This window comes from Nonomuraea sp. NPDC049624 (assembly GCF_040675255.1).
Lineage (GTDB): Bacteria > Actinomycetota > Actinomycetes > Streptosporangiales > Streptosporangiaceae > Nonomuraea.
On sequence record NZ_JBFAOR010000002.1, the window covers coordinates 114,270 to 226,640 of the forward strand.

Sequence of the window (112,371 nt, forward strand, 5' to 3'; positions counted from 1 at the left end):
ACCGGCGACTTCTTCACCGAGGTGCCGGCGGGCGGCGACGTCTACCTGCTGGCCAGCGTCCTGCACAACTGGGACGACGAGGACGCCGTCACGATCCTGCGCAACGTCCGGCGGGCGATGAACCCCGGCGGCCGCGTCCTGGTGCTGGAGGTGGTGCTGCCCGACGACGAGGCGCCGCACCTGGGCAAGGACATCGACATGCGGATGCTGGCGATCTTCGACGGCGGCGCCGAGCGCAGCCGGGAGGAGTACACGGCGCTGCTCGACCGGGCGGACCTGCGCCTGGCCGAGGTCGTCGAGCTGGGCTCGGGAGCCAGCCTCATCGAGGCCCGGCCGCGCTGAGCACGAGGGGCGGCGGCGGGCCGGATCAGCCGCCGCCGCTCCAGCCCGGCACCGCCATCCTGATCGACAGGGCGTGCTCGACCAGGTGGATCAGAGCGCTCTTGACCGAGTCCTTGGAGCGGGCGTCCAGCCGGACGAGCGGGATGTGGGGGGCCAGCGTGAGGGCGTCGCGGACCTCGGCGTCGCTGTGCGGGTACTGGCCGTCCCAGCCGTTGACGCCCACCACGAACGGCAGCTGCGCCTCCTCGAAGTAGTCGATCGCGGGAAAACTGTCGGCCAGGCGGCGGGTGTCGACCAGCACGACCGCGCCGATCGCGCCGCGCACCAGGTCGTCCCACATGAACCAGAACCGGTGCTGGCCCGGCGTGCCGAACAGATAGAGGATCAGGTCACGGTCGAGCGAGACGCGGCCGAAGTCCATCGCGACGGTCGTGGTCGACTTCAGAGGCGTCATGCCCAGGTCGTCGATCCCCGCGGAGGCGTCGGTCATCACCGCCTCGGTGGTCAACGGCATGATCTCCGAGACCGCGCCGACGAACGTCGTCTTGCCCACCCCGAAACCGCCGGCCACCACGATCTTCGTTGAAGTCAAGCCGGGGCTAGAGCCTGCGAAGTCCACTGAGCACCCTTTCGAGCAGATTAACGTCCGGCCTGCCGGCGTCCAGCTGTGGCTGATGCACGCGGACCAGGCCCTCGGCCGCCATGTCGGCGATCAGAACACGCACCACGCCCAGCGGGATCCGCAGCAGCGCCGACACCTCGGCCACGGACCTGACCTGCCTGCACAGCTGGCTGATCGCCTGGTACTCCGGCGTGATGTGGGAGAACTCCCGGTGCTCGGCGGTCGCCGACGACACCAGGGCCTCCATCGCCAGCTTGACCCTGGGCGCCGTCCGCCCACCCGTCACCGCGTACGGGCGGACGGGTGAGGCGGGGTCGGGGTGCAGCTGCGACTGGGGCTGTGGCTTGGGCGGAGGCGCCCAGCCGCCGCTGTTCCATCTCTGGTCCGTCACCTACATCACCTGGTCTGGCTGGCGCGCAACTCGGCCCGCACCGCCGGAGTGAGCACCTGACCGGCGCGATCGACCATCAGGGTCATCTGGTACGCCACCAGCCCCATGTCACAGTCCGGAGCCGCCAGGACCGCCAGACACGAGCCGTCGCTGATCGACATGATCAGCATCAGCCCGCGCTGCATCTCCACGATCGTCTGGTTGACCGCACCCCCCTCGAACACCCTGGCCGCACCCTGCGTCAGGCTCACCAGTCCCGACGCGATGGCGGCCAGCTGGTCGGCCCGGTCAGCCGGGAAGCCCGACGAGGCCGCAAGCGGCAACCCGTCGGACGAGACGACCACCGCATGTGCCACACCGGGGACCGTGCTGACGAAGTCGGTGATCAACCAGTCGACTCCGCGCGCCGCGTGGCTCAGGTCGTTCATGCGCCCTCCTCTCTGTCACTGTTGTGGGCTTCACCGTTGTAGGAGCCACGAGGGCCCGGCTGGAACGCCCTGCCCTCGGTGATGTCGTCGCGGGCCGCCCGGAAGCCCTGCTGGAAGCTGGACAACCTGTTCCGCACCCGGTCCGGCGAGACCGAGGGCATCGGGGACACGCCCTTGGGCGAGGCGGAGGTGTCGGCCGAGCCCGGCACCAGGTTCGCCTTGGGCACCCGTTTGGGCAGGCCGGCCGCGGTCGTGCCGTCGCGGGCCGGCTCGGTCACCGCCTGGGCCGCGCTCCAGCCGGCGTCGGCCTTCGTCGAGCCCCAGCCGCCCTCGTCGCGCCCGAACCAGGCCGACTCGACGGCGGCGAAGATCGGCAGGTAGTCGTCCCCGGCGGAGGCGGGCGGCACGGGCGGGATCGGGCCGGTGGCCGCCGCCTCGGTCTCGGGGAAGTCGGGCCGCGGGCGCTGGAGGCCGTCCTGCTTCCAGGGCGGCGGGGGCTCGGCCGCGGGACGCCTGGGCAGCCCGCGATCGCCGTTGTTGCGCGGCGGCGACCAGATGTCGTGGCTGTCGAAGCCGCCGCCGTGCGGGTCGGCGGGCCAGCCGTCGGACGACGGCCACTGCGGCCAGTTGCCCCCCGCCTCCGGGTTCGACGGGTACGACGGGTGCGCGGGGCCCATCTGGTAGGTGGGCCGCGGCCAGTCCTGTCCGGCGGCCGGGGGCGCCTGCGGCCAGTCGGCCGCCGGGGTGAGCGGCGCCTGCGGCCAGTCGGCTCCCGGCGCGGGCGGCGCGGGCGGCCAGTCGGCGCCGGCGGAGGCGGCCGCGGGCCAGTCGGCCTCGGGGGGAGCCGAGACCGGCGGCCAGTCGGTGGCCGGTGGCGCCGCGTGCGGCCCCACGTACGGCTCGCTCCCGGACGTGCTCTCGGCCGCCGCCGGCTGCATGCCCGCGAACCCGGGCGGCTGCGTGCCGAGCATGTTCTCCGGGACGAGCACCATGGCGGTCAGCCCGCCCGAGCTGTGCGGACGGAGCTGCACCCTGATGCCGTGCCGGTGGGCCAGCCTGGCGACCACGAACAGGCCCATCCGCCGCGAGACTGACACGTCGACGCTGGGCGAGTCGGTGAGGCGGTCGTTGGCCTGGGCCAGCTCCTCGGGGGTCATGCCGATGCCGGAGTCGGTGATCGACAACATCACGCCGCCGCCGTCGATCCTGCTGCCCGACACCGCCACCCGGGTCTCGCGCGGCGAGAACGACAGCGCGTTCTCCACCAGCTCGGCCAGCAGGTGGATGACGTCGTTGACGGCCTGGCCGGCCACCGACACGCCGTCGGGCACCTGGAGCACGACGCGCTCGTAGCTCTCGACCTCCGACAGGGAGGCGCGGGCGACGTCGACCAGCTTGACCGGCTGGCTCCAGCGCCGCGGCGGGTCCTGACCGGCCAGCACCAGCAGGTTCTCACTGTTGCGCCGCATACGCGTGGCCAGGTGGTCCAGCTTGAACAGGTTGCCGAGCCGCTGCTCGTCCTGCTCACCCTGCTCCAGACCGTCGATCAGGGTGATCTGCCGCTCCACCAGCGTCTGACTGCGCCGCGACAGGTTCACGAACATCGCGTTGACGTTCGAGCGCAGCCGCGCCTCCTCACCGGCCAGCCGGACCGCCTCGCGGTGGACCTCGTCGAAGGCGCGGGCCACCTCGCCGATCTCGTCGTGGGTGTCCACCCCGATCGGCGGGACGGGCCCGACCTTGCCGTCCCCCGCCTCGCGGAGCGCCCGCACGGTCTCCGGCAGGCGTTTGCCGGCGATGTCCAGGGCCTCGCCGCGCAGCCGGCGCAGCGGCCGGATGAGCGAGCGGGCGATGAAGGTGATGATGATCAGCACCACGATCAGCAGGATCATGATGAGCACGCCGGAGATCAGCGCCGACCGGTTGGCCGCCTCCTCCAGGGCGCGGGCCCGCAGGATGACCGAGGAGGCCAGCGACTTCTCCACGCTGCGCAGGGCGTCGATCTTGCCGGTGCTGACGTCGAACCAGGTGCCGACGTCCTTGTCCGGCCGTACGCCGATGCTCAGGGGCTTGGCCTCGACGGACTGGGCCATGGCCCGCAGCCGGAACAGGTCGGTCTGGTCGACGTCCCTGCCCACCACGGTGTCCCGGTAGAGCTCCAGCTGGTCGATGCTGGCGAGGGTGGCAAACAGGGTCTCCTCGCTCTCCTCGCGCGCCTTGGCGTCGGAGAGCGCGTCGAGCTCGCCGCTGTCGAAGCTCTTCTTGTCCAGGGCGCTGGCCAGGATGCCCCGCTGCTTGGACGCCTGCTCCTTCGCGCGCGCGATGGCCGCCATGGAGCTGGCGCTGTGGGAGATGTCGTCGTCCACCGCGACCTGTCCCACCTGGTCGTGGAACTGCAGGAGGGTGGAGATGATCTGGGAGTACTTCTGGATCATCGGCAGCGGCTGGATCTTGCCCTTGACGGCGGTGTCGCGCAGGGTCTGGATCTCCTCCAGGCGGCGCAGCACCGGGCGTACGGAGTCGGCGTGGGTGTCGGTGAGGGCGCCGGCCCGCACCTTGGCCTCGTCGATGAGGTTGTCGACCCCGCTGTAGGTGGTGCGGAGCTGGGCCGCGCGGCTCTCCGGACGGCCTTGGGCGATGTAGAGAGCGGTCTCGTCCCGTTCGAAGGCCAGTTCGTGTGTGACGGCGCCGAGCTGCTCGCTGAGCTCGGCCACCTCTCTCAGTGTCTGGTAGGTGTTGGCGTCCCTGAGGGAGGTGATCACGTTCAGCCCGCCCAGGCCCACCGCGACAGCCGTGGGCACGACGATCAACGCCACGAGGCGCGATCGTACGTGCCAATTGCCCAATCCGAACCTGTTAGAAGCAGGTTTGGGCAGCCGTCGCTTCTGGTGCCCGTGCGGCTCGCGGTCAGCGGAAGCTTCAGCGCTCTGCGTTCTCACTTGCCTCGCAACCTCTCGCCCCGGAGGGGAATTCTCGAAGACCATGCAGGTAAATGCACGTGGGGCAATATGTACAATCGAGATGAGGGCCATTTGAGCACAGGTGCCGGTCAGGACCAACCACCTATAGTGCCCCTCTGAGGCTTATATCCCGGATTGTCCAAAAATTGTGACAAAATTGGTAGACCGCCGTTTACCTGCAAAAACGGGCAGCCGAAACGTGTTCCGCAAGCCCCCTTCCGCCCGCGGAACGATCCACATCAGCTTGTCCCACCAGTAACAGACGCCCCGGTCGCCACCCTCTTTCCCAAAACGGACAAAGACATCTCACGCCTCTATTTACGATAGAGCGGCAAACGGACATTGCAACCACAAGAGTCATTTTCTTGATAATGACTGCCAATGTGGTGCTACGGTCGATTCCTGCTTGTTCGTCAGGCACTCAGCCCCGGGGGCAGTTCAGCCACCCGGTCCCCCCGGCTCCACGTCTTGAAGGGAGTCCCTGACATGAGGCTTGGCCGCTCCGCCAAGGCCGCCATCATCGGGTTCGCTGTGACTTTAGGCGCCGTAGCGTGCAGCACCGGCGGCTCAACCACCGCCAGCGCACCACCCTCCGCCTCCGCGAACGGCGGCGGCGGCGCCTTGGAGAAGACGAAGCTCAAGATCGCCACCCTGCCCGCCATCGACAGTGCCGCCATCTACGTCGCCATCGACCAGAAGCTCTTCGAGCAGGAGGGTCTCGACGTCACCCCGCAGGTCGTCCAGGCCGCCCCCGAGGCGATCCCCATGCTGGTCAACGGCGAGATCGACGCCATGTTCGGCAACTACGTGTCGATGTTCCAGGCGCACGACAAGGGGGCGATCAAGATCCACGTGCTCGCCGAGGGCTCCCGGGCCGCCCCCGACTCGCTCAGCATCATGGCGCTGCCCAACTCCCCCATCAAGACGCCGAAGGACCTCGCGGGCAAGACGATCAACGTCAACGTCCTGCACAACTTCCAGGAGCTCGCGCTCACCCAGGTGCTCAAGGCCAACAACATCGACCCCGCCACGATCAAGTACGTCCCCGTGACGTTCCAGAACATCATGGCCTCGTGGAAGAGCGGCCAGATCGACGCCGCCTACCTGGGCGAGCCGCAGGTCACCGCGGCGACCTCGTCGATGGGCGCGCGCAAGATCCTCGACCCGGCCTCCGGGCCGGCGGCGGAGTTCCCGATCTCGGGATACATCAGCACCCAGGACTGGTACGAGAAGAACCCGAGGACCGCGGCGGCCTTCCAGCGGGCCATCCACAACGCGGCCAAGCTGATGGAGAACAACCGTGAGGTGGTGGCCAAGGTGCTGCCGAACTTCACGCAGATCGACGCGTCCACGGCGGCGACGGTCACCTTCCCCTACTTCTCCAGCTCCGACAACCCGGTGCGGCTGCAGCGGGTGGCCGACTGGATGTGGGAGGCCAAGTGGCTGGGCAAGGAGATCGACGTCAAGACGTTGATGTCGCCGACGACGTCGGGGTGAGCAGTACTGCGACGGGCGTCGTCCGCCGTCCGGCCGGCGCCGCCACGCGGTGGTCGCGCCGGGCGGCGGGGGCGGCCGGCTTCGCCGTCCTCGTCGAGCTGCTGAGCCGGTCGGGGCTGGTGGACGCCGAGGTGCTGCCGCCGGCCACGCGGATCGTCGGGCGCGGCCTGGCGCTGCTCGCCGATCCGGCCTTCCTGACCCACGCCCGCACCAGCCTGCTGGCCTGGGCCCTCGGGCTCGGCCTGGCGGTGCTGGTGGCGGTGCCGCTCGGGCTGCTGCTCGGCAGCGTGCCGGTGATCGACGCCGCCACCCGCTCGGTGGTGGAGTTCCTGCGGCCGATCCCCTCGGTGGCGCTGATCCCGCTGGTCGCCCTCGTGATCGGCACCGGCCTGCAGCTCCGCGTCACGCTCGTGCTCTACGCCGCCATGTGGCCCATCCTCTACAACACCATGTACGGCCTGCGCGGCGTCGACCCCGTGGCCAAGGAGACCCTGCGCTCCTACGGCTTCGGCCCGCTGTCGGTGCTGCTGCGCGTCAGCCTGCCGTCGGCGGCGCCGTTCATCGCCACGGGCGTGCGGCTGGCGGCGTCCGTGGCGCTCATCCTGACCGTCAGCACCGAGATCGTGGCCGGGCGCGGGGAGGGCATCGGCGTGTTCATCTTCTTCGCCGGGATCGCGGTCCCGGCCAGGATGACCGACATCCTGGCCGGGGTGTTCTGGGTGGGGCTGTTCGGCGTGCTGGTCAACGCGCTGCTGGTGGCGGCCGAGCAGCGCGCCTTCCGCTGGCACCACGCCCGGCTGACGGAGGGGTCGTGACCGGGCGCGGGCCGTCGGCGCGCGGGCGCACGCGCGGCACGGCGTTCCGGGTGGCCGTGCTGGCCGTGCTGGTCCTGGCCTGGGAGGCGGGCACGCGGCTGGCGGGCAGCTCGTTCTTCCCGCCGCCGACGACGATCGTGGCCCGGATGCACCAGATGTGGTTCTCCGGCCCGCCCGGCAGCCTGTTCCTGACCGGCGCGGCGATGGACGACGTCCTGCCGAGCCTGGGCCGGATGGCCGCCGGGTTCGCCGGCGGGGCGGTGGCCGGGGTGGTGCTCGGGCTGGCGTTCGGGCTGTCGGCGCGGGTCTACGACTATCTCGACGGCGTGCTGCAGTTCCTGCGCGCGATCCCGCCGCCCGCGCTGGTCACCGTGTTCCTGGTGGTGTTCGGCTTCGGGCTGCGCATGCAGCTGGCGTTCATCATGTTCAGCGTCGTGTGGCCGGTGCTGCTCAACACCGCCGACGGCGCGCGGGCGGTCGATCCGCTGCACCTGGACACCGGGCGGGTGTTCCGGCTGTCGAGGACCGAACGCCTGCTGCGGGTCGTCCTGCCGTCGGCGCTGCCGAAGATGTTCGCCGGGCTGCGGCTGTCGTTGTCGCTCTCGCTGATCGTCATGGTCTTCGCCGAGCTGCTGCCCGGGGCCTCCAACGGCATCGGGTTCCAGCTCACCACCGCGTACTCGACGTTCGACCTGCCCGCGATGTGGGCCGGGATCGTGCTGCTCGGCGTGCTGGGCTACCTGCTCAACGAGCTGTTCCTGGTGGCCGAGCGGCGGGTGCTGGCCTGGCACCTCGGCGCGCAGCGGCTCACGGAGCAGTGAACGTGCCGGCGGCGACCGAACGGCTGCGCGGCGGCTCGTAGGCGCCCGAGTCGATGCCCCATGACGCGACCGCCAGCGGCATGATCTCCACCCACACCGGCTCGTACCCGGGTTTCAGCCGTTCACCGCCCTTGGCGTGGACCCGCCCGACCCCCTGGACGAGGACGCCGCGCGGCCCGTCCTCGGTGAAGTCGTCCACGACGAGCGAGACCTCGGGGTTGTCCCTGACGTCGCGGCGGTACCGCCGGGGACGCACGCCGCCGGGCAGCAGGCGGGAGCCGACCGCGATCATGCCGCGGTCCGGCTGGAGATGGATGCGCACGGGCACGACGTGCGGCGTTCCCCCTGCTCCCGCCGTGGCGAGCCGCGCCATGTCGTGCTCGAGCAGGTAGGCGAACTCCCCGTCACTGAATCCGCGCATCACACACCTCACACCCAGATAGGAACGAGGTTAATGGGATAACTCTGGTCTTCGGCCTGCAAAGGGCGAGAAACTTATCGTCATGTTCCCCGTCAGGGACACGTGGGACCGGATCGAGACCACTGGGGGCGACGTGAGGACGATGGTCGTGGGCGCCGGGATCGGCGGGCTCACCACCGCGCTCAGCCTGGCGGCGGCCGGGCTGGAGTGCGTGGTCGTGGAGGCGGCCGCCACGCTGAGGCCGCTCGGCGTCGGGATCAACCTGCAACCGCACGCCGTACGGGAGCTGACCGAGCTGGGGCTGGCCGGCGAGCTGGCCGCGCTGGGCGTGGAGACGACCTTCATGACCTTCGCCGACCGGCACGGCAACGTGATCCTGGCGCTGCCGCGCGGGCGCTCGGCCGGCTACCGCTGGCCGCAGTACAGCATCCACCGGGGCGAGCTGCAGATGGCGCTGCTGGCCGCGGTCGAGGAACGCGCCGTCCCGGTGCGGACGGGCGTCCGGCTGGAGGGCTTCGAGCAGGACGGCGAGGAGGTCCTCGTCCGGCTCCGGCAGGGCGGCGAGCTCGTGGAGGAACGCGTGGACGTGCTCGTCGGCGCGGACGGCGTGCAGTCCACGGTACGGGCGCTGCTGCACCCGTCGGACGACCCCCTGCTGTGGGCGGGCATCAGGATGTGGCGCGGGGTGGCCGAGGCCGACCCCGTCCTGGACGGCGCCACCGTGCTGGTGGGCGGCTCCAACCGGGCCGGGAAGTTCGTCACCTACCACATCTCGGCCAGGAACCCCCGGCTGGTCAACTGGGTGGCCGAGGTCAAGGTGGCCGAGCCCGGCGTCGCCGCGGAGGCCGACTGGTCGCGTGAGGGCCGGCTGGAGGAGGTGGCCGCGCACTTCGCCGGCTGGCGGTACCGGCCGGCCGACGTCCAGGGGCTGCTCGCGGCCTCCCCACGCATCCTGGAGTACCCGATGGTGGACCGCGACCCGCTGCCCGTCTGGGGAGAGGGCCGGGTGACGCTGCTGGGCGACGCCGCGCACCCGATGTACCCGATCGGCTCGAACGGCGGCTCGCAGGCGGTGCTCGACGCGCGGGTGCTGGCCCGGTGCCTGGCGACGTGCGGGGACCCGGTCACGGCGCTCAAGGCGTACGAGGAGGAACGGCGTCCGCCCACGTCGGCGCTGGTGCTGGCGCATCGGGCGTTGCCCATCGAGGATACGATCGGGCTGGTGACCGAGCGCGCGCCCGACGGGTTCGCCGACATCGCCGACGTGCTGACGGAGGCCGAGCTGGCCGCCATGGCCGGGGCGCAGCGGCGTATCTCCGACGCCGACGTCCGGGCGCTGAACGAGCGGGAGTCGTGGAGCGTACGCATCCCATGACAGCCGCGAAGACTCAAGGGTAAGATCCGACACCGTAGAGCCATACCGACATTTCCGGCTTCCCGAGTCGGTCCTCCGCTCGCGGCCTCGCCCCCTAGGACATCCATGCTCGAGATCGAGAACCTCTCCCACGTGTACGGCGGCGGTGGCCCCAACGCTCACCACGCCATCGAAGGGCTGAACCTGAGCGTCGCCGCGGGCGAGCTGCTGTGCATCGTCGGGCCGTCGGGGGCCGGGAAGTCCACCCTGCTGCGCTCCATCGCCGGGCTGATCAGGCCGACGGGCGGCGAGATCAGGGTCGAGGGCGAGCTGGTGCGGCAGACTCCCGACAACCTGGCGGTGGTCTTCCAGGACTACAGCCGCTCGCTGTTCCCGTGGATGTCGGTGGCCGACAACGTGGCCCTGCCGCTGCGCCGCAGGGGCATGGACAAGCAGCAGCGCCGCGAGGCCGCCCAGGAGGCGCTGGAGTCGGTCGGGCTCCAGGGCGCCGAGAAGAAGTACCCGTTCCAGCTCTCCGGCGGCATGCAGCAGCGGGTGGCGATCGCGCGGGCGCTGGCCTACCGGCCCTCGCTCATGCTCATGGACGAGCCGTTCGGCTCGGTCGACGCCCAGACCCGCGAAGACCTGGAAGACCTCGTGCTGAAGGTGCGCGGCCACCACCAGATGACGATCGTGCTCATCACCCACGACATCGACGAGAGCGTCTACGTCGGCGACCGCGTCGTGGTGTTGTCGAAGGCCCCCGCGCACGTGGTCGGCGACCTCAAGGTCGACCTGCCCGCGCCGCGCGACCAGATCACCACCCGCGAGCACCCCGACTTCGTGCACCTGCGCGCCGAGGTCGGCCGTCTGGTGCGCGGCCACGCCGCCACCGTCTGACCCGCGGGCGGGCGCGCGGTCTCAGCCGCGGGTGCGGGCCACCAGCAGGGCGATGTCGTCCTCCGGTGGCCGGTCGCCGGTCATGGCGCTGATGACCGAGGTGCAGAAGTCGTCCAGCCCGGGAGCTGCGGTCACGGCTGCGGTCAGCGCGGCAGCCAGGCGGTCGATGCCCGCCTCGATGTCGGCCTCGCGGGTCTCGATCAGGCCGTCGGTGTAGAGCGCGATCAGGCTGCCGGGGCGCAGTTCCAGGTCGAGCGGGCGCAAGTCGCCCAGGCCCAGGCCGATCGGGGTGCCGGTGGGCGGGCGCGGGAAGGTGACCGCGCCGTCCGGGGTGACGATCGCCGGGGGCGGGTGGCCGGCCGCCGCCATCGCGCAGCGCCGGGTGGCGGGGTCGTACACGGCGTACAGGCAGGTGGCGCCGGTGAGGTCGGGTGGCAGGCCGCCGGCGTCGGCGTCCTCCTCGGCCAGCCGGACGACCAGGGCGTCGAGGTGGGCGAGCAGCTCGTCCGGGGGCAGGCCCACGTAGGCGAGGGTGCGCACGGCGGTGCGCAGGCGTCCCATGGTGGCGGCGGCGTTGATGCCGTGCCCGGTCACGTCGCCGACGACCAGGGCGACCCGCCCGCCGCCCAGCGGGATCGCGTCGAACCAGTCGCCGCCGACGCCCTCGTGGACGTCGGCGGGCAGGTAGCGCGTGGCCAGGTCCACCGCGCCGCCGCCGGTCAGGTTCCGCGGCAGCAGGTCGCGCTGGAGGGCGAGCGCCGCGTTGCGCTCGCGGGTGTAACGCCACGCGTTGTCCAGGCTCAGCGCCGCCCGCGTGCCCAGCTCCTCGGCGAGCAGCAGGTCGTCCCTGGTGAACGGCTCCCGGTTGTCGGTGCGGACGAACACCGCGATCCCCAGCACCTCTCCCCTGGCCGCCAGCGGCACGATGATCAGCGTGTGCATGCCGGTGGCGCGGATGACCCTGGCCCGCTCGGGATCCTGGTCGAGCCAGGTGCCGGGCGAGGTGTCCAGCACGGGCTCGAAGTGCGCCCGCCCCGACGCCAGGACCGCCGTGAACGGCGACGACGGCGGCACGAACACCGCCTGCCCGCGCGGCCAGAGCGACTCGGGCACCCCCTGGTGGATCGAGGCCACCCCCGCCCGGCGGAACACCGGCACGCTCGTCGCCGTGGCGGCCAGCCGCTGCAACGGCACGGTGTCGGGCAGCACCTGTTCGGCCAGGTCCACGGTGACGTAGTCGGCCAGCGCCGGCACGGCCAGCTCGGCCAGCTCCTGGGCGGTCTTCCAGACGTCCAGGGTGCTGCCGACGCGCACGCTGGCCGCGCGCAGCAGGGCCAGGCGGTCGCGGGCGCGGCTGTCGCTGATGTCGATGGCGACGGAGTGCACGCCGAGCGGGCGGCCGTCCACGCCTTCGAGGCGGAACAGGGAGGTCGACAGGGTGCGTTCGACGTGCCGGTCCGGTGACGTCCAGCGCGCCTCCCGGTCCACCTGCGGGACGCCGTCGGCCAGCACCCTGCGCATGGCCTCCACGGCGGAGCGGGTGTCGGCGCCGGGCAGCGGATCGGTCAGCGCGCGGCCCACCTCGTAGTGGGGGAAGACCACGCGCAGGCGCCGGGCGGCGTCGTTCAGCCAGACGCAGCGCAGGCCGAGGTCCCAGATCGCCATGCCGACGGGCGTGTGGCTCATCAGCGACTCCAGCACCGGACGGCCGCCGCCGGCCACCGGCCGGACGGTCAGCAGCCAGGACGCCCGGCCGTCGAGCGCGCGCAGCCGGGCGCCCTCGACGTGCGCGAGCAGCCGGGAGCCGTCGCGGCGGCGGATCTCCTGCAGCCCCGACCAGTGCTCCGGCCAGTGCTCCGGCCGCTGCCCCGACCAGTCCTCCGGCCAGTGCTCCGGCCGCTGCCCCGACCAGTGCTCTGGCCCGGCCCGCAGGGGTGATCGCGCGTCGTCCGGCGCGAGCAGCAGGCCGAGGCCGTGGCCGAGCACGTCGGGGGCCCGGTGGCCGAAGAGCTGCTGCGCCGCGCGGGTCCAGCCGACCACGACGCCCTCGGCGTCGGCCACGACGACCGCCGTGGGGTCCGCCTCACTCTCAGGTGTGGACATGCCGTCATTCGTTCCCCACCCGCGGCCCGTCCATCGGCGCAGGTCGGCACAGGTCGGCACAGGTCGGCGCGGCTGCCGCCCCGTCGGCGGGCGCGCGCGGATCGGGATGCGCGCGCCCGGGGCGCGTCGGGCTATACCGGCGTGGTGGAGTGGCGGGTGAGCGCGTGCTCCACCAGCGTGATCAGGGTGGATTTCACCGTGTCGCGCTGGCGGGCGTCGAGGCGGACGATCGGGATGTGCCCGCCGACGGACAGGGCCTCGCGGATCTCGTCCTCCGCGTGGGCGAACTGGCCGTCCCAGCCGTTGATGCCGATGACGAAGGGCAGCTTGGCCTCTTCGAAGTAGTCGATGGCGGGGAAGCTGTCCGCCAGACGGCGCGTGTCCACCAGCACGACGGCGCCGATCGCGCCGCGCACGAGGTCGTCCCACATGAACCAGAACCGGTGCTGTCCGGGCGTGCCGAACAGGTAGAGGATCAGGTCGCGGTCCAGCGACACACGTCCGAAGTCCATCGCCACGGTGGTGGTCGTCTTGTTCGGCGTGAGCGAGACGTCGTCGACGTGGGCCGAGGCGTCCGTCATGACCGCTTCCGTGGTGAGCGGCAGGATCTCCGAGACCGCTCCCACGAACGTCGTCTTCCCCACGCCGAAGCCCCCGGCCACGACGATTTTCGTCGAGGTCAGACCGGGGCTAGAGCCTGCGAAGTCCACTGAGCACCCTTTCGAGCAAGTTGAGGTCCGGCTTTCCCGCGTCCAGCGCAGGCTGGTGCACGCGGATCAGGCCCTCCGACGCCATGTCGGCGATCAGCACCCGGACCACACCAAGGGGCTGGCGTAAAAGGGCGGAGATCTCGGCAACCGACCGGACGTTCCGGGTCAGCTGGATGATCGCCTGATACTCCGGACTCAGTAGGGAAATGTCTTGGTATTCCGACGTCACGGAGGACACCAAAGCCTCCATGGCGAACTTCATCCGCGGCGCGGTGCGCCCCCCGGTCACGGCATAGGGCCGTACCAGGGAACTCGGCTTCTGCGGACGAGGGGCCGCCGGATGCGGCGGAGTGCTATCACCAGCCCAACCCTGACCTGACACCATGATCTCCTGTCACCGCCCGCTAGCGGGGGCGGGCCGCTTGCAGCTCAGCGCGTACGGCCGGGGTGAGCACCTGACCGGCGCGCTCGACCAGCAGCGTCATCTGGTAGGCCACGAGTCCCATGTCACAGTCGGGAGCCGCGAGGACGGCCAGACAGGACCCGTCGCTGATGGACATGATCATCAACAGCCCGCGCTGCATCTCGATGACGGTCTGGGTGACCATGCCGCCCTCGAAGACCCGCGCGGCGCCCTGCGTCAAACTGATCACGCCCGAGGCGACCGCGGCGAGCTGGTCGGCCCGGTCCTTGGGGAAACCCTCCGAGAAGGCCAGCGGCAGGCCGTCGGACGACACCACGACGGTGTGCGCGACGCCCGGCACGTTGTTCACGAAGTCGGTGATCAGCCAGCTGATGCCACGCGCTCCCTGGCTCATCTCTCTCATTTGTCCTCCTCATTCTCTTCTCCGCGGGTGAACGCGCGGCCTTGCCGCACTCCCTGCTGGAAGCTGGAGAGCCTGCTGCGCAACCGCTCGGGCGAGATCTGCGGCGGCGGCGACGTGGGCTGCGGCTCGGCGAGACTGGCCGTACCGGGCACGAGGTTGGCCTTGGGCACCCGGCGCGGCAGGCCCGAGGACGTCGTGCCGGCCTGGGCGGGCTGCGCCGCGGCCTGGGCCGCCTGGAAGCCGGAGTCGGCGGGCGAGGACCACGACGCGCCGGCGCCCGACTGGCCGGGCCTGCGCTGCGGCAGCCCGGACCGGCCCACCGCCGGGGCGGCGGGCGGCGCGGCCGCAGGAGGATCGGCGGGCACGGCCGGATGCACGGCGGTGATCTCGTGCTCGGGCTCCTGCTCCTGCTGGCGCAGCTGCTCGGGGTCGGGCCTGCGGAACCAGTCCGAGCCGACGGACGAGAAGATCGGCAGGAACTCCTCGCTCTGCTCCTCCAGGGGCGAGGTGCGCACCACGGGGAGCGGGCCGGTCAGGTCCTGGGAGGAGTAGTCGCCCTGGCCGAACGGGCCGTAGGCGCCCGGCCGGCTCTGCTCGTACTGGTCGGCGGGCTTGGGCTCCTCCGCGCCGAACCCCGGCAGGTCGCCGAACGCCGCCCGGTAGGGCTCCTCGCCGAACGCCGAGGGGCGCGGCGGGTCGACCGACTCGAACAGGGACCGCCGCGGCGGCTCCTCGTTGAAGGCCGACTGGCCGAGCGAGGTGTCGCCGAAGGACGGCGAGCCGAAGGAGGACCAGCGAGGCTCCTCCGTCCCGCTCTGCGGCGGCTCGGTGGCGAAGGACGGCCAGCGGGGCTCGTCGTCCTGCAGGGGCGGGGGCTGCTCGGCGAAGGAGGGCCAGCGCTGCTCGCCCCACGGGGACTGGGCCTGCGGCTGCGGCTCGGGCTGGGCCGCGGGCGGCTCGTCGGCGAAGAACGGCTTGGGCGCATCGCCGAAGGCCGGCTTCGGCTCCTCGCCGAAGAACGGCTTGGGCTCGTCGCCGAAGAACGGCTTCGGCTCCTCGGTGAAGGAGGGCTTGGGCTCCTCGGCGAACGACGGCCAGCGCGGCTCGTCCCGGGCCGGCTCCTCGCCGAAGGATCCCCAGCGGGTCTCCTCCTGGGCCGGCTCGTCGGCGAAGGAAGGCCAGTTGCCGGTGCCCGGCGCGGGCAGCGAGCCCGGCCACTGCGTGTCCAGCACCCGGTCGGCCGCGTCGGGCGCGGAGACGGGCGCGCCGTTCTGGCTCGCCTCGGCGGGCGCGGCGGCGATGCCGAACTGGCTCGGGTCGAACGTGGTGAACGCCTCGTACTGGCTGCCGGGCTGCTGCGGCATGCCGGCGCCGCCGCTGATGAGCATGTCGGGCATCATCACCAGCGCGCTCAGGCCGCCGGTCTCCCGCATGCTGAGCTGGACGCGGATGCCGTGGCGCAGGGCCAGGCGGCCGACCACGAACAGGCCCATGCGGCGGGAGACGCCGACGTCCACGACGGGCGGGTTGGCCAGGCGCCAGTTGGCCTCGGCGAGCTCCTCGGGGCTCATGCCGATGCCCAGGTCGTTGATGGAGATCATGACGCCGCCGTCGGTGGCCACGCTGGAGACCTCGACCTTGCTCTCGCGCGGCGAGAAGGAGATCGCGTTCTCGATCAGCTCGGCGAGCAGGTGGACGGCGTCGGTGACGGCCGGGCCGACGATCAGCGTGCCGGACGGGATCTTGATCTGGACCCGCTCGTAGTTCTCGACCTCCGACAGCGAGGCGCGGGCGATGTCGACCAGCGGCACCGGCTCGCTCCACTTGCGCGCGGCCTCCTGGCCGGCGAGGACCAGGAGGTTCTCGCTGTTGCGGCGCATGCGGGTGGCCAGGTGGTCGAGGCGGAAGAGGTTGGCGAGCCGCTGCTCGTCCTCCTCGCCCTGCTCCAGGCCCTCGATGAGCTGCAGCTGCCGTTCGACCAGCGTCTGGCTGCGGCGGGAGAGGTTGACGAACATGGCGTTGACGTTGGCGCGCAGCTTGGCCTCGTCGCCGGCCAGCCGGAGCGCCTCGCGGTGGACCTCGTCGAAGGCCCGCGCCACTTCACCGATCTCGTCGCGGGTGTTGACGCCGACCGACGGCACTTCGGGCATCTGCGCGCCGTCGCCGGACTCGCGCAGGATGCGGACGGTCTCGGGCAGCCGGGTGGTGGCCACCTGGAGCGCCTCGGCGCGCAGCCGGCGCAGCGGGCGGACCAGCGAACCGGCCACCCGGGTGGTGATGATCAGGACGAGCAGCAGCAGCACGAGGATGGTCGCGCCGCTGATGATGGCGTTGCGCTGCTCGGTGTCGCTCAGCTCGCGGGCCCTGGCCACGATCTTGGTGGCCAGGGAGTCCTCGACCTTGCGCATGGTGTTGCCGGCCAGGGTGGTGCTGTCGTACCAGCGGCTCAGGTCGCGGGCGGAGGTGACGTCGAGGTCACGGATCCGGTTGTACTCGCGGACCTGGGCCAGGGCGCGCTGCCGCATGGCGTCGGCGCGGTCGATGTCCGGCCCGCGCATGGTCTTCTGGTACGCCCGCAGGTCCGCCGGGTCGGCCTCCCGCTCGAAGGCGGTCAGCTCGGCCTGCTGGCGGCTCCACGAGCCGAGGAACTCCGACAGGTCGTCGTAGTCCAGCTCACGCTCGATGAGCGCGATCATGAGAATGGCCTGCTGCCTGGAGACTTCTTCCTTGACCCGCTGCAGCGAGCCGAGGGCGGCCACGTCACCCTGGAGGTCGTCGTCGTTCACCCCGTCGCCCAGGTCGCCCTGGATCGCGGAGAAGACGCCGATCATGGTGGTGTACGTGGTGATCGCGGCTCGCGGGGGCACGCCCTCGGCCACCATCGACGCGCGGAGGCTGTCGAGGCCGGTGAGCCACCGGCGCATGTTCTCCACACCGTCGCGGATACGGGCCGAGTGCGCGGCGTCGATGGCGTTGGCCGAGGCCAGCACCTTCTTCTTGGCCGCGTCGACGGCCAGGCGCTGGGTCTTGAGCTGACCGAACCGCCCCGCCTTCGACTGGTCGGTGACGTACCACGCGGTGAGCGTGCGCTCCTTGGCCAGCTCGTGGTTGAGCCCGCCGATGCGCTGCACCAGCTCGGCGACCTGGGTCAGCCGGCGGTACTCGGAGCTCGTCCCGATGGCGTTGGCGAGCTGCACGCCCGCGAGGAGCACGCCCACGATGGTGGGGATGAGGATCAGCGCGATCAACCTCGAGCGCACACGCCAGTTCCCCAGCCGGAACCTTCCGCCTGTGTACTCCCCTGACCTCGTGTGCCTGGGGTTTTCCGTCCTCACTGACTCTCGCTACCTCTCGCCGGTACGTGCTCGAAAGAAATCAGACACGCGTGTGGCGCATGGGATTCTGTCCGGCTGGGTAATTGGAACACAGTCCGTACCAGACGGCCAACCGTACATTTCCCACTAAATGCACCCAAAGCGACACTTTGGGCGTCATATCGCCGTACACGTTTTCAGGCGGGCCGGAACGAATCCCGCTCCACGGGTGCCGCGTGCTTGACCATGAGATGCCGCGTCACCGAATACTCCTGCACCGCCTCCTGGCTCATGTCCTTGCCGAACCCGCTGCCCTTCACGCCGCCGTGCGGCGCCTCGCTGGCGATCGGCAGGTGATCGTTCACCCAGGTCACACCCACGTCGAGCCGATGCGACACGCGCATCGCCCGCGCGACGTCGCGCGACCACACCGACGAGGCGAGCCCGTAGGGGGTGTCGTTGGCCAGCCGGACGGCCTCGTCCTCGCCGTCGAACGGCAGAGCCACAAGGACCGGTCCGAAAAGTTCACCTTGGACGATCTCGCTGTCCTGTGCGACATCGGTCACAAGCGTCGGCGGGTAGAAGAAGCCCGGCCCCTCGACGGGCGCGCCGCCGTGCACGATCCGTCCGCCCGAGCGCGCGACGAAGCCGTGCACGCGCTCGCGGTGGGCGGCCGAGATCAGCGGGCCGATGTCCGTCGCCGGGTCCCAGGGGTCGCCCACGGTGATCTCGGCGAGAGTCGCGCGGATGGCCTCCACGGCGTCGTCGTAGATCTCGCGGGCGACGTAGACGCGGGTGGCCGCGGTGCAGTCCTGGCCGGTGTTGTACGTGGCGCCCATGGCCACGCCGCGGGCCATCTCGGCCAGGTCGGCGTCCTGGAAGACCAGGGCGGGCGCCTTGCCGCCGAGTTCGAGGTGCACCCGCTTGAGGGTGGCCGCCGCGCCGGTCATGACCGCCCGGCCGGTGCCGGTCGAGCCGGTGACGCTGACCATGTCCACGCCCGGGTCGGTCACCAGCGCCTGGCCGACCTCGGCGTCGCCGGTGACCGCCTGGACGAGCCCTTCGGGCGCGCCCGCCTTGGCGAACAGCTCGGCCAGGCGCAGCGTCGTCCGCGGCGTCTGCGGCGCCGGCTTGATGACCACGGCGTTCCCGGCGGCCACGGCCGGGCCGACCTTCCACACCGCCATGACGAACGGGAAGTTCCACGGCGCGATCGACCCCACCACCCCGACCGGACGACGCAGCAGCACCGAGGTGTAACCGGCGCTGAACACCCCGGCCCCCGACCCTTCGAGCGAACGGGCGGCGCCGGCGAAGAAGCGCAGGTTGTCGACGGCGAAGGGCAGCTCGCCGTCCCTGAACACGGCCGCCGGCTTGCCGGTCTCCTCCACCTCCAGCCGAGTCAGCTCCTCGGCGTCGGCCTCCACCAGGTCGGCCAGGCGCAGCAGCAGCCGCTGGCGCTCGGCGGGGGTGGTCTGCGCCCACTCCTCGAACGCGCCCCGGGCGGTCCGGACGGCCGCCGCCACGTCGGCCACCGGGGTGTCCGGGATCTCGGCGCACGGGAGGCCGGTGGCGGGGTTGATCAGTTCACGCATGGAAAGTCCTCGAAATCCCTACTGGCCGAGCTGTTCGATCAGGTCGGCGGCCTTGCGCAGGCCGTCGCGGCGGCGGATCTCCTCGCCGGCGGCGGCGAGCCTCGCGCGCATCTCGGTGTCGCCGAGCAGGCGCTCCACCGCGCCGGTCAGCTCCTCGTCGGTGAAGGTGTAGGTCGACAGCCGGACACCGTAGCCCAGCTCGTCCACCCGCTGGGCGTTGTCGTACTGGTCCCAGAACAGCGGCAGCACGATCATCGGCTTGCCGAAGTGCGCCGCCTCGGTGGTGGTGTTGTTGCCGCCGTGCGTGATGACCAGGTCGCACAGGGGGATGATCTTCGTCTGCGGCAGGAACTCGGCGCCGTACATGTTGTCGGCGAGCTTGATCTCCTCGTGCAGCGGGCCCTTGGAGACGATGTACTGGTGCCGCGTGCCGGCCAGGATGTCGATCACGCGCTGCATCAGCTCCACGTCGGAGGAGCCGAGCGAGCCGAGCGAGAAGTAGATCAGCGAGCCGTCGTTGCGCTCGAAGGGCAGCGTGAAGTCCTCGTCGGTCTCGCGCACCGAGGAGTCGAGCCGGTGCCAGCTCGGGCCGAGCGGGCGGGCGTCGGTGTAGTCGAGGATCTCGGGGAAGACGTACAGGTTCAGGTCGCCCTCGTGGATGAAGTCCAGGTCGGGCAGCGGGGCGGTGCCCTGCTCGACGCACCACTCGTTGAAGGCGGTCCAGATCTCGCGGTGGGTGCGCTCGTACTCGGCGCGGAAGGCGTCCCAGCCAGAGCGGTCGTCGGCGGGCAGGCCGGAGAAGACCGGCGCGACGTTCTCGCCGCGCACCTCCAGCGGGTTGCAGGAGACGATCCGGACGAACTTCTTGCCCGCCGTGAGCAGCGCCGGGAACGTGATCACGTTGTCCTCGACGATCACGTCCGGGTTCACCCGCTCGATGATGGCCTTGAGCTGCGGCTCGCAGTACTTGGCGCCGTCGATGAGGGAGTCCCAGATGGGCTTGATGACGGTGTCGAGCTGCTCCAGCGTGCTCTTGCGGTACTCCGGCGCGGTGTCGCGGATGAAGTCCTTCCAGAACTGGCCGGCGTCCTGCTCCTCGGCGTTCTCGGGCGGCGGGGCCAGGTCGACGAGGTCCTCCTCGAAGCCGAGCGCTTCGAGCTTGCCCTTCCAGGACGACTCCGCGGCGAAGACGACGCGGTGCCCGCGACGGCGGAGAATGTCGCCGACGCCGATGCAGTTGTTCGTGGGGCCGTACGCGCTCTCTGGCATGAACAGGATGGTGAGGGACATCGTGAACTCCGGGGGAACTCGTCAAATTGAAGAGGAATTCAAATACTCATCTAGCGTGAAGCGCAAGTTAAGTGCACTATGGTCACGGCCGATCTGAATGGTGACCAAACGCACGGGGGGTGGTGGTCGTGGCCCAGCGCAAAAGCCGTAGTGACCGGCGCATCGACTTGATCGAGGCCGCGCGCCGAGCCATCATCCGCCACGGGATCGACGGTGTACAGCTCTCGCACGTCGCCGAGGAGGCCGGTCTGACCTCCGGAGCCGTGCTCTACCACTACCCCGACCTGGGCGAACTGCTGGTCGAGGCGCAGCACGCGGGCATGGAGCGGTTCTACGAGCTGCGCATGCGCCGCCTGGCCGACTTCACCGACCCGGTCGAGAAGCTGGTCGTCACGATCCGGTCGGGGTTGCCGACCGGGCCGCTCGACCCCGACGTCCGCCTGCTCAACGAGCTGGGCGGCGCCGCGGGCCGCAACCGGGTCTACGGCGTGCTGCTCACCTCGCTGTACGACCGCCAGGTGTCGATGTACCAGGCGATCCTGGACACCGGGGCCGCGCTCGGGGTCTTCCGGCTGACGGCCGACTCCGTGACCATCGCGCGCAACCTGGTGGCCCTGGAGGACGCCTACGGCTACCGCATCACCGCCAGGCATCCGCTGATCGGCCCCGACGAGGCGGCCGAGCTGATCCTGTCGTACGCGCGGGCGGCGACGGGCAACGACCTGGCTCATTGATCGACCGCCATGATGACGGCGTCCTGGGCCTCCCAGCGCACCTTCACCTTGGCGCCGGGCTGCACCGTGCTCGCCCCCTGCACCGCGGCGAGCACGGGCTTGGCCCGTCCGGGCACGTCCACGGAGATGTGCGAGACGCCGCCGTAGAAGCTCACGTCCAGGACGCTGCCCTTCAGGCCCCGCGCCGCGTTCTCGTCGGCCAGCTCGATCTTCTCGGGCCGCACCGCGAGCAGCGCCTTGGTGTCGGCGGCCAGGTCCTCGAGCGGCGTGCCGGCCAGCATGCCGAACTCCTCGCTCTTGATCCCGTCCAGGCCGGTGCAGACGCCCTCGAACAGGTTGTTCGCCCCGACGAAGTCGGCCACGAACGGCGAGCGCGGGCGCTCGTACAGCGCCACGGGGGCGTCCACCTGGCGCACGCTGCCGCTGTCGAAGACCGCGATGCGGTCGGCCAGCGACATGGCCTCCTCCTGGTCGTGCGTGACGACCACGAAGGTGATGCCGACCTCGCTCTGCAGCCGCTTGAGCTCCAGCTGCATGTCCGCGCGGACCTTCTTGTCCAGGGCCGACAGCGGCTCGTCGAGCAGCAGCAGCCGCGGCCGCTTGACGATCGACCGGGCCAGCGCGACCCGCTGCCGCTGGCCGCCGGACAGCTGGGCGGGCTTGCGCGAGGCGTGCGCCGACAGGCCCACGGTCTCCAGCACCTCGCCGACCCGCTGCTTGATCTCCTGCCGGGGCAGCTTCTCCCGCTCCAGGCCGTAGGCCACGTTCTTGGCCACCGTCATGTGCGGGAACAGCGCGTACGACTGGAACATGAGGCTGATCGGCCGCCGGTTGGGCTGCTTGGACAGCAGGTCCTCGCCGTCGAGCGTGACCGTGCCGGCGTCCGGCGTCTCGAACCCGGCGATGATGCGCAGCAGGGTGGTCTTGCCGCAGCCGGAGGGCCCGAGCAGGGCGAAGAACTCGCCCTGCTCGATCTCCAGCGAGACGCCGTCGAGCGCGGTGACGTCACCGAACCTGCGGGTGACCCCGTCAATCCTGAGCACGTGATTTCCCGATCTTGGTCATCCGCTGCCCGGCGATCACCGCCGTGAAGCTCACGAGGAGCAGGATCGCGGCCAGCGCGTTGATCTTCGGGGTCACCCCGAAACGAACCATTGAGTAGATGACGATCGGCAGCGTCGGCTCGGCGTTGCCGATCGTGAAGAAGGCGATCACGAACTCGTCCAGCGACAGCGTGAACGCCAGCAGCGCCCCGGCGACGATCCCGGGCAGCAACTGCGGCAGCGTGACCTTCATGAACGTGACCACCGGCCCGGCCCCCAGGTCGCGCGAGGCCTCCTCCAGCGAGGTGTCGGCGTTGGTGAGCCGGGTGCGCACCACCGCCGCGACGAACGCCAGCGAGAACACGGCGTGCGCGATGGTCACCGTGGGCAGGCCAAGGGCGAACTGGGCGTCCCACTGGGCCAGGAAGGTGTTGATCAGGGCGTACAGGACCAGCAGCCCGATCCCGAGCACCAGGTCGGGCAGCACGGCCGGCATGAGCGAGATCGCGTCGAGGATCTTCGACTTGGTGTACCGGGCCAGGCCGACGGCCAGCAGCGTGCCGAGCACGGTGGCGATCGCCGTCGAGCCCAGGGCCACGATCAGGGTGTTGACCAGGCCCTCTCTGATCTTCTCGTCGGCGGCCAGCTCGCCGTACCACTTGAGGCTGAAGCCCTCGTAGGTGTAGGCCGACTTGCCGGAGTTGAAGGACATGACGACCAGGACGATGATCGGCACGTACAGGAAGGCGTAGGTCACCCAGAAGGGCACGTACAGCAGCTTGGGTCTACGCACGGCGGGCCGCCCACGCCTGCACGAGCAGCAGCAGGATCAGCACCGCGATCAGCGCCAGCACCAGCGCCGAGCCGAACGGCCAGTCGCGCGCGACCAGGAACTGGTTGCGGATCAGGTTCCCCACCATGATGGACTTGTTGCCGCCGAGCATCTCGGGGATGACGAAGTTGCCGAAGCTCGGCACGAACACGAACATCGCCCCGGTCAGCGCGCCGGGCAGGGTCAGCGGCAGCGTCACCTTCCGGAACGTGGTGAACGCCGAGGCCCCGAGGTTCGCCGACGCCTCGCGCAACTGCGGGTCCAGCTTCTCGATCGAGGAGTACAACGGCAGCACCATGAGCGGCAGGTACGAGTAGAGCAGCCCGGTGACGATCGCGCCCTGGGTGTACAGCAGCTCCATCTCCTTGCCCAGCAGGGAGCTGAGCAGCCCCTGACTGCTGAGCATGATGATCCACGCGTAGACGCGGATGATGAAGTTCGTCCAGAAGGGCAGCACGACCGCCACCAGGGCGATCGTCTTCCACTTCGGCGGGAGCTGGGCGATCAGGTACGCCGTCGGGTAGCCGAGCAGCAACGCGATCAGCGTGGCGATCGTGGCCATCTTCAGCGAGTCGCCGACGACGTTCAGGTAGAGCGAGTCGAACAGGCGCTGGAAGTTCTCCAGCGTGAACTCGTAGACGATGCCCCCGAAGCGCCCCCGCTGGAAGACGGTGTAGCTGAGCACCAGCGCCAGCGGCACGAGGAGGAGCACGACCAGGTACGTCAGACCTGGCGAAAGGAAAACGAACGCGCCCAGCCGGCGACCCCGCTGACGGGACACCGGCCGGGCCTTGACCTCGGATCTCACTGCACCAACGACTATCCGGCCGTGACTTCCTGCGACAGGCGGCTGAACTTGGTCGACGCCTGCCCCAGGTCGATGATCGACTCACCGTTGAGCAGTTCCGCCGGCTTGATGTCCAGCAGCGAGCCCTTGGGAATGGTCACCTTGTCCATGGCGGCCTTGTTGGGGACCTTGTAGTTGATGTTCTCGGCCGCCCAGCGGTGGATCTCCGGGTCGAGGATCATGTTGATGAAGGCGTGGGCCGCCTCCTTGTTCTTGGAGGACTTCATGATCACCATGGTGTCCACCCAGAGGTCGCTGCCCTCCTTCGGCACCACGAACTTGATGTTCTGCTTCTCGTCCGTGGTCGGGCACCAGCCGTCCCACGCCTCGACCATGATGGCCTCGCCGGACTTCAGCCGGTCGCCGAAGGTGGTGTCGTCGTAGCGCAGCAGGTGCGGCTTCTGCGAGACCAGGAGCTCCTTGGCCTTGGCGATCTCCTCGTCCTTCTCGGTGTTGACCGAGTAGCCGAGCGCCTTGAGCGCGGGCAGGACCAGCCAGCGCTCGGTGGTCATCATGGTGACCTTCTTCTCGGCCCAGGAGGGGGGCTTGAGGATGTCGTTCCAGCTCGTCGGCGGCGTCTTCACCAGGTCGCTGCGGTAGCAGATGCCGGTGGTGCCCCAGGTGTAGGGCACCGAGTACTTGTTGCCCTTGTCGTAGGAGAGCTGGGTGGCCTCGGGGTAGAGATTGGCCAGGTTGGGGATCAGCTCGGGGTGGATGGGCTCCAGCAGGCCCTGGGCGTTGAGCGCCTGGGCGTACTGGCCGGACACGAACGCCACGTCGATGCCGCTGTCGCCGGAGGCGGTCAGCTTGGCCATCGCCAGCTCGTTGGTGTCGTGGTTGGTGATCCCCATCTCCTTGACCTTGAGCTGCTGCTTGACCTTCTGCGGCAGCTCCTCCGGGGTGTAGCCCGGCCAGACGGTCACCTGGAGCGACTGCTTGGTCAGGTCGGCGTTGGGCTGGAGCTGTTCGGCCTTGGCCGCGGTCGTGCCGTCTGAGCTGCTCGACGACCCACCGCCGCACGCCGCGACGGCTAGCGCGAGGCCGGCCACCGCCACGGCGGCCGGAAGACGACGGGTGAACCGGTTACGGGACACGGCCGCTACTCCTTCTGGTGCTGAGGATTGAGGGGTCGCGCGACCTTACTGGACACGGCAGACCAGAGCAGGAGTGTTGCAGCAGAAATCAACATGAGCAAGACTTTTCCCGACATTGCTACCAGGAAGTTTGATCAGAGTGTTGAATCGAGATTCAATAACGGAGTCGCCTCATCCCGGTCCGTGAGGGACCTCTCACCTCGCGTACGGACCGCCTTTGGGCCGCGCTCTTCGCGCCATCTCTCCCAGCCGTAATCTATCGGCTCAGGAGCGTGCGATCCCTGGCGGGTGCTCAGGAAACGGGCGAGGGATCCCGATCCGCCCACGGCGGGTTTCGGTCACGGTGACGGCCGCGCGGACCCCGCTCGCACACGGAGGCAGGGGCGGCCCGGCGAGAGCACCGGGGGCGGGACCGTACCCTCCTGACCGGCGCAGGCGCTTTTCCCCTAATGCGCGGACGGGCTCCGAAGAGGGCGAAGTTGCAGCGGATATCAACATGAGCGAGACTTCCTTCCACACGTCGATCGGGAACGATGGTCAATCTGTTGAACTGGGATTCAATTGCGCCCCGGCTCGCCGCCCTCGCGGCGGAGCCCGTCTCCGACCGGGATCACGGCCTGTCCACGAGCCTGCTGCGGGCCCTGGCGCACGACCCGCCGCACCCGTTCGCCGTCCGCCGCTTCCATGACCTTCCCGTCCTTGCGGCAACAGCCGCCGAGCGCGGCTTCGGGCCGCACGTCGACCAGACCAACCACTCGGTCGTGGTGGACGAGCGGATGGTCGTGAAGTGGCTGAGCCCGCCCGTCCCGCTCCCCCACCCGACGCCCGAGATCTTCGCCCACCTCGTCGAGGTCGGCTTCACCGGCACCGCGCCCCCGTACCTGGCCCTGACCCGCGCCTCGGACGCCGGCGAGGAGCTGCTCGCGCTGGTGACGGGCTACCTGCCCGAGGCGCGCGACGGCTGGGAGTGGTGCGTGGACGAGGCCGAGTCCGGCGGCACGCAGTTCGCCGGCGAGCTCGGCCGGCTGGCTGCCGACCTGCACGTCGCGCTGTCCACGCTGCCCGGCGGCTCGTCCGCGCGACAGGCGGACCCGGCGGCGCGGGCCGCGGACGCGCTGGCCGAGGCGCTCGCCCTCACCGGCGGCGCCGACGGCGAGTGGCTGGCCACGCGGGCCGGCGCCCTGGCCGGCGAGCTGGAGCCGTTGCGCGCGGGCTTCTCGGGCCCGGTGATCAGGATCCACGGCGACCTGCACGTGGGCCAGATCCTGCGATGGCGCGACGGCTACGCCGTGATCGACTTCGACGGCAACCCGACCGTGGCCGACACCGGCGTGCGCCAGCCGGCCGCCAGGGACGTCGCCCAGCTCACCACGAGCCTGGAGCACGTGGCCCAGGTCGCCGTCAGGCGCCGGGGCACCCCGCCCGCCCACGCCGCGGCCTGGGCGGCACGGGCCCGCGCCGGCCTGCTGGACGCCTACCGCGACCGCCTGTCCGGCCTCGGCCGGTCCGACCTGCTGGACGAGACCCTGATCCGCCCGTTCGAGGTCGAGCAGGAGTGCCGCGAGCTGATCTACGCCGCCCGCCACCTGCCCCGCTGGCGCTACGCCCCCATGGGCGTGCTGCGCACCTGGTACCCCGAGGAGAACCTGCCGTGAATCCCGAGCTCTACCTGGCCGACCTGGAGGCCAAGCCCGCCGCCCTGGCCGCCCTCGCCGACCGGCTGCGCGCGGCCGACCCCTTCGCCGGGCTGCCCGAGGGCGTGCGCCGGGTGCTGTTCCTCGGCATGGGCAGCTCCCGGTACGCCGCCGGGGTGGCGGCCCTGCGCCTGCGCGCGGCCGGCGTGGACGCCTACGCCGACTACGCCTCGGCCGCGGCGACCTACCCGGCCGGGCCGGACACGCTGGTCGTGCCGATCTCGGCCACCGGCGGCAGCCGCGAGACCCTCGACGCCCTCGCCCGCTACGCCGGGGGCCCGTCGTACGTGGCCGCGATCACCAACGTGCCCGGCTCGCCCGTCACCGAGGCGGCCGACCTGGTCGTCCCCATGGGCGCGGGCGAGGAGCGCGGCGGCGTGGCCTGCCGGACGTTCCAGCACACGCTGGCCCTGCTGCTGGCGCTCGAGGCCCGGCTCACCGGCGCGGACGGCGACCTGCCCGCGCTGCTCACCCGGGCCGCCGAGGCCACCCGCGACCTCCTGGACCGCCGCGACGAATGGCTCCCGCTGACCATGGAGCTCCTCGACGGGCCCGACGGCGTCTACACGATCGCCCCCGCCGAGCGGCTGTCGTCGGCCGAGCAGTCGGCGCTGATGTTCCGCGAGGGCCCGCGCCGCGCGGCCGACGCCTGCGAGGCGGGCGACTGGTCGCACGTCGACGTCTACCTCACCAAGACCCGCGACTACCGGGCGCTGCTCTTCCCCGGCTCCCGCTACGACGAGCAGGCCATGGACTGGGTGCGCGAGCGCGGTTCCACGGTGATCTCCGTGGGCGGCGAGGTGAAGGACGCCGCGGCGGCGATCCGCTACGCGCACGACGACGACCCCGGCGTGGCGCTGCTCACCGAGACGCTGGTGGCCGAGCTGGTGGCCGCGTACTGGTGGAACGCTCAGTAGGGGCGGCCGCCGATCACGTGCTCGACCAGGGTGATCAGGGTGTTCTTGACCGACTGGCGGGCACGCGCGTCCGTGCGCACGATGGGCACCTGCGGTGAGAGCGTGAGCGCCTCGCGCACCTCGCTCTCCACGTGCGGGAAGCGCCCGTCCCAGCCGTTCAGGCCGACGACGAACGGCAGCCTGGCCTCCTCGAAATAGTCGATCGCGGGGAAACTGTCGGCCAGGCGGCGGGTGTCGACCAGCACGACCGCGCCGATGGCGCCGCGGACCAGGTCGTCCCACATGAACCAGAACCGGTGCTGTCCGGGCGTGCCGAACAGGTACAGGATCAGGTCGCGGTCGAGCGAGACGCGGCCGAAGTCCATCGCGACGGTCGTGGTCGACTTCAGCGGCGTCATGCCCAGGTCGTCGATGCCGGCGGAGGCGTCCGTCATGACGGCCTCCGTCGTGAGCGGCACGATCTCCGACACCGCGCCGACGAACGTCGTCTTGCCCACGCCGAACCCGCCCGCCACGACGATCTTCGTCGAGGTGAGCGTCGGGCTAGAGCCTGCGAAGTCCACTCAGGACCCTCTCCAGCAGCCTGCGGTCCGGCAGCCCGGCCTCCAGCTGCGGCTGGTAGACCTTGACCAGCCCGTCCGCCTCCATGTCGGCGACCAGCACCCGCGCCACGCCGAGCGGCACGGCCAGCAGCGCGGAGATCTCGGCCACCGAGCGCACCTGACGGCACAGCTCGCTGATCGCCCGGTACTCGCGGGTGTAGGTCATGCCGAGCCGCGCCGAGGTCGCCGACGAGACCAGTGCCTCCATGGCCAGGCCGGTGCGCGGCGCCGTCCTGCCGCCGGTGACGGCGTACATGCGCACCAGCGAGCTGCGCTGGGGCTCCGGCTCCTCGTCATGCCACGATGCCAACGTCCACTCCCATCACCAGGGGCGCGCGGATGACAACTCCGCCCGTACGGCAGGGGTCAGCACCTGCCCCGTGCGTTCCACCAGAATCGTCATCTGGTACGCCACCAGGCCCATGTCACAGTCGGGCGCGGCCAGCACCGCCAGGCACGAACCGTCGCTGATCGACATCACCAGCAGCAGCCCGCGTTCCATCTCCACCAGGGTCTGCGTGACGCCGCCGCCCTCGAAGACCCGCGCCGACCCCTGCGTCAGGCTGACCAGCCCGGCCGCGATGGCGGCGAGCTGGTCGGCGCGGTCCTTGGGGAAGCCACGGGAGAAGGCCATCGGCAGGCCGTCGGCGGAGACGACCACGGCGTGGGCCACGCCGGGCACCTCCTCGACGAACGCGCTCACCAGCCAGTTGATGTCCCTGGCCCCCTGGCTCAGTTCCTTCATCAGTCCTCCTCTAGCTCGGCCCGGCCCTTGCGCACGCCCTGCTGGTAGCTGGCCAGCCGGCTGCGCAGCCGGTCAGGGGACGGCGGCGGAACCGGCGCGGGCGGCGGCTGGGGAACCGCGGTACCCGGTACCAGATTCGCTCGCGGCGTGCGCTTGGGCAGGCCGGAGTTCGTGGTGCCGCCCCTGGCGGGCTCGGCGGTCGTGCTCGCCGCCTGCCAGCCCTGGTCGGCGGGCGATGACCAGGCCGGGTCCCGGCGGTCGGCGGTCGGCGCGGCCTTGCTGAACCAGCTGCTCTCCTCGACCGAGGCGAAGATCGGCAGGAACTCGTTCCCGGCCGCCGGCTCGGCCCCGGCCGGCTCGGGCCCCGTGGCGAACGACGGGTAGGACGCGCCGGACGCCGGCGGCTCCGGCTGCGGCGGCTCGACCGACTGCGAGGAGGACGAGGTGAACCACGACGACTCGGACGCGGACGGCATCGGGTCGAACGACGGGTGCCCGTAGGCCGGCATGGGGGCCGTGGGCGGCGCGTACGACTCGGCGCCCCGGAACGGCTCGGCGCTCTGGAACGGCTCAGCGGCCTGGAACGGGTCGGCACTTCGGAAGGGCTCGGCGCTCTGGAAGGGCTCGGCGCGGCCCTGGTCCGGGCGGCCCATGGCGGACATGGCCGGGGCGTGCGCGGTCGTGGCCATCGAGCCGTGCAGGTGCCCGGGCACCGAGCCGGGCACGGCGGCGAGCAGCATCTCCGGGATCAGCACCATCGCGGTCAGCCCGCCGACGTCCTGGCGGCGGAGCTGCACCTTGATGTTGTGCCGCAGCGCGAGCCGCCCGACCACGAACAGCCCCATCCGCCGCGACACGGACACGTCCACGACCGGCGGGTGGGCCAGCCGCCAGTTGGCCTCGGCCAGCTCCTCGGGGGTCATGCCGATGCCGTTGTCGGTCACCGAGACCATCAGGCCGCCGCCGTCGATGCGGCTGCTGGAGATGATCACCTTGGTGTCCCTGGAGGAGAACGAGACCGAGTTCTCGACCAGCTCGGCCAGCAGGTGCACCACGTCGGTGACGGCCTGCCCGGCGATGGCGACGTCGGACTGCGCCTGGACGCTGACCCGGTCGTAGCTCTCGACCTCGCCGAGCGCCGCCCGCACGATGTCCATGAGCTCGACCGGCTCGCTCCACTTGCGCGCGGCCTCCTGACCGGCCAGGACCAGCAGGTTCTCGCTGTTGCGGCGCATGCGGGTGGCCAGGTGGTCGAGCTTGAACAGGTCGCCGAGGCGCTCGTCGTCGCGCTCGCCGCGCTCCAGGCGCTCGATCAGGGTGAGCTGCCGTTCGACCAGGGTCTGGCTGCGCCGCGACAGGTTGACGAACATGGCGTTGACGTTGGAGCGCAGCCGCGCCTCGTCGCCCGCCAGCCGGACGGCCTCGCGGTGCACCTCGTCGAAGGCGCGGGCGACCTCGCCGACCTCGTCCCTGGAGAAGATGCCGATGGGCGGCACCTCGGCGTCCACCGCGCCGTCGCGCGACTCGCGCAGGTGCTGGACGAAGTCCGGCAGCCGGCGCCCGGCGATCTCCAGCGCCTCGCCGCGCAGCCGGCGCAGCGGCCGGACCAGCGACCTGGCCACGCCGGTGGTGATCAGCAGGACGGCGACCAGCAGCGCGAGCACCGCGCCCGCGAGGACCAGCGCCCGCCGCTGCTCCTCCGCGCTGAGCGTGGCGCTGCGCGCCACGATCCCGGCGGCCTGGCGCTGCTCGACCTTGCGCATGGAGTCCACGACGACGTTGGAGGCGTCGAACCACTCCTTGGCGTCGTCGTGCTTGGCCAGGTCGAGGCCGCGCAGCGGCAACCCGGCCGAGACCCTGATGAGCACCAGCTCGCGCAGGAACAACATGCGGTCGGCGCTGCGGCCGTTGACGGTCTCGTCGAAGAAGCGGCGTTCGTCGGCGGTGGCCTCGGCGGCGAAGCCCCTGCGCTCGGCGGTCTCGGCGGACAGCTCGCCGAGGAAGCGCTTGAGCTGGTCCTGGCCGAAGGCGCCCTCGACGAGGACGGTGGTGAGCAGCGCCTGCTGGTAGGAGACGCTCTCCTTCGCCCTGGCCAGGCCGTCCAGCATGCGGGTCTGGCGGAACAGCTCGTCGTCGGAGCTGCCCTTGATCAGTTCGGTGTGGATGGACAGAAGGTCGCCGATCACCGTCGTGTAGAGGTCGACGGCCGGGCCGGGCAGCAGGTCGGCGTCCATCGCCTGCTCGCGCAGCGAGGTCAGGTCGTCCAGGCGGGAGAGCATGTTCTCGATCTGGTCGGCGGTACGGCCCTCGACGTCGGCCAGGATCTGCTGGGCGGTGCCGCGTACCTCCCTGATGGCGACGTCCACCTGGTCCATCTGGGACCGCACGCCGCCGAGGCCGTTCACGGGCCGGTTCCTGGCTATGTACCAGGCGGTCTTGGCCCGTTCGCCGGCGAGCTGGTGGGTCAGGTCGCCCACCTGCTCCGACAGCACGGCTAATCGGTTCGTCCGGTCGTAGTCGGCGGCGGCGCCCGTCGAGGACAGCACCTGGACGCCGCCCAGCAGCACGGCGGCGGCGGTCGGCACCAGGATGAGGGCGACCAGGCGCGCACGTACGCGCCAATTGCGCAGGCGCCAGTTGCCTTCGACGGCCTGCCGCTCGCCCAGCTGTGTTGTCACCGAACGCACCTCGCCCGAATCGGCGTATTTGTCAGGGCTGTGGCCCTTGAGAGAAATCAGCAAGTGCGGGTAATTGGAACACATCCTAAGCGGAGGTGGCCACCCGCACATATCGGTGCGAAATTCAACTTCTGTGCCCAGTGGGACGAAAGCTGGAGCCCCATCTCGCCGTCTCTCCAACCAGAAATAGCCCCCTATACATTCATATGTCCACATATGGGCGTTTAGTGCGTTCCAAGCGCATAACACGGGAGGAGCAGCCAGGTCTCTCACAGGTCACAGCGTTGAGATTTGCGTTATTCACCGCATATGTTGAGCCCCCGGCAATCGAGGAGGCGAGGGTGCGGGATTCTCCCGACAGCGCGGCCATCAGCGTCGAAGGGCTTTGGAAGATCTTCGGATCCAGGGCGCAAAAGGTGCTGGACAGCGAGGACAGACACCTCGACCCCGCCGCTCTGCGAGAGAAGACCGGGTGCACCGCCGCCGTCCGCGACGTGAGCTTCGAGGTGCGCCCCGGCGAGGTCTTCGTCGTCATGGGCCTGTCGGGAAGCGGCAAGTCCACCCTCGTACGCTGCCTGACCAGGCTCGTCGAGCCCACCGCCGGCCGCATCAGCATCGGCGGCGAGGACGTCGGCCGCGCCTCCCCCGCCCGGCTGCGCGAGCTGCGCCGCCACCGGGTCAGCATGGTCTTCCAGCACTTCGGCCTGCTGCCGCACCGCAGGGTCATCGACAACGTCGCCTACGGCCTGGAGATCCAGGGCACCCCCAGGGCCGCCAGGCACGCGCGGGCCGCCGAGATCCTCACCCTCGTCGGCCTCGACGGGTACGCCGCCTCCTACCCCGACCAGCTCTCCGGCGGCATGCAGCAACGCGTCGGCCTGGCCCGCGCGCTGGCCGTCGATCCCCAGGTCATGCTGTTCGACGAGCCGTTCAGCGCGCTCGACCCGCTGATCCGGCGCGACATGCAGACCGAGGTGATCCGGCTCCACCGCGAGGTCGGCAAGACGATGGTGTTCATCACCCACGACCTGTCCGAGGCGCTCAAGCTGGGCGAGCGCATCGCCATCATGCGGGCCGGCTCGATCGTGCAGCTGGGCACGGCCGAGGAGCTGGTGGGCGCGCCGGCCGACGACTACGTGGCCGACTTCGTCCGCGACGTCCCGCGCAGCCACGTGCTGACGCTGCGCTGGATCCGCCGCGCCCCCGAGCCCGGCGAGCCGCTGGACGGCCCCCAGCTCCCCGCCACCACCCTGGTCAAGGACGCCATCGCCGCGGCCTCGGCCTCCTCCCGCCCGATCCGGGTGATGGACGGCGACGAGCTGACCGGCGTCGTGGACCGCGTGGACCTGCTGTCCTTCCTCGCCGGCGCGGACGCCGCGGTGAGGGCGGGCGCGTGAGCACCACCGCGGTCAGCGCCCCCGCCAGGCTCAGGATCCCCAGATGGGCCGCTCCCGCCGGGGTCGCGATCCTGTTCGCCGTGGCGTACCTGGTCTTCCGCGGCACCGGCACGCTGCCGCACGACAAGGAGGCGCCGCAGTTCCTGGCGGTCACCGAACTGCGCGAGTGGATCGACGACCACCGCAACGAGAGCCCGCTCTTCCTGTACTTCCTCAACTACATCCGGCTGTTCGTCGACGGCGTCTACACCTTCTTCCAGACCGCGCTCACCGCCCTGAACTGGCCCGGTCTCATCGGCGTGCTGGCCGCGCTGGCCTGGCTGGCCGGCGGCCGGCGCATCGCGCTGCTCGCGGCGGCGGGCGTGGGCGCGTTCGGGGTGCTCGGGCTGTGGCAGTCGAGCGTGGACACGCTGGCGCTGGTGGCGGCCTCGGTGCTGCTGTCGCTGGCGGTCGGCGTGCCGCTCGGCGTCTGGGCCGGGCTGTCGGCGCGGGTGCGCCGGGTGCTGACGCCGGTGCTGGACGTCATGCAGATCATGCCGACGTTCGCCTACCTGGCGCCGCTCGTGCTGTTCTTCCACATCGGCGCGCCGGCCGGGGCGATCGCGACGATGATCTACTCGATCCCGCCGGCGATCCGGATCACCGCGCTGGCCGTCCAGGAGGTCTCCGCCACGGCGGTCGAGGCGTCGGCGTCGCTCGGCGCGACCCGCCGTCAGACGCTGTTCAAGGTGCAGCTGCCGCTGGCCCGCCCGACGATGGCGCTGGCGGTGAACCAGACCATCATGATGGCGCTGTCGATGGTGGTGATCGCGAACCTGATCTCGGCCCCCGGCCTGGGCGGCGACATCATCCGCGGTCTGTCGCGGGCCCAGGTCGGCATGATGCTCCCGGCGGGCCTGGCCATCGTGGTCATGGCCGTCGTGCTCGACCGCATGCTCATGTCGGTGGCCCGCCGCCAGGCGCACGCCTCGCTCGGCCGGCCGGACCTGGCCGTCGCGGCGGCGCTGGCGGTCGCGGGCGTGGCGGCCGGGCTCGCGCTGCCCGCGGGCTGGCCCGCCGGCCTGACGGTCACCTTCGCCGGGGCGGTGAACGACGCCGTCCGCTGGGCGGAGACCACCTGGTACCCGGTCACGACCTTCGTCAAGGACCTGACCTCGGCCTTCCTGCTCAACCCGCTGGAGGGCCTGCTCACCTCTGCCCCGTGGTGGCTGGTCGCCCTCGCGGTGCTGGCCCTGGCCTGGCGGTTGAGCGGGGTGCGCCCGGCGCTGACCGCGCTCGGCTGCCTGCTGGCGATCGCGCTGCTCGGCGTGTGGGAGCACGCCATGCAGACGATGACCACGGTCGCGGTGGCGGTGCTCGTCACCCTGGTCGTCGGCCTGCTGCTGGGGGTGGCGGCGGCCCGCTCGCCGCGCTGGTCGGCCGTTCAGCGCCCGCTGCTGGACGCCGCCCAGACCATGCCCGCGTTCGTCTACCTGCTGCCGGCGCTGGCCCTGTTCGAGACGACCCGGTTCACCGCGATCTTCGCCTCGGTGATCTACGCGGTGCCGCCCGTGGTGCGCCTGGTCGAGGACGGCATCAGAGGGGTGCCCGGCACGGTCGTCGAGGCGGCCGCGGCGGCCGGCTCTACCCCGGGCCAGCTCCTGTGGAAGGTGCAGCTCCCGATGGCGCGGCGGGCCATCCTGCTCGCCGCCAACCAGGGCATCGTGATGACGCTGGCCATGGTCGTCGTCGGCGGCCTGGTCGGGGCGGGCGCGCTCGGCTACGACGTGGTCGTCGGCTTCTCCCAGCGCACGGATTTCGGCATGGGCTTCGTGGCGGGCATCGCGACCGTCCTGCTCGGAGTCATGCTCGACCGCATCACGCAGGGCGCCGACAGGCGCCCTTCCCCCCGAAAGAGGAAGCGCACATGAAGATTCGCCTGCTCGCAGGCCTGCTCGTTGTCGGCCTCACCGCCGTGGGTTGCGGCGGTGGCGCCAAGGTGGAGACCTCCCCCAGCGCCGCCGCCCCGTCGGCCGCCGCCGCCTCCGGCGCGGCGACGACCGGCACCGTCAAGATCGCGATCAACCCGTGGGTCGGTTACGAGGCCAGCGCGAACGTCGTCGCCTACCTGCTGAAGAACGAGCTCAAGTACGACGTGCAGCTGCCCGAGATCAAGGAGCAGGTCGCCTGGGAGGGCTTCGAGACGGGCGACGTGGACGTCATCATCGAGAACTGGGGCCATCCGGACCTGAAGAAGAAGTTCATCGACGAGAAGAAGGTCGCGCTCTCGGCGGGCTCCACCGGCAACAAGGGCGTCATCGGCTGGTACGTGCCCAAGTGGATGGCCGACAAGTACCCGGACATCACCGACTACAAGAACCTGAACAAGTACGCCGACCTGTTCAAGACGTCGGAGTCCGGCGGCAAGGGCCAGCTCCTCGACGGCGACCCGAGCTACGTCACCAACGACGAGGCCCTGGTCAAGAACCTCAAGCTGAACTACAAGGTGGTGACCGGCGGCAGCGAGGCGGCCCTGCTCAAGGCGGCCGAGCAGGCGCAGGCGCAGAAGAAGGCGCTGCTGTTCTACTTCTGGACGCCCCACTGGCTGTTCGACAAGGTCGAGCTGGCCCGGGTGAACCTGCCCCCGTACACCGAGGGCTGCGACGCCGACGCCAAGAAGGTCGCCTGCGACTACGCCGAGCTCGACCTCGACAAGATCGTCAGCAAGAAGTTCGCCGACACCGGCGGCAAGGCGTACGAGCTGGTCAAGAACTTCAGCTGGACCAACGAGGACCAGAACGCGGTCGCCAACGACATGACCAACAACGGCCTGACCGGCGAGCAGGCCGCCAAGAAGTGGGTCGAGGCCAACACCGCCAAGTGGCAGGCCTGGCTCCCCAAGTGACCCCTCTTGACCGCGTCCCTCCCGGCCGGGCGGGGGCGCGGTCGCGGAGACCTCTCATGCGAACCAAGAAGCTGACCGGGCCGCTGCTCGCGGCCCTGCTCCTGACGTCCTGCTCCGGCGGCGCCCCCGAGACCGGGGTCGCCGCCAGGGGCACGGTCAACATCGACGTGCACGCCTGGATCGGATACGAGGCCCAGGCCGCCGTCCTGGCCTACCTGCTCGAACACGAGCTGGGCTACAAGGTCAACACGCGCCGGATGGAGGAGAAGAAATCCTGGGGCGATTTCGAATCCGGCAAGGTCGACGTGATCGTCGAGAACTGGGGACACAACAACGAGAAGAAGATCTACATCGAGCAGAAGAAGGTGGCGCTGTCGGCCGGGCTCACCGGCAACAAAGGCGTGATCGGTTGGTACGTCCCCGAGTGGATGGTCAAGAAATATCCCGACATAACCGACTATCGGAACCTGAACAAGTACGCCCACCTATTCCGGACCTCCAAAACCGGAAATTTGGGTCAGGTGCTCGACGGGGACCCGACATTCGTCACCAACGACGAGGTTCTCATCAAGAACCTCGGCCTCGATTACAAGGTCGTCTACTCCGGCAGCGAGGACGCACTGATCAAGGCCGCGCAGACGGCGGCGCGCACCCGCACCCCCCTGCTCATGTATTTCTACGAACCGCAATGGCTGTTCACCAAGGTCAAACTGGTCAAGGTCAACCTGCCTCCGTACGCGGTCGGGTGCGACGACGTGCCCGCCAAGGTCGCCTGCGACTACCCGCCGTACCTGCTGGACAAGATCGTCAGCAAGCGGTTCGCCGAGCGCGGCGGGAAGGCGTACGAGCTGGTGCGCAACTTCACCTGGACCAACGACAACCAGAACGCCGTGGCCGCCGAGATGATCAACGGCAAGAAGACCGCCGAGCAGGCCGCCCGGCAGTGGGTGGAGGAGAACAAGATCGTGTGGAAGGACTGGATCCCGCGTTGAGCTTCGACTTCGTCATCGTGGGCGGCGGCTCGGCCGGCTGCGCCCTGGCCAACCGGCTGAGCGCCGATCCGTCGGTGTCCGTGCTGGTGCTGGAGGCGGGCCGGCCGGACTACCTCTGGGACGTCTTCATCCACATGCCGGCCGCGCTGATGTTCCCCATCGGCAGCCGGTTCTACGACTGGAAGTACGAGTCCGAGCCCGAGCCGCACATGAACGGCCGGCGCATCTACCACGCGCGCGGCAAGGTCCTGGGCGGCTCCAGCAGCATCAACGGGATGATCTTCCAGCGCGGCAACCCGCTCGACTACGAGCGCTGGGCCGCCGATCCCGGCATGGAGAACTGGGACTACGCCCACTGCCTGCCCTACTTCAAGCGCATGGAGAACTGCCTGGCCGATCCCGGCTCGCCCTTCCGGGGCGACGACGGCCCGCTGAAGCTGGAGCGCGGCCCGGCCCGCGGCCCGCTGTTCGAGGCGTTCTTCGAGGCCGTCCAGCAGGCCGGCCATCCGCTCACCGACGACGTGAACGGCTACCGCCAGGAGGGCTTCGCCGCCTTCGACCGCAACGTCCACCGGGGCCGCCGGCTCAGCGCCGCCCGCGCCTACGTGCATCCGGTGCGCCGCCGTCCCAACCTCACCGTCAGGACGCGGGCCCACGTGGAGAAGGTGCTCTTCGAGGGGACGCGGGCGGTGGGCGTCCAGTGCGGCGGCGAGCGCATCGCGGCGCGCGAGGTCGTGCTGTGCGGCGGCGCGATCAACACCCCCCAGCTGCTCCAGCTGTCCGGGGTCGGGCCGAAGGCGCTCCTGGAGTCCGTGGGCGTGCAGGTGGTCCACGACCTGCCGGGCGTCGGCGAGAACCTCCAGGACCACCTGGAGGTCTACGTCCAGCACGCCTGCACGCAACCCGTCTCCCAGCAGCCGTCGCTGGCGATGTGGCGGCGGCCGTTCATCGGCGCCGACTGGCTGTTCCTGCGGCGCGGCCCCGGCGCCACGAACCACTTCGAGGCGGGCGGGTTCATCCGCTCGAACGACGACGTCGCGTACCCCAACCTGATGTTCCACTTCCTGCCGATCGCCGTGCGCTACGACGGCTCGGCCCCGGCCGGCGGGCACGGCTACCAGGTGCACATCGGCCCGATGTACTCCGACGCCCGCGGCTCGGTGCGGATCCGCTCGGCCGACCCCCGCGCCAAGCCCGCGCTGCGCTTCAACTACCTCTCCACCGAGCAGGACCGCCGCGAGTGGGTGGAGGCGATCAGGCACGCCCGCGCCATCCTGTCCCAGCCCGCCTGGGCCGGCCTGGACGGCGGCGAGATCTCCCCCGGCCCGGATGTCCGGACCGACGAGGAGATCCTGGCCTGGGTGGCCAAGGACGGCGAGACCGCCCTCCACCCGTCGTGCACCTGCAAGATGGGCGTGGACGACCTGGCCGTGGTGGACCCCGGCACCATGCGCGTGCACGGCCTGGACGGCCTGCGCGTCGTGGACGCCTCGGCCATGCCGTACGTCACCAACGGCAACATCTACGCCCCGGTCATGATGCTCGCCGAGAAGTCCGCCGACCTGATCCTCGGCAACACCCCCCTCGCCCCCGACACCACGGCCTTCCACCGCCACGCCTGAGCGGGCTAACGGTCCAGGCGCTGGTACAGGCGGACGGACAGGACGAAGAACACGACGGTGATCGCCACCGGCCACAACACCGCCATCGTCACGGCGTGCTCGGCCACCCACGAGTCGCCGCCCCAGCCCGGGTTGCCGAACAGCTGCCTGGTGGCGGCGACCGTGGAGGACAGCGGGTTCCACTCCGAGATCGCGCCCAGCCAGCCGGGCATGGTGCCGGGCGCGACGAAGGCGTTGGACAGGAAGCCGATCGGGAACTCCAGGGTTTGGATCGCGACCACCGCGCCCGGCTCGCGGGTGAGCAGGCCGAGGTAGATGCCCGCCCACAGCAGGGCGAAGCGCAGGAGCAGCAGCAGGCCGATCGCGCCAAGCGCGCCCCCGGCGGAGGCCGGCCGCCAGCCCACCGCCAGGCCGCACAACAACAGCCCGCCCAGGATCAGGACCGAGTTGAGCAGGTCGGCCACCGCCCGCCCGGTCAGCACGGCCGAGGGCGCCATGGGCATCGACCGGAAACGGTCGGTGACGCCCTTGGACACGTCGGACGAGACGGCCACCATGGTGGAGCTCAGGCCGAAGAGCATCGTCATGCCGTACATGCCGGGCATGAGGAAGGCGAAGTAGTCGGCCCCGGCGGGCACCTCGACCGCGCCGCCGAACAGGTAGCCGAAGGCCAGGGTGATCACCACGGGGAAGAGCACCCCGAAGACCAGCGTCATGGGCTGGTTGGCCCAGTGGATCAGGTCGCGGCGGGCGACGGTCCAGCCGTCGGCCAGCGCCCATCTGAGTGCGGTCATCGATCGCCTCCCACGGTCGTCAGGTTCAGGAAGACCTCGTCGAGGGTCGGCCGGCGCAGCGCGACGTCGGCGGCCTCGATGCCGGCCGCCGCCAGCGCGGGCAGGACCCGGGTGAGCGCGCTCACCCGGTCGCCCACCGGGGCGCTGACGTGCCGGGTGTCCCGGTCGATCTCGGCGGGGCCCGCGGAGGCCCCCGAGAGGATCGCTGCCGCCTCGTCGAGCCGCGCCGGGTCGTTGATCACCACGTCGAGCCGGTCGCCGCCGAGCTTGGACTTCAGCTCCTCCGGCGTGCCCTCGGCCACCAGCCGGCCCGAGTCGATCACCGCGACGCGGTCGGCGAGCTGGTCGGCCTCCTCCAGGTACTGCGTGGTCAGCAGCACGGTCGTGCCGCCCGCGACCAGCTCGCGCACCGCGTTCCAGATCCCGGCGCGGCTGCGCGGGTCGAGGCCGGTGGTGGGCTCGTCGAGGAAGAGCACGGGCGGCGCGAGGATCATGCTCGCGGCCAGGTCGAGCCGGCGGCGCAGGCCGCCGGACAGCTCCTTGGCCGGGCCGTCGTGCCCGGTCAGGCCGAAGCGCTCCAGCAGCTCGGCGGCCCTGGCGCGGGCGGCCGGCGCGCTCAGGTGGTGGAGGCGGCCGAACAGCTCCAGGTTCTGCCGGCCGGTCAGGATCTCGTCCACGGCCGTCTGCTGGCCGACCAGGCCGATGGCGGCGCGCACCCGGCGGGGCTGGGCCGTCACGTCGAAGCCGGCCACCTCCGCCCGGCCGGCCGAGGGGCGCAGCAGCGTGGTGAGGATGCGGACGGCGGTGGTCTTCCCGGCGCCGTTGGGCCCGAGCAGGCCGTAGACGGTGCCCGCGGGCACGTCGAGATCGACGCCGTCGAGCGCCGTCTTCGAGCCGTAGGTCTTGCGCAGGCCCTGGGCGAGCACTGCGGACATGGCCACCTCCCTATCGAATCGTACGGCGTACCGTACAGCATACGCTCGACGCACGCAACCGTACGGTGTACCGTACGAGGGTGACTGTTGAGTACCCGGGCAAGGGCGACCCGGCCCGCAGCCTCGCGCTGCTGTGGCGGACGAGCGAACGGGCCAGCCGCAAGGGCAAGCCGGAGCTGAGCGTCGAGCGCATCGTCCGCGCCGCCATCGACGTGGCCGACGCCGAGGGGCTGGCGGCGCTGTCCATGCGCCGGGTGGCCGAGAAGCTGGGCGTGGGCACGATGTCGCTCTACACGTACGTGCCCGGCAAACCCGAGCTGCTCGACGTCATGCTCGACACCGTCTACGGCGAGACCGCCCGCCCCGAGGACGTGCCGGGCGGCTGGCGGGCCCGGCTGGAGCTGATCGCCCGCGAGAACTTCGCCCTCTACCTGCGCCACCCATGGCTGCTCCAGGTGGCGGCGAGCCGCCCGGTCCTCGGCCCCAACGTCACCGCCAAGTACGACTACGAGCTGCGCGCCATCGACGGCATCGGCCTGACCGACCTGGAGATGGACTCGGTGATCACGCTGGTCACCGGCTTCGTGCACGGCACCGCGCGGGGCGCGGTGGAGGCGGCCCAGGCCGAGAGCCAGACCGGCATGACGGACGTGCAGTGGTGGGCCGCGCACGCGCCCTTCCTCAGCCGGATCTCCGACCCGGCCATGTTCCCCACGGCCTCGCGCGTCGGCCAGGCGGCCGGGGAGGCGCTGCAGGCCGCCTACAGCCCCGAGCACGCCTTCGAGTTCGGCCTCCAGCGTGTGCTCGACGGCGTCGAGGTGCTGGTGGACAGCCGGTCAGCGGGCTGACAACGCCTGCTCGTAGGCCAGCAGGGTGCGCACGAACGTCTGCCGCTCCTGCGGCGTCAGCGGGTCGAGCGCGGCCCGCCAGGCCGTGGCGCCGTAGCCGAGCCATTCGGTGATCGCCTCCTGGTGGGCCGGGGCGATGCTGACGATCGTGCGGCGGCGGTCGGCGTCGTCCTCGCGGCGTTCCAGCACGCCCTTCCTGCTCAGCTCGCCCACCATCAGGCTCACGGTGGCCGGCGCCACCTCCAGGCGCCCGGCCAGCTCGTTGACCGTGGTCGGGCCGTCGAACAGCAGGTAGGCCAGCATCGACAGGTGCCGGGGGGCCAGCGACAAGGACCGCAGCGCCTCGGGCACCTTGAGCCGCTTGGCCCGGCCCACCATGCGCGGCATCAGGAGCAGCAGCGTCCTGATGCCTTCGTCCACGCTCAAGCCGTCGGTTGACATCGCCAATACCTTGCTGTCTAAATTAGCTTTGTTCACAAAGCTAATTTGTCGTCGTCTGAGCAAAGGATAGTGACATGGACGAGCGGGTGCGGGCCTTCGGCGACGAGCTGGTCAAGGTGCACGACTGGTTCAGGGGCGAGCTGGCGAAGCTGCGCGCGGGCGGGGCCGTCACCGACGACCTGCGGGCCCACTGCCTGACCTTCTGCGCCGCGCTGAGCTTCCACCACTCCGGCGAGGACCGGGTGGCGTTCCCGTTCCTGGAGGGCACGCGCCCGGAGCTGAAGGAGGCGCTCGACCGGCTGCGCCGCGAGCACGAGGTGATCGCGGCACTGGTCGAGGAGCTGCGGGCGGCGAGCGACCCGGCGGCGATCGAACGCGTCGCCGCCGAGCTGGAGAGCCACTTCGACGTCGAGGAGCGGGCGCTGGTGCCCGTGCTCAACTCGCTGGAGAGCGTCCCGTGGGCGGTCGGCGGCTAGCGGACGGGCGCCGCGCGCAGCCGTACGACGTGCTCGACCAGCGAGATCAGCGTCGTCTTGACCGACTCGCGGTTGCGCGCGTCGGTGCGCACGATCGGCACGTGCGAGCCCAGCGCGAGCGCCTCGCGCACCTCGTCGTCGGTGTGCGGGAACTGCCCGTCCCAGCCGTTGATGCCCACCACGAACGGCAGCTTGGCCTCTTCGAAGTAGTCGATGGCGGGGAAGCTGTCGGCCAGGCGGCGGGTGTCGAGCAGCACGACCGCGCCGATGGCGCCGCGGACCAGGTCGTCCCACATGAACCAGAACCGGTGCTGTCCGGGCGTGCCGAACAGGTACAGGATCAGGTCGCGGTCGAGCGAGAGCCGGCCGAAGTCCATGGCGACGGTGGTGGTCTGCTTGTTCGGCGTCAACCCGAGGTCGTCGATGCCCGCGGACGCGTCGGTCATCACCGCTTCCGTGGTGAGCGGGAGGATCTCGGACACCGCCCCCACGAACGTCGTCTTGCCGACGCCGAACCCACCAGCGACGACGATCTTCGTCGAAGTGAGCCCGGGGCTAGAGCCTGCGAAGTCCACTGAGCACCCTTTCGAGCATGTTGAGGTCTGGCTGTCCCTGGCTGAGGCGTGGCTGGTGCAGGCGGACGAGACCTTCGTCTGACATGTCCGCCACTAGCACCCTCGCCACGCCCAGCGGGACGCGGAGCAGGGCCGAGATCTCGGCGACCGACCGGAACGTCCTGCAGAGCTGCATGATGGCCTCCTGCTCGGGGGTGAGCATGGCCATCTCGTCGTCCGGGATCGACATCGACGAGATCAGCGTCTCCATCGCGAGGTGATACCGCGGCTCGGAACGGCCGCCGGTCACCGCGTAAGGACGGAACAGGGGCTCGTCGTCCCCGGTCCCGTCACTGCCGTACACGGCCCTCTCCCATCAGTTCCATCACATCACCGGGTCCTGGCGGCCTGGAGTTCGGCGCGCAGGGCCGGCGTGAGCGCCTGTCCCGCTCTGTCTACCAGCAGCGTCATCTGGTACGCCACCAGCCCCATGTCACAATCAGGACCCGCCAGCACCGTGAGCACGGAGCCGTCGCTGATCGCCATGACCAGGAGCAGCCCGCGCTGCATCTCGACGACCGTCTGCGACACCGCGCCGCCCTCGAACACCCTGGACGCGCCCACCGTCAGGCTCAGCAGACCGGCGGAGACCGCCGCGAGCTGGTCGGCCCGGTCCGGCGGGAAACCCTCGGAGGCGGCCAGGCACAGGCCGTCCGCCGAGACGACGACGGCGTGCGCGACCCCCGGGGTGTTGCGCACGAAGTCGGTGATCAGCCAGTCGAAGCGGTGCGCTTCATGGCTCAGCGTTGTCACGCATCCTCCCCAGCGGGACGCTTACTCACTCTGTTCCTCCTGTCCACGTACTTCCTGGCGGCCCCGTCGCACACCCTTCTGGTAACTGGCCATGCGGCTGCGCATCCGGTCGGCTGAGACCGGTGGCGCCGGCGGCGGCGACTGCTGAGCCTGCTGCTGAGCGGGCTGGCTGGCCGTGCCGGGGACCAGATTGGCCTTGGGGGTGCGCTTGGGGAGCCCCGCGGCGGTCACGCCGCCGAGGCTGGGCTCGCTGGCTTTGGCCGCCGCACGCCAACCGGCGTCCGCGGCCGTCTGCCACGCTTCCTCCCCAGAGGGTACGGCTTGCGCGGGCCTCGCCTCACCGCCGTTCTCGCCGGACGAGGGCGCCTCGGGCGCCGACTCCCCCGGCGGCCTGCGGAACCACGCGGACTCCACCGACGCGAAGATCGGCAGAAACTCCTCCTGCTCCGGCTCCATCGGCGAGACGTCCACCGAGGGCGTCGGATCGGGACGACGCACGTCGTTCGTCCCGTAGTTGGTCGCGTACGGCGGCGGCGTCGGGAACGTCCCGCCGCTCGCCGGGTACGACGGGAACGAGCCGGTGCCCGACGACAACGACGGGTAGGCCCCGGAGTCGAACGAGGACGGCTGCCGCCGGTAGGAACCGCCGTCGGTGTCGGCCGTGAAGCCGTTGACCGGACCGCCCGGGTCGGAGTTGAACGCCCCGAGCCCGTGCCGGGGCGCGGGCGGCGGCGGGTTGTCGAAGGACGGCGGCCCGGAGGGAGCGCTGTTGAAGGCTCCCGAGGGCGCCGAAGGCCCGGTGCCGAACCTGGCCGGGTCGCCCGGAGCCGGCCTGGCCCCGTTCGCCTCGACCGAGTCGAAGCTGCCGAACGACCGGAACGAGCCGTTCGGCGTGGGCGGCGGCACCGTCCCGCCGCCGAACGCCGGGCGCTGCGGCAGCGGCTGCTGCATGTTGTCGGCGATCAGCGTGGGCGGCAGCAGCACCATGGCGATCAGGCCGGTGCCCTCGCCCTTGCGCAGCTGCACCCGGATGCCGTGGCGCAGCGCCAGCCGGCCGACCACGAACAGGCCCATGCGGCGGGAGACCGACACGTCCACGACCGGCGGCTCGGCCAGGCGGCGGTTGGCCTCGGCCAGCTCCTCCTCGGTCATGCTGATGCCGGAGTCGCTCACCGACAGCAGCGCGCCGCCGCCCTCGATGAGGCTGCTGGAGACCAGGACCTGGGAGTTGCTCGGGGAGAACTGGATCGCGTTCTCGACCAGCTCGGCCACCAGGTGGACGAGGTCGTTGGCGGCGCTGCCCTGCACGGACGTGGCCCGGTGGACCTTGACCTGGACGCGCTCGTAGCCCTCGACCTCCGACAGCGCGGCGCGCACGACGTCGACCAGCTTGGCCGGCTGGCTGCGCCGGCGGGTGGCCTCGTGGCCGGCGAGGACCAGCAGGTTCTCCGAGTTGCGGCGCATGCGGGTGGCCAGATGGTCGAGCTTGAACAGGTCGGCCAGCCGGCCGCCGTCCTGCTCGCCCTTCTCCAGGCCGTCGATCAGCGAGATCTGCCGCTCGACCAGCGTCTGGGTGCGGCGCGAGAGGTTGACGAACATCGAGCTGATGTTGCTGCGGAGCTCGGCCTCCTCGCCGGCCAGGCGCACGGCCTGGCGGTGGACCTGGTCGAAGGCCCGCGCGACCTCGCCGATCTCGTCCTGGCCCTCGACCTCGATCGGGCGCACCTCGGTGCTGGCCTCGCCCGAGACGCGGAGCTGGCGGACCACGTCGGGGAGCCGGAAACCGGCGATCTCCAGGGCCTCCGTGCGCAGCCGGCGCAGCGGGCCGACCATCGAACGGGCGATGGCCACGGTGAGCAGCAGCACGATCAGCAGCAGCGCCAGGATCAGCACACCGGCGATGATGGCGTTGCGGATCTCGGACTCGCGCAGCTCCTGGCTGCGCAGGTTCACCTTGTCGGCGAGGTCCTTCTCGATCTCGTGCAGGACGCCGATCGCGACCTTGTTGTCGTTGAACCACTGCTCGCGGGCGTTGGACCGGGAGGAGATCAGGTTGTCGGCGATCCGCACGCCCGGGGCCCGGCCGCTGGCCAGGGTGACCGCGCGGGCCTTGGTGAGCTGGACGTTGACGTACTCGTTCTTGCCGGTCAGCAGCTTGGACAGCTGCAGGCCGATCTCGACGCCGGCCTCGGCGCCCACGGTGGCGATGTCGCTCTGCTCGCGGGCGTTGGAGGCGATGAACCGCTCGACCTCCTTGGCGTCGACGCGCTCGACGTTGTAGGAGTTCTTCAGCAGCTGCACGCGCTGGCGGGACATCTCCTCCTTGGCCTGCGCGAGCGCGCTCAGGGCGCGGAAGTGGCCGATGATCTGGGAGTCGTCCGACAGCAGCGCGAGCTCGTCGTGCAGCTTGAGCAGGGTGTCGGTCAGGAAGTCGTACCGGATGGTGTCGGCCTGGCCCTCGGCGCGGATCTTGGACAGCCGGTTGAGGTCGTACTTGGCCTGGCCGGCGGCCTTGACGACGCGATCGCCGTAGGACCCGTCCATGGTGTCGAGGTCGGCGCGGACGCTGGTGACCAGCTTGTCGACCGCGGCCTTGTACTCGGCGAGTTCGCCGGCCTTCGACTTGCGCAGCTTGGGATAGGCGCCGATCCAGCCCCCCGTGTCACGCTCCAGGCCGAGTGCCTGCACCAGGTCGCGGATCCGGCCGGCCTGCTCGGCCGCGGTGGCCGTGCGGTCGTAGTCGCCGATGCTCTGGACCGAGCCGACCACGCGCGCTCCCCCGAGCACGACGCCGGCGATGGTGGGCACGAGGATGAGCGCCGTCAGACGCCATCTCACGCGCCAGTTCCGCAGGCCGAGGCGAGGCAGCGACCGCTTCCCGCGGTCCCGCCTCGCGGCATGGCCGCTGTCGGAGTTCCCCGTGATCACTGCTTTCGCTACCCCTCAATCGTCCCGTGCAACGACGGGTGTCAAAGCCGTCCACAAGGTATCCGCAGCATCCGACTTAACAGGCATTTCGGACACAATCGTTACATATGTGACCGACAGTTGTTCACTGTTGGTTATCGCAGTGCGGCCAGCACCTGATCGCGGACTTGAGCTCGCTGCGCGCTGTCGCTGAGGGGGCGACCGGCGCGGTCCACGACATAGAAGACGTCCACCGCCTCCGCGCCGAGAGTCTCCACGCGGGCGGCTCTCACGTCAAGACCGCACTCCCCGAACGCCCGTCCGATGCGCCACAGGAGCCCCGGCCTGTCATGGGCCCTGACTTCCACCACGGTGGCCGTCGCGGAGGCGTCGTCGACCAGTGTCACCCGAGGTGGAGCCACAGGTACCCGCGGCGCCCGCACGGACCTGGCCCGGCGGGCCAGCCGCTGCTCGATGTCAAGACGCCCGGCAAGGACCAGGCGGAGGTCGGCTTCCAGGGTGGCGGGGTCGGGCGGCGAGCCGTACTCGGGCACGACGGCGAACTCGATCACCGCCGTGCCGCCGGCCGAGGCCGCCGACGCCGAGCGCACGACCATCCGGTGGGCGGCCAGCACCCCGGCGGCGCTCCACAACAGCCCGGCCCGGTCGGGCGCGACGACGGTGACCGCCCCGCCGTTGACGCGCACCGCGCCGCCGCCGTGCCGGGCCAGCGCCGCCTGCTCGGGCGGGATCGAGGGCGCCTTGGGCGGCGGCGCGCCCGACAACACCGACCTGACGCGGCGGACGAGGTCGGCGACCAGCCCGGCCTTCCAGGCGTTCCAGGCGGCCGGCCCGGTCGCGTTGCCGTCGGCGACGGCCAGCGCGGCCAGCAGGTCGAGCACCTCGCGGGAGCCGACCGTGGCGGCGACCTTCTCGATCGTGACCGGGTCGTCGAGGTCCCTGCGGGTCGCGGTCTCGGGCAGCAGCAGATGGTGGCGCACGACGGTGGCCAGCGTCTCGACGTCGCGGGCGGGCAGCCCCATGCGGCGGGCGAGGTCGCGGACCACGACCTCGCCCGTCGCCGAGTGGTCGCCCGGCCAGCCCTTGCCGATGTCGTGCAGGAGCGCGCCGATCAGCAGCAGGTCGGGACGGGAGACCTCGCGGGCGTGGCCGGCGGCGTTCGCGGCGGTCTCGATCAGGTGCCGGTCGACGGTGAAGCGGTGGATGGGGTTGCGCTGCGGACGGTGCCGCACGCGCTCCCAGTCAGGAAGCAGCTTGACAAGGACGCCCGCCTGGTCGAGCTCCTCCCACACCGGCACGGCGGCCCGTCCCGCGCCGAGGATCGACACCAGCGCGTCGCGCGCCTCCTCCGGCCACGGCACCGGCATCGAAGCCGACTGAGCAGCAAGGACGGACACCGTCGCGGGCGCCAGCGGCAGCCCCGAGCCGGCCGCCGCGGCGGCGGCCCGCAGCACCAGGACGGGGTCCTTGCGCGGGTCGGCGCCCCTGGCCAGCACCACCTCGCCGCCGTGCTCGACCACGCCGTCGGCCAGCGGACGGCGCCCGCGCGGGACCGGCCCTGACAGCAGCCTGTCAACCGTGCGCCAGGTGGCGTCGAAGGCGTGGGAGACGGTCCGGCCCGCCTCGGCGAGCCGGCGCATGAGGGCCTCGGCGTCCAGCAGGCCGAGCAGCCCGGCCACCGCGTCCTGCTCCTGGAGCACCAGCCGGTCGGCGCCACGCGCGGTGACGACGTGCAGCGCGTGCCGCACGTCGAGGATGAACTCGTGGGCCTCGCGCGCCCGCGGTCCCGGCGCCGAGGCGACCCACGCCGCCGCCACGGCCTGCATCGCCTGGACGTCGCGCAGCCCGCCGCGGCCGTCCTTGAGGTCGGGTTCGAGGAGGAAGGCCAGCTCGCCGCTGACCTGCGCCCGCCGGTCGGCCGACGCGCGCAGCTCGGCCAGCCTGCGCCGCGAGTCGGCCCGCCACTCGGCCAGCACCGCCTCCCTGGCCCTGCGGGTCAGCTCCGGGTCGCCGGCGACGTGCCTGGCCTGGATGAGGCCGAGCACGGCCTTGAGGTCCTGCCCGGCCACGGCCACGGCCTCGGCCACGGTCCGCACGGAGTGGTCGAGGCCGACGCCGGAGTCCCAGATCGGGTACCAGATGCGGTCGGCGATCCGCGCCACGTCGGCCCGCCCGTCGTGCAGCAGGACCAGGTCCAGGTCGCTGCCGGGGGCCGGCTCGCCGCGGCCGAGACTGCCGACGGCGACCAGGGAGACCTGGTCGCCGTCGCTCGCCGTCCTGAAGAGGTCCTTGAGCCAGCGGTCGGTGTCCGCGGTCCGCTCCTTGCGGGCCGCGGCGTACGAGCGCGCCTCTCCTCTCACAGGGCCTCCGGCCCTCGCTCTCCGGTGCGTACGCGCACGGCCGTGTCGACGGGCACGGACCAGACCTTGCCGTCGCCGATCTTGCCGGTGTGCGCCGCCTTGACGATGACGTCGATGACGTCCTCGGCGTCGTCCTCCTCGGTCAGCACCTCCAGGCGCACCTTCGGCACCAGGTCCACCTGGTACTCGGCGCCGCGGTAGACCTCGGTGTGGCCGCGCTGGCGGCCGTAGCCGCTGGCCTCGCTGACCGTCATGCCCTTGATGCCGAACTGCTCCAGCGCCGCCTTGACGTCGTCGAGCTTGAACGGCTTGATGATCGCGGTGATGAGCCTCATGCCTCCACCTTCTTGGGAGCCGGTGCCGGGGTGAGGGGACCGTTCGGGGTGGTCACGCCGGAGGCGTAGACCGTGCCGAGGTCGTACCCGGTCTCGGCGTGCGTGGTGACGTCGATGCCGGTGAGTTCGTCCTCGGCGGGGATGCGGAAGCCCATGGTCCTGTCGATGAGCTTGCCGACGATCCAGGTGGCGGCGAACGAGTAGCCGCCGATCGCGACCGGGCCGAGCACCTGCAGCCCGAGCTGGCCGAGGCCGCCGCCGTAGAACAGGCCCTTGCTCTGCTGGTCGAGGAAGGGATAGGCGGCCAGGAAGCCGAGCGAGACGGCGCCGATGACGCCGCCGACCAGGTGCACGCCGACCACGTCGAGCGAGTCGTCGAAGCCCAGCCGGTACTTCAGTCCGACGGCGTAGGCGCAGACGGCCCCGGCGGCCAGGCCGATGACCATCGCGGCCCACGGGTCCACGAAGCCGCAGGCCGGCGTGATGGCGACCAGGCCGGCGACCGCGCCGGAGGCGACGCCGAGGCTGGTGGCGTGGCCGTCGCGCAGCTTCTCCACGACGAGCCAGGCCCCGGCCGCGACCGCCGTGGCGATCTGCGTGTTCATGAACGCGAGACCGGCGGTGCCGTCCACGGCCAGCTCGGATCCGGCGTTGAAGCCGAACCAGCCGAACCACAGCAGGCCCGCGCCGAGCAGGACCAGCGTGAGGTTGTGCGGCCGCATCGGCTCCTTGCGCCAGCCCTGGCGCTTGCCGATCACGAGGGCCAGGGCCAGGGCCGCCGCGCCGGCGTTGATGTGCACGACGGTTCCGCCGGCGAAGTCCTCGATGCCCATGGTGTTGAGCCAGCCGGTGCCCCACACCCAGTGGGCGACCGGGAAGTAGACCACGGTGGCCCAGATGACGCTGAACAGGATCCACGCGCCGAACTTCGCCCGGTCCGCGATCGCGCCGCTGATCAGGGCGACGGTGATGATGGCGAACGTCAGCTGGAAGGCCGAGAAGACCAGGCTCGGCATGCCGGTGCCGTCGTCCTTGGTGGCCGTCTCCACCAGGCTCTGCAGGCCCAGGGCGTCGAAACCGCCGACGACGTTGTTCAGCAGCGAGCTGCCGTTGTCGGTGAAGGCGAGCGAGTGCCCGAACAGCACCCAGGCCACGGTGACCGTGATGATGGCGCCGAAGGACATCATCATCATGTTCAGGACGCTCTTGGCCCTGGTCATGCCCCCGTAGAAGAACGCGAGACCCGGAGTCATCAGCAACACCAGCGCGGTGGCCGCGAGCATCCAGGCTGTGGTGCCGCTATCGATCTTCACGACGCGACCCTCCTTACGTGTGACGTGTTGCCACAGCGTGTTCGGCCGGGGTTTCGTGCCTCGACCTGCAGTGTTTCGCGCCGGTGAATCTCGCCGGCGCGGTGTTTCGGGTAGGTTTCGGCCCCTTCACACGCGCCGATCCGGCCATGAGATACTTAGGCTTGCCTAACCTAATAGATCAAGGAATCCCTCATGCGTCTCCGGCTTCTGGCCCTGCTCCCCGTCCTCGCTCTGGCCGCCTGCGGCACCTCGACCGGCACGGAGGACGCCGGCCCCACCCGGACCGTCAAGCACGCCATGGGCGAGACGAAGGTGCCGATGACCCCCAAGCGGGTGGTCGTGCTCGACACCGACAAGCTGGACACGATGGTCTCCCTGGGGATGGCCCCCGTCGGCGCGGCCCAGGCGGGCGAGAACCAGACCTGGCCGGAGTACCTCGGCTCGGCGTTGTCGGCCACCAAGCCGGTCGGCACGCTCCAGCAGCCCAACATCGAGGCCATCATGGCGCTCAAGCCGGACCTCATCCTCGGCTCGAAGTTCCGCCAGGCCGCCTTCTACGACAAGCTCAGCAAGATCGCGCCGACCGTGTTCACCGAGAAGGTGGGCGTCACCTGGAAGGAGAACTTCCTGCTGGACGCCGACGCCCTGGGCAAGAAGGAGCAGGCGTCCGGGCTGCTGTCGGCCTACGAGCAGCGGGCCGGGGCGCTGGGCGGGAAGTTCGGCAAGCTGTCGGTGAGCATCGTGCGCTTCATGCCCACCGAGATCCGCATGTACGGCCCCGAGTCGTTCAGCGGCATCGTGGTCGCCGACGCCGGCGTCCAGCGGCCTGAGGCCCAGCGCCTGGCCGACCAGGACGACAAGCGCTTCGGCAAGCTGAGCCAGGAGAACATCGCCAAGGCCGACGGCGACGCCGTCTTCTTCAGCGCCTACGGCGAGGCCGCCGCCAAGTCGCAGGCCACGGTGACCGGCGGCCCGCTGTGGAAGAACCTGGCCGCGGTGAAGGCCGGCCACGCCCACGACGTGGACGACGAGATCTGGATGACCGGCATCGGCGTCACCGCCGCCGGCAAGATCCTCGACGACCTGGAGAAGTACCTCAGCCCGCTGGCCTGACCCGGTCGCCCCGGGCGATCCGGCCGGGGCGCAGCACCCGCGCGTAGACGCCCGCGCACGCCTGGAGCCCGGCCTCCAGCACCTGGACCCGGTTGTGCCGGGCCACCACGCGCAGCGCCTCGGTGTCGCGGCCGAGCCCGCCGTGGGCGAGCGTCGGCACCGCGCAGCGTGGGCTGGCCACGATGACCTGGAGCACGACCTCGTCCCCGACGTGCAGCTCGCGTCCCACCCAGTCGTTCTCCACGAAGCCCGCCGCGTCCGTCCTGATGACCAGGTTGGGCCGGTAGCGGAGGGCTTCGACGTGCCCTCGCGGGCTGAGCTCGCCGATGCGGTCGATCGTCGAGGTGGAGATCAGGTGCAGGGGCGCGAAGTCGAAGAAGGTGCCCTGCGGCGAGGCCCCGCCGAGTGTGCCCACCGTGTACGGCACCTCCGCCTCGATGCCCTCGGCCAGCACCCGCTCGGGCACCGACCGCTCCAGCTCGGCCCCCTCCGGCGGCACGTCGATCAGCCGCACCTCGCGGCCGAGCAGCTTCGACAGCTCCTCGTCCCCCGGCGCGCGGGCGCCTTCGACGGTCAGCAGGTCGCGCCAGAGCCGCGGGTTCTTGGCACTGGCGATCTTCCCCGTGGCGACGTCGAGCACCGCCCGGGCCCGGTCGCCGGCCAGGCCGCGCTCGGTCACCTCGCTCTCGGCGACCTCCTCGCCCAGCATCGACTTGACCGGGTAGCGGCGCAACGTCTCGACATGCATGATCGAGAGCTTAGGCCCGGCCCCAGAAGCGGCGCAGGTGGGGGACCAGCTCGGCGGCCCGCTCGTCGGGGAAGAACAGCCGCCCGCCCTCGATCTCGACGACCTCCCGCACGCCGGGGATCGTGTCGCGCAGCCAGCGGGCCCAGCTCACGTCGAAGAACACGTCGCCGGTGCCCCACACGACCAGCGTCGGCACGGTGAGCACGGTGAGCCGCGGCTCGATGGCGACCATGTCCGCGGCGTCGATCGAGGCCAGCAGGCGTTCGAAGGCGCGGCCGCCGTCCGGCTTGGCCAGGATCGGGCGCAGGTAGGCGTCCACCAGCTCGGCGGGGTCGTCGATGTGCTCGTAGCCGGCGCCCAGGGCGGTCCCGGCCAGCAGCTCGGGGTGGTCCAGCACGGCGGCCACCAGCCCGGCCAGCTCGCCCCTGACGGCCAGCTCCACGGTGTCCTTGAACGCCTCCGGCGGGGTGTTGGTGTGCACGTCGCAGTTGGTGAGGGTGAGCGAGCGCAGGCGTCCGGGGTGGCGCACCGCGAAGACCTGGGCGACGGCGCCGCCGGTGTCGTTGGCCACGAGGTCCACCTCGTCCAGGCCGAGCCCGGCGCACAGCTCCTCCACGGCCTCGGCCAGCGCGGGGATGGACAGGTCGTCACGCGGCTCGCTGCCGCCGTGCGCGGGCAGGTCCAGGGCCACGCAGCGGCGCTCGTCGCGCAGCTCGGCGATGACGTTGCGCCACAGGTACGAGCTGGTGCCCACGCCGTGCACGAACAGGGTCACCGGGCCCCGGCCCACGTCCACGTAGGTGATGCCGTCCATGCCGACTCCCTCTCGATTACAGACCGACTGTCGGTCTAGGAAATTACCGACCGTTGGTCGGTTTGTCTAGAGTGAGGGCATGAACCTCAAGGCGGAGCGCGGCGCGGCCACCCGCGACAAGGTCCTGGCCATCGCCACGCGGCTGTTCGCCGAGCGGGGCTACGACGACACGTCGATCGAGACCGTGCTCCAGGAGTCGGGGCTGAGCCGCGGAGCCCTCTACCACCACTTCGCGGGCAAGGACGCGCTGTTCGAGGCGGTGCTGGAGGCCACGGAGTCGGCCATCGGCGTCAAGATCGCCGAGGCGGTGCGCGGCATCGCCGACCCGGCGGCGGCGCTCCTGGCCGGCGCGCTGGCCTGGGTCAGGCTGGCGGGCGATCCGGTGATCCGGCGCATCGTGCTCATCGACGCGCCCGCGGTGCTGGGCTGGGAGAGCTGGCGGGCGATGGAGGAGCAGTACTCGTTCGGCATGCTGAAGGCGGCCCTGCAGGCGACCAGCGCGGTGCCCGACGCCTACGTCGACCTGCACGCCCACATGCTGCTGGCCGCCGTCAACGAGAGCGCCCTGCTGGTCGCCAGGGGCGGCGACACGGCGACGGCGGAGGCCGCCGTGGAGGAGTTCCTGCGCCGCGTGCTCAAGCCGTAGCAGGCCCTCAGGGCGCTACGACACGGCGCCGGAAACGGCGGCGCCGCCCGGGAGGCCGGGCGGCGGGGCCGGAAACGCGGAGAAAGGTCAGGCGGCGGCGTTGGCCATGCGGCGCAGCCGGGCCAGGGCGTCGCGCTCGATGCGGCGGGCGCGGTCGCGGCCGATGCCGTAACGCTCCCCCACCTCGGTCAGCGTGTGCTCGCGCCCGTCGACCAGCCCGTAGCGCCAGCGCAGCATCTCGCTGGTGTCGCCCTCCAGGCCGGTGAGCCACTGGTCGAGCCGCTCGCGCTCAAGGATGTCGATGGCCTGCTGCTCGGGGTCGGCCCACGTCTCGTCGGCGATCATGTCACCGAGCTCGGTCTCGTCCTCGTCACCCACGCCGAGCTGCAGCGACACCGGGTCGGACGCCCAGCGGCGCAGCTCGCGCACCCGCTCGATCGGCAGTTCGAGGATCTCGGCGAGGTCGCCGTCGGTCGGCTCGGCGTCGAACTCGGCCAGCATGTCGCGGCGCACCCGCATCAGCCGGGTCATCTGCTCGCCGGCGTGCGTCGGCAGCCGGACCGGACGGGCCTGCTCGTGGATGGCCCGTCCGACCGACTGCCTGATCCACCAGGTCGCGTAGGTGGAGAACTTGTACCCCCGGCGGTAGTCGAACTTCTCGACCGCCCGGACCAGGCCCAGGTTCCCCTCCTGGACCAGGTCGATGAGCGGCATCCCCCGGCCCGAGTACTTCCGGGCCACCGCCACCACCAGGCGCAGGTTGGCCTGGATGAACTCGTCCTTCGCACGCTGGCCCGAGACGGCCAGGCGCTCCAGCTCCTCGTCGGCCGCGTCCCCGATGCGCGGCTCGGAGCCTCCGCTGTCAAGAAGCTGCTCGGCGAACAGGCCCGCCTCGATCCGCTTGGCGAGCTCCACCTCTTCCTCCGCCGTGAGCAGCGGGACCCGGCCGATCTCGGCCAGATACGTCCCCAGCAGGTCGCGGTCAGCGACGTGCTGCTCCTGCGTGCGACTCCCCGTAGGCCTTGCCATCCCCTGGCACCTCGTTCCGCAGCTGCGTCCTATACCCGGCCAACGTCCGGCCGGAAGCAAAGATTCCCTAAACAGCTACGCCACAGGGAGGGTCTTAAACGTCCTCCTGAAGGAGGAGACCGGACTGAAACACCTGGTGGACAAGGGGAACACCGGGCCGGTACGCCAGATGGACGTAGGAGGGGGCGTCGAGGACGACGAGGTCCGCGCGGGCTCCCTGACGCAGCCACCCCACGTCCGTGCGGCGCAGCGCGCGGGCCCCGCCGTACGTGGCCGCCCGCACCGCCTCCAGCGGCGTCATCCCCATCTCGCGCACCGCCAGCGCCACGCAGAACGGCATCGAGGAGGTGAACGACGAGCCCGGGTTGCAGTCGGTGGCCAGCGCGACCGTGACGCCCGCGTCGATGAGCCGCCGCGCGTCGGGATAGGGCGAGCGGGTGGAGAACTCGGCCCCCGGCAGCAGCGTCGCCACCGTCCCGCTCGACGCGAGGGCGTCGACGTCGGCCGCCGACAGGTGGGTGCAGTGGTCGGCCGAGGCCGCGCCCAGGTCGCAGGCGATGCGCACGCCGGGCCCCTCGGTGAGCTGGTTGGCGTGCACCCGGGGCTGGAGCCCGGCCTTGATCCCGGCGTTCAGGATCTCCCTGGTCTGGTCGCCGTCGAACGCGCCGCGCTCGCAGAAGACGTCGACCCATTTGGCGTACGGGGCGCAGGCGTCGAGCATCTCGCCCGTCACCAGCCGGACGTAGTCGTCGGCGTCGGCGCCCTCGGGGACGACGTGCGCGCCCAGGTAGGTGGTTTCGTCGGTGAGGGTGGTGGCGATCTCCAGCGAGCGGCGCTCGTGCTCGGCGGAGAGCCCGTAGCCGCTCTTGATCTCCACCGTGGTGGTGCCCTGGGCGAGCATCTCCGCCACCAGGGCGCGGGCGTGCGTGGCCAGGTCGGCGTCGCTGGCCGCGCGGGTGGCGGCGACGGTCGTCCTGATGCCCCCGCCGGTGTACGGCTGCCCGGACATGCGGGCCTGGAACTCGGCCGTACGGTCGCCGGCGAACACCAGGTGGGCGTGGCTGTCCACGAACCCGGGCAGCACGGCGCGGCCCCCGGCGGCCACGCGCTCGTCGGCGGCGGGCGCCCGGGCGGCGGGGCCGACCCAGGCCACCAGGCCGTCCTCGACGACCAGCGCCGCGTCGGTGATCTCCTCGCGCTCGGGGTCGCCGGTGTAGAGCAGCCCGATCCCGTCGATCAGCGTGGTGGTCATCGCACCTTTCCTATCGCCTCGGAGAGCATGTGCCCGACGTCGCCCAGCTCGTGGCGGCCCTGCGCGACCACCCTGCGGCCGCCGGAGACCACCGAGTGCACGTCGGAGGCCGTCGCCGCGAACACCACGGCCTCCAGCCCGCCGATGCCCGCCGTGCGCACCGAGTCGAGCCGGACCGACACCAGGTCGGCCCACGCACCCGGGATGAGCCGGCCGGCGTCGGCGAAGCCGAGCGAGGTGTGCCCGGCGCCGGTGGCGGCGGTGAGCAGGTCGGCGGCGCTCCAGTGGCCGCGCCGCTCGCTGGTCAGCCGCTCGTCGAGCTCGACCGCGCGGGCCTCCTCGAACAGGTCGATCACGGCGTGGCCGTCGGAGCCGAGCGTGATCGGGGTGCCGCGGTCGGCCGCCGCCCTGGCCGGGCCGACGCCGTCGGCGAGGTCGCGCTCGGTCGTGGGGCACATGCAGATGTACGTGCCGGACTGGCCGAGCAGCTCCACGTCGGAGTCGGTCAGGTGGGTGGCGTGCACCGCGGTCGAGCGCGGGCCCAGCACGCCGCGCTCGTGCAGGATCTGGACCGGTGTGGCGGCGTACGTCTCGGCGCAGGCGGCGTTCTCGGCGCGCTGCTCGGAGACGTGCGCGTGCAGCGGGGCGCCGTGCCGGTGGGAGAACTCGGCCACCACCGGCATCTGGTCGGGCGGCACCGCGCGCACGGAGTGGACGGCGGCCCCGATCTCGACGTCGTGCTGCCCCTCGTAGGCGGCGGCCAGCTCGTCGGCCCTGGCCGCCCAGCCGTCGGCGCTGCCGTCGCTGAAGCGCAGCTGGGTGCCCGACAGCGGCACGCCGATGCCGCCGGACAGGTAGCAGGTGTCGAGCAGCGTGATGCGCAGCCCGGCCTCGCGCGCGGCCTGGACGAGCGCGTGGCTCATCACGTTCCTGTCCTCGTACGGGCGGCCGCCGGGGCCGTGGTGCAGGTAGTGGAACTCCCCCACGCAGGTCACCCCGGCCAGCGCCATCTCGGCGTAGACGGCCCTGGCGAGCTGGAAGTAGGTGTCGGGGTCGAGCTTGCCCGCGACCTCGTACATCTGGTCGCGCCAGGTCCAGAAGTCGCCCTTGCCGCGCTGGGTGGCGCCGCGCAGGGCCCGGTGGAAGGCGTGGGAATGGGCGTTGGCCAGGCCGGGGATGGTCAGGCCCGGCAGCCGCTCGGCCGAGCCGGGCTCACCCCGCCCGATCCGGGCGATCCGGGCGCCCTCGACCTCGATGAGCACGCCGTGGGCGACCCCGTCGGGCAACCAGGCCTGCTCGCACCAGTAGGTCAGCGACACAGATCCTCCAGCACGTCCGCGAGTGCCACCACTCCCGCATGGCAGTCTGCCTGGTCGGCGTGCTCCTCGGGGGAATGGGACACGCCGGTGGGGTTGCGTACGAACAACATCGCGCTCGGGACGCCCGCCGTGGCCAGGATTCCGGCGTCGTGGCCGGCTCCGGTCGGCAGGATCGGCGCGGGCGTGTCGCCGCCGGCCACGCGGGCCAGCCGGTCCCTCAGCGCCGTGCCGAAGGCGACCTCGGGGGTCCACGACTCCTCGCGCACGTCGGCGCCGGCCGCCGCGGACAGCTCCTCGACCAGGGCGCGCACCGCGGGCTCCGCCGGGCCTCGGGCGTCCAGCCAGGCCGTGACCAGGCCGGGGACGGCGTTGGCGTTGCCGGGCGAGACGCGGGTCTTGCCGACCGTGGCCACCACGTCGTGCCGCTCGGCGGCCTCGCGGGCGGCCAGCACCAGGCGGGCGAAGGGCAGCATCGGGTCGTCGCGGTCGGCCAGCCGGGTGGTGCCCGCGTGGTCGGCCCTGCCGTGGAAGTCGAACCGCCACCGGCCGTGCGGCCAGATGGCGCTGGCCACGCCCACCGGGCGGCCCTCGTGCACCAGGCCGCGGCCCTGCTCGACGTGGAGCTCGACGAACGTGCCGACGGTGGCCAGGGTCTCGGCGTCGTGGCCGACGTCCGCCGGCTTGCGGCCGGCCCGCGCCATGACGTCGGCCAGCGTGTCGCCCTCGTCGTCGGTGAGGGCGAGCGCGCGCTCGGGCGTGAGCGCGCCGGTGAGCAGCCGGGAGCCCATGCACGGCACGCCGAACCTGGCCCCCTCCTCGTCGGTGAAGCAGGCGACGCCGATCGGCCGGCCCGGCGTTACCTGCCGTTCGCGCAGCAGGTCGAGGGCGGCGAAGGCGGACACCACGCCGAGCGGGCCGTCGTAGGCGCCGCCGTGGCGCACGGAGTCGAGGTGGCTGCCGGTGACCACGCCCGGCCGCCGCGACGGGTCGCCCCACCAGGCCCAGAGGTTGCCGTTGCGGTCTTCCCGCAGGTCGAGCCCGCGGCGCGCGGCCTCGCCCGCGAACCACCCGCGTAGCTCCATGTCGGCGGCCGACCAGGCGTCTCTCACGTATCCGCCGGAGCGGGGATCTCGTCCTATGTGCGCGAGTGGTTCAAGCATGGGTCCACTGTAGTGAATGGATCCATTCAGATGTCAGTTGGCCGGGCCCGCGCTCGGTCTGATGGTCAGTTCGGTGAGGTGGGCGTCGGGTCCGGCGTTGATCGTGGCGAGCACGGCCCGCGCGACGCTCTCCGGGGTGAGGTACTTGTCCGGTTCGTACGCGCCGCCCTCCTGGGCGCGTACGCCGCGCTGCATGTCGGTGGCCACCCGGCCCGGGTAGACGGTGGTGACCCGCAGCTCGGGCTCCTCCAGGCGCAGCGCGTCGGCGAAGGCGCGCAGGGCGAACTTGCTGGCCGCGTACGAGGCCCAGTCGGGGTTGGCCCGCTGCCCCGCGCCGGAGTTCACGCACACGACCTGCCCCTGGGCGCGGCGCAGCGCGGGCAGCAGCAGCCGGGTCAGCTCGGCGACCGCGACGACGTTGAGCTCCATGGTCGTGCGCCAGTTGGCGGCGGGCTGGTCGGCGATCCGGCCGAGCAGCGCGATCCCGGCGCTGTGCACGAGCACGTCGAGCCGCTCGACGCCGCTGACGTCGGCCTCGGTGAGCCGGGTCAGCTCGACGGGCCAGGGCCGCGCGTCGGGCAGTTCGGCGGCCAGCGCGGCGAGCGCGGACTCGTCCCTGCCGCCGAGGATGACGTGATGCGTGGGGCCCAGCGCCCGTGCCACGGCCTCGCCCACACCACGGGAAGCGCCGGTGACCAGCGCAGTCGGTCGTTCAGTCATGGGGCCGAGTTTATGACCTTGACGGTTATACAAATTTGAGTACAAACTTGAGCACATGTCGGCGTCCACGCGTATCCTCATCCTCGGTTCCCTGCTCGACGGCCCCATGAACGGCTACGGCGTACGCCGCCGGCTGGAGATGATGGGGGCCGACACCTGGGCCAACGTCGCCTTCGGCTCGATCTACCACGGCCTGGGCAAGATGGCCGACGAGGGGCTGCTCGCGGTCGTCGAGGCCGGCAAGGGCGGCAAGGTCGTCTACGAGCTGACCGAGGCCGGCCGCTACGAGTTCCACCGGCTGCTCATGCACAGCTGGTCCGAGGTGAGACCCGTCGTCGACCCCTTCCAGGTCGCGCTGACGTTCATGCACCGGATGAAAAAGCAGGAGATTCTCGACGCTCTGCATGGCAGGATTCGGCAACTGCGACTGAACATCGAGACCATCGACCACGCGTACGGCACCAAGCAGCGCTACGGCGAGCCCCGCCACCTCGACGAGAACCTCCGCCTGACCCAAGCCATGCTCCAGGCCCAGCTCGACTGGGTCGAAGGCGCGATCGGCCGGGTCGAGAAGGACGAACTGCCCTGAGGAGAAAGATGATCATTGAGGCACGTGAGTTACGCAAGACGTTCACCACCAGGAGCCGCAAGGGCTCGCAGACCGTCGAGGCCGTGCGCGGCATAGACCTCGATGTCGAGAAGGGCGAGATCTTCGGCGTGCTCGGCCCCAACGGCGCCGGCAAGACCACGACGATCCGCATGCTGGCCACGCTGATCACGCCCGACTCCGGCACCGCCGTCGTCGCCGGCCACGACCTGCGCACGGAGCCCGAGGGCGTGCGCCGCCGGCTCGGCTACGTCAGCCAGGCGGGCGGCGTGGAGGACACCACGAGCGCCCGCGCCCAGATCATGATGGCCGCGAAGATCCACGGCGTGGCCGACCCGAGGCAGGCCACGGCCGACGTGCTCGACCGCTTCGACCTCGCCGACCTCGCCGACCGGCCCGGCCGCACGCTCTCCGGCGGCCAGAAGCGGCGGGTGGCCATCGCGCTGGGGCTGGTGCACGCCCCGCCGCTGCTCTTCCTCGACGAGCCCACCACCGGCCTCGACCCGCAGAACCGGGCGAACCTCTGGGACCGCATCAGGCAGCTCCGCGAGGCCGGCACGAGCGTGCTGCTCAGCACCCACTACCTCGACGAGGCCGACGCGCTCTGCGACCGGCTGGTGATCGTCGACCACGGGCGCATCGTGGCCGAGGGCACGCCCGGCGAGCTCAAGCGCGAGGTCTCCGGCGACGTCGTCACGCTGCGGCTGGCCGAGCCCGAGCGGGCCGCCGAGGCGCTCAGGCCCCTGGCCCGCGAGGTCCGCCTGGACGAGGACGCCCTGCGCGTCTACGTCGACGACGGCGAGCACACGCTGCCCGCGCTGCTGCGCGTCCTCGAGGAGCAGGGCATCGGCCTGCGCTCGATCGCGCTCGACCGCTCCACCCTCGACGACGTCTTCCTGGCCAAGACCGGCCGGTCCCTGCGCGACACCGGAGCCGCCGCATGATCCGCCACATCGCCCTGTTCACCGGTTACGAGCTGAAGAAGTCCTTCAGCAACCCCGTCTGGCCGCTGTTCGGCATCCTGCAGCCGGTGCTCTACCTGCTGATGTTCGCGCCGCTGCTCAAGGACCTGACGCCGGGCCACAGCACGGTCGACGCCCTGCGCATGTTCACGCCCGCGTCGATGATGATGATCGCCGTGTTCGGCTCGCTGTTCTCCGGGTTCGGCCTGATCGCCGAGCTGCGCAACGGCTCGCTCGAACGGTACGCCGTCAGCCCCGCCTGGCGGCCGGCCATCGTGCTCGGGCGGGTGGCCAAGGACATGGTCGTGCTGGTGTGCCAGGCGGTCCTGGTGCTGGTCGTGGCCGTGGCCATGGGCGTGCGGATCGGCGGCGTCGAGCTGGTGCTGGTGCTGGCGCTCATGGCGGCCACCGGGCTGTTCGCGTCCGGGTTGTCGCAGGGGCTGGCGCTGACCGTGCGCGACGAGAACGGCATGTCGCAGACGCTCAACCTGTTCATGTTGCCGATCATGCTGCTGGCCGGGCTGTTCATCCCGATCTCGTTCGCGCCCGGCTGGATGCGGGCGATCGCGCCGGTCAACCCGCTCTACCACGCGGTCGAGGCCGGGCGGGCGCTGTTCGCCGGGCGGCTCGGCGACTCGTCGATCCCGATCGCGTTCGCGCTGTTCATCGTGCTCGCGGTGCTCACGACGCTGTGGTCGATGCGGTCGCTACGCAGGATCGCCGGGTAGGAACGTGCCGGCCTCGTCGGTCATCCGCTCGTACTCCTCCAGCCTGGCCCTGGTACGCAGCGGCGCGGCGTCGGCCATGGCCTCGACCAGGGCCATGGCCAGGGCCAGGGGGGCCGCGTGGGAGTCGAACACCAGGCGGTCCCCGACCGGGCCGTCGAGCACGACCTCGGCCGGGAAGTCCGGCCTGTCGGTGATGGCGGCGACGCGCAGGCCGAGCTTCCCGGCGTACTCAAGCGCCTGCACGACCTCGGCCGGGTAACGCGGGAGCACCACCGCCACCACCCACTCCGCGCCCGCCCGCCGCGCCGCGTGCAGCCCCTCGACCAGCTCCGAGCCGCCGTGGGTGAGCAGGCGCACGTCGGGGTGGATGCGCCTGGCGTAGTAGGCGAAGGTGGTGGCCAGGCCGCAGGAGACCCGCAGGCCCAGCACCGGCAGCGGCTCGGTGGCGGCGAGCTGCTCGCCCAGCTCCTTGAGCGGGAGGGCGGCCAGCCGCTCGCGGACGACGGCGAGGTTGCGGATCTCGCTGTCGATCGCGTTGCGCAGCAGGCTCTCCTGGGGCGCGACCACGCCGCCGCCGAGCACCAGCGGGCGCAGTGCCTGGCGCAGCTCGGGATAGCCGGCGAAGCCGAGCACCATGGCGAACCTCGTCACCGACGGCTGGCTGACCCCGGCCCGCTCGGCCAGCTCGACGCTGGACAGGAAGATCGCCTCGTCGAGGTGCTCGCCCAGGTAATGGGCGATCCTGCGCTGCACCGGCGACAACCTCCGGCCGTCGAGCAGCACGCCGAGCCCACCGTGATATCCGTCAGCCACGCCACCTCCAACACTTCGCCACCGGCATTCTCATCCCCCGCGCCGCGCGGGGGACGGCGACGGCGGCGTCAGGACTCGCGCATGGGGATGCGCACGCCACGGGCCTCGGCCACCTCGGCGGCCTCCTGGTAACCCGCGTCGACGTGCCGCATCACGCCGGTGCCCGGGTCGTTGGTGAGCACGCGGTTGAGCTTCTCCCCGGCCAGCGCGGTGCCGTCGGCGACCGTGACCTGCCCGGCGTGGATGGACCGCCCGATCCCCACGCCGCCGCCGTGGTGGATGGACACCCAGGCCGCGCCGGAGGCGGTGTTGAGCATGGCGTTGAGCAGCGGCCAGTCGGCGATGGCGTCCGAGCCGTCGGCCATGGCCTCGGTCTCCCGGTACGGCGAGGCCACCGACCCGCTGTCCAGGTGGTCGCGGCCGATCACGATCGGCGCCTGGAGCTCGCCGGAGGCCACCATGTCGTTGAACCGCTCGCCCGCGACGTTGCGCTCGCCGTAGCCGAGCCAGCAGATGCGCGCGGGCAGGCCCTGGAAGTGCACCTTCTCGCCGGCCTGCGCGATCCACCTGGCCAGCGGCTCGTTGTCGGGGAACAGCTCCAGGATCGCGCGGTCGGTCGCGGCGATGTCGGCCGGGTCGCCGCTCAGCGCGGCCCACCGGAACGGCCCCTTGCCCTCGCAGAACAGCGGCCTGATGTACGCCGGCACGAACCCGGGGAAGTCGAAGGCCCGCGTGTACCCCGCCAGCTGGGCCTCCCCGCGGATGGAGTTGCCGTAGTCGAACACCTCGGCCCCGGCGTCCTTGAAGCCGACCATGGCCTCGACGTGCCGGGCCATCGACGTGCGCGCCCGCTCGGTGAAGCCGGCCGGGTCCTTGTCGCGTTCGGCGCCCATGTCCTCGAAGGCGACGCCGACCGGCAGGTACATCAGCGGGTCGTGCGCGGAGGTCTGGTCGGTGACGATGTCGATCTCGGCGCCCGCGGCCAGCAGCTCCGGCAGGGCCTCGGCGGCGTTGGCCACGACGCCGATGGACAGCGGGCGGCGCGCGTCGCGGGCCTCGTAGGCCAGTCGCAGCGCCTCCTCCAGGGAGGCCGCCTGTACGTCGAGGTAGCGGTGCTCGATGCGGCGGGTGACCGAGCGGGGGTCGCAGTCGATGCAGATCGCGACGCCGCCGTTCATGGTGACGGCCAGCGGCTGGGCGCCGCCCATGCCGCCGAGGCCGGCCGTGAGGGTGATCGTGCCGGCCAGCGAGCCGCCGAACCGCTTGGCGGCGACCGCGGCGAACGTCTCGTACGTGCCCTGGAGGATGCCCTGGGTGCCGATGTAGATCCACGAACCGGCGGTCATCTGGCCGTACATGGTGAGGCCGGCCGCCTCCAGGCGGCGGAACTCCTCCCAGTTGGCCCAGTCGGGGACCAGGTTGGAGTTGGCGATGAGCACCCGGGGGGCCCACTCGTGGGTGCGGAAGACGCCCACCGGGCGGCCCGACTGGACCAGCAGCGTCTCGTCGCCCTCCAGCGTGGTCAGGGTCCTGACCATGGCGTCGAAGGAGGGCCAGTCGCGGGCGGCCCGGCCGGAGCCGCCGTAGACGACCAGCTGCTCGGGGTGCTCGGCGACCTCGGGGTCCAGGTTGTTCTGGAGCATGCGGAGCGCCGCCTCCTGCGGCCACCCCTTCGCGGTGATCGTGGTGCCTCGCGGTGCGCGCACGCTGCGGCTCATGGTGACCCTCCTGAATGAACACATTCACCTTTGTCACCCGAAGACTACGGTGGACCGCGTCCAGCGGTCCACCGCAGGCAGCAGGCAAAGTCTGCGCCTACGGTCCCCGCAACTTCCAGCGGTCCACCGCAGGCGCCAGGCGAAGCCTGCGCCTACGGTCCCCAAAGCGTTAAGCGGCCCACCGCAGGCGTCAGGCGAAGCCTGCGCCTACGGTCCCCGTCAGTGTCCAGCGGCCCGCTGTCTTTGGTCAGCTCGTGAGGAACTGGGTGGCGGCCAGTTCGCGGTAGAGGTCGTCGCCCGCGACGAGTTCGGCGTGGGTGCCGACCGCCCGTACGCCGCCCGCCTCCATCACCACGATGCGGTCGGCGTTCGTCACGGTGGACAGCCGGTGGGCGATGACCAGCACGGTCGTCTCGGCCGCCACCTCGGCGATGACCTCGCGCAGCCGCAGCTCGTTGACCGCGTCGAGCTGGGACGTGGCCTCGTCGAGCAGCAGCAGCCTGGGCCTGCGCAGCAGCGCCCTGGCGATGGCGACCCGCTGCCGCTCGCCGCCGGACAGCAGCACGCCGCGGTGCCCCACGGCCGTGTCGAGCCCTTCGGGCAGCCGGGCGACCAGGTCGTCGAGCCGGGTGCGGGTGACGGCGCGGCGCAGCTCGTCCTCGGTGGCGTCCTGGGCGGCGAAGAGCAGGTTCTCGCGCAGCGTGCCGGCCAGGACGGGGGCGTCCTGCTCGACGTAGCCGAGCGCGGCCCGCAGCTCGCCGAGCGGCCAGTCGCGGATGTCCCGGCCGCCGATGGAGATCAGGCCGTCCTGGTGCTCGTAGAAGCGTTCGAGCAGGGCGAACACCGTGGACTTGCCCGCGCCCGACGGCCCGACGAGCGCCGTGAGCCCGCCCGCGGGCACCTCGAAGGTGACGCCGTCGTGCACGGCGGGACGGTCGTCGCCGTACCGGAAGACGACGTTCTCGAACCGCAGGCCCACCGGCGTGCTCGCGGCCGGGACGGCGGCGCTGACCGGCTCGCCGGGCAGGTCCTCGATCTCCTTGATGCGCCGCATGGCGGCCAGCCCGTTCTGGAGCTGGACGGCGCCCTGCACGAGCTGCCCGATCGGCGGCACCAGGTAGAACAGGTAGAGCAGGAACGCGATCAGGGACGAGACCTCCAGCACGCCCGACGCCACCCGCGACCCGCCGACGGCCAGCACGCACAGGAAGGCGATCTGCACGGCCATCCAGGTCGCCACGCCGGCCAGCGACGTCCAGCCGGCCACCTGCAGCCCGCGGTCGCGGGCGCGCTCGGCCGCCTCCCCGACGACCGCGATCTCCCGCTCCTCCGCGCCGCTGGCCTTGACCGTCCGGTACGCCTGCAGCGCCCGGTCCAGCACCGCCCCCATCTCGCCGACGGCCTCCTGGGCCTGCGTCTGGGCCCGCTGGATGCGCGGCATGATGAGCGCGACCAGGCCGCCGATCACCACCACCACGAGCAGCGTGACCAGCAGCAGCACGCCGTCCATGGTGGCCATCATGACGATCGCGCCGACCAGCATGAACACCGCGCTGACCGACTCCACGATCCCGTTGGTCAGCACCGCGCGCAGCAGCGTCGTGTCACTCGTCACCCGCGACATCAGGTCGCCGGGCTTGAGCCGGTCGACGTCGGCGACCCTGAGCCGGAGCATCCGGTCGACGAGCCTGCGCCGGGCGCCCAGCACGACGCCCTCGCCGGTGCGTTCCATCAGGTAGTTGCCCCCGGCCGAGACGACGGCTCCGACGAGCACCGCCACGGTCAGTCCTAACAGCGGCGCGGCCAGCGACTGGTCCTCGCCGAAGGCGTCCACGACGTACTTGGCCAGCAGGGGCATCGCCAGCCCCGCCACCGAGCCGATCAACCCGAGCAGACCACCCGCGATCAGGACTTTCCGGTGCGGCTTGATGTAAGCCAGCAGCTCTTTGAGCACCCCGACTCCTCTCACGACATTTCTCGAAATTTCCCAACGAACGGCGCAGCGCGATCCGCACCGCCACGCCAGGGTCAACTTAGATTGACGACCAAAGTATGTCAACTTTCGTTGACGTCTCCTCCCTCGAGAAGGAGGAGCTAGGCGATCACCACCCCCTGGCACCGGGATCGGCGGCGGCCCTATAGTCATGTCCATGACTAGTCATGTTCTTGAGCGTCGCTGATGGCGTTACGGCATGCCGTGCTGGCGGCGCTGCTCGACGGCGAGTACAGCGGCTACCAGCTCACCAAGATCTTCGACGTGGGCGTCTCCAACTTCTGGTACGCCGCCCCCCAGCAGCTCTACGCCGAGCTGACCAGGCTGGAGGCCGACGGCCTGGTCACCGGCCGGGAGGTGGTCCAGCGCGGCCGTCCGAACAAGCGCCTGTTCTCGGTCACCCCGGCCGGCCTGGACGAGCTGGCCGCCTTCGCCGCCGCCCCGGCCAAACCGCTGCTGCTCCGCGACGACCTGGCCGTCAAGGTCCACGTCGCCGACCGGCTCGACCCGGCGACGCTGATCGCCCAGCTCCTCGACCGCGCCGGGGAGGCCGCCGCCAAGCTGGCGTTCTTCGAGAAGACCCTGCTGCGCCTGCGCGGCGACCGCGACGAGGAGTCGTTCCTGCGCGAGGGCGAGCGGGTCGGCCCCTACCTGTCCTGCCTGGCGGGCTGCCGCCTGGAGCGGGAGATGCGCGACTGGTGCCTGAGCACCGCCCGGACGCTCGGCGAGCGCGCCGCCCGCACCCCCGAGGAGAACCCGTGACCTACACCCGTTACGTCGCGCTCGGCGACAGCCAGACCGAGGGCCTCGGCGACGGCGACGACGTCCTCGGCCACCGCGGCTGGGCCGACCGGCTCGCCGAGCACCTGGCCCGCGGCAATCCCGGCCTGCTCTACGCCAACCTCGCCGTGCGCGGCCGGGTGGCCGCCGAGATCCGCGCCGAGCAGCTTCCCGCCGCGCTGGAGCTCCGTCCCGACCTGGCCACGGTGATGGCGGGCATGAACGACGTCATCCGTCCCGGTTTCGACGCCGCCGCCGTCGCGGCCGATCTGGAGCACATGTTCGCGGCGCTGACCGGGGCCGGCGCACGGGTGGTGACGGTGACGTTCCCCGACATCGGCCGGATCGCGCCGCTGGCCAGGCCGCTGCTGCCGCGGGTGCTCGACCTCAACGCCCGCGTCCGCGAGGCCGCCGCCCGGCACGGCGTGACGCTGGTGGACACCTTCCCCGACACGGCGGTGACCGACGCGCGGCTGTGGAGCCCCGACCGGCTGCACGCCAGCCCGGCGGGGCACGCCAGGTTCGCCGCGTCGGTGGCGTACGCGCTGGAGCTGCCCGGCAGCGACGACAGCTGGAACCTGCCGCTGCCCGTGCTGCCGCCGCCCGGCCGCCTGCGCACGGCGGCGGCCGAGGCCCGCTGGCTCGGCTCGTTCGCCGGGCCGTGGATCGCCCGGCGCCTGCGAGGCCGCTCGTCGGGCGACGGCCGGGCGTGCAAGCGCCCGGCGCTCGCGCCGGTGCTACCGCACCTGCCGGATCAGTCGACCTCGGGCAGGTCGGGGTCGTCGTAGTCGGCGTCGCCGTCGTCGGCCCTGCGCAGCTTGATGTCCTCGGCCCACTCCCGGGCGAAGGCGCGGATGTCGGCGATGTGCCGCTCGTCCAGGCCGTGGGCCTCGAAGCGTTCGTCGCTCATCAGCTCGACGAACTCCAGCCGCATGAGCAGCTCCTGCGGCGAGAAGTCGTCGAGGTGGACGGCGGCGAGACGTTCGAGGTCGCGGAAGGAGAACACGTGCGCCGCCGAGGCCGCGTCGGCGACGTCGGCGGGCAGCCCCCGCTCGTGCAGGTCGCGCACCCGCAGCCCGATCACGTCCGCCGGGGCCGCCACCGGCACGCCGTCGCACACGACCGGGGGTTCGCGCAGCGCCTCGCGGGTGAGGACGATCTCGGCGTCGCGCCCGCCGGCCGGGTCCGTGACGGCCAGGCGGGCCGCCCACGCGGTGCTCTCGGCGACCTCGGCGACCAGCCCGCCGGCGCGCAACGCGGCCACGACGTCGCCGGCCGCGGACGGCAGCGGCCGTTCGGCGGCGGTCACCAGGTCGAGGCCCTCGACCAGGCGGTCGGTGAAGCCGTGGGCCCGCAGGGCGTGGCCGCCCGCCAGCAGCAGCCCGTGCCGCTCGCCGGCCGGCGACAGGGCCCGCAGCAGGCGCTCGGGGAACGGCGGTAAGCGCATCAGAGCGCGACGGGGGACGCGAGCGGTGTCATGGGTCAAGTATGCCGACGGCCGCGCCGGCTGGAGGGCAGGTCGTGCCGCCCCGACAGGAACTCCTGGAACGCGATCTTGGCCCTGATGACCGGACGCCGCCAGCGTTCCTCACGGTGGACGGCGGTGGCCAGCTTGCGGGGCGAGCGTCCGCCGCGGAAGAACCAGCGGGCCCACGGCGAGCCGGGACGGGCCAGGCGCACGGCGCCCACCACGAGCAGTAAAGGCAGGAACAGCCCCGCCATCCCGGTCCAGATCTTGCCCTTGAGCAGCGTGATCACCGCCAGCGCGAGGTTGGCCACGATCAGCGCCGCCGGGTTGACCGGCGTGCCGTAGTCCCAGGTCAGGGGGCGCAGGCCGATGAGCAGCAGGCCGGTCACGGCGACGGCGATGAAGACCGCGTCGACCGAGGTGCGCCCCTCCTCCTCCCAGTAGACGTCGTGCAGGTGCAGGATCAGCGCGAACTCGTCCAGCACGAGCGCGGAGCCGACGCCGAACACGCAGGCGGCGACCACCTGACCGACCTGCCCGACCTGCCCGGCGCCGTTGACGATGAGCCCGGTCACGCCTCCGATGAGCATGAGCACGACGCCGAACACGACGTGGTGGATGTGCATCTCGCCCACGTTGACGTTGCGGAACCAGCCGACCTTGGCCCTGATCAGGCGGACGTTGATGCGGGTGGCGATGAACGCCACGATGAGCGTGACGAAGTAACAGAACAGCGGCAGCCGTCCCGTGGTGACGATGTTGCTCTGGAACCAGTTCCCCATGACCTTAGAAGTCGATGGTACGAGCCGGAACAGCCTTGTATGTCCGCTGCGGGAGGGCTCATGAGGCGGCTCTCGCCTGGAGGGCCCGTTCGTAGCCCTCGATGACGAGCTGCCGCCTGATGGTGTCGCGTACCTGGTCGAAGGGGGGCGCGCCGGGGGCCGCGGTGCGGGCGTACCGGTCGCGCAGGCGGCGTTCGGACAGGTCGAGGGTGGCCGCGTGCAGCTTGCCGAGCGCGGAGTCCAGCTCGGCGGCCCGCACCTGCGCGTAGGTGTACTGGTCGTAGGAGGGCACGCCCGGGATCGGGCGGCCGGAGCGCGCGGCCTGCGCGCGGCGGGCGTTCTCGGCGGCCAGCTCGCGCTGGAAGCCCTGCTCGCTGACGTCGGCGAGCAGGCCCGCCTCGCGGGCCCAGATCCGCCGCGCCTTGTCCAGCACGGCGGCCCGCACCGCCCGCTCCCTGAGCCGCCGCGCCGGGGTGACGCCGTCGCGGGGACGGTCCCAGAAGCCAGGACCGAGCCCCTGGGCGGCGAACTCGGAGATCACCTCGGCGCGCACGGTCTCGGCCGCCCGCAGCACCTCGGCCCCGCTCACCGGCTCCCCCTCGAACGTGACGACCGTGTCCCCGGGACGCATCCCGAGCACCTCCGCCACACCCGCGGACGCCGCCCGCGCGGGAACTTCGCCCCCGGCCTGTCTCCCCGACACCGCGATGCCGACGACGAGCACCCCGGCCAGGGCGAGAGCCGCCCACAGGACCCGCCCGCGCGCCGGGAACCCCGGACGCGGGCCGGACGCCCGGCGCGACCGGCCGGTGGCCTGGGTGCTCGTCACGGCGTCAGCTCGCGATCTTCATGTCGAAGACGTGGAGCCCCGCGTTCGCCAGCGGGCTGCCCGCCGGGAAGGTCACCGTGGCGACCGTCCTGGACGCGTCGAGCGGCACCGCGTAGCCGAACACCGACACGCCCGACTCGCGCGTCTGCCCGGTGGCCGGGTTCTTGTAGCTGGTCTGCGTCATGTTGTGGTAGTCGGCGCGGGCCACGAGCACGCCACCGGCGGGCGCGGTCGCGTCCCACTGGTCGCCGAACCTGACAGTCTTGTCCTCGGTCGTCCCGTCGGTGTAGGTGACCTTGAACACGCCCTCGCGGGCCTTCAGGCCACCGGCTCCGAGCAGGACCAGCCTGGCGCCCTGCCCCGGCAGCGCGACCGTCTGCCCGGCGGCCTTGACGTTGTCGGTCATGCCGTACGGGCGCGGGTGCCAGACGAAGTCGGCGCCGAGCACGTTCACGGTCCGGCCCGGCGTCAGGCCGGCCTTCTCCAGCGCCTGGCCGGAGTAGCTGCGGCCGCTCGTGGAGAAGCCGCCGGCGTTGGGGTTGAGGTCGGAGCTGACCGCGACGTTGTTGTACGCCTCCTCGACCGAGGCGGACACGACCGGCGCGGCGGCGGGCCCGTTGTAGGCCCCGCGCGAGACCGTGCCGGCGACCTGGTTGCCGAAGTAGTCGCGGTCGCCGAGACCGTCCACGACCGCGCCGGACGCGAGCGCGGGCGAGCCTTCGAGCAGCTTGTAGCCGTTCACGTCGGCGGCTCCGTCGGCGGTGCCGGGGGCGGCGAGCCCGGGGTCGGCCGTCACCGCGCGGGCGTCGGCCGCCGGCACGGCCACGCCGCCGTGGTAGACGTTGGAGTCGTAGCCGATGCCGGGGGCCGCGGGCAGCGTCCCGGACGGCGCGTAGAAGATGTTGTTGACGATCTTCGAGTTCGCGGTCGGCACGGCCACGTCGAGCTTCTGCGACGGGCAGAAGAACGTGTTGTTGTACAGCCACAGCGGGCTCGTGTTGTCGCCCGAGGCGTTGCCCGCGATGCGGCAGTCGTCCTGGGCGATGTTGAACCGCAGAATGGCGGTGGCCTTGTAGTTGGGGAACTCGGTGCAGCTCTGGCAGCCGAGGTAGAAGCCGCCGGCGTTGTCGTGCGAGTAGTTGTACTGGTAGACGCACGAGCCCTTGATGCCGCCGTCGCAGTCCCAGGCGGTGGAGTCGAAGATGGTGGGCCGCTGCCGGGTCACCTCGTTGAACTGAAATACCGGGTCAACAGAGTTGATCGGCCACATTCCCGCGAAGTTCCCGTCTACGTACGGGTATTTCCCGGCGCCGCCTTCGTCGAACAGGTTCTGCTCCACCAGCGGCCGGTCCGAGGCGTGCACCACGATGCCGTCGCCGCCGACCGCCCGGATGGTGTTGCGGGCGATGAGCACGTTCCGGTGGTAGTCGGTGCCCTTACGGCTGATCTTGATGCCGCCGCCGCCCGTGTCGTGCACGTAGTTGCCGGTGATCGTGATGCCGTCGAGGTAGCCGACCTTGCCCTCGGGCAGCGCCTGGATGCTGATGCCCGCCGAGTAGGCGAACCAGGAGCTGTTCGCCCCGGTCTTGTTGCCCCAGCCGGCGACGTCGGAGATCTCCAGGTCCCGCAGGACCAGTCCGGCCTTCGGCTCGGGGGTGGTGGAGTTGTACTGCACGCCGGTCCGCTTGGCCGTGGTGGCCGCCGGGTTGGTGACGTGCAGCTTCTCCAGCGTCACGTAGCTGTTGTCCACCAGGTGGACGGCCCACTCGCCGCCGTCGCCCTGGATGATCGGCTTGGGGCCCTCGCCGTAGGAGGTGAAGACGACGGGGTGGGCGGCCGTGCCGGAGCCGACGGGTTCGAGCCGGCCGGCGCAGACGGTCCCCGCCCTGAACTTGATCGTGTCCTTCTCGCGGAAGGTGATGGCGTTGACGTCCGCCAGACTGTTCAGCGGCCCGGCGGCGTTGCGCCCCGAGCCGCCGTCCGGCGCCTGGCAGTCGACGAAGAAGTTCCGGGCGGCGGCCGCTTCCGCGGGGGTGGCGACCAGTCCGGCCGCCACGACCAGGGCCGCGACTAACTGAAGGCGCATGTTTCCTCTCCGGGGGTGTTTCAGGCGAACTCTGAGCAGTTCAGAGCGGTTCAGAGGGCTTCAGAGGGCTTCAGAGGGGGCTTCAGGCGGACCGGGACAGCGTGCCGGGCTCGACGCCGTGCTCGAAGGGCAGGCCCTGGGCGTGCCGGGCCAGCTCGTCGAGCGCGAGGTCGGCCATCCTGGCCAGCTCGCCGCCCAGCGAGCCGGCGACGTGCGGCGTGACGAGCACGTTCGGCAGGTCGTAGAGGGGCGACTCGGCGGGCAGGAACTCCGGCTCGGTGTGGTCGAGCACCGCGTACAGCCGTCCGGAGGTCAGCTCGGCGACGAGCGCGTCCTGGTCGACCAGGGCGGCCCTGGCCGTGTTGATCAGCGTGGCGCCGTCGCGCATGGCGGCCAGCCGGCCGGCGTCGATCAGGTGGCGGGTCTCGGGCAGGTCGGGCGCGTGCAGGCTGACCACGTCGGAGCGGGCGACCAGCTCGTCCAGCCCGACCCGGCGCGCCCCCAGGTCCTCCGTCAGGTACGGATCGCTGACCAGCACCTCGAAGTCGAACGGCCGCAGCAGCTCGATCACCCGCCGCCCGATCCTGGAGGCCCCGACGACGCCGACCACCCGCCGGTAGTTGCCGAAGCCGGGGAAGCGGGCGTCCCAGTCGTCGTTGGCCCGCCGCGCCCGGTAGGCGCGGGCGATGTCGATCACCCGCTTGTTGGCGAACAGGATCGCCGCGAGCGTGAACTCGGCCACCGGCTCGGCGTTGGCCGAGGCGGCCGAGGAGACCACGATGCCGCGCTCCCAGCAGGCGTCGGTGACGTGGTGCTTGACCGAGCCGGCCGCGTGCACGATCGCCCGCAGCCGGGGCGCGCGGGCCAGCACCTCGGCGGTCACCGGCGGGCACCCCCACGAGGTGAGCAGCACCTCGGCCTGCGACAGGTCGGCGTCGTCGAACGCGGCGACCTCCGCCCGGACGTCGGCCACCCGGGCCAGCCTGGCCCGCACCTCGCCGGTGAGCAGGCGCCCGGCGACCTCGGCGGCCATGGCGACGACCGTCACCGGCTTGTTCATGTTCTCCCCCGAGAGCTCGTTCACTTGACGCTGCCCGCCGTCATCCCGGCCTTCCAGAACCGCTGCAGGGACACGAACACCAGCAGCAGGGGCACCACGGACAGCAGCGACCCGGTGATCACGAGGCTGTGGAACTCGGGGAAGGCGTTGCCCTGCTTCTCCCAGCCGTACAGGCCGAGGCTGAGCGGGTAGAGCCGCTGGTCGCTCAGCATGACCAGGGGCAGGAAGAAGTTGTTCCAGATCGCGGTGAACTGGAACAGGAAGATCGTCACGTACGCCGGCAGCAGCATGGGCAGCGCCACGGACACGAACGTGCGCAGCTCGCCGGCCCCGTCGGACCTGGCCGCCTCCAGCACCTCGCCGGGCACGTACCCGGAGGACAGCACCCGCGCCAGGTAGACGCCGAACGGATGCACCAGCACCGGCACGAACACCGACCAGAACGTGTTCACCACGCCGATCTTGGAGGCCAGCAGGTAGAGCGGCACGGCGGTGGCGGTGGTCGGCACCAGCACGCCGAGCAGCACCAGCCCGAACATCTTCTCCTTGGCGAACCAGGAGTACTTGTCGAAGGCGTAGCCGCACATCACGGTGACGAACGAGCTGACCGCCGCGCCGACGCCGGCGTACAGGACGCTGTTGAGGTACCAGCGGAAGAAGACGCCGTCGCCCTCCTGCGCGACCGCCCTGATGTTCTCGAACAGGTTGAAGCCGGCGAAGGAGAAGCCGGGCGTCGAGTACAGGTCGGACAGCGACTTGGTGGAGGCGAACAGCAGCCACGTCAGCGGCAGCAGCGTGTAGAGCGCGGAGATGATCAGCAGCACGTTGACCGTGGCGCGGGACATCCACTTCACCGGCGGTTCCCCCACTTCGTGACGGCGTAGGACAGCACGGCGGCGAGCAGCGCGAGCAGGATGGAGGCCGCGCCGGCCTGGCCGTAGTCGTTGTTGCCGAACGCCTCGTTGTAGGCGTACATGTTGGGCGTCCAGGTGCTGACGACGCCGTCGCTGACGTTGTCCAGCACCATCGGCTCGGTGAACAGCTGCAGCGAGCCGATGATCGTGAACAGCACGGTGGTGACCACGGCGCCGCGGATCAGCGGCACCTTGACCTGGAGGGCGACGCGCAGCGGGCCCGCGCCGTCCATCCTGGCCGCCTCGACGACCTCGGCCGGGATGGCCTGCAGCGCCGCGAAGTAGATGATCATGTTGTAGCCCACCCACTCCCACAGCGCGATGTTGACCACCGAGCCGAGCACGTGGTCGCCGCCGAGGAAGTCGACGTCGCCGAGCAGGTCCACGATGGGGCTGATGCCGGGCAGGTACAGGTAGAGCCAGATCAGCCCGGCGATCACGCCCGGCACGATGTGCGGCATGAACAGCGCGAGCTGGAAGAACTTGCCCAGCCTGGCCAGCCCGGAGTCCAGCAGCAGCGCCAGCGTGAGCGCGCCGCCGATCATCAGCGGGATGTACAGCACGCAGTAGCCGAGGATGACCAGGAAGCCGTCGGTGAAGGCGGAGTCCTTCAACGTGTCCAGGTAGTTGCCGAGCCCGACGAACACGGTCTCCGCACCGCCGAAGCCGAGCCCCGACGACTTCTCGCTGAACAGGCTGAGGTAGACCGCGTAGGCCAGCGGGGCCACGATCACGGCCGCGAACAGCGCGAAGAACGGCCCGACGAACAGCAGGATCGCCCCCCGCCGCCGCCACCCCTCGCCGCCGCGACCGCTTCCTACTGGAGGAGTCACAAGCTGCCTTTCGGTGGGTCGCGGCGGAGCCTGCGCTCCGCCGCGCGCGTCGTGCTACTGCTGGGCGACGTTGAGGCCGCGGCTCTTGATCTCGCCGACGGTGGCCGTCTGGGCGGCGTCCAGGACGCCGGGGATGGTGGTGCCGCCGCTGGAGACCTTGCCGAGGGCGTCCTTGAAGGTGGTCAGCGTCTGGACCATGCTCGGGCCCCACGTCCAGCCGGGCTGGATCGTCTTGTACGACTCCGCGAACAGCGCGTAGATGTCCTGGCCGCCGTAGAAGGAGGCGTCGAAGCTCTTGGCCGCGACCGGCACGAGGTCGGCGATGGCCGGGAAGCCGCTGGAGGTGCCCGAGGACAGGCGGGCGGTCCACGCCTCCTCCGAGCCGGTCAGCCACTTGACGACCTCGACGGCGGCCTTGGCGTTCTTCGACCCCTTGCTCACGCCGAACGTGGTGCCGCCGAGCATGCCGCTGGCCGGGGTGCCCCAGTTCGGGATCGGCGCGATGGCCCACTTGCCGGACTGGCCGGCGTGGTTGCCCTTCATGACGCCCGCGCCCCAGTTGGCGCCGACGTAGCCCCAGAGGGTGTCGTTCTCGAAGGCGGCGTTCCACTCCTGGCTGAAGGACGGCTGGACCTTCAGCAGGTCGTCCTTGATCAGGCCCTGCCAGTACTCGGCGACCTTCTTGCTGGCCTCGTCGTTGATCGTCACCTTCCAGGCGTCGCCCTCGGTGCCGAACCACTTGCCGCCCGCCTGCCACGACAGCGCGGCCAGCACGCTCGGGTCGTCGGGGAAGAAGGTGGCGATGCGGGACTTGCCGTCGGCCTTCTTGACCTTCTCGGCCGCGGCGCGGAAGTCGTCCCAGGTCTTGGGGACCTCGATCTTGTTCTTCTCGAACAGGTCCTTGCGGTAGAAGAACACCTGCGGCGCGGCGTCCATGGGCAGCGCCCACGCCTTGCCGCCCAGCTCGACCAGGCTGAAGACCTCGGCCGGGTACTTGGACTTGACGTCGGCCACATCGGCCGAGATGTCCTGGAGGGCGCCCTGGTTCACGAAGTCGGGCAGCTGCGGGTACTCCACGGACATGACGTCGGGGGCGTTGCCGGCCTTGACGGCGTTGGAGAACTTGGCGTAGCCGCCCGCGTTGCCCGAGGGGATCTCCTCGTACTTGATCTGGACGTCCTTGTGTGACTTGTTGAAGGCGTCCACGACCTGCTGGGTGCCCTTCGCCCAGCCCCAGAAGGTGACCTCGGCGGGCTTGCCCGCCTCGCCCGCGGGCTGCGCCGGCTCCGTGCTGCCGCACGCGGCGGCGAGCAGGCTCATACCGGCCAGCAGTCCGGCAATGCCGGCGCTCTTGCGTCCCATCGATGGCTCCTCATCGCTTTCGATCGATAAGGCATCATTCGCTCATATTCGATCGGTTGTCTAGAGAGAGGCCACAAATCGATCAATAACGAAATGGATGCGTAACGTCACGGACGCGGCGCGACCGTGGATTCCCGGACCCTCAGCTCGGGCAGCAGCGCCACGTGCTGGGCAGGGCGCCGCGGGCCCTCCTGGATCCGGCTCACCAGCAGGTCGACGGCACAGCGGCCGACCGCGGCCTTGGGGGGCGCGACGGCCGTGAGCGGGGGGTCGCTGAGCGCCGCCACCTCGTCATCGTAGGCGACCAGCGACACCTCTTCGGGAATGCGCACCCCTGCCGTGCGCAGGTGCTGGACCAGCAGCAACGTGTCCTCGTCGTTGTGCACCAGCATGGCCGTGACGCCGCCCCTGATCGCCGCGACCACGTCGGCCACCTGCTCGCGCGAGGGCCCCTCCTGCGCGACGTCGAGGTGCACGGGCTCGGCCAGCCCCAGGTCACGGACGGCGGCGAGGAACCCGTGCCGCACCCGGGGGGCCGTCGGGCTGTCCCGCGAGACCATGGCCAGGCGCCGGTGCCCGAGCTCGGCCAGGTGCCGCGCGCCGAGGAAGGCCCCGTGGGCGTGGTGGGAGGCCGCCGCGTCCAGCAGCGAGGCGGGCCCGCCCAGCTCGGCCCGCCGCTCGACGAGCACCGCCGGCACGCCCAGCTCGGCCAGCCAGCCCTCGTGCGAGGCGTCCGGCTGCCTGCTCGGGGTGAGCAGCAGGCCCTCGATGCCGGCCTCCACGAGCTGTCTGACCTGGGTGCGGTCCTCCTCGTCGTCGTAGCGCGAGACACCGAGGACGAGCCGCGCGCCCAGCCGTTCCGCCTGCTCGCGGGCGCCCCTGATGACGGCCGGGTAGTAGTAGGTGGCCGAGGGCACCAGCATGCCGAGGGTCAGGGAGCGCTCCCTGGTGGCGGCGGGCGCGGACTCGGGCCGGGTGATGCCGCCGTGCACACGGTTGACCAGGCCCTGGCCGGCCAGGTGCTCGACGTCCCTGCGCAGGGTGACCATCGAGACGTTGAGCCGGTCGACCAGCTCGGCCAGGCGTACGGAACCGCGCTCGCGCACCTCGCGCAGGATCAGTTCATGACGTTGTTCGGCGAACACCGCGACTCCTTCTGACTCGACCCTACGATCCTAGCGGGAAGTGCTTTCGTTTTTGAACGGATGCTTTCGTTCGATCAGGATGCTAAGGTCCCGGCCGAGACCGGACGTCCCTTGGAGTGCCGCATGTTCCCGCTTCCGCCGGAGGATCGAACGCTCAGCCCGTACACCGGCTGGACCCGCGCCCACTGGGCGGCGGTGGCCGACGGGCTGCTGGCCGCGGTGGAACCGTACCGCTCCGCGGACGGCGCCGTGATCACGTTGCCGGGACGCGAAAGCTGGTCGCGCTGCGACGGCCTGGAGGGGTACGCGCGCACCTTCCTGCTGGCCGCCTTCCGGGTGGCCGGCGGCGGCCCCGAGGAGCTGCTGGCCCCGTACGCGCGCGGCCTGGAGTCCGGCCCCGGCGTCTGGCAGCCGATCGAGGACCGCACCCAGCCCATGGTCGAGGCGGCCTCGATCGCCCTGTCCCTCTGGCTGACCCGCGAGCGCCTGTGGGACCGCCTGTCCCCCGCCACCCGCGACCGCGTCGCCGCCTACCTGGCCGGGGCCCTGCGGCACGAGCCGGTGGACAACAACTGGTGGCTGTTCCCCGCCATGGTGGGCGGCTTCCTGTCGGCCGTCGGCCTGCACGCCGAGGAGGCCGCCGCGGCGGTGGAGCGCGGCCTGGCCCGCATCGAGCCCTGGTACGCCGGCGACGGCTGGTACGCCGACGGCGACAACCGCTCCTTCGACCACTACAACGGCTGGGCCATGCACCTCTACCCGGCCCTGCTGGCCCACCTGTCGGGCCAGGGCTCCCCCGGGCCCCGCCTGCGCCGCTTCCTGGAGAGCTACGCCCTCACCTTCGACCAGGACGGCCGCATGCTCTACCAGGGCCGCTCCCTCACCTACCGCTTCGCCTCGGCGACCTCGCTCTTCGCCGGCGCCCTGCTGGACGCCACCCCGCTCTCCCCCGGCCAGACCCGCCGCATCGCCTCCGGCGTCCTGCGCCGGTTCCTCGACGAGGGCGCGCTCTCCCCCGAGGGGCTGCTCACGCTTGGCTGGCACGGCCCGCACGAGCCGTCGCTGCAGTCCTACTCCGGCTCGGCGTCGCCGTACTGGGCGTCGAAGGCGTTCCTCGGGCTGCTGCTGCCGGCCGGCCACCCGGTGTGGACGGCGCCCGAGGAGCCCGGCCCCACCGGCCTGGCCGCGCTGCCCGGTCCAGGACTGGTCGTCCAGCACACCGGCGACGTCGCCCGCCTGCTCAACCACGGCAGCCAGCACCACCCCGGCGACCCCCTGTACGACCGCTACGCCTACTCCACCCGCACCGCGCCGACCACGGGCGTCCCCGACAACCACTTCGGCGTGGTCGGCCCGGACGGCACGGTCGCCGGGCGCGGCACGATCACGCCCCGGGGTGCGGGCTCGGCGGGCGACCTGGCGTGGGCCGCGTCGGCGGGCGCCGGCGTGGAGAGCCTGAGCGTGGTCAGGGGGGCCGTCGAGGTGCGCGTCCATCGGGTCGCGCCGGGCTCGGCGGTCCGGCAGAGCGGCTGGGCGCTCGTCACGGCCGCCGCCCCGGCCGACCGGGCCTACCCGACCGACCTGGCCGACCTGGCCGACCCGGTCGGCGGGCCCGGCGCCCGGGTCCGGGACGGCGACGGGCTGGTCTCCGAGCTGGTCGCGGTGCGCGGCTACAGCCGGGCCCACGTCGCCGACGACCCCGAGGGCAGCGCCTTCGGAGCCCCGGCGGCCGTGCCCGTGCTGGAGGGGGTCGCGGCGGACGGCTGGGCGGTCAGCGCCGCCGTCCTGAGCAGCGCCCCGGCCGGCGCGGCGTCGGCGGCGGGTGACGACATCACGCCGAGCGTGCCGACGGCGGCGGCTGACGACATCACGCCGAGCGTGCCGACGGCGGCGGTGACGGCAGACGAGATCACGCTGACCTGGCCCGACGGCACCCGCCACACCTTCCAGGTCCGCGCCCCGGCCGCCTGACATCCCCGCCCACGTTCAGGCCAGGAAGGCGCGCAGGAGGGCTGCCGTGCCCTCCAGGTGCTCGGCCATGGCCCGGCGTGCCGCGTCCGGGTCGCCGGCAAGAATGGCGTCCACGATGGCCCGGTGCTGGGCGGCCGCGTGCTCGATGTTCACCTGGAGCATCGGGATCGCGTTCAGCAGGTCGCTCACCCGGGAGCGGGCGTCGGCGCACGTCACCGCGAGCAGCGTCGAGCCGGTCAGCTCGGCGATCGACAGGTGGAAGGCCGTGTCCAGGCGCCGGTAGTCCTCCAGGGGCGCCGCGTCCAGCTCGGCCAGCCGGCGCAGCAGCACCTCCCGCTGGGCCGGGGCGGGCCCGGCCGCGGCCAGCACCTGCGCCGCCCCGCACTCGACCGCCAGCCGGAACGTCAGCGCGTCCGACAGCTCGGCCACGCCCATGTCGGCCACCGCCTGCCGCAGGTCGCCCGCGTCGGGCCGCGGCGGGACATAGGTGACGAACGCGCCGCCGTACCGGCCGCGCCGCACGTCGAGGTAGCCGGCGTCCTGAAGGGCGCGGATGGCCTCGCGCAGGGTGACCCTGCTGATGCCCAGCCGCACGGCGAGCTCGCGCTCGGGCGGCAGCTTGTCGCCGTACGCCACCACGCCCAGTTTGATCGCCTGGAGCAGCCGTTCCACGGTCTCCTCGAAGGCGTTTCCCGCCCTCACCGGGCGGAGCACTGTCATCAAACGCGCCGAATCGTCCAAGGTGTCCTCAGGTCTTGACAAGCGATCCCGGCATGCACATCAATGGTCTGAGACTAGCCCAATCAACGGGAAAGCGCTTCAGAGCAGATCGGAGCGACCTAGGGTGAGCGAACCAGCGGGCAACGGATTCCTGTCCGTCGAGGAACTGCGGGGCGAGGTCGCCTCCGGCCGGATCGACACGGTGCTGCTCGCCGTCGCCGACATGCAGGGCAGGTTGCAGGGCAAACGGCTCTCCGCCCGCTACTTCCTGGACGAGGTGCTGCACCACGGCTCCGAGGGCTGCAACTACCTGCTCGCCGTCGACGTGGACATGAACACCGTCTCCGGCTACGACATGTCCTCCTGGGACCGCGGCTACGGCGACTTCGCGATGAAACCCGACCTGTCCACCCTGCGCCGCATCCCCTGGCAGGACGGCACCGCCCTGGTCATGGCCGACCTGGCCTGGGAGGAGGGCGGCGAGGTCACCGCCTCGCCGCGGCAGATCCTGCGCCGCCAGCTCGCCCGTCTGGCCGAGCGGGGCCTGGCCGCGTACGTGGGCACCGAGCTGGAGTTCGTCGTCTACGACGACAGCTACGAGGACGCCTGGCGGCGCGCCTACCGCGACCTGACCCCCGCCAACCTCTACAACGTCGACTACTCCCTCCTCGGCACCGCCCGCGTCGAGCCGCTGCTGCGGCGCATCAGGCGCGACATGGAGGGCGCCGGCATGTACGTCGAGTCGGCCAAGGGCGAGTGCAACCTCGGCCAGCACGAGATCGCCTTCCGCTACGACGAGGCCCTGCGGACCTGCGACAACCACTCGATCTACAAGAACGGCGCCAAGGAGATCGCCGCCCAGGAGGGCCGCTCGATCACCTTCATGGCCAAGCCGAACCAGCGCGAGGGCAACTCCTGCCACATCCACATCTCGCTGCGCGGCCTCGACGGCGGCCTGGCGATGGCGGGCGAGGGGCCGTACGGGCTCTCGCCGCTCGGGGCGCGGTTCATCGCCGGGCAGCTCGCCCGCATGCGCGAGCTCACCCTGCTGTACGCGCCCAACGTCAACTCCTACAAGCGTTACGTGCCCGGCAGTTTCGCGCCGACCGCCGTCAAGTGGGGCGTCGACAACCGCACCTGCTCCCTGCGGCTGGTGGGCCACGGGCCGTCGCTGCGGGTGGAGAACCGGGTGCCGGGCGGGGACGTCAACCCGTACCTGGCGGTGTCGGCGCTGATCGCGGCCGGGCTGGACGGCATCGACCGGGAGCTGCCGCTGGAGGACGCCTTCACGGGCAACGCCTACGACTCCGGCGCCGAGACCGTGCCCCACACGCTGCGGGACGCCCTCGCCCTGTTCGAGGGGTCGAAGCTGGCCAGGGAGGCGTTCGGCGACGACGTGGTCGAGCACTACGCGAACAACGCCCGCGTGGAGCTGGCCGCCTTCGACGCGGCGGTGACGGACTGGGAGCTGTTCCGTGGTTTCGAGCGAATGTGACGGTAGGGCATGAAGATCGTTAATCCGGCGACGGAAGAGGTCGTCGCCGAGGTCGAGCTGGCCGACGCGGCCGAGGTCGACCGGGCGGTGGAGCGGGCCGCGAAGGCGTACCGGAGCTGGCGGGAGGTGGCGCCGGGCGACCGGGCGCGGCTGCTGCGCCGCTTCGCCGACCTGGTGGACGCCCACGGCGAGGAGTTGGCCCGGCTGGAGCTGGACAACGCCGGGCACCCGATCGGCAACGCGCGCTGGGCGGCCGGGGCCGTCCGTGACGTGCTGCACTTCTACGCCGCCGCCCCCGAGCGCAACCACGGCAAGCAGATCCCGGTGCCCGGCGGCGTGGACGTCACGTTCCAGGAGCCGCTGGGCGTGGTGGGCGTCATCGTGCCGTGGAACTTCCCGATGCTGATCATGTCGTGGGGCGTCGCCCCGGCGCTGGCGGCGGGCAACACGGTGATCGTCAAGCCGGCGGAGTGGACTCCGCTCACGGCGCTGCGGCTGGCCGAGCTGGCCCTGGCGGCGGGCCTCCCCGAGGGGGTGCTCCAGGTGCTGCCCGGGGCAGGGGAGGTCGCGGGGGCCCGGCTGGTCGAGCACCCCGGCGTGGCCAAGATCGTGTTCACCGGCTCGACCGAGGTGGGCAAGGAGATCGCCGCGAAGGCGGCGGCGCAGGTCAAACGAGTGACGCTGGAGCTGGGCGGCAAGTCCGCGAACATCGTCTTCGCCGACTCAGATCTCGAAAAAGCAGCAAAAACCGCCCCTTATGCGGTCTTCGACAACTCCGGCCAGGACTGCTGCGCCCGCTCGCGCATCCTCGTCCAGGCCGAGGTGTACGACGAGTTCCTGGAACGCCTGTCGGCGGCGGTGCGCGGCGTCAAGGTGGGCGACCCGCTCGACGAGTCCACCGAGATGGGCCCGCTGATCAGCGCCGAGCACCTGGAACGCGTCCGCGGCTTCGTCGAGGGCACGCCCTACCTCCAGGGCGACTGCCCCCAGGGCAAGGGCTACTGGTTCCCGCCGACCGTGCTCACCTCCAAGGTCACCGACCGCGCCTTCACCGAGGAGATCTTCGGCCCGGTCGTGTCGGTGGTGCCGTTCACCGACGAGGCCGAGGCCGTGCGCATCGCCAACGACACCCCGTACGGGCTGAGCGGCTCCATCTGGACGCGCGACGTCGGGCGGGCGCTGCGGGTGGCCCGCGCGGTGGAGTCGGGCGCCCTGTCGGTGAACTCGCACTCCTCGGTGCGCTACTGGACCCCGTTCGGCGGCTTCAAGCAGTCCGGCCTCGGCCGGGAGCTCGGCCCCGACGCCTTGACGGCCTTCACCGAGACCAAGAACGTCTTCATCTCATGGGAGTGAACCTGACGCAGTGAGCGGAGTGAAGGGCTGAGGAACGAAGCCCTTCGCGAAGCGAACGAGGAAGGTGAACGACCAATCGGACAGGGAGTAGGTACAGTGCAGCGTTTGCAGGACCGGGTGACCGTCATCACCGGCGCGGGCAGCGGCATCGGGCTGGCCACGGCGCGCAGGTTCGCGCAGGAGGGCGCGAAGGTCGTCTGCGTCGACATCGACGAGGAGGCCGGGGCCAAGGCCGCGGGCGAGGTCGGCGGCCTCTTCGTCAAGGCCGACGTGACCAGCGAGGACGACGTCGTCCGGATGTTCGCCACGGCCCACGAGACCTACGGCAGCGTGGACGTCGCCTTCAACAACGCCGGCATCTCGCCGCCCGACGACGACTCGATCCTGGAGACCGGCCTGGACGCCTGGCGCCGCGTCCAGGAGGTGAACCTGACCAGCGTGTACCTGTGCTGCAAGCACGCCATCCCGTACATGCGGCGGCAGGGCAAGGGGTCGATCATCAACACCGCGTCGTTCGTGGCGGTCATGGGGTCGGCCACGTCGCAGATCTCGTACACGGCCTCCAAGGGCGGCGTGCTGGCGATGTCGCGCGAGCTGGGCGTGCAGTTCGCCCGCGAGGGCATCCGGGTCAACGCGCTGTGCCCCGGGCCGGTGAACACGCCGCTGCTGCAGGAGCTGTTCGCCAAGGACCCCGAGCGGGCCCAGCGGCGGCTGGTGCACGTCCCGGTGGGCCGCTTCGCCGAGGCGTCGGAGATCGCCGCCGCCGTGGCGTTCCTGGCCAGCGACGACGCCTCCTTCATCACGGGGGCCGAGTTCCTGGTGGACGGCGGCATCTCCGGCGCGTACGTGACGCCGCTGTGACCCGTCCGGTCATCGGCGTCACGACGTACGTCGAGCCCGCCCGGTTCACCGTGTGGGACCTGCCCGTCGCGCTGCTGCCGTACATGTACGTCGAGAAGATCGTCCAGGCCGGCGGGCAGCCCGTGCTGCTGCCGCCGGCCGGCGATCCCGCCCAGGTCGTGGGGCGGCTCGACGGTCTCGTCCTGGCCGGCGGCGGCGACGTCGACCCGGCCAGGTACGGCCGGGCGGCGCACGAGCGCACCGGCTACGTCCGGGAGTTCCGGGACGAGGCCGAGTTCGCCCTCCTGGCGGCGGCCCTGGAGGCCGGGCTGCCGTTCCTGGGCATCTGCCGCGGGCTGCAGGTGCTCAACGTGCTGCTCGGCGGCACCCTGCACCAGCACCTGCCCGACGTGACCGGGCACACCGGCCACTCCCCCGCGCCCGGCGAGTTCGGCCACCTGCCGGTCACGCCCGTGCCCGGCAGCCGCCTGGCCGAGGCGCTCGGCACGGACCCGGTGGCGGTCCCGCACTACCACCACCAGGCGATCGACCGGCTCGCCCCCGGGCTCACGGTCACCGCCACGTCCGGCGACGGGACGATCGAGGCGGTGGAGCTCGACTCCGGCGGCTTCGCGGCAGCGGTCCAGTGGCACCCGGAGGCGGGCGACGGATCGGCGCTCTTCGAGGCGTTCACGGCGGCCTGCTGAGACCGTTACTGGAAAGCTTCTTTACCTTTTCTGCGCCCTAAAATCCCGCGAAATCCCAGCTCAGAGGGCCATATCACCACGTTATAGGAAATTTGTTGGGTACCGGGTCGCGCCATCCCGGTGTCACCCTGTGTTCATCCCCAGCCGGCCGGGGCTCTTCCACTCCACACCCCCCTGAGGAGCCAGAGAGTGAACCCCAAACTCAGGTTGGGGGCTGCCGCAATGCTCGCGCTAGCCCTGACCACCAGCTCGCTGGTGGGCGCCACGAGCGCCACAGCCCAAGCGTCGCAGGTGGCCGATCCTCCCAGCCCCGACGAGCGCAGGAACGCGATCGCCACCGCACACAACGCGATCCTGGCCGACTCGGCGGCATTGCTGGCATCCGAGCAGGACACGTTCACGCTGACGTCGACCGTCGAAGGCGTCCGCGGCCTGCAGTACCTGACCTACGCCCGTAAGCACGCGGGCCTGCCCGTCTACGGCGGCGACGTGGTCGTCGCCACGGACGCCTCCGGCGCGGTGGTCGACACGGTCGCCACCGGGCAGCGCACGAAGATCGGGATCGGCACGAAGGCGAAGGTCACCGCGGCCCAGGCCGCCGTGACGGCCAGGGCCAAGGTGGCCAGGGTCGAGACCGTCGCCACGCCGGTGCTGTCCGTGCACGCCACCACGACGACCCCGCGGCTGGCCTGGGAGGTGCTCGTCACCGGCGCCAACGCCACCGGTCACGAGACCAAGCTCCACGTCTACGTGGACGCCCTGACCGGCAAGGTCATCGACGACTGGGACGAGGTGCGCGACGGCACCGGCAACAGCTACTACGTCGGCACCGTCACCATCGACACCAGCCCCTCGTACACGATGCGCGACCCCCGCAGGAGCGGTGTGGCGTGCGGCGGCCAGAACGGCACGCCGTACACGAAGACCACCGACACCTGGGGCAACGGCTCGGGCACGAACCTGGAGACCGCCTGCGTCGACGCCCTGTACGCCGCGCAGCGGGAATGGGACATGCTGAGCGCCTGGCTCGGCCGCAACGGCATCAACGGCCAGGGCGGCGGCTACCCGGCCCGCGTCGGCCTGGCCGACGTCAACGCCTACTGGAACGGCCAGTACGGCTCCTTCGGCCACAACTCCGCCAACTCCCAGCAGCTCACGTCGATGGACGTGGTCGGCCACGAGTTCGGCCACGGCATCTTCCAGTTCACCAGCGGCGGCTCGGGCAGCGGCAACGAGACCGGCGGCATGAACGAGTCCACCGGCGACATCTTCGGCGCGCTCACCGAGGCGTACGCCAACAACCCGAACGACCCGCCGGACTACCTGGTCGGCGAGGAGGTCAACCTCTCGGGGTCCGGGCCGATCCGCAACATGTACAACCCGTCGGCCCTCAGCCACCCGAACTGCTACAGCGCCTCCATCCCCAACACCGAGGTGCACGCGGCAGCCGGCCCGCAGAACCACTGGTTCTACCTGGTGGCCGAGGGCACCAACCCCTCGGGCAAGCCCGCCAGCACCCGCTGCGACAACGGCGCCGCGATCACCGGCATCGGCATCCGCAAGGCCGGTGAGGTGTTCATGTCCGCGCTGAACATGAAGACCCAGCCGTGGACGCACGCCAAGGCCAGGGTCGCCACCCTCCAGGCCGCCAAGACCCTGTACCCGGGCAGCTGCACCGAGTTCAACGTGGTCAAGAACGCCTGGGACGGCGTCAGCGTACGGGCCCAGTCCGGCGAGCCGACCTGCACGCAGGGCAGCAACGACTTCTCGGTCAACCTGAACCCCGCCTCCGGCAGCGTCACCCCCGGCCAGAGCACCACGACCACGGTGAGCACCACCGTGACCGGCGGCTCGGCGCAGTCGATCACCCTGCGGACCGGCACCCTGCCGGCCGGCGTGACCGCCTCGTTCAGCCCGGCCACCATCACCGCGGGGCAGAGCTCGACGCTGACGATCACCACCTCGGCGAGCAGCCCGCAGGGCACCCACTCGATCGCCATCACGGCCGACGGCGCCGACGTGGACCGCCAGGCCACCTACAACCTGCAGATCGGGCAGAGCTCGCCGAACGACTACTCCTTCGGCGTGACCCCGTCGTCGGCCTCGGTGCAGGCCGGTCAGTCGGCCACCGCCACGGTCAGCACGCAGGTCACCGCCGGCCAGGCGCAGAGCATCGCCCTGTCGGCGAGCAACGTGCCCGCGGGCGTGACGGTCAGCTTCAGCCCGTCCACGATCACCGCCGGGCAGTCGTCCACGGTGACGTTCGCGACCACGAGCGGCGTGACGCCCAGCACGTACACGATCAGCCTGAACGCCGACGGCGCGAGCGCCGACCACTCGGCCTCCTTCAGCCTGACGGTGGGCGGCGGCCAGGGCACCACGTGGCAGACGTACACGGCCTACACGGCCGGACAGACCGTCACCTACCAGGGCGCCAGCTACCGCTGCCTGCAGTCTCACACGAGCCTGCCGGGCTGGGAGCCGCCCAACACCCCTGCCCTCTGGCAGCCGGTCTAAGTCGCACGACCTGGGCGGCCACGCCGGGGTGGCCGCCCAACCCCCTTGAGGAGCCACAGAACGTGAACGCCATGCTCAGGCTGGGCGCCGCGGCCACCGCCGCGTTGGCCCTGACCCTCACCACGCCGGCCGGACCGGCCGGCGCCGCCGCCGACCCCGCGCCCGACATCCCCGTCGCGAACGTGACGGCGCATCTGAGCCAGTTGCAGTCCATCGCCACGAGCAACGGCGGCAACCGCGCCTCGGGCAGGCCGGGCTTCACCGCCTCGATGAACTACATCAAGGGCAAGCTGGACGCGGCCGGCTTCACCACCCGCGTGCAGAACTTCAGCGGCGGCAGCAACCTGATCGCCGACTGGCCGGGCGGCCCGGCCAACCAGACCGTGATGCTCGGCGCCCACCTCGACAGCGTCGCGGCCGGCCCCGGGATCAACGACAACGGTTCCGGCTCGGCCGCGCTCCTGGAGAACGCCCTCACCCTCGCCGCCCGCAAGCCCACCCTCACCAAGCACGTGCGGTTCGGCTGGTGGGGCGCCGAGGAGGCGGGCATGGTCGGGTCCAGGTACTACGTGCAGAACGGCGGCGCGAGCGGCGTCGAGGTGTACCTGAACTTCGACATGATCGCCTCGACCAACGCCGGCTACTTCGTCTACGACGACGACGCGGCGATCCAGCGCACCTTCAACGACTACTTCGCCACCATCGGCCTGCAGACCGAGGGCGACAGGGAGGGCGACGGCCGCAGCGACCACGCCTCGTTCAAGAGCGCGGGCGTCCGGGTCGGCGGCCTGGCCACGGGGGCCGGGGCGGTCAAGAGCTCGGCCCAGGCCGCCAAGTGGGGCGGCTCGGCCGGGCAGGCGTTCGACCGCTGCTACCACAGCGCCTGCGACAGCTACCCGAGCGCCATCAACACCACGGCGCTCGACCGCAACTCCGACGCCATCGCGTACGCCATATGGAAGCTCGCCGTGGGCACCAGCACGCCCACGGAGAACGACTACTCGATCTCGGTGACCCCGTCGTCGGCATCGGTCCAGGCCGGTCAGTCGGCTACCGCGGCGGTCAGTACCCAGGTCACGTCCGGCCAGGCGCAGAGCGTCGCGCTCTCCGCCGGGAACGTGCCGAGCGGGGTCACCGTCTCCTTCAGCCCGTCCACGGTGCAGGCGGGCCAGTCGTCCACCGTCACGATCGCCACCACCAGCGGCGTCGCGGCGGGGACGTACACGATAGGGATCAACGGCGACGGGACGACGGCGGACCACTCCGCGTCCTTCACCCTGACCGTCGGAGGGGACGGCCAGGGCACCACCTGGACGGCCTACAAGTCGTACACGGCCGGAGACGTCGTCACCTACCAGGGGGTCAGCTACCGCTGCCTCCAGGCGCACACCAGCCTGCCGGGCTGGGAGCCGCCGAACGTGCCCGCCCTCTGGGCACGGGCCTGATCCGGCCTGACCTCAGGGTCTGATCCTCGGACCTGATCCACGGGCCTGATCCTCGGGCCCGAGCCCCGCGCGGGCCGGTCACCGCCGGCCCGCCCCGAGCTGCCGCGTGCGAGCTGACCTGCCATGACCGGCTCGCGCGCGGCCACCAACGCGGCCGCGACCCCGCCTCTCCGGGGCCGCGGCCGCTTTTCGCTGCGTGCGGGATGTCGCGGATGCGGCGGATGGCGGAGGGCGAAGCGCGACAACACCCCCATGACGGCACTAGGCTGACGGACATCACCGGCGAAACCGTGCGGGAGAGCACCCTGACAGCCGGTCAGGGTCCCTGAAGGAGCAAGCCCTCCCCGCGAACCTCTCAAGGCAAAGGACCGCGCGGCAGCCCTGTAAGGCGTTCTTACGGGGAGGTGACCTCTGGAAAGCAGGCCCTCGGGGCCTCGCCGAAGGTGAAAGTCCGGTAAAACTCGGGCGAAGCTCTCAGGCATCCATGACAGAGGGGGAGGATGCTGGCATCCAATCCTGTCCTGAGGTGCGACAAATGTCCCGACCTACGCCGCTACGAGACGTCCACGAGGCCCTAGGCGCCACGCTGACCGACTTCGCCGGATGGCTCATGCCGCTCCGGTACGGCAGCGAGTCGGCGGAGCACAAAGCCGTCCGCGAGGCGGCCGGGCTGTTCGACCTCTCGCACATGGGCGAGATCTTCCTGACCGGTCCGCAGGCCGCAGAGGCCCTCGACTACGCGCTGGTCGGCCACCTGTCGGCGCTCGCGCCCGGCCGGGCCAGGTACACGATGATCGTGGACGAGCGCGGCGGGGTGCTCGACGACCTCATCGTCTACCGGCTGGCGGACGAGGAGTTCATGGTGGTGGCCAACGCCTCGAACTCCGACAAGGTCGCGGATGAGCTGAAAAATCGTACTAAGTCGTATGACGTGGCGGTCGATGACCGCTCCCAGCAGTACGCCCTCATCGCGATCCAGGGCCCGAAGGCCCAGGAGATCCTGGCCACGCTCACCGACGCCGACCTCGACAATCTCAAGTACTACGCGGGCCTGCCCGGCGTGGTCGACGGCCGCCAGGCGCTCATCGCCCGCACCGGCTACACCGGCGAGGACGGCTTCGAGCTGTTCGTCGCCAACCAGGACGCCGTGCCGCTCTGGCGCGCCCTGGAGGCCGCGGGCGAGCCGCACGGGCTGCGGGCCGCCGGTCTGTCCAGCCGCGACACCCTCAGGCTGGAGGCCGGCATGCCGCTCTACGGCAACGAGCTGAGCTCCGACCTGACCCCGTTCGACGCGGGGCTGGGCAGAGTGGTGAAATTCGACAAGCCCGGTGACTTCGTCGGCAGGGCGGCACTGGAGGCGGTCAAGGACGACCAGCCCCGCCGCCGCCTCGTCGGCCTGGTCGCCCAGGGCCGCCGGGTGCCGCGTCACGGCTACCCGGTCACCCGCGACGGCGCCGTCGTCGGCGAGGTCACCAGCGGTGCGCCCTCCCAGACCCTGGGCAAGCCCATCGCGATGGCCTACGTGGACGCCGGGGCCGACACAGGTCTGGCCGTGGACATCCGGGGCAGCCATGAACCTATGGACCTGGTCGAGCTGCCCTTCTACAGGAGGAACAAGTGAGCAACATCCCTGACGACCTGAACTACACCAAGGAGCACGAGTGGGTGTCGGGCGTGGACGACGGCATCACCGTGACCGTCGGCATCACGGCCTTCGCCGCCGAGGCTCTTGGTGACGTCGTCTTCGTGCAGCTCCCCGAGGTCGGTTCGACCGTCGAGGCGGGTGACTCGGTCGGCGAGGTGGAGTCCACCAAGTCGGTGAGCGAGATCTACGCGCCCGTCGGCGGCGAGATCGTCGAGGTGAACTCGGCCGTGGCCGACGACCCGTCGCTGGCCAACAGCGACCCGTACGGCGACGGCTGGATGTTCCGCGTCCGCATGGAGGGCGACGCGGAGGACCTGCTGTCCGCCGAGGAGTACACGGCGCTCACCTCAGGCGAGTCCTGACACCAACGCCGGGGCCCGCGGCGGGCCCCGGCACTTCCTGAACTGAAGGGCGCCCATCAATGGCGATCAGCGTCTTCGACCTCTTCAAGATCGGCATCGGACCGTCCAGCTCCCACACGGGCGGCCCGATGGCCGCCGCGCACAAGTTCGCCCGCGGGCTGCACGACGACGGCCTGCTCCCCCGCGTGGCCCGCGTCGAGGTCATCCTGTACGGCTCGCTCGGCCTGACCGGCAAGGGCCACGGCAGCGACAAGGCGGTGCTGCTCGGCCTGTCCGGTGAGAAGCCGGAGCTGGTCGACGTCGACTCCGTCGACGCCCGCCTGGCCGAGATGCGCGCCTCGGGCACGGTCAAGCTCTACGGCGAGCACGAGATCCCCTTCGTCGTGGGCCAGGACCTCGTCTTCGAACGCAAGATCTCCCTGCCCGAGCACCCCAACGGCATGCGCTTCACCGCCCGCGACGAGCAGGGCGGGACCGTGCGGGAGAAGGTCTACTTCTCCGTCGGCGGCGGCTTCGTCGTGGACGAGAAGGCCACCGGCGCCGACCGCATCAAGCCCGACGACACCGTCCTGCCCTACCCGTTCGCCTCGGGCGAGGAGCTGCTCAAGCACTGCTCGAACACCGGCCTGTCGATCTCCGCCCTGATGCTGGAGAACGAGAAGGCGTTCGGGCGCACCGAGGAGGAGATCCGCGCGGGCATCCTCAACCTGTGGCGCGTGATGTCGGAGTGCGTGCGGCGCGGCATCACCAAGGAGGGCGTGCTGCCCGGCGGCCTGAAGGTCAAGCGCCGGGCCAACCAGCTTCACCGGCGGCTGCAGGCCGAGTCGGCCGAGAAGGACCCGCTGCAGGCGATGGACTGGGTGGCGCTGTTCGCCCTGGCCGTCAACGAGGAGAACGCCGCCGGCGGCCGCATCGTCACCGCCCCCACCAACGGCGCCGCGGGCATCATCCCGGCCGTGCTGACGTACTACACCAAGTTCGTCCCGAGCGCCGACGACGACGGCGTGGTGCGTTTCCTGCTCACGGCGGCCGCGATCGGCGTGCTGTTCAAGGAGAACGCCTCGATCTCCGGCGCCGAGGTCGGCTGCCAGGGCGAGGTGGGCTCGGCCTGCTCGATGGCCTCGGCCGGGCTGACCGAGGTCATGGGCGGCACCCCCGAGCAGGTGGAGAACGCCGCCGAGATCGGCATCGAGCACAACCTGGGGCTGACCTGCGACCCGATCGGCGGCCTGGTGCAGATCCCGTGCATCGAGCGCAACGCGGTGGCCTCCAACAAGGCCATCACCGCCGCCAGGATCGCCCTGCGCGGCGACGGCCGCCACTACGTGGCCCTGGACAAGGCCATCAAGACCATGCGCGACACCGGCCGCGACATGCTCGACAAGTACAAGGAGACCTCCCGCGGCGGCCTGGCCGTCAACGTCATCGAGTGCTGACTCCCCTCCGAGTGGTACCGTGAAGTGGTACCACTCGGAGGAGGCGATCATGTCCATCACCGCCAGCGAAGCTCGCCGTCGTCTGTTCCCCCTCATCGAAGAGGTCAACAACGACCGCACCGCCGTGGAGATCGTCTCCAAGAGCGGCAGCGCCTACCTGGTGGCCGCAGAGGAGTACGAAGCACTGCAGGAGACGGCCTACCTGCTACGTTCCCCGGCCAACGCCCGCCGGCTGATCGAGTCCTATCAGGAAGCGGTCCAAGGGCGTCATGAGCGGCACGAGTTGCTGGGCGACGAGGCTGCTCGGTGAAGGTGGCGTTCACCAGCCAAGGCTGGGAGGACTACGTCCATTGGCAGACGGCTGACCGGCAGGTGCTCAAGCGCATCAACCGGCTCGTCGAGGATGTCCTGCGCGATCCCTACGAGGGCATCGGCAAGCCCGAGCCGCTCAAGTACGCGTTGGCGGGCGCCTGGTCCCGGCGCATCACCGACGAGCATCGCCTGGTGTACCTGGTCGCACACGACGAGATCGTCGTCCTGCAGGCTCGCTACCACTACGAGTAGACCCGCCCGGCCCCTCCGCAGGAGAGGGCCGGGGAGCCAGGTGTCAGGCGGACGAGCGGCAGATGACCGTGGTGGTGTGGCTGTTCACGCAGATCAGGCCGACCGCGGGGCTGAGGGCCTGGGCCAGCAGGCCGGGCAGGTGGTCCCCCACACACTGCATCTGGCCGTCTTCCCCGATCTTGCAGGGGATCAGCGGGAAGCCGTCGCCCGTCGCCGCGTGGGCGGCGGGCGCGGCGAGGGCGAGGGCGAGGGTTGCGGCGGCGAACGCGCCGATGATGCGGTGAATGACGACCTCCCGATCGGATTCGACGACGAAGGCGCCGAGTCGCGCCTTCTTCCTTCAGCTACGAGCAGCCGGTTGACGGGTCAGCGGCGCTCGGCCGGTTGGCGGCGGACGTGGACGCGGACGACCGCCGGCGTCTCGTCGTCGCGTACCTCGCGGCGGATGCGGCCGACGATGTCCTGGTCCAGCTTGGTCACCACGGCGCCGACGTCCGCGTCGGAGGGGCAGGTCAGGGCGACGCGCAGGCCGTTGTCGGCGACCCGTACGGCTGCCCGGCCCAGGCCGTCCACGCCCTTGAGGCCCACGCACAGCATGGCCGTGCCGGTGCCGCTGGCCGCGCCCCGGCGGCCCCAGCCCAGGCTCAGCAGCAGCCAGCGCACCGCGAGCATGGCCAGGATCAGCATGGCGAAGGCCAGCAGCCACAACGTCCAGGGGTCGGCGGCCAGCGTGCGGGCGAACTCGGCGGGCAGCACCTTGGCGTTGCGCGGCAGGTCGAAGAGCAGGCCCCGGCCGCGCAGCCAGCCGTAGCCGCCCACGCCCAGCAGGGCGAGCCCGACCAGCGCCAGGCCGACGCGGTTGCCCGTGTACTGCCGCATCACACGCCCTTCCTGCGCAGCCGGACGACGACCTCGCCGGTGCCGAGCGTGCCGACGCCGGCCAGCCGGTCGCCGACCGCCGTGCCGACCTGCCGGAGCATCGCGCCCGAGCTCTCCGGCCCGGTCACGACGGTGACCTCGATGGTGCGCCGGCGCAGCCGTACCCGGGCCCGGTCCACGCCGTTGACCTTCTGGGCGGCCGCGCGCAGGGTGCGGCGCAGCCCGGCGCGGGTGATGCCGATGACGATCAGCGGGTCGGACGTCTCGACCGGGACCGTCCTGGACCGTCCCGGCACGATCGCGAGCAGCAGCATCAGCAGCCCGGCCGCGGCGGTGAGCAGCGCGGCCGAGGAGACCTGCGGCCACGTCCGCGCGCCGGCCAGCTCGACCGCCTCGTTCACCGGGACCCAGCCCAGCGGCTTGCCGAGCAGCGACGTCACCACCTCGGCGGTCGTCGCGCCGAGCATGGCGGCCAGCACGAGCGCGACGAGGGCGCCGGGCAGCGTGCGCGCCGGTCTGAGCGCCCTTCTCGCCCTGCGCAGCCCGGTGTGGTGCTGGGCGGTGATGGCTGCGGGCACCATCTGCTGAAGCGTGGTCATCACAACGACAGACGTACATGGGTGCGCGGGGACCGCGACCGCGCCCTCGCCGCCCATTTGCCCGATCATTACGGCCGCACCAAGGAAAGCGAACCTCTCCCGCGCTCCACCAATGAATATGAACCCCACTCATATTCATTCGCCCGATATGCCGTTACCCTGCTGACATGGATGACCGCCGGCGCTACGACCGCGCCACCGCCGCGCTCGAACCGCCCATCGCGATCCTCGACCTGGCGGCCATGCGGGCCAACGCGGCCGACCTGGTACGCCGCGCCGCCGGCAAGCCGATCCGGGTGGCGAGCAAGTCCGTGCGCAGCCGCGCGGTCCTCGAACGCATCCTGGCCATGGACGGCTTCCGCGGCATCATGGCCTTCACCCTCCCCGAGGCCCTGTGGCTGGCCGGTCAGGGCTTCACCGACATCCTGGTCGCCTACCCCACGGCCGACCGGCACGCGCTCGCCGCCCTGGCCGCCGACCCGCGGGCCGCCGCCGAGATCGCGATCACCGTCGACTCCCGCGAGCAGCTCGACTTCGTCGACAAGGCCGTGTCGGGCGTGCATCCCAGGGCCGAGCTGCGGCTCTCCCTCGACCTGGACGCCGGCTACGTCGCCCTCGGCGGCAAGTTCCGGGCCGGCGCGCTCCGCTCCCCCGTGCGCGAGCCCCACGAGGCCGCCGACCTGGCCACGGCCATCGCCAAGCGGCCGGGGCTGCGCCTGGTGGGGCTCATGGCCTACGAGGCGCAGATCGCCGGGGTCGGCGACGCCCCGCCGGGCAACGCCGCCTTCGCCCGCGTCGTCCGGGTCATGCAGGCCCGTTCGGCCCGCGAGCTGGTCGTCCGCCGCGGCCGCGTCGTGAACGCCGTGCGCCAGGTCGCCGACCTGGAGTTCGTCAACGGCGGCGGCACCGGCTCGATCGAGACGACGGTCAGGGAGAAGGCGATCACCGAGGTCGCCGCCGGATCGGGCTTCTTCCACCCGCGGCTGTTCGACTTCTACCGGCGTTTCACCGGGCGTCCGGCGGCCCTGTTCGCGCTGCCGGTCGTCCGGCGTCCCGGGCCGGACACGGTGACGGTGCTGGGCGGCGGCTACCTCGCCTCCGGCCCTCCCGGGCCGAGCCGGCTGCCGCAGCCGTACCTGCCCGCCGGCCTGCGGTACGCGCAGGACGAGGGCGCCGGCGAGGTGCAGACCCCGCTGCTGGGCCAGGCGGCCCAGGAGCTGCGGGTCGGGGACCGGGTGTGGTTCAGGCACGCCAAGGCGGGCGAGATGTGCGAGCGCTTCGACACCCTCCACCTCGTGGACGGCGACACCCTCGCCGAGTCGGTGCCGACGTACCGGGGCGAGGGCCGCACGTTCCTGTGACCCCGGCCCCGGCACCCGGTCAGCGCCGGCGGCGCCTGCGCCGGAACAGCACGATCGCGGCGCCGACGACCAGCACCGCGCCGACGCCGATGAGCACCGGCGCCAGGTTGGGCTGCTCGTCCTCCCACACCCCTTCGGGCTTGTCGCCGTAGTCGACCGGGCGGGCGGTCACCCCGAGGGCGTCCCCCACGGACGCCACGAAGTGGCCCGCCCGGCTCTTGACATCGGCGACCGTACGCTCGGCGACCCGCTTGGGGCTCACCCGGTCGGCGATGGCGTCGACCGTCTGCGCCAACTCCGCGCGCGTGCGCGCGATCCGCCGCTCCAACTCGTCGGGATCGGTGTCAGCCATGGCTCTCCTTTCGACCGTACGCGTGGTCGCGCCCGCTACGTTGTCCGTCGCGAGCTCCGTCCGTTCTGGTCGTGATCAGTCTGTCAGGTCGGCGTGCCGTACGGCACAGCGGCCGGGCCGGTAGGTTTGCCGGAGGAACTCAGGAGGGCCCATGACAGAGACCAAGCTCGCGCCCGGCGACGCCGCGCCCGAGTTCACGCTACCCACCGCCGACGGCGGCACCGTCTCCCTCGACAGCCTGCGCGGCAAGAGGGTGATCCTCTATTTCTACCCCGCCGCCATGACGCCCGGCTGCACCAAACAGGCCTGCGACTTCCGCGACAACCTCAGCCAGCTGACCGGCGAGGGTTTCGTCGTCCTCGGCGTGTCGAAGGACAAGCCGGAGAAGCTGGCCAAGTTCGTCGCCCGCGACGCCCTGACCTTCCCCTTGTTGTCGGACCCGGAGCTCGCCGTCCACCAGGCGTACGGCGCGTACGGCCCGAAGAAGCTCTACGGCAAGGAGATGATCGGCGTGATCCGCTCGACGTTCGTCATCGACGCCGACGGCAAGATCGAGCAGGCGCTCTACAACGTGAAGGCCACCGGCCACGTGGCCTCGCTCAAGAAGAAGCTCGGCCTGGTCTGACCCGGCTCGCGGGCCCCGCGTGCGAGGGGCCCGCGGTCGTCGCGGAAGGCTGCCCGGCCACGGCCGGAGCGCTAAGCTGTTCCCAGCCCGCCTCGGCGGGATCGCGGGCGTGGCGAAATGGCATACGCGGCAGGTTTAGGTCCTGTTGGTGGAGACACTGTGGGGGTTCGAGTCCCCCCGCCCGCACACGCAGCGGCTGCGCGGGGCGCGCCGTCCGGGGGGCCGGGTCGCGCGGTGCTTCCTCTTCACCGCGCGACCCGCGTCTCGATCATGATCCGCCATCACGATCTCCCTTTACTCGCCCGCGAGGGGCGCTCCCGTGTACCACCATGCCTGGTCCCCCGTAAGACCCATGTAAGACCTGGGTCGTAGGCGGACTTCCCCCTCCAGACGGACAAACTCCCGGCGTGGCGTACATATCGTGATGATGTGTTCGGCAGGGTACGGGCGTGGTCGAGGCGCCACGGCGGGCTGGTGAGCGTCCTGCGGGTCGCCCCCCTCGCCGTCTTCAGCTTGCTTCTGGCGATCCCCTACGCCTCGCTCACCCCGGCGGGGGGCAGCCGGTACCTGGGCGTGGCAGGATATGTCGCGCTCTCGGTGCTGCTGATCGCGCCGCTGCTGTGGCGGCGCAGGCCGCTGGCCGCGTACGCGGTGATCTCGCTGGCCTCCTTCGGGCAGTGGCTGGCCCACGTCGACCCGCTGCCCGCCAACCTCGCGGTCATGGTGGCGCTGTGGACGGTCGCCTCCGAGTGCGCGTTCCGCTGGGCGCTGGCCGCCGGGCTGGTGGCCGAGCTGGGGATCTTCCTGGCGCTGGTGAACTGGTCCGTCGCCACCTTCGGCATGTTCTTCAGCGGCTCGATCTTCGTCGTCACCATCTGGCTGGCCGGCCTGTACGCCAACACCCGCCGACGCTACCTGGAAGGGCTGGAGGAACGCGCCGAGCGGGCCGAGCGCGAACGCGACCAGCAGGCCAGGATGGCCGCGGCGGCCGAGCGCACGAGGATCGCCAGGGAGCTGCACGACGTGGTGGCGCACAATGTGAGCGTGATGGTGGTGCAGGCCGACGGCGCGGGCTTCGCCCTGGACAGCGACCCCGAGCAGGCCCGGCTGGCCGTACGGAACATCTCCAAGACCGGGCGGGCGGCCCTGGCCGAGATGCGCAGGATGGTCGGCGTGCTGCGCGAGAACGAGGACGACGACACCGACTACACCCCGCAACCCGGCCTGGGCCAGCTCGAAGAGCTGGTACGCGGCGCCGGCGTGCCGGCCAGCCTGCGGATCGGCGGCGTGCCCGGCGACCTGCCCGAAGGGCAGCAGCTCGCCGTCTACCGCATCGTCCAGGAGGCGCTGACGAACGCGCTCAAGCACGGCGGCCCGCACGTCCACGCGCGGGTCGAGATCGACTACGGCGGGCCCGAGCTGGTCGTCCGGGTGACCGACGACGGCCGGGGCGCCGCCGCGCCGCGCAGCCCCGACGGGCACGGCCTGATCGGCATGCGCGAACGCGTCGGCATGTACGGCGGCGCGGTCTCGGCCGGCCCCCTGACCGGCGGCGGCTTCCAGGTGCTGGCCCGCCTCCCGACGGCCAGGGCGGCGTGATGATCAGGGTGATGCTGGTCGACGACCAGGAGCTGCTGCGGGCCGGGTTCAGGATGGTGCTCGGCGCCCAGCCCGACATCGACGTGGTGGCCGAGGCCGCCGACGGCGTCACGGCCCTGGAGCTGCTGGACCGCGTCGAGGTGGACGTCGTGCTCATGGACGTCCGCATGCCGCGCATGGACGGCGTCGAGGCGACCAGGCGCATCGACGGCCCGAAGGTGCTGATCCTGACCACGTTCGACCTCGACGAGTACGCCCTGGCCGCGATCAAGGCGGGCGCGGCCGGGTTCCTGCTGAAGGACGTGCCGCCCGCCGACCTGGTCAACGCCATCAGGCAGGTGCACGCGGGCGACGCCGTGGTCTCGCCGCGCACGCTGCGCCGGATACTGGACCGCTTCGCCGCCCAGTTGCCGGTGGAGGAGCTGCCGGCGGCGACCGAGCTGACCCCGCGCGAGCGGGAGGTGCTGCTCATGGTGGCCCGCGGCCTGTCGAACATGGAGATCGCGAACCGCCTGGAGGTCGCCGAGGCCACGGTCAAGACGCATCTGGGCCGGGTGCTGGCCAAGCTGGGGCTGCGGGACCGGGCCCAGGTGGTCGTGTACGCGTACGAGGCGGGGCTCGTCGTGCCCTCGCATCGGCCGAAAGGCTGACGGGGGTCGTCTGAGGTCCTACACGAAGTCCCTCCTCAGGGCCCACAGTTCCTGAAATTTCCACTCCTACCGTTGGTCGTGACGAAAAATTGCGACAAGGAGTGAAAGTGACCCTCACCGAGTCCTGGCGCGCGGCACCGCCCGCGGTGGTGGCCAAGGCCCTGACCAAGGTGTACGGCCAGGGCGACGCCCAGGTCCACGCCCTTCGCGGAGTGGACGTGGCCTTCGCCACCGGCGCCTTCACGGCGATCATGGGCCCTTCCGGCTCCGGGAAGTCCACGCTCATGCACTGCCTGGCCGGCCTGGACACCGCCACCTCGGGCACGGTGCACATCGGCGACGTCGAGCTGACCGGTCTGGCCGACCGGCAGCTCACGCTGCTGCGCCGGGAGCGGATCGGCTTCATCTTCCAGGCATTCAACCTGCTGCCCACGCTGACCGCCGAGCAGAACATCAGGCTGCCCCTGGACATCGCCGCCCGGCAGGCGGACGAGGAGCTGTTCGCCCGCGTGATCGACACCGTCGGGCTGCGGAACCGGCTCGGGCACCGGCCGGCCGAGCTGTCCGGCGGCCAGCAGCAGCGCGTGGCCGTGGCCAGGGCCCTGATCAGCAAGCCGCAGGTGATCTTCGCCGACGAGCCCACGGGCAACCTGGACTCGCGCAGCGGCTCGGAGATCCTGTCCTTCCTGCGCACCTCGGTCCGCGAGCTCGGCCAGACCATCGTCATGGTCACCCACGACCCGGTCGCGGCGGCCTATGCCGACCGGGTGGTGTTTCTGCGCGACGGCGAGCTGGTCACCGAGATCACCTCGCCGTCGCCGCAGGCCGTCCTGGACACGCTCGTGAAGCTGGAGGGCTGAGGTGCTGAAGACGGCGCTGGCCGGGCTGCGCGCGCACAAGCTCAGGCTGCTGCTCACCTCGCTGGCGATCACGCTCGGGGTGGGCTTCATCGCGGGCACGTTCGTGCTGAACGACACCATCCAGGCGGGCTTCTCCCAGCGCGTCACCGCCGCCGCCGACAAGGTGGACGTGGCCGTCCTGCCCAAGGAGCGCGACGGCGTGCTGCCGGAGAAGGCCCTGGAACGGGTGCGCGCCCTCGCCGGCGTGACCGAGGCGCAGGGCCTGATCCGCGACCCCGCGCCGCTGCTCGGCAAGGACGGCAGGGCGGTCGGCAGCAGCCCGACCACGGCCCTGTCCATCGTCCCCGGCCCGCTGGACCGCACCTCGATCGTCGCGGGCACCGGCCCGGGCACCGACGACCAGGCGGCCGTGCTGGACAAGAACACCGCGAAGTCGCAGGGCCTGCGGCTCGGCGACACGATCACCGTGCTGGACCGCAAGCAGGCCCGCCACCAGTTCCGGCTGGTCGGCCTGCTCGACCCTGGGGTGGACCAGGAGCTCTCCTTCACCGGCGCGCTCGGCTTCACCGCGGCCACCGCGCAGCGCATGACCGGCGCCAAGGGCTACCGCGAGATCGACGTCGCCGGCTCGGCCCCCGGGCTCAAGCAGGCCGTGGCCACGGCGCTCGGCGACGGGTACGAGGTCAAGTCCGGCGCGGAGCTGGCCGACGACCTGGCGGCCTCGGCCGGGCTGTCGATGCGCACGCTGACCATCGGCCTGCTGCTGTTCGGGGCGGTGGCGATGATGGTGGCCGCGCTGGTCATCTACAACACCTTCACCATCCTGGTCGCGCAGCGCACCCGGGAGATGGCGCTGCTGCGCTGCATCGGCGCGACCCGCGGGCAGGTGTTCGGCTCGATCGTGCTGGAGTCGGTCGCGGTCGGGCTGCTCGCCTCCGCGCTCGGCCTGCTCACCGGGTACGGGCTCGCCGTGCTCGCCCTGACGCTGCTGGCCGCGTTCGACGCCCCCATGCCCACGGACGCGGCGGTCGCGCTGACGCCGGCCACCATCGGGATCGGCCTGGCCGTCGGCCTGGTGGTCACCCTGTTCGCGGCCCTGCTGCCCGCGCGGGCGGCCACCCGCGTGCCGCCGGTCGCGGCGCTGCGCGCCCAGCCGGAGGAGCAGGTCTTCCGCACCGGCCTGCTGCGCTCGGTGTTCGCGGGGCTGTTCCTGCTGGCCGGGGCGGGTCTGACCGCGTTCGGCGTGGCGGGAATGCCGGCGGGCGAGACGAGCACGCTGTTCGTCGTGATGGCCGGCGGCGCGCTGGTCTTCCTGGCCGTGCTGATCCTCGGGCCGGTGCTGGTCGGGCCGCTGAGCGCGGTGGTGGGCTGGGTCCCGGCCAAGCTGTTCGGCGTGCCCGGACGCCTGGCCCTGGACAACTCCGCCCGCAACCCCCGGCGCGCCGCGACCACCACGGTCGCGCTCACCATCGGCGTCACGCTGATGACGCTGATCTCGGTGCTCAGCGCCTCCACCAGGCTGACCGTGTGGAACAAGCTCGACGAGCAGTTCCCGGTCGACTACATGCTGGCCGGCCAGGTGCAGGACAGCGGGGTGCCCAGGTCGGTGGCCGAGAAGCTGCGCGGCCGGCCCGAGCTGGCCTCGGTCCTGCAGATCCGCGAGACCCCCGGCAAGGTGGGCGACCGGCGCTTCGACATCGGCACCTACCACGGGACCGTCACGCCGGAGGTGCTGTCCGGCTCGATGGCGGGCCTTTCGGCCGGGCAGGTCGCGCTGCTCGACTACGCGGCCTCCGCCCTGGGCGTCAAGGTCGGCGACACGGTCACGGTGAAGACCGAGCTGGCCGGGTCGGTGCCGTTGAAGGTGGTCGCCGTCCTCGCCGGGACGAACTCCACCCTGCCGCCGCTCACCGTCGCCGAGCGGCCGTTCGACACCTACTACGACCGGGTGCCCGACTCCCGCGTGATGATCAACATCCGCGACGGCGTCGCGACCGACCAGGCCCGCCAGGTGGTCAGGGCCGCGATCGCGGCCCATCCCACCGTCCAGATGGCCAGCTCGACCGAGGTGCGCGGGCAGTTCGACGAGACCCTGGACATGCTGCTCATGATCGTGACCGGGCTGCTCGGGCTGGCGATCCTGATCTCGCTGCTGGGCATCGCCAACACCCTGTCGTTGTCGGTGCACGAGCGCACCAGGGAGTCGGCGCTGCTGCGGGCGCTCGGGCTGACCCGGCCGCAGCTGCGGCGGATGCTCTCGGTCGAGGCGCTGCTGCTCGGCCTGATCGGGGCGCTGGTCGGCGTGGTGCTCGGCGCCGTGTTCGGCTGGGCCGCGGTACGGGCGATGCTGCCGGGGGCGGTCTTCTCCGCGCCGCTCGGACAGATCGCGCTGTTCGTGGTGCTCTCGGGGCTGGCGGGCGTGCTGGCCGCCGTGGTGCCGGCCCGGCGGGCGGCCAGGGCGTCGATCGTCGGCTCGCTGGCTACCGGTTAATCCCTTATAAAAGTGAATAAAAGCGAAAAATCAGGATAGAGGGTACGCGCAGGGGCTGCGCGGCCTCATGGGACGGGTGTCGTGGGGGACGCCGAGGCCGCGCGGCCACGAACGTGCCCGTAGGCCCGGCGTCCCATGGGGGCGTGCGCGACGACAGGTCGGGCGCCCTATGGGGGCGGCGCCCGGCCTTCCGTGCGTCATGCGGTCAGCGCGGGGTGCGGCCGGGCCAGAGCTCGGCGACGGTCTCCGGATCCAGCAGCGGCCGCACCACGACCTCACCGGACGACTTGTCGATCACGATGCACGCCCCGCCGATCGTGTCCGGCAGGGTGGTGGGGTCGTCGGGGTCGAGCTCCCTGATCCAGGCGACGTACCCGTCGTGGAAGCCGTACAGGCCCACCGACAGCGGCTCGTCCGGCGGGCGCGTCCCGTTGACGTACTCCTCCGCCAGCGCCCTGGCCTGGTCCATGTTCATCGCGGCCGCCCCTGCCGGTCGAGGATCATGCAGAACACCCCCGTCACCGTCGCGTACGGCGGCTCGACCGACATGTGCCCGCGCTGGGCGTCGATCCAGATCACCTCGCTGCCGGAGTTGACCGCGTTCCAGACGTGCGACCCGCCGCCCGGCCAGCGCACCACGATGACCGCGCTCGCGCCGTGCCCGACCTCCAGCAGCCGCCGGGCGATCATCGGATAGGCGTGCCGCCCCTGGCCCGCGTACTGGAACCGCTGGCCGGTCCACCGCTCGATCCGGGCCGCTCCGCCCCTCTCGCCGGTGAGCAGCGGCCGGCCGATCCCGTCGTACTCGGGGAGCCGGGGGGCGGCGGTGGCGGGCTCGCCGTGCCAGGTGGACAACACGGCCAGGGCGCAGTCGGCGGCGTTGGAGGCCCGGAAGGGGTCGTCCGCCGGGCCGCCGCCGTTGATCAGCCGGACCCAGGTGCCGCGCGGGTCGGGGAACCGGGCGCCGGGCTCCAGCGCCTGCCTCAGCTCCCGTTCCACCTGCGGGTCGGGCTGTGCCAGCCCGCCGGGCAGCCCGTACGGCCGGCTGTCGGCCAGCCTCGGCGGCCGCCGCTCGCCCTCGAACCAGTCGACGGCGGTACGGTTCCTCGCCCGGTCGATCCGGGCCTCCAGCGGGTGGCGTCCGTCCGCGCCGCGGGCCCCGTCCCGCTCCCCGAACTCCAGCCGTCGCATCCCGCTGACCGCCGCCCCGAAACCGAGCGTCACCGCGCCCCCGGGTCTCTCCGGCCCACCGGCCGGGCCCCCCGGGAACTCCCCGGGCTCCCGCGCGTCCGGCCCGGCCCCAGGCGACCTGCCCTTGCCCGGACGGATTTCACTCAGGCTCCCCTTGCCGGGACCGGCCGCACGCAGATTCCCCTCGTCCGAACCGGCCCCACGCAGGCTCCCCTCGTCCGGACCGGCCGCACGTAGGCTCCCCTTGTCGGGACCGGCCGCACGCAGGCTCCCCTCGTCCGGACCGGCCTCACGCAGGCTTCCCGTGTCCGGACCGGCCTCACGCAGGCTTCCCGTGTCCGGGGCCCGGAGGGTGCTCCCGCGTGCCGGGCCCGCTTGCGGGGCGGTTCCGTTCAGGCCGATCTCGCGCGGGGCGGCCGGCGTGGGCGCGGTTCCGTGCGGATCGCGGGCCCGGTGAGCCGTCGTGCGCGAGGCCTCCCGCTCCCGGAGCTGCCAGTCGTCGGGCGCGGCAGGACGCCCCTCAGGGGGGCCGGACGTGCCGGTGTGCGCCTCCCCGGCGTTCGGCACGTCGGCGTTCGGCGCTTCTGCGGCGATCTGCCCGCCGGTCGCCGCGCCACCGCCAGCGCCACCGCCACCGCCACCGCCACCGGCGTCGGAGCCGGAGCCGGAGCCGGAGCCGGAGCCGGAGTCGGAGGCGGAGCCGGGCGGCTCGGCGGGAGGCGGCGCCGGGCCGTCCGGCACGCCCGTCGGCGCCTTCCGGTCGATCGGCAGGCCGGGACGTGCGTCCTCCCGTTCGTCCGGGAGGGCGGCGGCGAGGCGGTTGACGGTGTTCAGGCTGAACGTCAGGCCGTACGGCGTGTCGGTGCGGGCCGGGGCCGGGCGGGTGGCGAGACCGGTGAGCACGTCGAGAGCGGAGGCCACACCAGCGGCGGGGGCTGCGGCGGGCTGGGGGGATGGCTGGGAAGGGGCAGGGGCCCGCGTACGGAGGCCGGGCGGCGGCGGCCCCTCGTCGCGGACGCTGGAGGCGGCGGGCGTTAAGGGGGCCGAGCCCTCACGGGAGGAGGGCGCCTCGGTCGTGGCGGGCGCTTCGCCGGGGACGTCCTCGGCGGCGCGTTCGTAGTCGAGCCACCGGACCCCCTCCCCCACCACCGGGTTGTACTGCCCCTCCGGAAGGACCCCTCGGACGCTCGACTTGCGTTCGCGGACCACGTCCTGCCTCCTGTCCTGCTTGGACGACCGATCGTAGGGCCGCCGTCGCGTCCGAGAGGGGGAAGTGGGGAAGATTATCCGTCTGGGGGAACGGCTTTACCTGCGCAAACGTCCGCGAATCAGGCCACCTGGACGGTCACGGCCGGCCACCCGCTGGCGCCGTCGGGGGCGGGCGGCGCCTGCCGTTCGGTCTGGGTGCGACCCGCCGCGTCCGTGGCCCGCGCCTCGATCGTGTGCTCCCCGGGCGTGGCGTCCCAGTCGAGCGCCCACTGCCGCCAGGTGTCGGGCCCCGGCACGGCGGCCAGCCGCGCCTGCCGCCACTCGCCGCGATCGACCCGCACCTCGACGGCGTCCACGCCGGTGTGCTGGGCCCACGCCACCCCGGCGATGGTCGTGCGCCCGGCCTTCAGCGAGGCGCCGCTCTTCGGGACGTCGATGCGCGACTCGGTCTTGATCGGCCCCTTGGCGGCCCACCCGCGTGGCGTCCAGTACGCCTGGTCCCGGTCGAACCGGGTCACCTTCACGTCCACCACCCACTTGGTGGCCGACACGTACCCGTACAGGCCGGGCACGACCTGGCGTACGGGGAAACCGTGCTCGAACGGCAGCGCCTCGCCGTTCATGGCGACGGCGAAGAGGGCGTCGCGGCCGTCCATCACGACGTCCACGGGTGTGCCGCAGGTGAAGCCGTCGTCGGAGGTGGACAGCAGCATGTCGGCGCCCGGCTGGAGCCCGGCACGGCGCAGCAGGTCGGCCATGCGTACGCCCAGCCAGCGGGCGTTGCCGACGTACGGGCCGCCGACCTCGTTGGAGACGCAGGTGAGGGTGATGTCTGCCTCGGTGAGCGGCAGGTTCAGCAGCTCGGCGTAGGTGATCTCCACCGGTCTGTCCACCATGCCGTGGATACGAAGCTTCCAGGCACGCGGGTCCACCTGGGGGACGACGAGCGCCGTATCAACCCTATAGAAGTCCTGATTTTTCGTGATGAAGGAGGACAGGCCGGGGATGCGGAAGTCCGTACCGGCGGGCAGGGGCCGGGCGGGCGTCGCCGGCCTGGGCAGCGCCAGGTTCACCCGCGTCGCGGCCAGCTCCCGCCGCCCGCCGAGCTGCCGGCCCAGCGCGGCCGACGCCCCCGCCACCACGATCCCGCCCGCCACCCCGGTGATCAGCCGCCGCCGGTCGAAGCCCCGCTCCCCCGCCCCGGCCCGCATCACAGCAGGCCGCTCCACGGCCCCCGCACCATCCGGGCCGACCTCGGAGCCCGCCCCGCTGCCCCCGCCGACCTCGGACACGGCCCTCTCACCGCCGCCCCAAGGCGCCGCCTCGCCACCGGCCTCACCGGCCTCACCGGCCGCGACCGTGCCGCCGACCTCGGGACCCGCCACGGCCGTACCCTGGCCGCCGCCCGCGCGCCGGAGCAGCCACCCCAGCGCCAGCCCCCCGCACAACACCCCGGCCACCGTGGGCAGCACGTCCGCCGCCCCCGCCCCCGGACGGGTGAGCACCGCGGCCACCCCCACCACCCCGAACAGGGCCAGCCCCGCGTACCCGTACGCGAGCCGCCGCCGCGCCAGCACCCCGATGACGGCCGCGATCCCGGCGAGCACCACGAGCACGCCCCCGACGAGGACGATCTTGTCGTTCTCCCCGAACGTGTTGATCGCGAAGTCCTTCACCGGCGCCGGCGTCAGGTCGACGGCGGCGTCCCCCACCGCGACCACCGGGAAGGTCTCAGGACCGGCGAACCCGGCGACGAGCTGCGCGATCCCCAGCGCCAGCGCGCCCGCCGTGAGCCCCGCCAGGGCGCTGGCCCAGGCGGGCATGGTCTCGTTCTTCTGCACGGTACGACGTTACGTCGCCCGCGGTCAGCAGGTTCTTACGCGGTGGTTACGAGCCGACGATGTCGCGCACGATCGGCGCCAGCGCGCGGAAGGCGCGGCCCCGGTGGCTGATGGCGTCCTTCTCGTCGGGAGACAGCTCGGCGGTGGTGCGGTCGTGGCCGAGCGGGACCAGGATCGGGTCGTAGCCGAAGCCGTTGGTGCCCCGCGGGGTGGTGATCAGGTGGCCGGGCAGCGTGCCCTCCACGACCCGGTGCTCCCCGGACGGCAGCGCGAGCGCCGCGGCGCAGGCGAAGTGCGCTGACAGCTTCTCGGCGGGCACGTCGGAGAGCTGGGCGAGCAGCAGGTCGAGGTTGGCCTGGTCGTCGCCGTGACGGCCGGACCAGCGGGCCGAGAAGACGCCGGGCATGCCGTTGAGCACGTCGACGCAGAGCCCGGAGTCGTCGGCCACGGCCGGCAGCCCGGAGCCCTTGGCGACGGCGTGCGCCTTGAGCAGCGCGTTCTCCTCGAAGGTGACGCCGGTCTCGGCGACCTCGCCGATCTCGGGGAACTCCTCCAGGCCGACGATCTCGAACCCGGCGAGGATGCGCCGCAGCTCCGCGATCTTGCCCGGGTTGCGGGTGGCGAGCACGATCTTCATGCGCCCAGCGCCTCCTGCTGGATCAGGGTGAGCTCCTCGCACCCGGCGGCGGCCAGGTCGAGCAGCTGGTCGAGGGCCGCGCGGTCGAAGGGCACGCCCTCGGCGGTGCCCTGCACCTCGACGAAGGCGCCTTCGCCGGTCATCACGACGTTCATGTCGGTCTCGGCGGCGACGTCTTCGGTGTAGCACAGGTCGAGCATGGGGACCGAGCCGACGACCCCGACGGAGACGGCCGCGACCGAGCCGATCAGCGGGTCTCCGGGGCACATCTTGCGCGCCTTCATCCAGGCGACGGCGTCGGCGAGCGCTACATAAGCGCCGGTGATCGCGGCGGTCCTGGTGCCGCCGTCGGCCTGCAGAACGTCGCAGTCGAGCACAATGGAGTTTTCGCCCAGCGCCTTGTAATCGACGCACGCGCGAAGTGATCTTCCGATCAACCGGGAAATCTCGTGCGTGCGCCCGCCGATTTTGCCGCGGACCGATTCCCGATCATTACGGGTATTGGTCGCCCGCGGCAGCATCGCGTATTCGGCCGTGACCCAGCCCTGCCCGCTGCCTCTGCGCCAGCGCGGCACGCTGTCCTGCACCGACGCCGCGCAGAGCACCCTCGTGCCGCCGAACTCGACGAGGACCGAACCCTCGGCATGCGCCAGCCACTGCCGGGTGATGGTGATGGGGCGTAGCTGGTCGGGGTTGCGGCCATCCTGTCGGGACATGCAGATCACCCTATCTCCGCGGCACGACACTCTTGACCAAATGTGTCCGACACATGGATCCTTACGCAATGACAACGGGGGTGTTGCGAAACCCTGACTTCCTCCGGTTCCTGACGTCGCACGTGGGGAACGAACTGGGAGCGAATATCTCGCGCGTGGCCCTCCCGCTGGTGGCGGTCGTCACGCTGCACGCGCAGCCGGCCCAGGTGGCTCTGCTGTCCGCGCTGCAGACCGCCGCGTTCCTCGTCCTCGGCCTGCCCGCGGGGGTGTGGGTCGACCGGATGCGCCGGCGCCGCGTGATGATGGTCACCGATCTGGCCAGGTTCGTGCTGCTGGCGAGCATTCCGCTGGCGGCGCAACTGGGCGTGCTGTCGATCGGGATGATGTTCGCGGTCGCCTTCCTGGCGGGCGCGGCGCAGGTGTTCAACGACGTCGCGGACCAGACGTACCTGCCCAGCCTGGTGAGCGCGCGGCAGCTCGGCGACGGCAACTCCAAGCTGGAGGTGGTGCGCTCCGGCGGCTTCCTGGCCGGGCCGGGCGTCGGCGGCCTGCTGGTGCAGCTCGTCGGCGCGCCGTTCACGATGCTCGCCACCGCGCTGGGCTCGCTGACGTCGGCGCTGTTCCTCAGCAGCATCAAGACCCCGGACAAGCCGCCGGCGACGGGCGAGCCCGAGCCGTTGCTGCGCGGCATCGGCGTGGGCCTGCGCTACGTGTGGCGCGACCGCCTGCTGCGCATGTTCGCCGCGTCCTCGGTGATGGCGAACCTGACGGTCGGCGCCGTGCTCGGCCTGTCGGTGTTGTTCCTGGCCGAGGAGGTGGGCCTGGCGCCGGCTCTCATCGGCGTGCTGCTCATGTCCGGCGGGTTCGGCGGCGTGGCCGCGGGCCTGCTCGGCGCGCTGCTGGCCAGGAAGGTCGGCACGGCCAGGATCACCTGGCTCTCCCTCACCGTGCCGGCGCCCTTCGCTCTGCTGCTGCCGATGACCCAGGCCGACTGGCGGGTGGCGTTCTTCGCCGTCACCTCGGTCGCGTTGTCGTGGAGCTCGACGCTGGGCACGGTCGGCCAGGTCACCTACCGGCAGACGACGGTTCCCGAGCAGCTGCTGGGCCGGGTCAACGCCTCGTTCCGGTCGTTGACGTGGGCCTCGGTCCCGCTGGGCGCGCTGCTCGGCGGGATCGTCGCCCAGCAGTTCGGCGTGCGGACGGCCTTGTGGGTGTTCATGATCGGCCGGGTCGTGTCGTTCGTGCCGTTGCTGTTCTCGCCGCTGCCCCGATTACGCGACTTCGACGACGCTCAGGCCAGGTCGTAGACCGCGCCGCTGCGGGCCAGCTCGATCGGCCCGGCGTAGCCGCCCCTCGACGCGTCCTGCAGCACTCTGGCGTTGTCGTTCCACGGCACCAGATGGGTGAGCACGAGCCTGCCCGCGTTGGCCTTGGCCGCGTGCTCGGCCGCCTGACGGCCGGTCAGGTGCAGGTCGGGCGGCAGGTCGGGCCCCTCGACGAACGAAGCCTCGCACAACAAGAGGTCGGCCCCCGCGGCCAGCTTGACCAGCTCCGCCGACTCCCCGGTGTCCCCCGAGTACGCCACGCACACGTCGTCGCTGGCCACTCGGAACCCGTACGCCTCGACCGGATGGTTCACCAGGCCGGCGGTGACGATGAACGGCCCCACCTCGAACGAGCCGGGCGACAGCGGCGTGAAGTCGAAGGCGGTCTCCAGGCCGGGCTCGTCCGGCATCCCGTACGCGGCCGCGAGCCGGGCCGGCGCCCCCTCCGGCGCGTAGACCGGCACGGGCGGGTACGGCGCGTCGGGCCCGTACGTGCGGGCCACGTGGTAACCGCAGACGTCGAGGCAGTGGTCGGCGTGCAGATGGGACAGGCAGATGGCGTCCACGTCGTAGAGGCCGATATGGCGCTGGAGCGCGCCGAGCGACCCGTTGCCGAGGTCGAGCAGCATCCTGAACCCCTCGGCCTCGACGAGGTAGCAGGACGCTGGGCTGTCGGGGCCGGGGTAGCTGCCCGAGCAGCCGACGATGGTCACCTTCATGTGGGCCTCCCGCTAAAGGTAGTACCCCCCACTGGCGCGACTTCGACCACGTCGATCTCCGGGCCCAGGAACCGCCTGCCGAGGCGGGCGAAGAGGTGGGAGTCGCCGGTGGCGCGGAAGCGGTGCCGGGGGGTGGCCTCGCCTCCCGCCGCCAGTCCGCGGTCGTGCAGGATCCGGTAGACGTCCTTGGCCGTCTCGTCGGCGCTGGAGACCAGCGTGACCCCGTCGCCGACGACGTAGGAGATCGCGCCGGTGAGCAGCGGGTAGTGGGTGCAGCCGAGGATGAGCGTGTCGCAGCCGGCCGCCCTGATCGGCTCCAGGTAGTCGCGCAGGACGTCGATGAGCTCCTTGCTCATCGTCTCCCCGCGCTCGACGTACTCCACCAGCCGGGGCGCGGCCACGCCGGTGAGCTGCACGTCGGGGGCCGCGGTGAAGGCGTCGTGGTAGGCCAGCGACGTGATGGTGGCCTGGGTGGCGATCACGCCGACCCGGCCGGTGCGGGTGGCGCGCACCGCCCGCCTGGTGGCGGGCTGGATCACCTCGACGACCGGCACGTCGTAGCGCTCGCGGGCGTCGCGCAGGACGGCGGCGCTGGCGCTGTTGCACGCGATGACGAGCATCTTGACGTCCTGCTCGACGAGGTGGTCCATCACCTCAAGGGCGTAGGCGCGCAGCTCCGCGATGGGTTTCGGCCCGTACGGCTGGCGGGCCGTGTCGGCCACGTAGGTGATCGACTCGTGGGGCAGCTGGTCGATGATCGCGCGCGCGACCGTCAGGCCGCCCACCCCGCTGTCGAAGATCCCAATACTCTCGTCCGGCACGTTCTAGAGGGTAGGCGACCTGCTCGATCAACACCGCGTAAGAATGCTCACACCTGATGAAGGCGCGACTGTCGTGTTGCTCACATCAGCCCCTGCCGACCCTGGCGAGCTGGCGCGACTGGGCCACGAGCCGGCCCGCGGAGTCCCAGACCTCGACCTCCTCGTCGAACCAGCCGTCCGAAATGAGCCGGCCGCTGCCGATCAGGGTGAGCCAGCCGGGGGCGGGCAGGGCGCGCAGGTGCCAGGTGAGCTCGACGGTGGGCGCCCAGCCGCGGGCGCCGGCGGAGAACACCACGGGCGGCAGCGCGTCCACGGCCAGGGCCAGCACGTACGGGTCGGCGTCCTGCGGCTCGGCCATCCTGAAGTACGCCCGCGACTCCGGCCTGCCCGTCGGCTCGCCGGCCAGCCAGGCGATGGTGGGCGGGTCGAAGCGCATGTCCATCTGGGCGTTGAGGGTCATGTTGTTCTCGGGCTTGGGGTCGGGCAGCTTGACGCACTCCTCGACGGACGGCATGACGACCGAGGGCGCGTCGGTGTAGACGGGGTCGGCGCCGGTCAGGGTGGCGGTGGTGATCAGGCTCTCGATCTTCGGCACGCCGTCCTGGACGAGGGTGGCCCGGGCGAACGCGGCCGTGCGGCCCGACTTCAGCGGCTCGACCCGGACCTGGGCGGGGCCGGCGACCGGTGATCTGAGGAACTGCGAGGTGGTGCTCACCGGGTGCTCGAACGGCGAGGCGTCCACGGCGGCGCGCAGGACCACGGCCATCAGGTAGCCGCCGTTGAGCGGGCCGCCGATGGAGTATCCGGGGTCGAGGCACACGTCATAGGTGGTCTCGTCGACCCTGATCGCCTGTGTGGCCTCGTCGAACTTGGTCATCCCGCCCTGCCTTCACCGTACGGAACTATATTCTAGTAGTCCCCCACTTTACGCGGGGCTGCGGCGTTCGCACCACGCCGTTCCCAGATCAGCGCGCCTACCTGCGGAAACATCATCCGGATGGGACAGTTCGATCATGGCAACTGTCACCGAACTCATCGGTCAGTCGGTGTGGGACTCCAACGGGATCTGGGTCGGTCACGTCGTCGACATCCGCGCCCACAAGCACAGGGGCGGGCTCCAGCAGAGCCAGACGGTCTACGGGCTGGTCGTCTCGGGACGGCGGGCGCCCGTCCTGCTCGGGCTCACCCGTGACCGCCAGGGCCGCTCCCCCTGGCTGTCCAAGACGCTGGCACGCACGGTGTACGCCGGGTGCACGTTCGTTCCCTGGGCCTGCGTGACGGACTGGACAGGCGGCGAAGTCCACCTCGATGTGCTGAAAAAAGAGCTGAACCGGGCCTAATCCCGACTTCAGCACATTGCAAGCGGCCATCTAGCAACATCAGCTACCTTCTCTGTGGTCAAAAGTCCACATTGTGAGTTGAGTGATGTCTGCGAATAATCCCCCACCTGGCCAGGATCCTGAGCGCACCACGGCGTACCGAGGAGGCTGGGACCAGCCGCAGGAGCAGCCGTACCAGCCGCAGCAGCCGTACCAGCAGCCCTATGGTCAGCAGGCCCCCCAGCCGGGGCAGGGGGCTTCGTACGGGCAGCCGGCTTACAGCCCTCAATCCGCCTACGGCCAGCAACCCGCCTACGGCGCCCCGTACGGCGGCCAGGCCCAGCAGGGCTGGCAACAGCAACAGCAACCACAGCAGCAGCAGACCTGGCCGCCGCAGGACCCTTACGCCCAGCAGCACCAGCAGGGCTGGCAGCAGCAGGACCAGTACGCGCAGCAAGGTTGGCAGCAGCAGGGCCCCGAGGGATTCGGCCCGCCCCAACCGGCGAAGAAGGGCAGCCGCAAGGGCTGGCTGATCGCCGGCGCGGCGGCGCTCGCGGTGGTGCTGCTCGGCGGCGGCGCGGTGTGGGCCGTGGGCGCGATCGGCGGCGGCGGCACGCAGCCGAACGAGGTCCTGCCCGCCAACGCGATCGCCTACGCCCGCCTCGACCTCGACCCGGCCGCGAACCAGAAGCTGGCGCTGTTCCAGCTCGCCAGGAAGTTCACGGTCACCAAGGGCTCCTTCACCGGCGAGGACCCGCGCCAGGCCCTGTTCAACCTGGTCAACGAAACCGGCGAGAAGAAGGTCGACTTCGCCAAGGACGTGGACCCGTGGCTGGGCAGCAGGGTCGGTTTCGCCGCTGTGCCCTCCGGCCGGTCCGAGCCCGACTTCGCGGTCGCCGTGCAGGTCAAGGACCAGGCGCAGGCCAAGGCGGGCATCGCCAAGCTCATGGACGGCGACAAGTACGGCATCGCC

Annotated in this window: 105 protein-coding genes, 1 tRNA gene and 2 riboswitches (2 of these 108 running past the window's edge); of the genes, 45 read left to right on the forward strand and 61 right to left on the reverse strand. The window is 71.5% G+C overall.

From position 1 onward, the window contains the following. Window positions 1–342: the 3' portion of a methyltransferase gene (locus AB0J76_RS06780; protein ID WP_352329410.1), read on the forward strand. It extends 663 nt beyond the left edge of the window; 342 of the gene's 1,005 nt are visible here — the last part of the coding sequence; the start codon falls outside the window, past its left edge; it ends in the stop codon at window positions 340–342. A 25-nt stretch (window positions 343–367) separates the two neighbouring features. Here the strand turns inward: AB0J76_RS06780 and AB0J76_RS06785 are convergent, their stop codons facing one another. The 4 genes from AB0J76_RS06785 to AB0J76_RS06800 all read right to left on the reverse strand — a co-directional run bounded on the left by AB0J76_RS06785 (window position 368) and on the right by AB0J76_RS06800 (window position 4,599). Further along, the gene (locus tag AB0J76_RS06785) at window positions 368–934 is read right to left on the reverse strand and encodes an ATP/GTP-binding protein (RefSeq protein ID WP_352329408.1); all 567 of its coding nucleotides are present in this window, start codon (window positions 932–934) and stop codon (window positions 368–370) included. A gap of 7 nt (window positions 935–941) precedes the next feature. Next, complete coding sequence (locus AB0J76_RS06790; RefSeq protein ID WP_352350491.1) at window positions 942–1,289, reverse strand: DUF742 domain-containing protein; 348 nt, start codon at window positions 1,287–1,289, stop codon at window positions 942–944. Window positions 1,290–1,360: 71 nt separating this feature from the next. Then, on the reverse strand, window positions 1,361–1,783 hold the full coding sequence (locus AB0J76_RS06795; protein WP_020546542.1) for a roadblock/LC7 domain-containing protein: 423 nt from the start codon (window positions 1,781–1,783) through the stop codon (window positions 1,361–1,363). Further along, on the reverse strand, window positions 1,780–4,599 hold the full coding sequence (locus AB0J76_RS06800) for a nitrate- and nitrite sensing domain-containing protein (RefSeq protein WP_364389037.1): 2,820 nt from the start codon (window positions 4,597–4,599) through the stop codon (window positions 1,780–1,782). Before AB0J76_RS06800 ends, AB0J76_RS06795 begins: the two co-directional genes overlap by 4 nt. Before the next feature lie 765 nt (window positions 4,600–5,364). Between AB0J76_RS06800 and AB0J76_RS06805 the strand changes: the two genes are divergently transcribed. Genes AB0J76_RS06805 through AB0J76_RS06815 form a run of 3 tightly spaced genes read left to right on the forward strand, consistent with a single transcriptional unit; the run spans window position 5,365 to window position 7,876 of the window. Further along, window positions 5,365–6,240: an ABC transporter substrate-binding protein gene (locus tag AB0J76_RS06805; RefSeq protein WP_364389040.1), complete on the forward strand. Its 876-nt coding sequence runs from the start codon at window positions 5,365–5,367 to the stop codon at window positions 6,238–6,240. After that, entirely contained in the window at window positions 6,237–7,055 is an 819-nt protein-coding gene (locus AB0J76_RS06810) for an ABC transporter permease subunit (protein ID WP_352321468.1), read from the forward strand. The genes AB0J76_RS06805 and AB0J76_RS06810 overlap by 4 nt, the downstream gene beginning before the upstream one ends. Continuing rightward, window positions 7,052–7,876, forward strand: a complete 825-nt coding sequence (locus tag AB0J76_RS06815; protein ID WP_352321466.1) for an ABC transporter permease subunit — start codon at window positions 7,052–7,054, stop codon at window positions 7,874–7,876. The genes AB0J76_RS06810 and AB0J76_RS06815 overlap by 4 nt, the downstream gene beginning before the upstream one ends. Here AB0J76_RS06815 and AB0J76_RS06820 read toward each other — a convergent pair. After that, window positions 7,863–8,297, reverse strand: a complete 435-nt coding sequence (locus AB0J76_RS06820) for a pyridoxamine 5'-phosphate oxidase family protein (RefSeq protein ID WP_352321464.1) — start codon at window positions 8,295–8,297, stop codon at window positions 7,863–7,865. The genes AB0J76_RS06815 and AB0J76_RS06820 overlap by 14 nt on opposite strands. Window positions 8,298–8,379: 82 nt before the next feature. On the opposite strand from AB0J76_RS06820, the gene AB0J76_RS06825 reads away from it, so the two are divergent. Together AB0J76_RS06825 and AB0J76_RS06830 are read left to right on the forward strand one after the other, a co-directional pair. Continuing rightward, window positions 8,380–9,672, forward strand: coding sequence for a flavin-dependent oxidoreductase (locus AB0J76_RS06825; protein WP_352321462.1), 1,293 nt, complete (start codon window positions 8,380–8,382; stop codon window positions 9,670–9,672). Between the two features lie 105 nt (window positions 9,673–9,777). Then, window positions 9,778–10,551 carry an ABC transporter ATP-binding protein gene (locus AB0J76_RS06830; protein WP_352321461.1) on the forward strand — a complete coding sequence of 258 codons (774 nt, stop codon included), beginning with the start codon at window positions 9,778–9,780 and terminating at the stop codon, window positions 10,549–10,551. 21 nt (window positions 10,552–10,572) lie between these two features. Here the strand turns inward: AB0J76_RS06830 and AB0J76_RS06835 are convergent, their stop codons facing one another. From AB0J76_RS06835 to AB0J76_RS06865, 7 genes are all read right to left on the reverse strand, one after another. After that, complete coding sequence (locus AB0J76_RS06835) at window positions 10,573–12,654, reverse strand: SpoIIE family protein phosphatase (RefSeq protein ID WP_352321459.1); 2,082 nt, start codon at window positions 12,652–12,654, stop codon at window positions 10,573–10,575. A 131-nt stretch (window positions 12,655–12,785) separates the two neighbouring features. Continuing rightward, entirely contained in the window at window positions 12,786–13,337 is a 552-nt protein-coding gene (locus AB0J76_RS06840) for an ATP/GTP-binding protein (protein ID WP_352321483.1), read from the reverse strand. A gap of 7 nt (window positions 13,338–13,344) precedes the next feature. Next, window positions 13,345–13,749 carry a DUF742 domain-containing protein gene (locus tag AB0J76_RS06845; RefSeq protein ID WP_055507219.1) on the reverse strand — a complete coding sequence of 135 codons (405 nt, stop codon included), beginning with the start codon at window positions 13,747–13,749 and terminating at the stop codon, window positions 13,345–13,347. Between the two features lie 19 nt (window positions 13,750–13,768). After that, window positions 13,769–14,182 (reverse strand): roadblock/LC7 domain-containing protein, encoded by a 414-nt coding sequence (locus AB0J76_RS06850; protein WP_201760494.1) that lies wholly within the window; start codon window positions 14,180–14,182, stop codon window positions 13,769–13,771. A gap of 5 nt (window positions 14,183–14,187) precedes the next feature. Then, on the reverse strand, window positions 14,188–17,451 hold the full coding sequence (locus AB0J76_RS06855; RefSeq protein ID WP_352321457.1) for a nitrate- and nitrite sensing domain-containing protein: 3,264 nt from the start codon (window positions 17,449–17,451) through the stop codon (window positions 14,188–14,190). 251 nt (window positions 17,452–17,702) lie between these two features. Next, window positions 17,703–19,100, reverse strand: coding sequence for an aminobutyraldehyde dehydrogenase (locus AB0J76_RS06860; RefSeq protein ID WP_352321455.1), 1,398 nt, complete (start codon window positions 19,098–19,100; stop codon window positions 17,703–17,705). 18 nt (window positions 19,101–19,118) lie between these two features. Beyond that, complete coding sequence (locus AB0J76_RS06865; protein ID WP_352321453.1) at window positions 19,119–20,369, reverse strand: glycosyltransferase; 1,251 nt, start codon at window positions 20,367–20,369, stop codon at window positions 19,119–19,121. Window positions 20,370–20,518: 149 nt separating this feature from the next. Between AB0J76_RS06865 and AB0J76_RS06870 the strand changes: the two genes are divergently transcribed. After that, a complete protein-coding gene (locus tag AB0J76_RS06870; RefSeq protein WP_352321451.1) occupies window positions 20,519–21,124 on the forward strand; it encodes a TetR family transcriptional regulator in 606 nt (201 codons plus the stop codon). Here AB0J76_RS06870 and AB0J76_RS06875 read toward each other — a convergent pair. The 4 genes from AB0J76_RS06875 to AB0J76_RS06890 form a co-directional block, all read right to left on the reverse strand. Then, window positions 21,118–22,167 (reverse strand): ABC transporter ATP-binding protein, encoded by a 1,050-nt coding sequence (locus AB0J76_RS06875; protein WP_352321449.1) that lies wholly within the window; start codon window positions 22,165–22,167, stop codon window positions 21,118–21,120. The genes AB0J76_RS06870 and AB0J76_RS06875 overlap by 7 nt on opposite strands. Further along, a complete protein-coding gene (locus tag AB0J76_RS06880) occupies window positions 22,154–22,960 on the reverse strand; it encodes an ABC transporter permease (protein WP_352321447.1) in 807 nt (268 codons plus the stop codon). The genes AB0J76_RS06875 and AB0J76_RS06880 overlap by 14 nt, the downstream gene beginning before the upstream one ends. Then, window positions 22,953–23,711, reverse strand: a complete 759-nt coding sequence (locus AB0J76_RS06885; RefSeq protein WP_352321445.1) for an ABC transporter permease — start codon at window positions 23,709–23,711, stop codon at window positions 22,953–22,955. The genes AB0J76_RS06880 and AB0J76_RS06885 overlap by 8 nt, the downstream gene beginning before the upstream one ends. Before the next feature lie 107 nt (window positions 23,712–23,818). After that, the gene (locus tag AB0J76_RS06890) at window positions 23,819–24,940 is read right to left on the reverse strand and encodes a spermidine/putrescine ABC transporter substrate-binding protein (RefSeq protein WP_352321443.1); all 1,122 of its coding nucleotides are present in this window, start codon (window positions 24,938–24,940) and stop codon (window positions 23,819–23,821) included. Between the two features lie 545 nt (window positions 24,941–25,485). Here AB0J76_RS06890 and AB0J76_RS06895 point away from each other — a divergent pair. After that, on the forward strand, window positions 25,486–26,595 hold the full coding sequence (locus tag AB0J76_RS06895) for a hypothetical protein (protein ID WP_352321441.1): 1,110 nt from the start codon (window positions 25,486–25,488) through the stop codon (window positions 26,593–26,595). Continuing rightward, window positions 26,592–27,551: an SIS domain-containing protein gene (locus AB0J76_RS06900; RefSeq protein ID WP_352321439.1), complete on the forward strand. Its 960-nt coding sequence runs from the start codon at window positions 26,592–26,594 to the stop codon at window positions 27,549–27,551. Before AB0J76_RS06895 ends, AB0J76_RS06900 begins: the two co-directional genes overlap by 4 nt. Here the strand turns inward: AB0J76_RS06900 and AB0J76_RS06905 are convergent. From AB0J76_RS06905 to AB0J76_RS06920, 4 genes are all read right to left on the reverse strand, one after another. Further along, window positions 27,545–28,114, reverse strand: coding sequence for an ATP/GTP-binding protein (locus AB0J76_RS06905; RefSeq protein ID WP_352321437.1), 570 nt, complete (start codon window positions 28,112–28,114; stop codon window positions 27,545–27,547). The two genes, AB0J76_RS06900 and AB0J76_RS06905, sit on opposite strands and share 7 nt — an antisense overlap. Next, window positions 28,095–28,409, reverse strand: coding sequence for a DUF742 domain-containing protein (locus AB0J76_RS06910; protein ID WP_229824241.1), 315 nt, complete (start codon window positions 28,407–28,409; stop codon window positions 28,095–28,097). The genes AB0J76_RS06905 and AB0J76_RS06910 overlap by 20 nt, the downstream gene beginning before the upstream one ends. 66 nt (window positions 28,410–28,475) lie before the next feature. Beyond that, window positions 28,476–28,898, reverse strand: coding sequence for a roadblock/LC7 domain-containing protein (locus AB0J76_RS06915; RefSeq protein ID WP_352321436.1), 423 nt, complete (start codon window positions 28,896–28,898; stop codon window positions 28,476–28,478). Then, a complete protein-coding gene (locus AB0J76_RS06920; protein ID WP_352321434.1) occupies window positions 28,898–31,576 on the reverse strand; it encodes a nitrate- and nitrite sensing domain-containing protein in 2,679 nt (892 codons plus the stop codon). The genes AB0J76_RS06915 and AB0J76_RS06920 overlap by 1 nt, the downstream gene beginning before the upstream one ends. Window positions 31,577–31,917: 341 nt before the next feature. On the opposite strand from AB0J76_RS06920, the gene AB0J76_RS06925 reads away from it, so the two are divergent. From AB0J76_RS06925 to betA, 5 genes are read left to right on the forward strand one after another with little or no spacing between them, the layout of a single operon-like run. After that, window positions 31,918–32,973 carry a glycine betaine/L-proline ABC transporter ATP-binding protein gene (locus AB0J76_RS06925; protein WP_352321432.1) on the forward strand — a complete coding sequence of 352 codons (1,056 nt, stop codon included), beginning with the start codon at window positions 31,918–31,920 and terminating at the stop codon, window positions 32,971–32,973. Next, a complete protein-coding gene (locus AB0J76_RS06930; protein ID WP_352321430.1) occupies window positions 32,970–34,883 on the forward strand; it encodes an ABC transporter permease subunit in 1,914 nt (637 codons plus the stop codon). The genes AB0J76_RS06925 and AB0J76_RS06930 overlap by 4 nt, the downstream gene beginning before the upstream one ends. After that, window positions 34,880–35,857 carry an ABC transporter substrate-binding protein gene (locus AB0J76_RS06935; RefSeq protein WP_352321428.1) on the forward strand — a complete coding sequence of 326 codons (978 nt, stop codon included), beginning with the start codon at window positions 34,880–34,882 and terminating at the stop codon, window positions 35,855–35,857. Before AB0J76_RS06930 ends, AB0J76_RS06935 begins: the two co-directional genes overlap by 4 nt. Window positions 35,858–35,913: 56 nt before the next feature. Next, entirely contained in the window at window positions 35,914–36,849 is a 936-nt protein-coding gene (locus AB0J76_RS06940; RefSeq protein ID WP_352321426.1) for an ABC transporter substrate-binding protein, read from the forward strand. After that, window positions 36,825–38,471, forward strand: coding sequence for a choline dehydrogenase (betA, locus tag AB0J76_RS06945; protein WP_352321424.1), 1,647 nt, complete (start codon window positions 36,825–36,827; stop codon window positions 38,469–38,471). The genes AB0J76_RS06940 and betA overlap by 25 nt, the downstream gene beginning before the upstream one ends. A gap of 5 nt (window positions 38,472–38,476) precedes the next feature. On the opposite strand, the gene AB0J76_RS06950 is transcribed toward betA, so the two are convergent. Together AB0J76_RS06950 and AB0J76_RS06955 are read right to left on the reverse strand one after the other, a co-directional pair. Then, complete coding sequence (locus AB0J76_RS06950; protein WP_352321422.1) at window positions 38,477–39,265, reverse strand: ABC transporter permease; 789 nt, start codon at window positions 39,263–39,265, stop codon at window positions 38,477–38,479. Continuing rightward, the gene (locus tag AB0J76_RS06955; RefSeq protein WP_352321420.1) at window positions 39,262–40,200 is read right to left on the reverse strand and encodes an ATP-binding cassette domain-containing protein; all 939 of its coding nucleotides are present in this window, start codon (window positions 40,198–40,200) and stop codon (window positions 39,262–39,264) included. The genes AB0J76_RS06950 and AB0J76_RS06955 overlap by 4 nt, the downstream gene beginning before the upstream one ends. A gap of 80 nt (window positions 40,201–40,280) precedes the next feature. Here AB0J76_RS06955 and AB0J76_RS06960 point away from each other — a divergent pair, with 80 nt between their 5' ends. Next, the gene (locus tag AB0J76_RS06960) at window positions 40,281–41,048 is read left to right on the forward strand and encodes a TetR/AcrR family transcriptional regulator (RefSeq protein WP_352321418.1); all 768 of its coding nucleotides are present in this window, start codon (window positions 40,281–40,283) and stop codon (window positions 41,046–41,048) included. On the opposite strand, the gene AB0J76_RS06965 is transcribed toward AB0J76_RS06960, so the two are convergent. Then, complete coding sequence (locus AB0J76_RS06965; protein WP_352321416.1) at window positions 41,037–41,489, reverse strand: MarR family winged helix-turn-helix transcriptional regulator; 453 nt, start codon at window positions 41,487–41,489, stop codon at window positions 41,037–41,039. The two genes, AB0J76_RS06960 and AB0J76_RS06965, sit on opposite strands and share 12 nt — an antisense overlap. A 74-nt stretch (window positions 41,490–41,563) precedes the next feature. Here AB0J76_RS06965 and AB0J76_RS06970 point away from each other — a divergent pair, with 74 nt between their 5' ends. Then, entirely contained in the window at window positions 41,564–41,965 is a 402-nt protein-coding gene (locus AB0J76_RS06970) for a hemerythrin domain-containing protein (RefSeq protein ID WP_352321415.1), read from the forward strand. Here the strand turns inward: AB0J76_RS06970 and AB0J76_RS06975 are convergent. The 7 genes from AB0J76_RS06975 to AB0J76_RS07005 form a co-directional block, all read right to left on the reverse strand. Beyond that, window positions 41,962–42,540, reverse strand: coding sequence for an ATP/GTP-binding protein (locus AB0J76_RS06975; RefSeq protein WP_352321413.1), 579 nt, complete (start codon window positions 42,538–42,540; stop codon window positions 41,962–41,964). The genes AB0J76_RS06970 and AB0J76_RS06975 overlap by 4 nt on opposite strands. Then, window positions 42,521–42,883 (reverse strand): DUF742 domain-containing protein, encoded by a 363-nt coding sequence (locus AB0J76_RS06980; RefSeq protein ID WP_125631446.1) that lies wholly within the window; start codon window positions 42,881–42,883, stop codon window positions 42,521–42,523. The genes AB0J76_RS06975 and AB0J76_RS06980 overlap by 20 nt, the downstream gene beginning before the upstream one ends. A 26-nt stretch (window positions 42,884–42,909) precedes the next feature. Next, entirely contained in the window at window positions 42,910–43,332 is a 423-nt protein-coding gene (locus tag AB0J76_RS06985; RefSeq protein ID WP_185844483.1) for a roadblock/LC7 domain-containing protein, read from the reverse strand. A 21-nt stretch (window positions 43,333–43,353) separates the two neighbouring features. Further along, window positions 43,354–46,170, reverse strand: a complete 2,817-nt coding sequence (locus tag AB0J76_RS06990; RefSeq protein WP_352321410.1) for a nitrate- and nitrite sensing domain-containing protein — start codon at window positions 46,168–46,170, stop codon at window positions 43,354–43,356. Window positions 46,171–46,394: 224 nt separating this feature from the next. Beyond that, window positions 46,395–48,620: a [protein-PII] uridylyltransferase gene (locus AB0J76_RS06995; RefSeq protein WP_352321408.1), complete on the reverse strand. Its 2,226-nt coding sequence runs from the start codon at window positions 48,618–48,620 to the stop codon at window positions 46,395–46,397. Continuing rightward, complete coding sequence (locus AB0J76_RS07000) at window positions 48,617–48,955, reverse strand: P-II family nitrogen regulator (protein WP_352321406.1); 339 nt, start codon at window positions 48,953–48,955, stop codon at window positions 48,617–48,619. Before AB0J76_RS07000 ends, AB0J76_RS06995 begins: the two co-directional genes overlap by 4 nt. Beyond that, entirely contained in the window at window positions 48,952–50,268 is a 1,317-nt protein-coding gene (locus AB0J76_RS07005; RefSeq protein WP_352321404.1) for an ammonium transporter, read from the reverse strand. The genes AB0J76_RS07000 and AB0J76_RS07005 overlap by 4 nt, the downstream gene beginning before the upstream one ends. Before the next feature lie 192 nt (window positions 50,269–50,460). Between AB0J76_RS07005 and AB0J76_RS07010 the strand changes: the two genes are divergently transcribed. Beyond that, window positions 50,461–51,381 (forward strand): iron-siderophore ABC transporter substrate-binding protein, encoded by a 921-nt coding sequence (locus AB0J76_RS07010; RefSeq protein ID WP_352321402.1) that lies wholly within the window; start codon window positions 50,461–50,463, stop codon window positions 51,379–51,381. On the opposite strand, the gene AB0J76_RS07015 is transcribed toward AB0J76_RS07010, so the two are convergent. After that, a complete protein-coding gene (locus AB0J76_RS07015) occupies window positions 51,365–52,129 on the reverse strand; it encodes an MOSC domain-containing protein (protein WP_352321400.1) in 765 nt (254 codons plus the stop codon). The genes AB0J76_RS07010 and AB0J76_RS07015 overlap by 17 nt on opposite strands. A 10-nt stretch (window positions 52,130–52,139) precedes the next feature. Further along, window positions 52,140–52,943: an alpha/beta hydrolase gene (locus tag AB0J76_RS07020; protein WP_352321398.1), complete on the reverse strand. Its 804-nt coding sequence runs from the start codon at window positions 52,941–52,943 to the stop codon at window positions 52,140–52,142. Window positions 52,944–53,022: 79 nt separating this feature from the next. On the opposite strand from AB0J76_RS07020, the gene AB0J76_RS07025 reads away from it, so the two are divergent. Beyond that, complete coding sequence (locus AB0J76_RS07025; protein ID WP_352321396.1) at window positions 53,023–53,589, forward strand: helix-turn-helix domain-containing protein; 567 nt, start codon at window positions 53,023–53,025, stop codon at window positions 53,587–53,589. 87 nt (window positions 53,590–53,676) lie between these two features. Here AB0J76_RS07025 and AB0J76_RS07030 read toward each other — a convergent pair whose 3' ends face one another. The 5 genes from AB0J76_RS07030 to AB0J76_RS07050 all read right to left on the reverse strand — a co-directional run bounded on the left by AB0J76_RS07030 (window position 53,677) and on the right by AB0J76_RS07050 (window position 59,069). Next, window positions 53,677–54,618 (reverse strand): sigma-70 family RNA polymerase sigma factor, encoded by a 942-nt coding sequence (locus AB0J76_RS07030; RefSeq protein WP_352326838.1) that lies wholly within the window; start codon window positions 54,616–54,618, stop codon window positions 53,677–53,679. 94 nt (window positions 54,619–54,712) lie between these two features. Beyond that, window positions 54,713–55,870: an imidazolonepropionase gene (gene hutI / locus AB0J76_RS07035; protein WP_352326837.1), complete on the reverse strand. Its 1,158-nt coding sequence runs from the start codon at window positions 55,868–55,870 to the stop codon at window positions 54,713–54,715. Beyond that, window positions 55,867–57,189: a formimidoylglutamate deiminase gene (locus AB0J76_RS07040; RefSeq protein ID WP_352326836.1), complete on the reverse strand. Its 1,323-nt coding sequence runs from the start codon at window positions 57,187–57,189 to the stop codon at window positions 55,867–55,869. The genes hutI and AB0J76_RS07040 overlap by 4 nt, the downstream gene beginning before the upstream one ends. Next, entirely contained in the window at window positions 57,180–58,349 is a 1,170-nt protein-coding gene (locus AB0J76_RS07045; RefSeq protein ID WP_352326835.1) for an allantoate amidohydrolase, read from the reverse strand. Before AB0J76_RS07045 ends, AB0J76_RS07040 begins: the two co-directional genes overlap by 10 nt. A gap of 33 nt (window positions 58,350–58,382) precedes the next feature. Next, window positions 58,383–59,069: an SDR family oxidoreductase gene (locus AB0J76_RS07050; RefSeq protein ID WP_352326834.1), complete on the reverse strand. Its 687-nt coding sequence runs from the start codon at window positions 59,067–59,069 to the stop codon at window positions 58,383–58,385. Window positions 59,070–59,124: 55 nt separating this feature from the next. Here AB0J76_RS07050 and AB0J76_RS07055 point away from each other — a divergent pair, with 55 nt between their 5' ends. From AB0J76_RS07055 to AB0J76_RS07065, 3 genes are read left to right on the forward strand one after another with little or no spacing between them, the layout of a single operon-like run. After that, window positions 59,125–59,658: a PadR family transcriptional regulator gene (locus tag AB0J76_RS07055; protein ID WP_352326833.1), complete on the forward strand. Its 534-nt coding sequence runs from the start codon at window positions 59,125–59,127 to the stop codon at window positions 59,656–59,658. Between the two features lie 8 nt (window positions 59,659–59,666). Continuing rightward, window positions 59,667–60,620 carry an ATP-binding cassette domain-containing protein gene (locus AB0J76_RS07060; protein WP_352326832.1) on the forward strand — a complete coding sequence of 318 codons (954 nt, stop codon included), beginning with the start codon at window positions 59,667–59,669 and terminating at the stop codon, window positions 60,618–60,620. Then, complete coding sequence (locus tag AB0J76_RS07065) at window positions 60,617–61,366, forward strand: ABC transporter permease (protein WP_352326831.1); 750 nt, start codon at window positions 60,617–60,619, stop codon at window positions 61,364–61,366. Before AB0J76_RS07060 ends, AB0J76_RS07065 begins: the two co-directional genes overlap by 4 nt. On the opposite strand, the gene AB0J76_RS07070 is transcribed toward AB0J76_RS07065, so the two are convergent. From AB0J76_RS07070 to AB0J76_RS07080, 3 genes are all read right to left on the reverse strand, one after another. After that, a complete protein-coding gene (locus tag AB0J76_RS07070) occupies window positions 61,346–62,179 on the reverse strand; it encodes a MurR/RpiR family transcriptional regulator (RefSeq protein WP_352326830.1) in 834 nt (277 codons plus the stop codon). The two genes, AB0J76_RS07065 and AB0J76_RS07070, sit on opposite strands and share 21 nt — an antisense overlap. 68 nt (window positions 62,180–62,247) lie before the next feature. After that, a complete protein-coding gene (gene hutU, locus AB0J76_RS07075; protein WP_352326829.1) occupies window positions 62,248–63,897 on the reverse strand; it encodes a urocanate hydratase in 1,650 nt (549 codons plus the stop codon). Between the two features lie 247 nt (window positions 63,898–64,144). Then, a complete protein-coding gene (locus tag AB0J76_RS07080; RefSeq protein WP_352326828.1) occupies window positions 64,145–65,851 on the reverse strand; it encodes an ABC transporter ATP-binding protein in 1,707 nt (568 codons plus the stop codon). Between the two features lie 225 nt (window positions 65,852–66,076). On the opposite strand from AB0J76_RS07080, the gene AB0J76_RS07085 reads away from it, so the two are divergent. Then, on the forward strand, window positions 66,077–66,652 hold the full coding sequence (locus AB0J76_RS07085) for a PadR family transcriptional regulator (protein WP_352326827.1): 576 nt from the start codon (window positions 66,077–66,079) through the stop codon (window positions 66,650–66,652). After that, window positions 66,649–67,458, forward strand: coding sequence for an SGNH/GDSL hydrolase family protein (locus AB0J76_RS07090; protein WP_352326826.1), 810 nt, complete (start codon window positions 66,649–66,651; stop codon window positions 67,456–67,458). Before AB0J76_RS07085 ends, AB0J76_RS07090 begins: the two co-directional genes overlap by 4 nt. Here AB0J76_RS07090 and AB0J76_RS07095 read toward each other — a convergent pair. The 9 genes from AB0J76_RS07095 to AB0J76_RS07135 form a co-directional block, all read right to left on the reverse strand. Beyond that, window positions 67,425–68,117, reverse strand: a complete 693-nt coding sequence (locus AB0J76_RS07095; RefSeq protein ID WP_364389064.1) for a hypothetical protein — start codon at window positions 68,115–68,117, stop codon at window positions 67,425–67,427. The genes AB0J76_RS07090 and AB0J76_RS07095 overlap by 34 nt on opposite strands. A gap of 35 nt (window positions 68,118–68,152) precedes the next feature. Further along, entirely contained in the window at window positions 68,153–68,920 is a 768-nt protein-coding gene (locus AB0J76_RS07100) for a hypothetical protein (protein ID WP_352324979.1), read from the reverse strand. Window positions 68,921–68,978: 58 nt separating this feature from the next. Next, window positions 68,979–69,749: a hypothetical protein gene (locus tag AB0J76_RS07105; RefSeq protein WP_352324980.1), complete on the reverse strand. Its 771-nt coding sequence runs from the start codon at window positions 69,747–69,749 to the stop codon at window positions 68,979–68,981. Window positions 69,750–69,753: 4 nt separating this feature from the next. Continuing rightward, window positions 69,754–71,835: a right-handed parallel beta-helix repeat-containing protein gene (locus tag AB0J76_RS07110; protein WP_352324981.1), complete on the reverse strand. Its 2,082-nt coding sequence runs from the start codon at window positions 71,833–71,835 to the stop codon at window positions 69,754–69,756. An 82-nt stretch (window positions 71,836–71,917) separates the two neighbouring features. Continuing rightward, window positions 71,918–72,919, reverse strand: coding sequence for a hydroxyacid dehydrogenase (locus AB0J76_RS07115; protein ID WP_352324982.1), 1,002 nt, complete (start codon window positions 72,917–72,919; stop codon window positions 71,918–71,920). Beyond that, the gene (locus AB0J76_RS07120; RefSeq protein ID WP_352324996.1) at window positions 72,916–73,740 is read right to left on the reverse strand and encodes a carbohydrate ABC transporter permease; all 825 of its coding nucleotides are present in this window, start codon (window positions 73,738–73,740) and stop codon (window positions 72,916–72,918) included. Before AB0J76_RS07120 ends, AB0J76_RS07115 begins: the two co-directional genes overlap by 4 nt. Before the next feature lie 5 nt (window positions 73,741–73,745). Then, window positions 73,746–74,642: a sugar ABC transporter permease gene (locus AB0J76_RS07125; RefSeq protein ID WP_352324984.1), complete on the reverse strand. Its 897-nt coding sequence runs from the start codon at window positions 74,640–74,642 to the stop codon at window positions 73,746–73,748. A 54-nt stretch (window positions 74,643–74,696) separates the two neighbouring features. Beyond that, the gene (locus AB0J76_RS07130; RefSeq protein WP_352324985.1) at window positions 74,697–76,004 is read right to left on the reverse strand and encodes an extracellular solute-binding protein; all 1,308 of its coding nucleotides are present in this window, start codon (window positions 76,002–76,004) and stop codon (window positions 74,697–74,699) included. A 107-nt stretch (window positions 76,005–76,111) separates the two neighbouring features. Beyond that, a complete protein-coding gene (locus AB0J76_RS07135) occupies window positions 76,112–77,149 on the reverse strand; it encodes a substrate-binding domain-containing protein (RefSeq protein ID WP_352324986.1) in 1,038 nt (345 codons plus the stop codon). 123 nt (window positions 77,150–77,272) lie between these two features. Here AB0J76_RS07135 and AB0J76_RS07140 point away from each other — a divergent pair, with 123 nt between their 5' ends. After that, entirely contained in the window at window positions 77,273–79,120 is a 1,848-nt protein-coding gene (locus AB0J76_RS07140) for a DUF2264 domain-containing protein (RefSeq protein WP_352324987.1), read from the forward strand. A gap of 15 nt (window positions 79,121–79,135) precedes the next feature. Here AB0J76_RS07140 and AB0J76_RS07145 read toward each other — a convergent pair whose 3' ends face one another. Next, entirely contained in the window at window positions 79,136–79,840 is a 705-nt protein-coding gene (locus tag AB0J76_RS07145) for an FCD domain-containing protein (protein ID WP_352324988.1), read from the reverse strand. Window positions 79,841–79,964: 124 nt separating this feature from the next. On the opposite strand from AB0J76_RS07145, the gene AB0J76_RS07150 reads away from it, so the two are divergent. From AB0J76_RS07150 to AB0J76_RS07200, 11 genes are all read left to right on the forward strand, one after another. Next, a complete protein-coding gene (locus AB0J76_RS07150) occupies window positions 79,965–81,335 on the forward strand; it encodes a glutamine synthetase family protein (protein WP_352324989.1) in 1,371 nt (456 codons plus the stop codon). A 9-nt stretch (window positions 81,336–81,344) separates the two neighbouring features. Next, on the forward strand, window positions 81,345–82,688 hold the full coding sequence (locus tag AB0J76_RS07155; protein ID WP_352324990.1) for an aldehyde dehydrogenase family protein: 1,344 nt from the start codon (window positions 81,345–81,347) through the stop codon (window positions 82,686–82,688). A gap of 96 nt (window positions 82,689–82,784) precedes the next feature. Then, on the forward strand, window positions 82,785–83,549 hold the full coding sequence (locus AB0J76_RS07160) for a 3-oxoacyl-ACP reductase (RefSeq protein ID WP_352324991.1): 765 nt from the start codon (window positions 82,785–82,787) through the stop codon (window positions 83,547–83,549). After that, window positions 83,546–84,235: a gamma-glutamyl-gamma-aminobutyrate hydrolase family protein gene (locus AB0J76_RS07165; RefSeq protein WP_352324992.1), complete on the forward strand. Its 690-nt coding sequence runs from the start codon at window positions 83,546–83,548 to the stop codon at window positions 84,233–84,235. The genes AB0J76_RS07160 and AB0J76_RS07165 overlap by 4 nt, the downstream gene beginning before the upstream one ends. A gap of 222 nt (window positions 84,236–84,457) precedes the next feature. Beyond that, the gene (locus AB0J76_RS07170) at window positions 84,458–86,752 is read left to right on the forward strand and encodes a M4 family metallopeptidase (protein WP_352324993.1); all 2,295 of its coding nucleotides are present in this window, start codon (window positions 84,458–84,460) and stop codon (window positions 86,750–86,752) included. 71 nt (window positions 86,753–86,823) lie between these two features. Next, a complete protein-coding gene (locus tag AB0J76_RS07175) occupies window positions 86,824–88,197 on the forward strand; it encodes a M28 family peptidase (RefSeq protein WP_352324998.1) in 1,374 nt (457 codons plus the stop codon). A 283-nt stretch (window positions 88,198–88,480) separates the two neighbouring features. Beyond that, a riboswitch (glycine riboswitch) is annotated at window positions 88,481–88,578 on the forward strand. Window positions 88,579–88,598: 20 nt separating this feature from the next. Beyond that, window positions 88,599–88,698, forward strand: a riboswitch (glycine riboswitch). Between the two features lie 34 nt (window positions 88,699–88,732). After that, window positions 88,733–89,818: a glycine cleavage system aminomethyltransferase GcvT gene (gene gcvT, locus AB0J76_RS07180; RefSeq protein WP_352324994.1), complete on the forward strand. Its 1,086-nt coding sequence runs from the start codon at window positions 88,733–88,735 to the stop codon at window positions 89,816–89,818. After that, window positions 89,815–90,204 carry a glycine cleavage system protein GcvH gene (gcvH, locus tag AB0J76_RS07185; RefSeq protein WP_352324995.1) on the forward strand — a complete coding sequence of 130 codons (390 nt, stop codon included), beginning with the start codon at window positions 89,815–89,817 and terminating at the stop codon, window positions 90,202–90,204. Before gcvT ends, gcvH begins: the two co-directional genes overlap by 4 nt. 59 nt (window positions 90,205–90,263) lie before the next feature. After that, complete coding sequence (locus AB0J76_RS07190; RefSeq protein ID WP_352329709.1) at window positions 90,264–91,640, forward strand: L-serine ammonia-lyase; 1,377 nt, start codon at window positions 90,264–90,266, stop codon at window positions 91,638–91,640. A 49-nt stretch (window positions 91,641–91,689) separates the two neighbouring features. Beyond that, complete coding sequence (locus AB0J76_RS07195; RefSeq protein WP_352329707.1) at window positions 91,690–91,950, forward strand: type II toxin-antitoxin system prevent-host-death family antitoxin; 261 nt, start codon at window positions 91,690–91,692, stop codon at window positions 91,948–91,950. Next, complete coding sequence (locus AB0J76_RS07200) at window positions 91,947–92,204, forward strand: Txe/YoeB family addiction module toxin (RefSeq protein WP_352329705.1); 258 nt, start codon at window positions 91,947–91,949, stop codon at window positions 92,202–92,204. The genes AB0J76_RS07195 and AB0J76_RS07200 overlap by 4 nt, the downstream gene beginning before the upstream one ends. Window positions 92,205–92,570: 366 nt before the next feature. On the opposite strand, the gene AB0J76_RS07205 is transcribed toward AB0J76_RS07200, so the two are convergent. Beyond that, on the reverse strand, window positions 92,571–93,083 hold the full coding sequence (locus AB0J76_RS07205; protein WP_352329704.1) for a hypothetical protein: 513 nt from the start codon (window positions 93,081–93,083) through the stop codon (window positions 92,571–92,573). Continuing rightward, the gene (locus AB0J76_RS07210) at window positions 93,083–93,664 is read right to left on the reverse strand and encodes a DUF6286 domain-containing protein (protein WP_352329702.1); all 582 of its coding nucleotides are present in this window, start codon (window positions 93,662–93,664) and stop codon (window positions 93,083–93,085) included. The genes AB0J76_RS07205 and AB0J76_RS07210 overlap by 1 nt, the downstream gene beginning before the upstream one ends. Window positions 93,665–93,849: 185 nt before the next feature. Here AB0J76_RS07210 and AB0J76_RS07215 point away from each other — a divergent pair, with 185 nt between their 5' ends. Beyond that, window positions 93,850–95,043 carry an amino acid deaminase/aldolase gene (locus tag AB0J76_RS07215; RefSeq protein WP_352329700.1) on the forward strand — a complete coding sequence of 398 codons (1,194 nt, stop codon included), beginning with the start codon at window positions 93,850–93,852 and terminating at the stop codon, window positions 95,041–95,043. 19 nt (window positions 95,044–95,062) lie between these two features. On the opposite strand, the gene AB0J76_RS07220 is transcribed toward AB0J76_RS07215, so the two are convergent. Continuing rightward, window positions 95,063–95,395 carry a DUF3618 domain-containing protein gene (locus tag AB0J76_RS07220; protein WP_189648887.1) on the reverse strand — a complete coding sequence of 111 codons (333 nt, stop codon included), beginning with the start codon at window positions 95,393–95,395 and terminating at the stop codon, window positions 95,063–95,065. A 151-nt stretch (window positions 95,396–95,546) separates the two neighbouring features. On the opposite strand from AB0J76_RS07220, the gene bcp reads away from it, so the two are divergent. The 6 genes from bcp (at window position 95,547) to AB0J76_RS07250 (ending at window position 101,620) form a co-directional block, all read left to right on the forward strand. After that, window positions 95,547–96,020 (forward strand): thioredoxin-dependent thiol peroxidase, encoded by a 474-nt coding sequence (gene bcp / locus AB0J76_RS07225; RefSeq protein ID WP_352329699.1) that lies wholly within the window; start codon window positions 95,547–95,549, stop codon window positions 96,018–96,020. Between the two features lie 103 nt (window positions 96,021–96,123). Next, a tRNA-Leu gene (locus AB0J76_RS07230) sits at window positions 96,124–96,206 on the forward strand. A 243-nt stretch (window positions 96,207–96,449) separates the two neighbouring features. Continuing rightward, entirely contained in the window at window positions 96,450–97,619 is a 1,170-nt protein-coding gene (locus AB0J76_RS07235; protein WP_352326176.1) for a sensor histidine kinase, read from the forward strand. Further along, window positions 97,619–98,269, forward strand: a complete 651-nt coding sequence (locus tag AB0J76_RS07240) for a response regulator transcription factor (RefSeq protein WP_352326178.1) — start codon at window positions 97,619–97,621, stop codon at window positions 98,267–98,269. Before AB0J76_RS07235 ends, AB0J76_RS07240 begins: the two co-directional genes overlap by 1 nt. Before the next feature lie 107 nt (window positions 98,270–98,376). Then, the gene (locus tag AB0J76_RS07245; RefSeq protein ID WP_352326179.1) at window positions 98,377–99,129 is read left to right on the forward strand and encodes an ABC transporter ATP-binding protein; all 753 of its coding nucleotides are present in this window, start codon (window positions 98,377–98,379) and stop codon (window positions 99,127–99,129) included. Window position 99,130: 1 nt separating this feature from the next. Continuing rightward, entirely contained in the window at window positions 99,131–101,620 is a 2,490-nt protein-coding gene (locus AB0J76_RS07250) for an FtsX-like permease family protein (protein ID WP_352326180.1), read from the forward strand. Window positions 101,621–101,825: 205 nt separating this feature from the next. Here AB0J76_RS07250 and AB0J76_RS07255 read toward each other — a convergent pair whose 3' ends face one another. The 5 genes from AB0J76_RS07255 to rph form a co-directional block, all read right to left on the reverse strand. Next, entirely contained in the window at window positions 101,826–102,095 is a 270-nt protein-coding gene (locus AB0J76_RS07255; RefSeq protein WP_352326181.1) for a hypothetical protein, read from the reverse strand. Then, window positions 102,092–104,020 (reverse strand): toxin glutamine deamidase domain-containing protein, encoded by a 1,929-nt coding sequence (locus AB0J76_RS07260; protein WP_352326183.1) that lies wholly within the window; start codon window positions 104,018–104,020, stop codon window positions 102,092–102,094. The genes AB0J76_RS07255 and AB0J76_RS07260 overlap by 4 nt, the downstream gene beginning before the upstream one ends. A gap of 119 nt (window positions 104,021–104,139) precedes the next feature. Further along, window positions 104,140–105,861 carry a molybdopterin-dependent oxidoreductase gene (locus AB0J76_RS07265; RefSeq protein WP_352326184.1) on the reverse strand — a complete coding sequence of 574 codons (1,722 nt, stop codon included), beginning with the start codon at window positions 105,859–105,861 and terminating at the stop codon, window positions 104,140–104,142. 46 nt (window positions 105,862–105,907) lie between these two features. Continuing rightward, window positions 105,908–106,498 carry an RdgB/HAM1 family non-canonical purine NTP pyrophosphatase gene (gene rdgB / locus AB0J76_RS07270; RefSeq protein WP_352326185.1) on the reverse strand — a complete coding sequence of 197 codons (591 nt, stop codon included), beginning with the start codon at window positions 106,496–106,498 and terminating at the stop codon, window positions 105,908–105,910. Then, a complete protein-coding gene (gene rph, locus AB0J76_RS07275) occupies window positions 106,495–107,214 on the reverse strand; it encodes a ribonuclease PH (protein WP_352326186.1) in 720 nt (239 codons plus the stop codon). Before rph ends, rdgB begins: the two co-directional genes overlap by 4 nt. Window positions 107,215–107,282: 68 nt before the next feature. On the opposite strand from rph, the gene AB0J76_RS07280 reads away from it, so the two are divergent. Further along, window positions 107,283–108,521 carry an MFS transporter gene (locus AB0J76_RS07280; RefSeq protein WP_352326188.1) on the forward strand — a complete coding sequence of 413 codons (1,239 nt, stop codon included), beginning with the start codon at window positions 107,283–107,285 and terminating at the stop codon, window positions 108,519–108,521. On the opposite strand, the gene AB0J76_RS07285 is transcribed toward AB0J76_RS07280, so the two are convergent. The 3 genes from AB0J76_RS07285 to AB0J76_RS07295 form a co-directional block, all read right to left on the reverse strand. Then, window positions 108,506–109,258 (reverse strand): MBL fold metallo-hydrolase, encoded by a 753-nt coding sequence (locus tag AB0J76_RS07285; protein ID WP_352326189.1) that lies wholly within the window; start codon window positions 109,256–109,258, stop codon window positions 108,506–108,508. The two genes, AB0J76_RS07280 and AB0J76_RS07285, sit on opposite strands and share 16 nt — an antisense overlap. Next, complete coding sequence (gene murI / locus AB0J76_RS07290; RefSeq protein ID WP_352326190.1) at window positions 109,255–110,079, reverse strand: glutamate racemase; 825 nt, start codon at window positions 110,077–110,079, stop codon at window positions 109,255–109,257. The genes AB0J76_RS07285 and murI overlap by 4 nt, the downstream gene beginning before the upstream one ends. Window positions 110,080–110,164: 85 nt before the next feature. Further along, window positions 110,165–110,956, reverse strand: a complete 792-nt coding sequence (locus AB0J76_RS07295) for a thioesterase family protein (protein WP_352326191.1) — start codon at window positions 110,954–110,956, stop codon at window positions 110,165–110,167. 136 nt (window positions 110,957–111,092) lie between these two features. Here AB0J76_RS07295 and AB0J76_RS07300 point away from each other — a divergent pair, with 136 nt between their 5' ends. Beyond that, window positions 111,093–111,419 carry a hypothetical protein gene (locus AB0J76_RS07300; RefSeq protein WP_352326193.1) on the forward strand — a complete coding sequence of 109 codons (327 nt, stop codon included), beginning with the start codon at window positions 111,093–111,095 and terminating at the stop codon, window positions 111,417–111,419. Between the two features lie 85 nt (window positions 111,420–111,504). Further along, window positions 111,505–112,371: the beginning of a DUF3352 domain-containing protein gene (locus AB0J76_RS07305; RefSeq protein WP_352326195.1), read on the forward strand. The gene runs 957 nt beyond the window's last position; only the first 867 of its 1,824 coding nucleotides appear in the window; the start codon lies at window positions 111,505–111,507; its stop codon lies off the right edge, out of view.

Bases quoted from the DNA above. Each gene is read 5' to 3' on its own strand.
- AB0J76_RS06795 (WP_020546542.1), bottom strand. From the start codon at position 1,783: ATGAACGACCTGAGCCACGCGGCGCGCGGAGTCGACTGGTTGATCACC.
- AB0J76_RS06820 (WP_352321464.1), bottom strand. From the start codon at position 8,297: ATGCGCGGATTCAGTGACGGGGAGTTCGCCTACCTGCTCGAGCACGAC.
- AB0J76_RS06825 (WP_352321462.1), top strand. From the start codon at position 8,380: ATGTTCCCCGTCAGGGACACGTGGGACCGGATCGAGACCACTGGGGGC.
- AB0J76_RS06830 (WP_352321461.1), top strand. From the start codon at position 9,778: ATGCTCGAGATCGAGAACCTCTCCCACGTGTACGGCGGCGGTGGCCCC.
- AB0J76_RS06835 (WP_352321459.1), bottom strand. From the start codon at position 12,654: ATGTCCACACCTGAGAGTGAGGCGGACCCCACGGCGGTCGTCGTGGCC.
- AB0J76_RS06845 (WP_055507219.1), bottom strand. From the start codon at position 13,749: ATGGTGTCAGGTCAGGGTTGGGCTGGTGATAGCACTCCGCCGCATCCG.
- AB0J76_RS06850 (WP_201760494.1), bottom strand. From the start codon at position 14,182: ATGAGCCAGGGAGCGCGTGGCATCAGCTGGCTGATCACCGACTTCGTG.
- AB0J76_RS06860 (WP_352321455.1), bottom strand. From the start codon at position 19,100: ATGCGTGAACTGATCAACCCCGCCACCGGCCTCCCGTGCGCCGAGATC.
- AB0J76_RS06865 (WP_352321453.1), bottom strand. From the start codon at position 20,369: ATGCCAGAGAGCGCGTACGGCCCCACGAACAACTGCATCGGCGTCGGC.
- AB0J76_RS06910 (WP_229824241.1), bottom strand. From the start codon at position 28,409: ATGTACGCCGTCACCGGCGGCAGGACGGCGCCGCGCACCGGCCTGGCC.
- AB0J76_RS06915 (WP_352321436.1), bottom strand. From the start codon at position 28,898: ATGAAGGAACTGAGCCAGGGGGCCAGGGACATCAACTGGCTGGTGAGC.
- AB0J76_RS06935 (WP_352321428.1), top strand. From the start codon at position 34,880: ATGAAGATTCGCCTGCTCGCAGGCCTGCTCGTTGTCGGCCTCACCGCC.
- AB0J76_RS06940 (WP_352321426.1), top strand. From the start codon at position 35,914: ATGCGAACCAAGAAGCTGACCGGGCCGCTGCTCGCGGCCCTGCTCCTG.
- AB0J76_RS06950 (WP_352321422.1), bottom strand. From the start codon at position 39,265: ATGACCGCACTCAGATGGGCGCTGGCCGACGGCTGGACCGTCGCCCGC.
- AB0J76_RS06955 (WP_352321420.1), bottom strand. From the start codon at position 40,200: ATGTCCGCAGTGCTCGCCCAGGGCCTGCGCAAGACCTACGGCTCGAAG.
- AB0J76_RS06965 (WP_352321416.1), bottom strand. From the start codon at position 41,489: ATGTCAACCGACGGCTTGAGCGTGGACGAAGGCATCAGGACGCTGCTG.
- AB0J76_RS06970 (WP_352321415.1), top strand. From the start codon at position 41,564: ATGGACGAGCGGGTGCGGGCCTTCGGCGACGAGCTGGTCAAGGTGCAC.
- AB0J76_RS07000 (WP_352321406.1), bottom strand. From the start codon at position 48,955: ATGAGGCTCATCACCGCGATCATCAAGCCGTTCAAGCTCGACGACGTC.
- AB0J76_RS07010 (WP_352321402.1), top strand. From the start codon at position 50,461: ATGCGTCTCCGGCTTCTGGCCCTGCTCCCCGTCCTCGCTCTGGCCGCC.
- AB0J76_RS07015 (WP_352321400.1), bottom strand. From the start codon at position 52,129: ATGCATGTCGAGACGTTGCGCCGCTACCCGGTCAAGTCGATGCTGGGC.
- AB0J76_RS07020 (WP_352321398.1), bottom strand. From the start codon at position 52,943: ATGGACGGCATCACCTACGTGGACGTGGGCCGGGGCCCGGTGACCCTG.
- AB0J76_RS07025 (WP_352321396.1), top strand. From the start codon at position 53,023: ATGAACCTCAAGGCGGAGCGCGGCGCGGCCACCCGCGACAAGGTCCTG.
- AB0J76_RS07030 (WP_352326838.1), bottom strand. From the start codon at position 54,618: ATGGCAAGGCCTACGGGGAGTCGCACGCAGGAGCAGCACGTCGCTGAC.
- hutI (WP_352326837.1), bottom strand. From the start codon at position 55,870: ATGACCACCACGCTGATCGACGGGATCGGGCTGCTCTACACCGGCGAC.
- AB0J76_RS07045 (WP_352326835.1), bottom strand. From the start codon at position 58,349: ATGCTTGAACCACTCGCGCACATAGGACGAGATCCCCGCTCCGGCGGA.
- AB0J76_RS07050 (WP_352326834.1), bottom strand. From the start codon at position 59,069: ATGACTGAACGACCGACTGCGCTGGTCACCGGCGCTTCCCGTGGTGTG.
- AB0J76_RS07055 (WP_352326833.1), top strand. From the start codon at position 59,125: ATGTCGGCGTCCACGCGTATCCTCATCCTCGGTTCCCTGCTCGACGGC.
- AB0J76_RS07060 (WP_352326832.1), top strand. From the start codon at position 59,667: ATGATCATTGAGGCACGTGAGTTACGCAAGACGTTCACCACCAGGAGC.
- AB0J76_RS07065 (WP_352326831.1), top strand. From the start codon at position 60,617: ATGATCCGCCACATCGCCCTGTTCACCGGTTACGAGCTGAAGAAGTCC.
- hutU (WP_352326829.1), bottom strand. From the start codon at position 63,897: ATGAGCCGCAGCGTGCGCGCACCGCGAGGCACCACGATCACCGCGAAG.
- AB0J76_RS07085 (WP_352326827.1), top strand. From the start codon at position 66,077: ATGGCGTTACGGCATGCCGTGCTGGCGGCGCTGCTCGACGGCGAGTAC.
- AB0J76_RS07095 (WP_364389064.1), bottom strand. From the start codon at position 68,117: ATGCGCTTACCGCCGTTCCCCGAGCGCCTGCTGCGGGCCCTGTCGCCG.
- AB0J76_RS07100 (WP_352324979.1), bottom strand. From the start codon at position 68,920: ATGGGGAACTGGTTCCAGAGCAACATCGTCACCACGGGACGGCTGCCG.
- AB0J76_RS07110 (WP_352324981.1), bottom strand. From the start codon at position 71,835: ATGCGCCTTCAGTTAGTCGCGGCCCTGGTCGTGGCGGCCGGACTGGTC.
- AB0J76_RS07120 (WP_352324996.1), bottom strand. From the start codon at position 73,740: ATGTCCCGCGCCACGGTCAACGTGCTGCTGATCATCTCCGCGCTCTAC.
- AB0J76_RS07130 (WP_352324985.1), bottom strand. From the start codon at position 76,004: ATGGGACGCAAGAGCGCCGGCATTGCCGGACTGCTGGCCGGTATGAGC.
- AB0J76_RS07140 (WP_352324987.1), top strand. From the start codon at position 77,273: ATGTTCCCGCTTCCGCCGGAGGATCGAACGCTCAGCCCGTACACCGGC.
- AB0J76_RS07145 (WP_352324988.1), bottom strand. From the start codon at position 79,840: ATGACAGTGCTCCGCCCGGTGAGGGCGGGAAACGCCTTCGAGGAGACC.
- AB0J76_RS07155 (WP_352324990.1), top strand. From the start codon at position 81,345: ATGAAGATCGTTAATCCGGCGACGGAAGAGGTCGTCGCCGAGGTCGAG.
- AB0J76_RS07170 (WP_352324993.1), top strand. From the start codon at position 84,458: ATGCTCGCGCTAGCCCTGACCACCAGCTCGCTGGTGGGCGCCACGAGC.
- AB0J76_RS07175 (WP_352324998.1), top strand. From the start codon at position 86,824: ATGCTCAGGCTGGGCGCCGCGGCCACCGCCGCGTTGGCCCTGACCCTC.
- gcvT (WP_352324994.1), top strand. From the start codon at position 88,733: ATGTCCCGACCTACGCCGCTACGAGACGTCCACGAGGCCCTAGGCGCC.
- AB0J76_RS07190 (WP_352329709.1), top strand. From the start codon at position 90,264: ATGGCGATCAGCGTCTTCGACCTCTTCAAGATCGGCATCGGACCGTCC.
- AB0J76_RS07195 (WP_352329707.1), top strand. From the start codon at position 91,690: ATGTCCATCACCGCCAGCGAAGCTCGCCGTCGTCTGTTCCCCCTCATC.
- AB0J76_RS07205 (WP_352329704.1), bottom strand. From the start codon at position 93,083: ATGCGGCAGTACACGGGCAACCGCGTCGGCCTGGCGCTGGTCGGGCTC.
- AB0J76_RS07210 (WP_352329702.1), bottom strand. From the start codon at position 93,664: ATGGTGCCCGCAGCCATCACCGCCCAGCACCACACCGGGCTGCGCAGG.
- AB0J76_RS07215 (WP_352329700.1), top strand. From the start codon at position 93,850: ATGGATGACCGCCGGCGCTACGACCGCGCCACCGCCGCGCTCGAACCG.
- AB0J76_RS07220 (WP_189648887.1), bottom strand. From the start codon at position 95,395: ATGGCTGACACCGATCCCGACGAGTTGGAGCGGCGGATCGCGCGCACG.
- bcp (WP_352329699.1), top strand. From the start codon at position 95,547: ATGACAGAGACCAAGCTCGCGCCCGGCGACGCCGCGCCCGAGTTCACG.
- AB0J76_RS07240 (WP_352326178.1), top strand. From the start codon at position 97,619: ATGATCAGGGTGATGCTGGTCGACGACCAGGAGCTGCTGCGGGCCGGG.
- AB0J76_RS07255 (WP_352326181.1), bottom strand. From the start codon at position 102,095: ATGAACATGGACCAGGCCAGGGCGCTGGCGGAGGAGTACGTCAACGGG.
- rdgB (WP_352326185.1), bottom strand. From the start codon at position 106,498: ATGAAGATCGTGCTCGCCACCCGCAACCCGGGCAAGATCGCGGAGCTG.
- rph (WP_352326186.1), bottom strand. From the start codon at position 107,214: ATGTCCCGACAGGATGGCCGCAACCCCGACCAGCTACGCCCCATCACC.
- AB0J76_RS07280 (WP_352326188.1), top strand. From the start codon at position 107,283: ATGACAACGGGGGTGTTGCGAAACCCTGACTTCCTCCGGTTCCTGACG.
- AB0J76_RS07285 (WP_352326189.1), bottom strand. From the start codon at position 109,258: ATGAAGGTGACCATCGTCGGCTGCTCGGGCAGCTACCCCGGCCCCGAC.
- AB0J76_RS07295 (WP_352326191.1), bottom strand. From the start codon at position 110,956: ATGACCAAGTTCGACGAGGCCACACAGGCGATCAGGGTCGACGAGACC.
- AB0J76_RS07300 (WP_352326193.1), top strand. From the start codon at position 111,093: ATGGCAACTGTCACCGAACTCATCGGTCAGTCGGTGTGGGACTCCAAC.